Origin of the sequence: Sphingobium sp. LB126 (assembly GCF_002795205.1) — a bacterium.
In the GTDB taxonomy this organism is placed as follows: domain Bacteria; phylum Pseudomonadota; class Alphaproteobacteria; order Sphingomonadales; family Sphingomonadaceae; genus Sphingobium; species Sphingobium chungbukense.
On record NZ_NETV01000001.1, the window covers coordinates 169037 to 282610 of the forward strand.

The following is a 113574-nucleotide window of genomic DNA, read 5'->3' on the forward strand; positions in this document are numbered from 1 at the left end:
CGCATCGAAAAGGCCTGAGCCATGAAGAGCGCCGTCATCGTCTTTCCGGGCAGCAATTGCGACCGCGACCTCGCCGTGGCGTTCGAGGCGGCGACCGGCGCGAAACCTGCCATGATCTGGCATCGCGACACGGAACTGCCCGACGATCTCGACCTGATCGGCGTGCCGGGCGGCTTTTCCTATGGCGACTATCTGCGCTCCGGCGCGATGGCGGCCCGTTCGCCGGTGATGCAGGCGGTTGCGAAGGCTGCCGAACGCGGCGCCTATGTGCTGGGCATCTGCAACGGCTTTCAGGTGTTAACCGAGAGCGGGCTGCTGCCCGGCGCGCTGCTGCGCAATGCGGGCGGGCATTTCGTATGCCGCGACGTAGCGCTGACGGTTGAAAATGCGCAAAGCGCCTTCACCAGCCGCTATGATGCGGGCGAAGCGATCCGCTTTCCGGTGGCGCATCATGACGGCAATTATTTCGCGGATGCCGATACGCTGGACCGGCTGGAGGGCGAAGGCCGGGTGGCGCTACGCTATACGGAGAGCGTCAACGGGTCGGCGCGGAACATTGCAGGCATCCTGAACGAAGCGGGCAATGTGCTGGGCATGATGCCGCATCCGGAACGTGTGATCGAAGCGGCGCATGGTGCGACCGACGGGCGGCGGCTGTTCGAGGGGCTGGTCGAAGGGTTGCTCGCCCGCGCCTGACCCATCGTCCGGGGTGGGTCAAAAGCGGACATGACACAGGATCAGGAAACCGCGGTTCCCTGACCAAGCGAGCGAGGCCGTGCTTGTGCGCGGAAATCTTATTCCCGACCCGCCCGGATCGCGGCCCCCCCGGCAAAGGGCGTGATCGCCACCAGCAGCAGCGATGCCGCTCCCAGGAATTTGAGCGCCGTACCGCTGCCGTCGCCGAGCGTTCCGGCACCGAAGATCAGTAGCGGCACGGCCAGCGGCAGGGCCAGCAAGCCCGACAGGGCGCCGCTGGATCGCAGTCCCGCCGTCAGCGTCGCCACCAGCAGCCCCAATGCCGCGAGCGCGGGCGTCCCGATCAGCAGGCCCGTTTCCAGCAGGCCGATGGTCGCCGCATCGAGCTTGAGCAAGGCGGCCGCAGGCAGGGTGGCGATCATCAGTGCCGGGCCGAACCCCAGCCAATGCGCGATCAGCCGGGCGAGCACCACCATCTCCTCCCCGATGCCGCGCAGCGCGATCTGGTCGAGCACGCCTGAATCCCGGTCCGGCGCGACCAGCCGGTCGACCGGCAACAGGCTGGCGAGCAGGGCTGCAATCCACAGCATCCCACCGCCGGTCCGCCGTAGCAGCGCCGCATCCGGCCCGACCGCGAAGGGATAAAGGCTCGCCACCAGCAGCAGGAAGGCAACGGGCAGCCAAAGACCGGCCGACTGCCAGGCCTGGCGCAAATCCCGCGTAGCGAGCGTCAGCACGATCCTCACGCGGCCTCCTCCGCCGGGAGATAATCCTGCATCGCCATCACCACCGGCGTCACCAGCGGCAGCGGCTGGTGCGATGCCGCAACGACGATCCCGCCCTTGGCCAGATGTCCCGCCACCGCGTCGCCCAGCAGGGACAGCGCCACATCGTCCAGCCCGTTGCCCGGCTCGTCCAGCAGCCAGATCGGTGCGCCCGATGCGATCACCCGTGCCAGCGCCGCCCGCTTGCGCTGTCCGGTGGAGAGCATCCGCACCGGCACCTGCGCCAGGGAAGCAAGCGCCATGGCCACCATCGCTGCATCCACCGCCTGCGGTGCCGCGCCGTCCAGCCGCGCCCAGAAATCCAGCGCGGCGCGAAGGGGCTGTTCCATGTCCAGCGCCAACCGTTCGTCGGTCAGCGCGACCTTGCCGTGCCGTTCCACCGTGCCCACCGACGCGCGCAACAGACCGGCGCAGATCCGGATAAGGCTCGATTTGCCGATGCCGTTCGGTCCCTTGAGCAAGGCACTACCGCCAGCTTCCATCGCCAGATCGACCCCGCGAAACAGCAGCCGCCCGCCACGCACGCACGCGACACCCGACAGGCGCAACCCTGTCCGGCTCATAAGGTGACCATGTCCTCCAGCACGTGCATATCGAGATCGGACAGGCCGAAATGATGGCCGATTTCATGGACGACCACATGGGTGATCAGCATGTCCAGCGGCACCCCGGTTTCCACCCATTCGTCGAGCAGCGGACGGCGGAACAGATGAATGGACGGCGGCAGATCGCCCGTTTGCGCCGCCTCCCCCACGGGCCGCCCGCTATAAAGGCCGGTCAGGCCGAAGGGATCATCGATCTCCATGTCCTTCAGCACCTGGCTGTCGGCGAATTCCTCGACAAACAGCACGACATTGGACAGATGCGCCCGGAAGGGATCAGGCAGGCGCGACAAGGCGTTCAACGCAAGGGCCTGAATATCCTCGCGACTTGGCGCAAAACGGGGGGGTTGACCGGCATCATCCATGGGACAGACATAAAGCATGTTCCGAATCGTCTGGAAACAGCCGAAAATCGGGAAAGTGGGTTAATGACCCGCACGAATGGAGAAGACGACAAGTGATTGCGAGACTGGATGAGGAAGAACGGGCGCTGGCGCTGCGGGACCTACCCGAATGGACCCCGGTTCAGGAGCCCGAGGGCATCCGCCGGCTATTCATCTTCAAGGATTTCGTGGGCGCCTTCGGTTTCATGACCAAGGTGGCGCTGCTGGCGGAAAGGGCGGACCATCATCCTGAATGGTCGAACGTCTACAACCGGGTGGACATCACGCTCACCACCCATGACGCGGGCGGATTGTCGCGCCGCGACATCGACCTCGCGACGCAGATCGACGCGATCTATTCTTGATCGACCGGGATTTTCAGGCCGGCCGTTGCAAGCCGTTTCCCTGAGCTATTGGGAGGCATTGCCCTCGATCTGGTTCTCATAGCCGCTGAGCGCGGTCATGACGGCCGGATCCTGGGCATAGCGTTCCCGCAAGCGCGCCAGCCGCGCATCCGTTCCGGTGCACAATTCCGCGATATTTTCCTGAAGGAAGGCACGCCGTTCCATGTCATAGGCTTCCTCACCCCGGAAATGGTCGCAACTGTCGCGGTCGACCATGTAGCGGGTCACCTCATCCGGAAAAGGCCGGGGATCGGCGGCGCCGACGGAAGGGGGCAGATCAGGAACATAGGCAGGAGGCGGTATGTTCACGACCGAGGGTTTGATCGGAAGGACCAGGGGTTGATCCGCCATCGCGACCGGCGGGGTTTCCTCCATCTTGGCCGGCACTTGCCGCTTGCCGGTCACGGTGGGATCGATATCCGGCAGAATATGCGTGGACTGGGAACCGGGCGCGACTGCGCCGGACGGCCCAACCTCCGAAAAGGCCGCGGCATCGACCTGCTCCTGCGGCCCCGCGCCGGCGTGATCGCCGGAGGCAGGCGAGCAGCCGGCGGCCAGCACCAGCATCATCGTCGGAAACAGCTTCTTCCCCGCGCTCACCCGATCTCCTCCCGCAAACTGGCGATCAGGTCCGCGGCATGGGTCAGCCGCTTCTCTTCCTCGTCGAGGATCGCCAGGAAAGCGGTCCGCCTATAGTGGCCCACCATCTCCTGCGAAAGACGGTTTGCCGCGGGTAATGCCGAAATCACGATATCCAGTAGCCGTTCCACCCCATGGAGCCGCCCCCATAGATAGTCATTCTCCCGATAGGCGCGGCTGAAGAAGGCGCCGAAATTGTTGAATTCTATGCCTTTCAGCGTCGCTTCCGCCCCGCCGGGCCGAATCGCACTGCAATCTTCGGGCGATATGCGGTCGACCTTGACCGGGTCATATTCGTCCATGGCGTGGCCCTGGAGCAACGGCAGGGTGGCGATATCGTAGAAGGGAAAGCCAAGATAGGCGAGCAGCATGGTCCGCCGTGCCGCCTTGGGCAGGGCGGCCATCGCATCGGCCAGCATCATGTCCGCCGCCTCATCCCGCTCCCGCAGTTGCATCCGCGCCGCGATCGCCTCCAACGCGGCGCCGGCATCGTTGGGCACCTCGCGCGCCGCAGCCTTGATGTCCCCATTGTAGAAGTCGATGCCCTGGCACTCGGTATAGTGCGAGAGCGCGGCATAGATCGCGTCGTGCATCTTCTGGATGAGGGCGTCGTCCGTGGTCGCGTCCACCTCCAGCGTTTCGGCCAGGCGCCGTGCCAGAAAGCGCAAGCGGCGTATGCGGAAGGGGAGATCATATCGGCGGAAGAAACCGACCGGAGCGGAAGCGGGGCCGACGTCCTCGGTCAACCGGTCCGCCCCGGTCGCACGCACATGGCTCCACAGCGCCTGACGATAGCTTTCCCGCATCAGCGGGCTTTCCTCGCCGCTCAGGCGGAAAAGCAGATCTGCCAGATCCTCGACGATGCCGGACAGCTTGAGATGCCCATAGGCGGGAAAGGCGAAGCCCGCCGAATTGGCCGCGCGTTGCTGTGCCTTGCTGCGCCAGGCAGACAGGCGAGCGGGCGTGGGACGGTCAAGGAACAGCATGCCGCCGACCGCGCCCTCCACCTCCGCCTCGATGCCGGGACGCAGCGCGTTCAATATGCGCACCATGCGTCGGATGCGCCCGCTGTGGCGATCTATGGCCTCCAGATTGTCGCGGATCGGCTGTTCGCGGGGAATATCGCTGAGGGCACCGAAAATGGTACGGAAGAAACCGGGCAACGGCGCATCCTCCCCCGTCGGCACGGCCTCTCCCTGGCGGTTGAGCTGGATGGAGCGATGGCCCGGCTTGGGATCGATATAGACGAAGCGCCGGTCGACCTCCCTCCGTGAGGGCCGGTTCCTGAGAGCGCCGATCGCCTGGGCGAAGGGGGCGTTGGCCAGCACCGATCCGTCGATCAGCACCGCGTCCTCCGCCCTCCCCTGCGCGGCATGGCGGGGCAAGGCGCGGGCAAGGAAGGCATCGCGCGTCGGCCAGGCGCGGTGGCGGCGTTTGAGCACCCGGTCCAGTTCGCGCACGGTGAAGGGGGGAAAGGCGCCGGGAAAGCTGGCCGTCGCCCGCGCCGCGAAGACCAGTTCGGCAGGATCGGCGAAGCTCCGGGCCTGCCCATTGCTCTTGGGGCCGCGCGCGCGAAAGCCGATGGAGAGGCGATGCTCCGTCTCCACCACCTGGGGCGGGCTGTTGAGGGTCAGGCTTTGCGGATGTCCCTCGAAATCCGTGACGGTGACGAACAGGTCGAGCGGATGGCCGGCGGGCAGAAGTGCGGGACCGCGTCCGGTCGCCTCCATCGCGTCGAAGGCGTCGAGGATCATCGCGGTGAATATCTCTCCGCCGAAGGGTGGCTCGAACCAGCGCGAACGGATGAAATGCGACAGCTTGTGGCGCACCTCCTCCCGCGTGTCGGGGGCGACCGTGCGCTCCACCGTGTCGCCCGGATGCCGCGCCGCCATCCAGACGAGCGGCGTCGCCCAGATCTTGGTGATGCGCCGGGCGGGGCGGGCGTCGGGGTCCAACAGCTTCTCGACATCGGCATTGTCCAGCCACATGTCGGTCAGCGGATCGAGCGATTGTCCCGTCTCGATCGCCTGCGCCAGGAAGATGCCGTTGATCCCGCCCGCGCTCGCCCCCGCGATGATGTCGGGCATGACGCGCAGTCTGACGCCGCCGGTCAATTCCAGTTCCTCCAGCAACCGCCGATAGACCGCCTCGCTGCTGTTCCCCGACGGCTCGCCATCGTGGAAAGCCCGGCTGGCCCGCGCGAGATGCCAGATTTCCTTGGTGATGCCGTGCATGTAGACGGCCAGGCTGATCCCGCCATAGCAGACCAGTGCGAGCCTGAGTTCCCGCTCTTTCATGGGCTTGAGAGTTGCAGAGCAAGATCGACTTGTCGAGAGGAAGTCAGGATAGTTTGAACTCCGCCCAGATCGGCAGATGGTCCGAAGCACGCCGCGCCGCCGCGCTTTCATGCACGCCGCTGTCGACCAGCTTCAACTGCCCGCAATGCATGATCCGGTCGAGCCGGGCCACCGGGCGCCGCGCGTGAAAGGACCGCCCACATGGCGCGAAATGGTAATGCCGGGCGAAATCGGCTAGGCAACCGCGTTCCGCGCTCCATTCGTTGAGGTCGCCCATCAGCACGGTCGGCATGGCATGGCGCAGGCCCGCCGCATGGATGACCGCCGCCGCCTGCTTGCGCCGCCATAGACCCGACAGGTCCAGATGCATGCCGAATATGCGCAGGCTCGCCTTGCCAAGATTCACCTCCGCCATGGTCGCGCCGCGCGGCTCCAGGCACGGAAGGTGCAGCACATCATGCGCGCCGATCTCCGCCTCCTTGCGCACCAGGATCGCATTGCCGTGCCAGCCCATCGAATCGACATGGACGTTGAGCGGAACGGGCTTGTAGGGGCTGATGCTTTCCAGCAGCCAGGGCGGCAGCGCCGCGGACCGTATCCCGAACCGCCGATCCGCTTCCTGCAAGGCGATGATGTCGGCATCCAGTTCGTTCAGCACGTCGATCACCCGTTCGGGTACGCGGCGGCGGTCGGTGCCTATGGCTTTGCGAATATTGTAACTGGCGACGCGAATGGTCTTCATGGCGAAACAATGCGCCACTGCGCGCCCGGTTTCCATGGGAAGATGCAAAGAGGATTTGTGTTCCACATATGTTCTGATATGCGTGCGCCATGGCAAAGGCAAAGCGCAAATTCGTCTGTCAGCAATGCGGCACCGTCTCCGGCCGGTGGCAGGGACAATGCGACGACTGCGGCGAATGGAACAGCATCGTCGAGGAAGCGGCGGAGACGGTCTTTTCCGCCCGCCATGATCTTCACACCGGCGGCCGCGCGCTGACGCTGGTGGGTCTGGACGACAAGGTCGAACTGCCGCCGCGCACCAGCACGGGCATCGCCGAATTCGACCGGGCGCTGGGGGGCGGCATCGTGCCGGGGTCCGCCACGCTGATCGGCGGCGATCCCGGCATCGGCAAGTCGACGCTGCTGTTGCAGGCGGCGGCCCGCATCGCATCGGCCGGGCATAGCGTCGCCTATATCAGCGGCGAGGAGGCGTCCGATCAGGTCCGCCTGCGCGCGCAGCGGCTTGGCCTTGGCAATGCGCCCGTTCAGCTTGCCAGCGCCACCTCCGTCCGCGACATATTGACGACGCTTGGCGAGGGCGCGCCGCCAGCCCTGCTCATCATCGATTCGATCCAGACCATGCACAGCGACCTGATCGAGGGCGCGCCCGGCACGGTGAGCCAGGTGCGCGCGTCCAGCCAGGAACTGATCCGCTTCGCCAAACAGCGCGGCACGGCGCTCATCCTGGTGGGCCATGTCACCAAGGACGGCAGCATCGCGGGGCCGCGCGTGCTGGAGCATATGGTCGACACGGTGCTGAGCTTCGAGGGGGAGCGCAGCCACCAATATCGCATCCTGCGCGCGATCAAGAACCGCTTCGGCGGCACGGACGAGATCGGCGTCTTCTCCATGGTGGCCGAGGGACTGGAGGAGGTGGCCAACCCCTCGGCCCTGTTCCTGACCCATCGCGACGAGACGGTCACGGGCGCGACGGTGTTCCCTGCATTGGAAGGCACCCGCCCCGTGCTGGTCGAAATCCAGGCGCTGGTCGTGCGCCTTTCCAGTGGCGCGACCCCCCGCCGCGCGGTGGTGGGTTGGGACAGCGGGCGGCTGGCCATGGTCCTTGCCGTGCTGGAGGCGCGCTGCGGTCTCAGCTTCTCGACCTGTGAAGTCTATCTGAATGTCGCGGGCGGTTATCGCCTGTCGGACCCGGCGGCCGATCTGGCCGTCGCCGCCGCGCTGATGTCCGCGCTGTCCGAGCGGCCGGTGCCTGCCGATGTCGTCCTGTTCGGGGAAGTCGCCCTGTCCGGTGAGGTTCGTCCGGTGGCGCACGCCCCGCTGCGCCTGCGCGAGGCGGCCAAGCTGGGCTTCAACCGCGCCTTTGTTCCGGCGGCCGTGGCCGATGGGGTGAAGGGCATTTCCGTCAGCGGATACCGCGCGCTCGCGCAACTTGTTGACCAGATGCTCGGCCGCGGATAGCCAACGGCGCCATGAACGCGATCGATATTCTCGTCCTGTTGCTGATCGGTGGCTGCGCCATTTTCGGCCTGTTGCGCGGTTTCGTCCAGGAAACGCTGTCGCTGATCGCCTGGGTGCTGGCGATCTTCGCGATCCGCCTGTTCCATGCCTCGGCGACGGATCTGCTGGATGGCTTCGTGGGCAGCACGAGCGGCGCGGCGGTGCTGGCCTTCGCGCTGGTGTTCGGTGTGACCTTCGGCCTGGGTAAGCTGCTCGCCCACGCCATAGGCCGCCGCACGCGCCAGTCGGTGCTGGGTCCGGTCGATCGCGTGCTCGGTGCCGGTTTCGGCGCGGTCAAGGGGCTGATCGGCGCGACCCTGGTGTTTCTGGCGTTCAGCCTGGTCTACGACACATTCTATGGCAGCGGCGCGCGACGGCCGGACTGGTTGTCCGATGCACGCACCTATCCGCTGCTCAATGCCAGCGGCCAGGCGATCAGTGAATTCGTGGCAGAGCGACGCGCGCGCAAACCGACGGAAGCGGATTAGCGCCGATCGACCTTCAGCCCTCATGGTTGAAAATAAAGGAATAGAATCGTTTACGATCGAAACGGCCTGGCCATTCGAAGCATCGGTTCGGCCCCTCAGCCACCCCTGTGATAGTCATATTCGAAGGCGCGGCCCTGCTGCTTGGTGAGGATCGCCCCGATGATCGCACCGCCGGCGCGGCGCAGGCGATCCGCCGCGACGCGCAGCCCGCCATGATGATTGCGGCCCCATTCGACCACCAGCAACGTCACCTGCGCCTTGGCGGCCAGCAGGGAAGCGTCCGACAGGCCGAGGATCGGCGGCGCGTCGATCAATACCGTGTCATAGCGTTCGCGTACCGCCGCGAGCAGGGAATCCATCGCGGGCGTGATCAGCAGTTCCGCGGGACTGGGTGGGATCGCGCCACAGGGCAGCAGGGACACGCCGGGAACGCCGCTGTCGACAATCACCTCATCCATCTTCGCCTGCCCGGTCATCAGTTCGCTGATGCCGCGGTGGGGTGCGATGCCGAACAGGCTGTGCTGCTTGGGCCGCCGCATGTCAGCATCGATCACCAGCACCCGCTTGTCGAGCTTCGCCAACGCTTTCGCCAGGGCATGCAGTGTCGATGACTTACCCTCCCCTTCCTGTGCACTGGTGACGAGGATCGAGCGCGGCAGGCCCGCCGCCGATCCCAGAAGCAGCGAGGACGCGATGGGCGCGAAAATCTCCGTCGCCGGTTTCTCGCCCGCCGGGACCGCGCCCAGCAGCGGCAGGTTCACCCGTTCGGCCAGCGTATCGGCCGACGTCACGGCATCGTCGAAAATATGCCGTCCCGCCACCGCCAAGAGGCCAAGGACCAGTCCGCCGAGCGACGCCAGCAGCATGGTGACGCCGATATTGGGCGAAGAAGGCCGCGACGGCACCGCCGCCCGATCGAGCGGCTGGATACGGCCCGCCTGGAACCCGGCCTGAGAGGCCATGTCGCGATAACGCTGGAGCAGACTGTCGTGCAGCAGGCGATAGGTATCGACCTGCCGCTCCAATATGCTCATCTGCACACCACGGCCGCGTTCGGCCTGCGCCTGCCGTTCGACCTTGGCGATTTCGGACCGGATCTGTTTCTCGCCATGAACGGCGACATCAAACTGTTCCTTGAGCGAGGCGCGGATGGTATTGGCCATCCCCTCCGCCTGATCGTCCAGCGCCGCCAAACGTGCGCGCGCCTCGCGCATTTCGGGATGGGCATCCTTGCGGAACTGGCGTTCCTGCACGACCTGCGCCCTCGCCTGCGCCCTCTCCGTCATGATCTGCTGCATCGCGCCGTTGTTCAGCACTTCGGGCAGGGTCTCGACGCTGGACAGGCGGGCGCTTTCCCAACGCTTCTGCGCGGCGATCCGATCCGCCGTCGCCTGGGCGCGGAAGGCGTTCAGTTGCGCCAGCCGGGTGGCAGTCGTGCCTTCGGGCGGCGAATCGCCGCCTTCGCCCTCCTGCGTTCCCAGGGGCGCCATGGCTCCGGCATTGGCGGCATAGACGGCCAGATCGCGTTCCGCCCGCTCCAGATCCTTGCGTGCGCCGTCCAGTTCCCCCAGCAGGAAACGGCGGGCCTGAACCCCGGATTCGAAGCCGCGCTTCAGGTCGGCGCGGATCAGGCTGTCGGCGTAGCTGTTGGCGACGCGGGCCGACAATATCGGATCGGCGCTGGTGAAGCTGATACGGATGACGCGGGACTTGCCCGGCAGTTCGACGTGCAGATTGTCGCGCAGCAGGTTCACGACCATTTCGGTTTCAACCTGCCGCTGGCTGAGCGAGCCTGCTCCCCGGTCCGGGCGGCGGACGTCCATGCCGTCGAAGAAGGTGCGGCTGCCGACCAGCGCCAGTTCCCGCGCCACATCCTCCGCCAGAGCGCGGCTGCGCAGCACTTCGAGTTCGGTCTGCATCAACGCTTCATTGTCGGAGGGCGTCGCCTGCCGTTGCGCGGCGGCGGCGCCTGCGGCCCCGGCGGGAATATCCTCCACCTCGACGGACGCGGTCGCCCGGTAATCGGGGGTGGAAAGCAGGATGAAGACCACGCCCGCCAGCACGCACAGCGCCATGGTGACGAACAGGATGATGCGATGCCGCCGCACCGCCACCCATGCCCCGTTCGCGGCAGCGGCGAAGCGCGCGGCGCGGCCTTCCATCGTGGCGGAGGCGCCGTCGGCATCGATCAGCAGGCCCGGCCCCGCCATCAGAGCCCTCCGTCCAGTGCGACGAAACCAGCCCCCACCGCGGGAAGCGCCAGCAGCGCACCGCCCAATATCGCCTTGGCCCGCGACAGGCCGACAATGATGGTGTCGCCCGGCAAGATTTCGGGATCGGGTGCCTCTCCCTTGCGGATCGCGCCGAGGTCGAACATCGCTGCCTTGCGCTGGCCGTCGGACTGCCGGACCACCACGATCTGGCCGAGGCTGGCGAGGCGGGTGGGCCCTTTGGCCAGGGCGACGGCCTGTAGCAGACCAAGGCGGCCGTCGAGCGGAAACAGGCCCGGTTCGCGGACTTCGCCGTCCACGGTGATGCGGCGACCCACCGCCCTTTTGACGAACACCGTCACCTGCGGCGAGACGAGATAGCGATCGCCAAACCGCCCGGCGATGACGTCCGACGCTTCGCCTGCGGAAAGACCGGCGACGGAGACGTCTCCGATCAGCGGCATGCGCACCATGCCAGCCGCCGTCACCTGCGCGTCTTCGAGCGAGAGGCCTGGCTCATGATAGATTTGGATACGAAGGACATCATCGGGGGAAATGCGATAATCGATGCCGACGGCCGGAGCGGGCGGGATCGCGGCGTAGGCGGCCTCCCCCTTGGGTGCGTCCTCCACGGTCGAGCAGGCGCCGAGCAGCGCGCAGGCCAGGGTCGGGGCCAGGATCGGGGCCAGCATATGGCTCTTGCTGTCGGTCGGCCGGTTCATTGCCGTTAAAATCCCCGCGCTATTCAGGCAGCGCGTTCAAAACGCGCCGTTTCGGGCGGGGTTAACGGCGCAACGGGGACATGGCAACCGCAGGCGCGCCTGCGCTGCCGATCAGATGGCGATCCGGGCCTGATCCGGGATGACTCGCCGGGGCTGATCCGGCCAGACGCCGCGCGTGTCGTAGACCGCCTTGTCGGCGCGTTCGTCCACCGGAACCGATTTGAACATGTCATGATCGACAAGAATGACGAAAACGCCGCATTGTTCCAGAGCCGTATCGAGATCGATCAGTTCGGCGCCCGTTCCGGCGAACTCCATCGGCAGATCATGGGCATAAGGTTCGACCAGCTTGATGCGGCGGCCATAGCGCCTGGCAAGGCGAGCCGCGACCTTCACGGCGGGGCTTTCCCGGAAATCGTCGATATTGGGTTTGAAGGCGAGGCCGAGGCAGGCGACGTCCTCACCCGGCAATTCGTCTATCAGGTCGGATGCTTTCGCGACCACATAGTCGGTCTTGCCGTCATTGACCTCCCGCGCGGTGCGGATGAGGCGGCTGTTTTCCGGGTCGCCATGAACGATGAACCAGGGGTCGACGGCGATGCAGTGGCCGCCCACGCCGGGGCCGGGTTGCAATATGTTGACGCGGGGGTGCCGGTTGGCGAGGCGGATGACTTCCCACACGTCAATGTCCATGCGCTCCGCGATCACGGACAGCTCGTTGGCGAAGGCGATATTGACGTCGCGAAAGCTGTTTTCGACCAGCTTCACCATTTCGGCGGCGCGGGCGCTGGTGGTGATGCAGGCGCCGCGCACGAACTGGCGGTAGAAGCCCAGCGCCTTGCGGGCGCAGCGGGGTGTGATGCCACCGATGCAGCGGTCATTGTCGATCAGTTCGACCAATATGCGACCGGGCAGGACGCGTTCGGGGCAATAGGCGATGGCGATGTCGCCCGCCACGCCGGGTTCCGGCATTTTGAGGTCGGGTCGAAGTTGCGCGAAGAGGTCGCGCATGGCTTCCGTGGTGCCGACCGGCGATGTGGATTCGAGAATAACCGTGTCGCCGGATTTCAGGACATGGGCGACGGTGCGGGCGGCTTTCAGGACATGGCTGATGTCGGGCGCGCGGTCTTCGGCTACGGGCGTGGGGACCGCGATGATGAAGACGTCGCTCGGTTCCACCTCCAGGCTGGCGCGGAGATTGCCGCGGGAGACGACCCCCTGGACGAGGCCGTCGAGGTCGACTTCCTCGATATGGACGCGGCCGGAGTTGACCGTCTCCACGACATGGGCGCTGACGTCGACGCCGACGACCTGCGCTCCGCCGCGCGCGATCAGGGCGGCGGTCGGCAGGCCGATATAGCCTAGGCCGACGACGGATACCTTCTGCTGGAGCTTTTCGAGGGGCATGGAGGGGTCCTGGGGATGCCTTTGGGTTCGGTGGGTTTGTGACGGGAAATGCTGAAGATTTCGGTAATGAAAGACGCGCTTGCGCGTACCGGAACTTTACGCTGCCTCGTTCATATCGGCTTGCGCGCTCGCGGCGATGATGTCCGCGATCCGCTCCGATGCCTGCCCATCGCCGAAGGGATTGTGGGCGCGGGACATGGCGGCGTAGGCGGCTTCATCGTCCAGCAGGTCGAAAACGGAGCGGACGATCTTCGCGCGGTCGGTGCCGACCAGTTTCGCGGTGCCCGCCGCCACGCCTTCCGGACGTTCGGTCGTCTCGCGCATGACGAGGACCGGCTTGCCGAGCGAGGGCGCCTCTTCCTGCACGCCGCCGCTGTCGGTGAGGACGAGGTGGCACAGGTCCAGCAGGCGGACGAAATGGGGATAGTCCAGCGGTTCGATCATCGCGACATTGGGAAGGCCGGCGAGCACGGCGTCCATGACCGGGCGCACATGGGGATTGGGATGGACCGGGAAGATCACCGCCATGTCGGGACGCTGGGCGATCTCCGCAATGGAGCGGGCGATCGCTTCCATGCCTCCGCCGAAATTCTCGCGGCGGTGGCTGGTGACGGCGACGATCCGCTTGCCGGCAAAGCGCTGGGCAAGGCCGTCCAAACCTGAAGCGAGACGAGGTTCAGCCAGAACGCGCTCGCGTGTCGCGAGCAGCGCGTCGATCACGGTGTTGCCGGTGACATGGATGGTCGCCGGGTCGCGATTTTCGGCCAGCAGGGCGTTCGCGGCGGCGTCCGTGGGGGCGAAATTCATGTCCGCGATGCAGGCCACGACGCGGCGGTTCACCTCCTCCGGCCAGGGGTGGTGGATGTCGCCGCTGCGCAGGCCGGCTTCGACATGGGCGACCGGAATCTTGCGGTAATAGGCCGCGAGGCTGGCGACCATGGTGGTGAGGGTATCGCCGTGCACGACCACGCGGTCCGGCTTCTCCGCGTCGAACGCCCTCCCCAGTTCCACGATCAGCTTCGCCGTCAGGCCGTCCAGCGTCTGGTTTGGGGTCATCACGTCCAGGTCGATGTCCGGGGCGATCCCGGCAATCTCCAGCACCTGGTCCAGCAGGCCGCGATGCTGCGCGGTCACGATCACCCGGGTTTCCACATCCTTCCGCGCCCGCAGCGCGTGAATCACCGGGAACAGCTTGATCGCTTCGGGGCGCGTCCCGAACACCAGCGCAACCTTCATTTCTTACCCTTTGCAAGCCGTCTTACGGGTAAGTGGCTGACAGAAAATGGTAACCATCCCCTGAACATGGGTACTCCCGACGCGCGCTTTCGCATTGGCAAGGACCTATGCTAGAGGCCAGCCGAACCATTTTCCCAATCGAGGGCTCAGTTATTTTATGAAGATCACGATGATCGGCACGGGCTATGTCGGGCTGGTGTCAGGCGCCTGCTTTGCCGATTTCGGCCATGACGTGGTGTGCGTGGACAAGGATGCGGGCAAGATCGCCGCGATCGAATCCGGACGCATGCCCATCTTTGAACCCGGCCTGGACCATCTGGTGGGCAGCAATGCTTCGGCCGGACGGCTGACCTTCACGACCGATCTGGCGAAAGGCGTGAAGGGCGCGGATGCGATCTTCATCGCCGTGGGCACGCCTTCGCGGCGCGGCGATGGGCATGCGGATCTGAGCTATGTCTATGCGGCGGCGAAGGAAATCGCGGAATCGCTGGATGGGCCGACCGTCATCGTCACCAAGTCCACCGTTCCGGTCGGCACCGGCGACGAGGTCGAGCGGATCGTCCGGGAAGCGCGGCCCGACCTCGACATCCAGGTCGTCTCCAACCCGGAATTCCTGCGCGAAGGCGCGGCGATCGGGGATTTCAAGCGGCCCGACCGCGTCGTCGTCGGCACCACCGGCAGCGAGCGGGCCATCGATGTGATGGCGCAGGTCTACCGCCCGCTCAATCTCAACCAGGCGCCGGTCATGTTCACCGGACGGCGCACGGCGGAGTTGATCAAATATGCCGCCAACGCCTTCCTGGCGACCAAGATCACCTTCATCAACGAGATGGCGGACCTGTGCGAAGCCGTGGGTGCCGAGGTGCAGGACGTATCGCGGGGCATCGGCCTCGACAACCGGATCGGAAGCAAGTTCCTGCATGCCGGCCCGGGCTATGGCGGCTCCTGCTTCCCGAAGGACACGCTGGCGCTGGTCAAGACCGGGCAGGATTATGACACGCCGATCCGCATCGTCGAAACCGTCGTCCAGGTGAACGACCTGCGCAAGCGGGCGATGGGGCGCAAGATCGTGAAAGCCCTGGGCGGCGAGGCGCGGGGCAAGACGGTCGCGTTGCTGGGCCTGACCTTCAAGCCCAATACCGACGACATGCGCGATGCGCCGAGCCTGGCCATCGTGCAGGCGCTGGAGGATGCGGGCGCGAAGATCGTCGCCTATGACCCCGAAGGCATGGACGTGGCCGCGCCGCTGATGCCGGGCGTGAGCATGGTGAAGGACGCCTATGAGGCGGCGACCGGGGCCGATGCGCTGGTGCTGGTGACGGAATGGGACGCATTCAGGGCGCTGGACCTGAAACGGCTGGCCGCTTCGATGAACGGGCCGGTTCTGGTCGACCTGCGCAACATCTATCCGCGCAGGGAAGCCGAGGCAGCGGGCTTCTCGCTCACCCGCGTCGGGGGCAAGGGCGTCAACGTCTGATGCTGCTGAAACCAGAGGGAGGGTGTGATGAACGCTCCCTCCCCCGGCTGCATCATTGGGTGGTGGCGGCGCTTGCGCTGTTCGCGATCATGCTCGTCGTGCCGGTTGTCGCGGGGTTGATCTGACCCCCGACAGGTGCGCGGGGCGAACGGAAGGGAAGTTTTACGCCTTCAATTTCCACCCACGTTTGAGCAATATATAGCATAGCAGGCCCAGCGCGACGTTCAGACCCAGCAGCACCACGCTGCCCACCATCACGTCGCCGTCCGCCGCCGCGACGAAACCGTAGCGGAAGCCGGAAATGGCGTAGAAGAAGGGATTGGCGTGGCTGATCGCGCGGAAGACGGGCGCAAGGCGATCGATGGAATAGAAAGTGCCCGACAGCAGCGTCATCGGCCCGATCACGAAATTGGTTATGGCGGCGGCGTGGTCGAACTTTTCCGCCCAGATCGACGTCAGCACGCCGATGAAGGCCGTCAGCCCCGCCCCCATCAGTCCGAACCACAGGATCGCCCAGGGATGCGCCGGGGTCACATGCACGCCCGGCCACAAGGCCATGGCCGCCCACAATGCAAGACCCACGCAAAAGGCCCGCGTCACCGCCGCGCCGACCAGCGCCAGCAGCAATTCGCTGACCGACAAGGGCGGCATGAGATAATCGATCAACGTTCCCTGCATCTTGCCCGCCAGCAGGGAAAAGCTGCTATTGGCGAAGGCATTGTTCATCATGCCCATGATCATCAGGCCCGGCGCGATGAAATCGGCGAAGGGCACGCCAAGCACTTGCCGATTCGCGCCACCCAGCGCCAGCGTGAAGATCACCAGGAACATCAGCGTCGTGACGGCAGGCGCCCAGATGGTCTGGAGCTGCACCTTCATGAAGCGCCGCACCTCTTTCCTGTAGAGAGCCCGGGTTCCCGCCCAATTGACATTGCGGATGACCAACTCGCCCGGCTCATGGAAAGGCGGCTGAGGCGACAGGGACGCTGCAATTTTGGTCTGGTCGTTCATGGTCGGATCGACTATCGGCTGAGAGGTTGTGCCGCAAGGGCGTTATGCGCGGGAAATTGAACCCGTGCCGGCGCGCCCCATATAGGGCGCGAATTTGAAATTTTGAGGAGTCATTCATTGTCCTGGACCGACGAGCGTATCGACCAGCTCAAGGCAATGTGGGAACGGGGCCTGACCGCCAGCCAGATCGCGGACGAACTGGGCGGGGTCAGCCGTAATGCGGTGATCGGCAAGGCGCATCGCCTGGGCCTGCAATCGCGCCCTTCCCCGGTAAAAGCCAACGAAGCGCCCAAGAAGGCCGCGCCGCCCGTGCGAAAGCCCGCACCCGAAGCCGATGCGCCCAAGCCGGCCGCCCCGGTCCATCATGCCGCGCCCGCGCCGGTGCGCGCGCCTGCTCCGGCGGCGCCCGCGCCCGCCCCGGCCGCATCGACAGCGTCGGATGCGGAACCGCCCAAGCCCCAACCGCGCATCATCTCCGTCGGTCCGGGCGGCTTTCTGCGTCAAGGCCCGGGCGACCAGCAGGCACCGATCCCGCCCGCGCCGCCGCGCCGTCTGGTCCCGGCCAAGCCCAGCCCGGAAATCGCCGGCAAGACCTCCTTGCTCGACCTGACCGAACGCATCTGCAAATGGCCGATGGGCCATCCGGGTGAACCGGATTTCCATTTCTGCGGCGAAGCGGTGAACCCCGGCTTCCCCTATTGCGTCGAGCATTGCGGCCGCGCGTACCAGGCGCAGTTGCCGCGCGGTACGCGGCGTCCGCCGCCGCCGCTTCCCTTCGGCGGACCGCGGGTTCGGTAAGGACCTTCGCTTAAGAGATATACTCGCAGGAAAGGGCCGGTTCCAAAAAAGGACCCGGCCCTTTCCTTTGCGCCTCCCGCTTGCGCAAGCCGCGCACCCGCTTATAGCTATGCCCATGTCCGATCTGTTCGAGAGCCAGCCCACCTCCTCCCCCGGCTATGACGCCTCCGCCATCGAAGTGCTGGAAGGACTGGAACCGGTCCGGCGTCGCCCCGGCATGTATATCGGCGGCACGGACGAGCGGGCGCTCCATCACCTCGCCAGCGAAGTGCTGGACAACAGCATGGACGAGGCGGTCGCGGGCCATGCCACGCGGATCGAGGTGCTGCTGGAGCCGGGCAACAAGCTCACCATCACCGACAATGGCCGCGGCATCCCGGTCGATCCGCACCCGAAATTTCCGGGCAAGTCGGCGCTGGAAGTGATCCTGACCACGCTCCATTCGGGCGGCAAATTCACCGACAAGGCCTATGCGACCTCGGGCGGCCTGCATGGTGTCGGCATCAGCGTGGTGAACGCGCTGTCTGTCATCACCGTGGTCGAGGTGGCGCGCAACAAGGAACTCTTCCGCCAGAGCTTCACTCAGGGGCTGCCGAGCAGCGGACTGGAGAAGGTCGGCGCGGCGCCCAACCGTCGCGGCACATCGGTCAGTTTCATTCCCGATACGGAGATTTTCGGGGAGCAGAAGTTCAAGCCGTCCCGCCTCTACCGGCTGGCGCGGTCGAAGGCTTATCTGTTCGCGGGCGTCGAAATCCGTTGGAAATGCGCGCCGGAACTCATCGGCGACGACACGCCGCCTGAGGCCGTGTTCCAGTTTCCGGGCGGTCTGGCCGATCACCTGAAGGAACAGGTGGGCGACCGCGAATGCGCGACCAGCGCCTTCTTCTCCGGCTCGCAGGATTTTCCCGAAGCGGCAGGCCGGGTCGAATGGGCGGTCGCCTGGCCGCTCTGGTCGGACGGTTCCTATAGCTGGTATTGCAACACCATCCCGACGCCCGATGGCGGCACCCATGAGACCGGCCTGCGCGCCGCGTTGGTGAAGGGCATTCGCGCCTTTGGCGAACTGGTGGGACAGAAGAAGGCGAAGGACATCACCGCCGACGACATCGTGACCTCTTCGGAGATCATGCTTTCGGTCTTCATCCGCGATCCGCAATTCCAGAGCCAGACCAAGGACCGGCTCACCAGCCCGGAAGCCGCGCGGCTGGTCGAGAATGCGGTGCGCGACCATTTCGACCATTATCTGTCCGACCATATGGAGCGGGGCAAGGCGCTGCTCGCCTATGTGCTCGACCGCATGGATGAGCGCCTCAAGCGCAAGCAGGAGAAGGAGGTCAAGCGCAAGACCGCGACCAGCGCGCGCAAGCTGCGGCTGCCCGGCAAGCTGACCGATTGTTCCAATGACGATCCCGAAGGCGCGGAAATCTTCCTGGTCGAAGGTGACTCGGCGGGCGGATCGGCCAAGCAGGCGCGCGACCGCAAGACCCAGGCGATCCTGCCCCTGCGCGGCAAGATATTGAACGTCGCCTCGGCCAACACCGCCAAGATCCTGGCCAATCAGGAGATTGCCGACATGATCCTGGCGCTGGGCTGCGGCACGCGCAAGGACTGCAATCCCGACAATCTGCGTTACGAACGCATCGTCATCATGACCGACGCCGACGTGGACGGCGCGCATATCGCGACGCTGCTGATGACATTCTTCTTCCAGGAGATGCCGGAACTGGTGCGGCGCGGGCACCTCTATCTGGCGCAGCCACCGCTCTATCGCCTGGTCGCCGGAGGCAAGAGCCTTTACGCGAAGGACGACGCGCATCGCGAAGAAATCCTGCGCAAGGAGTTCAAGGGCAAGAAGGTCGAAGTGAGTCGCTTCAAGGGGTTGGGTGAAATGAACCCGGGCCAACTCCGCGAAACGACGATGGACCCCAAGACCCGCAGCCTGATCCGCGTGACCCTGCCCGACGACATTGAGGACCGGCAGCAGGTGCGCGAACTGGTCGAACGGCTGATGGGCACCAATCCGGCGCATCGCTTTGCCTTCATTCAGGAAAATGCCGCGAACGTCGACGAAGAGGCGATCGACGCCTGACCTGCAATTGTCGTGAAAATCGCGACATCAGATTTCGCGATTTACCGGAAAATTGCCGGGCAAAAAATTGCCGGCAATTTTTTGCCTACCGCCGCATTAACCAGCGCGGGGCACCGGATGTTCAATTTTCGACGCGATACGGGCAAGCATGTCAGGCTTCGCCCCATCCCTTCGCTCGCCGGCCCTGTGCCATACCATGCTTCGCGCTGCGCCTGCCCTGTTGCTGGCAGCGGCAAGCAGTCATGCCCTGGCGCAAGCGCCGCTCGCTGACTTTCCTGACTCTCTCGGTCAGGGCGTTGCCGCCTATACGCCCGCCGACCGTGCTACCGCCAATCTCCTGGCGGGCGGCATGAGCCGCCTGGCGGCGATCAGCGCGCAGCAGGGCAGCGGGACCATCCAGGCTCCCTGGATCGCGCAACCTATGGCCCCCGACGCCATCGTCAACGACCGCCGCATCGCCGATTTCAGCGGCAAGCTGCCCGGCTGGCAGTTGCAGGGGGTGCAGCTCTCCGTGGTGAGCTATCGCCAGCCGGAACTGGTGCCGGGCTTCATGCGCGGCTTCCTGCCCGCCCTGACGGCAACCGCCGTGCCGCAGGCCAACGGCTTCGTCATGCCCGCCCGCACGTTTCCCGCGCTCTCGGGTCAGCTCCCGCCGCCGCGCAATGGGCAGCCCGATGTGTTCGGATCGGTCGCCATGCCGATTTCCCGAACCCTGCTTGACGGCAAATGGGCGTCGGTCTCCGCCGCCCTGCCCGGCAAAGGGGTATGGAGCGCCGTCCTCAATGCCGCCCGCGGCTCGTCGGGCCAGCAACAGGTCGAGATGATCAATAGCTGGGTCAACCGACGGCTGCATTTCGTGGATGACCGGCAGGGCGGCGATAATTGGGCGTCAGCCGCGCGGACGCTGCAAAGCGGGGCGGGCGATTGCGAGGATTATGCCATCGCCAAGATGAAGCTGCTGGAAGCGGCGGGTTTCGACCGCCGCGCCATGTTCCTGGTGATCGCCCGCGACCTGGTGCGGCAGGCGGACCACGCCGTGCTGGCGGTGCGGATCGGCGGGGAGTTGATGATCCTCGACAACATGACCGACCGGGTGCTGCCTTCGTCCGGCGTCAGCGACTATCGGCCGATCATGAGCTTCAACGCCTTTGGCCGCTGGACCCATGGCTATCGGGTGACGGCGCCGCAACCCGTGCAGTTCGCGGCGCGCTGACCCTCCGGCTTATCTTTCCCGCAGAGCCTCCGAGCGGGCCTTCATGATGGGTTTCAGCAGATAGGCCAGGACCGACTTGCGGCCGGTCATGATCTCCACATCGCATACCATGCCGGGCGTGATCGGCAACCTGTGCGCGCCCGAGCCAAGCCAGGCGCGGTCCGTCTCCACAACCACCGTGAAATAGGCCTCCCGCGTCGCTTCGTCATAGACGCTGTCGGCCGACACCTGCTGCACCGTGCCGGTCAGCCCGCCATAGATGGAGAAGTCATAGGCCGTCACCTTCACCACGGCGCGATCGCCGGTCTTGATGAAGGCGATGTCGTTGGGCTTCACCCGCGCCTCGACCAGCAGCTTTTCACCCACGGGGACGATCTGCATGATCTTCTGGCCTGGGCTGACATAGCCGCCAATGGTCGTCACCTGCACATCGTTGACCACGCCGTCGACGGGCGAGCGGATCTCCGCCCGCTGCGCCCGTCCTTTTGCGCCCCGAAGAGACTCGCTGTTGACGGCGATCTTGGCCTCGAGTTGACTGCGTTCGTTCAATGCATCCTGACGGAACTGGAAATTCGCTTCGGAAAGCTGCGCCTGCGCCTCGCGGATCGCGGCGGACGCGCGCGAGGCCTGCTGCTGCGCGGCGTTCAGCCGACCCTGTGCATCGACCAGCTCGCGCCGGGCGTCGAGCAATTCGGTCTGCGGAACGATCGACTTGGCGGCGAGCGGTTCCAGCATCGCCACGCGTTGCCGCGCCAGTTGCACGCTACCGCCCAGGCTTTCGATCGTCGCCTGCGCCTCACCCAGTTCGCGGCGGCGCTGGTCGACCTGTGCCGACAGGGCATCCTGCTTGCTGCGCAACGCCGACTGGCGCACGGCGGCAAGCGCCTGTTCCTGCGCGCATTCCGGCCCGCCTGTCGTGCAGTCCGCGCCTGCACCGGTGCCTTCCCGTTCCAGACGACCGGCGCGTGCGGTGAGCGAGCGCGTCTCCGCCTGAAGCTGGCCCAGTTCCGACGCCAGCATCGCGTCGTCCAGACGCACCAGCAATTGGCCCTTGGCGACCTTCTGCCCGGATCGGACGAGGATTTCCTCGATCGTGGTCGGTTCGGCGGACTGGATGACCTGCGCCTTGCTGGACGGGATCACCTTGCCCTGCCCGTGCGTCACCTCATCCACCGGCGCCAGGCTGGCCCACATCAGGAAGACCAGCATGCCGCCGCCGCTGTAGAGGATGACCTGCTTGTTGCCCGGTTGGCCCCGCAGCCAGCGTACCCAGCGCGAAATCATGGTTGCACCTTTTGAGATAAATGGTCGTCGGCCGCCAGCGCCAAAGATTTTGCGGGCTGCTGGGCGGCTGTCTGCTGGCGGGCGAGCATGTCGCTGAGCGCACCGCCGCTTGTCGAGGGATCGGGAATGGAGAGCTTCCACCCCTTGGTCGGGTCCATGCGACCGCCGACATCGTTGGACGCCCGGCGTTCGGGCAGGGCCGCGACGGGCGGATAGTCGATTGCGGGCTCCGCAACCGTGGCGAAGCGCGACGGGTCGAAGGCCGGAATATGCTCGCCCCCGGCATAACGCCCGGTGAAGGCGCCCGGCAGGCCCCAGCCGCCCGGCCAGCGATAGAAGATATGCGCGCCGAGCTGCGCCAGCTTGGCCAGATGCGGCGCCCAGCGCGGGAAGACGTAATCGGCATGATAATGAGTCGCCGTGCCGACCTCTTTCTCGACCCGCCCGGCCAGCGCATCGGCGGCGATCCGCTTCGCCCGGCTCCACAGGTCCGGCAGCGGATGGCGCGCAAGGGATCCGTCGCAGACGAAGCTGAACTGGCAGACCGATGCATCGAAACGCTGATAGACGACGCCGCACACCGTCTTGGCGAAGGCGGGATGGCGAACGCGGTTCAGCACCACCTGCGCGACGGCGCGCTGGCCGCTTTCGGGCTCGCGGGCCGCTTCATAATAGACGGCCTGCGTCAGGCACTGGAGCGCGCGGTCGTGATCCTCGCCTGCCGTGGCCAGGGCGCGGAAGGGCTTGGCCGAAGCGATCGTGCCGCCTGAAAAGCCGAGGCGCGCATTTTCCTCGCGGGCCTTGGCACCATCCATGCCGTCGCCTTCCGCTGCGGCATCGGCCTGTTCCGTCATCTGAACCAGCGCCAGATATTGGCGGGGGATCGCCGGAACGGCTTCCACGATCCTGGCCTGCACGGCGGGACGCGGCGGCTCATGGTGCCAAAGCACGGCCGTCGCGACCGCCAGCGCCACGGGAGCGGCAATGCCGACGCTGCGGAGTAGAACGCTCATTGCCCTGCCCCCCGCTGGAGCTGGCCGATGACCTCGTCGCGCGGTCCGTCCGCCAGCACCACGCCCTGATCGATCACGATCAGCCGGTCCACGATCCGTAGCAGCGCATGGCGGTGGGTCGACACGATCAGCGTCTGATCGGGCTCCAGCGCCTTTTCCAGATGGTCGATGAACAGGTTTTCGGTCTGGTTGTCCATCGCCCCTGTCGGCTCATCGAGGAAGAGCAGCTTGGCCGGTTCCACCAGCGCGCGCGCCATGACCAGGAAGCTGCGCTGCCCACCCGAAAGGCGGCTGCCGCGTTCGCCGATATGCAGGTCGAACCCCGCCGCATCGCGCCCGAAGAAGCGCGCCGCGCCCGAACGCTCCAGCGCCTCCAGCAGCTTTTCGTCGCTGGCTTCGCGCGCTCCCAGAATCAGATTTTCCCGCACCGACCCGCTGAACAGCTCGGCATCCTGCCCGACGAAGCGGAAGGAGGAACGCAGCTCATGCGGATGATATTGGCGGCTGTCGACATCGTCGATGGTCAGCAGGCCGCCGGTGGGCGGATAAAGACCGCAAATCACCCGGCCCAGCGTCGATTTGCCCGACGCGACCCGGCCGATCAGGCCGATGCGTTCGCCCGGTTCGATGCGCAGGTCGATGCCGCGCAGGCTCGGCTGGCTGGCGCCCGGATAGGCGAACTCCAGCCCTTGCGCGACAATGGCGCCCTTGCGGATCTTGGGGATGATGCCGCGCGCGCCATCCAGCCGTTCGTCGGGCTGGTCGATCAGCGTCTGAAGGCTGTCGAGCGTCGTCATCGCCTGCCGCGCCCGCACGATGACGAAGGCGAGTTGCCCGACCGGCGCCAGCGAACGCCCGGCCAGCATGACGATGGCGATGATCGCGCCCATCGAAATGTCGCCCGCTGCGAACATGTAGAAGCCGCCGATGACCAGGGCGATGCTCGTCACCTGCTGGCAGAGGGCCGCCAGGGTCACGCTCTTCGAACTCAGCCGCCGCAGATTTTCCTGCGTCGCCGCGCTCATCCGGGCGTAGCGGCGCCAGCGCTCCAGCATCCGTCCTTCGGCACGGCAGGCCTTCAGCGTCTCGATGCCGCCGATCGCCTCGACCAGCGCCGCGCTTTGCAGGCTGGAATCCGCCTGTGCGTCGCGCGACAGGCGGGCCATCGACCGTTGCAGGAAAAATCCCGCGCTCGCCATGATCCCCATCATGACGACCGGCACGATGGCCAGCCAGCCCCCCAGAAGGGCGATGATGGCAACGAAGAAGAATAGGAAGGCGATGTCCACCACCAGGACGACCGTGGTCGAGGTGAAGAATTCGCGCACGGATTCGAATTCCGACACGCGCCGCGCCAGCGCGCCGGTGCTGCCGGACCGGCTTGCCAGCGGCGTGTTCAGCACCTTTTCGAACAGGCGTTGCGACAGGCGTTCGTCGATCTCCCGCCCGGCCTCGTCCACCAGCCTTGCGCGCGCGATGCGCAGCGCGAAGTCGAGGCTGAAGGCCAGCATCACGCCGACGCCCAGCACCCAGAGGCTGGAGGCTGCCTTGTTCGGGATGATCCGGTCATAGACGTTCATCGTGAACAGCGGCAGCGCGAAGGCGAGCAGGTTGATGATCGCCGCCGCCAGCATCACATAGCCGAAGCCGCCGCGCGCGCGCCAGACTTCGCGCCAGAACCAGTGCTGGCGGGCGCGCTCGTCCCACGGACGTTCCTCGGCCCGTTCGCGGCCATGATCGGCCATGACGACCAGCGCTTCGCCGGTGAAACTGCCCTCCAGATCGCTGAGCGGCGCCCAGACCGCTTCATTCGCGTGTGGAAGCTGGACCAGCACGTCGCCGGCCTTGATGTCCATCAGCAGCAGGAAGCGGCCGCCCCGAAGCGGCAGGATGGCGGGCAGATTGCCCGGCCGCCATTTGTCCAGCCGGCCCCGGACATGATCGCTGAGCAAGCCGATCTGGTCGAGCGCCGATTCCGCCTGATGGAAGGGCAATCGCCCGGATTCATCGACGGCGAGGCCGGCGCGAAGGCTCACGATACCCGGCGAGCGGTCGAAATGCCGCGCCGCATGGGCGATGCATTCAACCAGCTCGTCGCTGGGCGTGCCTTGATGGTCCAGCCATTCGGCCAGACTGAGTGTGCTTCGTTCCAACATTGTTTACCCCGCGCCATCCCGGCTTGCGCCGGGATGACCCCCAATAATGAAACTTAGCCCGGATAACGCCGCCGCTGCAATTCGGCGGGCGGCAGATCGGGGACATCATATTTCTTGCGCGCATAGGGGTTGGCGCCCGAGGGAGCCGCAATCCCCAGCGTGTCCAGCAACTGGTTGGTCGCTGCCAGGATCTGATATTGCGCGAAGATTTCGGAGAAGCGGGCCGTTTCCGTCCGCACCTGCGTGTTGAAACGGGTGTTCTGCGTATCCAGCACATCCAGCAGCGAACGCCGCCCGACATTGAACTGCTCGCGATAGGACACCAGCAGCCCGTCGGACACCGTGCCCTGACGCGCCAGATCGTTGACGCGCTTCTTTTCCGTGTCCCAACGGTTCCAGGCGGTGCGGACGTCCTCTTCCGCCTCGCGCTGGCGCTGGCTCAGGCGGAAACGCGCCTCGCTCGCCCGGCGGGTCATTTCCTGGACCTTGGCCCGGTTGATGCCGCCATTATAGAGCTGCCAGCGCAGGACCACCCGGCCCTGCACGTCGTTGGTGCTGCCCTTGAAGCCGTCCACATCCTCACCGATGCGCCCGCGCCCTTCCAGCCCGACCGTCGGCCCAAGTTCCGACTTCGCTTCATCCACCACCGCGTGAGCGGCCTGGATATCGGCTTCGGCCTCGCGGATCAGCGGATTGTTGGTACGGGCCGAGGCGATCGCTTCGTCCAGCGTCGGCGGCACGGCGCTCGTCACCGCATCGGGCATGGTCACCTGATCGATCGACAGGCCGGTCAGCGTGCGGAAGGAAATGGCCGCATTGGTCATGTCCTGCTCCGCCTCGCTCTTGCGGACGAGGGCGGCCTGGAGCCGTTCCTCCGCCTGCTGCTGGTCGGCGATGCTGATCGATCCCTTGGACACGCCCTCGCCCAGATCGCCCAGCAATTTGCGGTGGAAGGCGATATTGTCCTCCGCCGCCGCGACGACCCGCTGCTGGAGCATATAGTCGAGATATTGGCGGGTGACGTTCAGCGCCACGAATTGCGAACGTTCGCCCACGCGCAGGGCGGCGCCGTCAGTCCGGGCCGCCTGCCGCCGCTTTTCCGCGCTGCGATAGCCCGAATCGAAAACGGTCCATTCGCCCAGCACGCTGGCTTCCAGCGGCCAGAGCGTCTGGTCCTCGATCCCGATGGCGCGGCGCGTGGAATTTTCCAGGCGGCGGACACCCGCCGATCCTTCCACGCTGACGCGCGGCAGGTAAAGGCCCTGCGCCTGTTCGCGTTCGAATTCGATCGCTTCCTTGTTCTGGATAGCCTGGTTGATTTCCGGATGGCTGTCGATCGCCGCGGCGATCGCGCTCTTGAGATCGGTGGTCTGAGCCCAGCCCGTGCTTACCATCGCAGCCGCACAAAGGGCGATCAGGCTGCCACATGTCTTGCGCATGATAGTCATGCCTTCCTCCCCTTAATTCGCGCTGGCGGTGATTTCGACCCGACGGTTCATCGGTTCGCGCACACCATCGGCGGTTTCGATCTTGAGCTGGGTTTCGCCCAGGCCCGTGACGGTCATGGCATCGGTCGCGATGCCGCCCTGGCCCAGCAGGCTGGCGACATTCTGCGCCCGGCGCAGCGACAGGCCGTCATTATATTTGGTGGCGCCCGACGTATCGGTGTAGCCGGTGACGCCGAAACGATGCCAGCCGCACTGGGCAGCCGTCTGCGCCAGGGTGGTGATGGTGTTGACGCCTTCGGGAAGCGGCGTGTCCATGTTCCAGTCGAAGAAGATGGACACCGCCGGTGCCGTGCAGTCCAGCGCGGGTGGGGCTGAAGCTGCCGCCACCGGCGGCGGTGGCGGCGCCGAAAGGCGTGCCACAAAGTCGTCGCACTTGTTGATGCTGTCCGCATCCTTCGTGCCGGATTTCAGAAAACCGATGGCGATGCCGCACTGGTTCTTCGCCTCCACGGCGTAGGTCCAGCGGCTGTCCTGCGCGGCGCGCGTGCCGGCGTCGCCGACAGCCTTGACGGCCGTGTCATAACGGCCGTTCAGCGCATCCTTCAGTTCGGACTTGCCCAGTTGCAGCAAGGGCGAAGCAGGCGCCGCCCAGGCCGTGGTGGTCGTCAGCATGGCAGTCACCAGCCCGACCGCTGCTACCCTCCCCAACGCATTTCGCATATTCACTCTCCCCAAAATTCCCCGCGAGACAAAATCAAGATCAGCCCCAGCTTCAGGCATGCCCGACCGCCATCGCTTCATGCGCCACCATCGCGGCTTCGAAGATGGCGGTGGCCGCCGCCAGATGCCCGCTGTCGACCGCATCCACGGCGACCGGATTGAACAAGGCCGGGACCACCGGATGCTCGCCACCCGGCAGGGCAGCCAACAACGCATCGATATGCGGTGCGTCATGGGTTCCCAGCGCTTCCTTCACAACCTCCGCCGCATTGGCGGTCGAAACCCCCGGCTGCGCGGCCTGCTGCGCCGCAGCCAGAACCGCTGCCGCATTGCCGTCGAAGGACGGGAGGTTGATCGATTGCGCGAGCAGCCCCTGATGATCGCCCAGCGAAGGCTGGTCGGCCTCAGCCGTGTCGACGGACGCCGGAGCATGGGCTGCGCCGCCGTCGGACAGCGTGGCATGATCCGTTGCCGGTTCATCACCGCCATGGCTCGCCTGCTGGGCCGGTTGCTGCGCCTCAGGCGTCGACTGACCGTCAGCGGGAGCGAGCGATGTCGCATTGCTCTCGGTCGCCGTCGGCTCCACGGTCGCAGTGCTGGCCGGCGCGGTTTCGGTCACGACCGGCGCGGTTTCGGTCGCGGCCGGAGCGGGTTGCTGGTCATGCGTCGCCTCGGCGGCGCCGACCGCCGCGACCAGGCTGGCCGCGAGCAGCGCCTGATTGAAGCCGCTGGTGGGGCTTTCCGTGCTCTTGCTCGCATCGCTGCTAGCGCCAGTAAGGAAAGTGACGTCGCCCACCGTACCCTTGGTTCCGTCGGTACGGGTGAAGCTCGCCTCACCCAGCACCGTCACATCGCCATCGGCGGCGGTATAGCCCTTTCCATCGGCCGTCAGGTCGATGGAGGCGATGCCCATGGCCGCAAGCGACTTGAACTCGCCCGCATCGACCACGCCATTGCTGTTCGCATCCTGCCAGACGCCGAATTCATGGAAGGCGGCGTCATTGGCATCGAACTTGCCGTCGCCATTGCTGTCATAGGCAAGGCGCAGGCCTTCCAGATCGCTCTTCGCGCCCGCTGCGTCATCGGAGAAGACGATGTCATAGCCGCTTCCCACGACATGGGCGAGCAAACCGTCATCGGACGAAACCCAGGCGGTGCCGACCACTCCCTGGCCGTAATCGTGGTTGACCCCCGCGGAGAGCGGCACGAATTCCAACCCATCGCCGTCCAGATCGACAGCGATCGGGGCGGCAGGAATGGCAGGCGACAGGCCGTCCTTGACATGGACGCTGAAGCTCTGGGTTGCGGTCGTATCCCCGTCGCCATCGGTCAGTTGCAGGGTGAAGGGGATGGTCTTGTCGACCGAACTGCTGGCAACGCCGACATTGGTCAGGTTCAGCTTCATGTCCCCGCTGGACTGATAGACGTCGATCCAGTCGATCAGCGTGCCGCCCGGAGCGGAAATCTTCTGCTGGTTGTCGGCGTCAGGCCCATTGATCTCGAACGCCTGGGTGGTGCCATTGGTATAATGCGCCACGAAGATGATCTTCTCGCCGCTCGTAAAATTGAAGAACGAGAAGGTGGCATAGGACGCATTGACGATATTGTAGGTGCCGGGCGGGGTATAGCCGCCTGCGCCATCATAATCGGCAAGGGTGCCGAAATCGAACCGCAGGAACTCGCCTGCATCGAAATTATTGTTGGAAAGCCCCCATCCCTGGGTCGAGCCGTTGACGTTGCTCGTCTGGGTCGCGGCAACCGCTCCGCCAGCTTCCCAGATCGCGATTTCCTGCGGGGTGAAGCCACCGGTCGGCGCCCAGCCGGTCACATAGACCAGTTGCTGCGACGTCAACTTGTCCGTCACCACGATTTCGTTGCTGGGGCCGGAACCGAATGAGCTGCCCGAGCCGATCGGCACATCGGTCACGACGGGATCGAGCTTCGTGACCAGATCGAACACATATTGGCCGGAGGTGCCCGCGTCCGGATTGACCGTCAGCGTGAAGACCGTGGTATCGCCCGCATTGAAACCGCCGCTATGGTCGGCATCGACATAGGCGGTAAGGACATTGCCGTTCTGGACCGTACTGACCGCCTGTCCGCCCACGGTGATGGACGACGTATCGGCGGTGATCAGCATCGATCCGGTGCCATCGGCGCCCGCGGCATAATGCAGCGTGCCTACGGCCGGTGTCGTGGCGACATTATTGTCGGTCTGCTGGCTCTGCACGACGCCAAGCGTAGGCATATCGTCGTTGAACGATATGTTGAGCTGGCCGATGGCCGAAGATGTCGGATTGGTGGTCGCGTTATAATCGCTGTCCGTCACAAGGAAGTTGAGGCTGACGGCAGCGTTATTCTCATTGCCGCCGGCGGCGTGCAGGACATTGTCGAGCAATGTTGCCGTATAGGCCCCGGTCGTCGGATTGACGACCACCTGGAACAACGCCGTGCCGCTCCGTGCACCCGCATTGACCGTGGCGGTCAGCGTGTTGGTGCCCGCGTTCCAGCTATAGGCCACGGTCTCGGTTCCGACGGTACCAGTCGTACCGTTCAGGTTCGCGAAGGTGACGCTGCCGCCGCCGTCCGCGCCGAAGGTGAAGGGCAAGGTGCCGCTGAAGCTCGCTTCGCTAGGACCTGCGATGCCATTGTCACCGACATTGGCGTCGACATCGCCGGTCGTGCTCAGCGGATTGCCGCCGGTCAGGCCGTCATCGTCCAGCTTGGCGGCGGTGTTGTCCGCCGTCGGCTTGTTGGCGTCGCCTGCGAAGGTGAACTTCAGCGTCGCGGTGGCCGTGTCATTATCAGCATCGCGCATCACATAGGTGAAGCTGTCGAACGATCCCGAAGGCACCGATGTCTTGGGCGTATAATTGTAGCTGCCGTCGGAGAATATCTGCAACGTGCCGTAGCTGCCGACGATCGTCTGGCTGCCGCCCGCGGTGATCACGCTGCCATTGATCGACACGACGGCGCCCGGCGTGTCCGCGCCGACATGATCGTTGGTCAGGACATTGCCGGTCGAGGCCGCCGCATTTTCCGTGGTGGTGATATTGTCATCGGCCGCAGTCGGGCTGTCATCCTCGATCGTCACGGCAATGCTGGTGGCAACCGTCGTGATGCCGTCGGTGACATTCACGGGGACCGAGAAATTCTTCAGATCCTCGACATTGAGGCCGTTATGGTCGACCGACTGCAACAGGGTGACGGTATAGGCGCCCCCGTTGGTGATCGTGATCGTGATGACCGGCACGCCGCCTGCCGAACCGGTCAGCGCCTGCGTGCCGACCCCGGTCCAGGTGACGGGCAGGCCGTCGGCGGTCAGCACCGCACCCGGATCGCCCAACGTCATGCCGATCGTGTTGCCGTCGGCGTCGCTTGCCGTGATCGTGCCGGTGGCCACGGCCGAGTTGGTCGTATCGCTGGGCGATCCCACCGTGTCGGGATTGGCGCCGAACAGCCCTTCCTCCGAAACGATCGCTATGCCCTTGTCCACCAGCGGGGCATCATTGGTGCCCTGGATGGTGATCGTCAGCACGGCGGTCGTGCTGTCGCCGTCGCCGTCCGTGATCGTGTAGGTGAAGCTGTCGGTCAGCGTCTGGCCTTCGCCCAGATGCTGGACCGCCGCCAGGCCGTTGTTCAGCGTGTAGGTATAGGTGCCCGAAGCGTTCAGGACGAGCGTGCCATATGCGCCGGCGGCATTGCCGCCGATGGTACCGCCAGTAACCGCCGTCACCGCCCCGCCCGCCGCCGGACCGTCGGCGCCCAGCGAGTCCGCGCCCGCCGGATTGCCATCGCTGCCCACGCCCGTCAGCACATTGCCGCTGGCCGTCAGCGTGACGTCTTCCTTGACGAAATCGGTGTCGTTCGCCGCCACTGGCGTGTCATCGTTGACGTTGATGGTCAGCGAGCCGTCGGCATAATCATGATCGGCATCGGTCACGCGGTAGCCGATCGAGAAGCTGACATTATTCTCGTTACCCCCGGCGGGATGCGAGATGGCCGCATTCTGCACCACCGAATAGGTGCCTGCCACCGGGTCGGTCAGCGTTACGGTCAGCACTGTCGTGCCACCCTGCTTCACCAGCAGGACGGTACCGTTGCTTTCATAGGTGAAGCCGGAAGGCGCGCCCGTGTTGAGCAGGGTGATCCCGCCAGGCCCGTCAGCGCGATAGTCATGCGCCAGCGTGCCCGTCACGTTGAGGCTGTCGGCGGTATCGCCGGTCCCGCCCGCATTGCCGCCGGACAGGGCGTCGTCGTCGAGCTGGACCGCCGGATTGGCGCTGACGACCGGCAGGTCGTCGGACACGCTGACCGATACGGAACTGACCGCCGTGTCGCCGTCGGTATCCTGGGCGATGACCTGCACCGATCCCAAGGCCACCAGATCGTCGACATTGATGCCCGGATGGGTGTCATAATTGTCGTTGAGCGTCGCCGTCACCGTCGCGACATTGCCCGCCACCGAAAGGTCGAGCGTCACGACGACGCCGCGCTCATCCGATCCGGTGATCTGGGTGTCGGACACCCGCACCCAGTTCAGGTCGCCGGTCAGGCTGCCGATGCCGCCGAACACGATCGAGGTGATGGCATCCGAACCGGGCGTGAAGGTGATGGTGCCGCTGGTGAAATCCGGATTGCCCTGGCTCGTGCCACCGGCCAGATTCTGGTCGTCGAGCCCCAGGCTGATGGGCGGACCGGCTGTCGGATCGGCGCCGTCCGTGATTGCGACCGTCTGGCTCTTCTGCGCGACATCCCCGTCGGCATCCGTCACCTTGATGTCGAAGCTGATCGACGGGTTGAGATTGTTGTTGAGATTGCCGTTCGCGACGAAGGTCCAGCTATGATCGGCCTTGACCGTCAACGTGCCGAGGCCCGTGTCGATCGCAGCGCCGATGGCATAGCTGTTGCCGCCGAAGAGAACCTGGGTGGTGGCGCCGGGCTGGTCCGCACCGATCACTTCAGACCAGGTGCCGGTCGCCGTTTGGCCTTCGACGACCGTGACCGCGCCGTCCAGCGTCAGCGACGGGACATCGTCGGACACCGACAGATTGACCGTCGCGGTGGCATTGCTGCCGTCGACGTCGCTTGCGACCACGCCGACATGGCCGAGCTGTGCCAGGTCATCGGCCGTCGCGACGGGATGATGCGCATAATTGTCGAGCAGCGTGGCCGTGATGGTCACATTGCCGCTGAGGCCCGCGCCGATCGAGGCGGGCGCCGACAGGGTCAGCGCGACGACCTTGGTGCCGGTGCCGACCGCGCCGTCCCAACCCTCGATCAGCGTGGCGCTGACCCGGTTCCAGGTCAGGCCGCCGTCCAGAGCGGACAGGTCCGTGGCAAAGGCAAAGCCGGTCAGTGCATCCGATCCGGCCGTGAAGCTCACCGCCCCCTGCGCGAAGTCGTCCTTGCCCGGCGTCGTGCCGTCCGCCAGATTCTGGTCGTCCATCTGAAGGCTGAGCGGCTCGCCCGCCGTCGGGCCGGCGCCGTCGGTGATGGCGACCGTCTGGCTGTCCTGCGCCACGTCGCCGTCCGCGTCCGTCACCTGCACGGTGAAGCTGATCGACGGGTTGAGGCTGTTGTCGATATTGTTGTGCGACACGAAGGTCCAGCTATGGTCGGCCTTGACCGTCAGCGTGCCCAGCCCCGTGTCGATCGCCGCGCCGATGGCATAGCTGTTGCCGCCGAAGATCACGACGGTGCTGGCTCCCGGCTGATCCGCGCCGATGACTTCCGACCAGCTGCCGGTCGCCGTCGCGCCTTCGACCACGCTGGTCTGGCCGTCGACGCTGAGCGTCGGGGCGTCGTCCAGCACGGTCACGTCGATGCTGGCGCTGGGCGACACATCGCCGTCGCTGTCCGTCACCCGGACCGCGAAGCTGTCGCCCGCCTTGGGATCGGCGGCGCCGCTGATGCCGTCGCCATCCAGCGGATTATTGTCCGGATGGGTCGGATCGTTGACGGCCAGCGTGTAGCTGTAGCTGTAATGCCCTGACCCGTCGGAGGTGACGGTCAACTGCCCCGCCGCGCCGCTGACGACAACCGGCGTACCGACGGTCGCCGCGGTCACATCGACCCAGGCGCCATTCTTGTCCTGCACCTCGACCTTGGCGAGCGTATCGCCGCCGGTCGCAATGGTCATCGCGCCGCTGGCGGTTTCGCTGTTGCTCGTCGGATCGCTGCCGAGGGGGAGACCGGCCTCCGATACGGTCAGGTCGGACACCTGCACGGTCGGCTTGGAATCCCCGGCCAGGGTGATGGTCACCGTCGCGGTCGAATGATCGCCGTCGCCGTCGGTGATGGTGTAGGTGAAGCTGTCGGTGCCTTCCGCGCCCGCATTGGGAGTGTAGTGGAAAATGCCGTTGCCCTGATAGACGGCGGTGCCCTGGGAGGGGCCGGTCGTCAGCGCCACGCCGGTGGCCAGGTCGACGCCGTCGGCGCCCTTCGTGTCGTTGGCGATGACGTTGATGTCGATCGCCACGTTTTCGCTGGGCTGAAGCACGACGTCATCCACGGCGGTCGGCACATCGTCGACCACGGTGATGTCGAGGCTGGCGGTGGCGTTGGAGCCGTCCGTATCCGTCACGACGACCGCGAAGCTGTCGGTCAGACTGCCGTCATTCGCGCCCGTGTGCAGCAGCGTGTTGTCGTTCAGCACATAGCTGTAGCTGACCGTTCCGCCGATCACATCGCCGTCCGCGCCGACCGTCGGCGTGAAGCCGGTGATGGTCAGCGTGCCATAGGCGTTGGACAGGGTGACGCCGCTGATGAAGCCGCTTGCGCCGAAGATCGGCTGCCCGCCGACCGTGATCGTCGCGACGCCGTCCAGCGCCGACAGGGTGAAGCTGCCCGTCTGGGTCAGTGCCGCCGCATTTTCCGAGCTGCCCCCCGGCAGGTCGTTTTCATAGACTATCTCTTCGGCGCCTTCCCCATCGAGGCCGCCGATCGTCACGCCATCGTCGCTGCCCTGGATAGTGATGGTGATGGTCGCGTTGCGCGCATCGCCGTCGCCGTCGGTCAGCGTGTAGGTGAAGGTCTCGGTCAACGTCTGGTTCTTGTCCAGACCCTGGACCACGCCATTCTCATTGTTCAGCGTATAGGCATAGCTGCCGTCCGACTGGATCAGCAGCGAACCGTAGGCGCCCGCCAGAGCCGTGCCCACCGTGCCCGCCGTCTCGCCGAAGACGATGGCGGTCACATGCGCGCCGTCCGCACCCTGCACGTCGGCATTGCCGTCGGTGCCGTTGGCGTCGCTGCCGCCCGATCCGGTGATGACGTTGCCGTCAGCCACCAGCGGCCCGTCCTCGCGCACGGAGTCCGCATCGTTCACGGCGGTCGGCACGTCGTCGATGATGGTGATGGTCAGCGTGTCGGTCGCGCTGTCGCCATCGACGTCCGTGACCGTGACCGTGAAGTTGTCCTTCACATCATCGCCGGCGGTATTGGTCGTCAGCTGATAGGTATATTCGATCTGGCCGTCATTGAGGCCAGTGATCGTCAATATGCCCTTGTCGGTGGTGATCTGCGTACCCACGCCGATCGGGGTGCCGTTGATCGTGATCGAGGCGGGACCGTCGGGCGCGGAATAGGTGATCGTGCCACCCGTCGCGTCGGCGCCGCTGCCGGCATTGGAACCCATCGGGTTCGTCAGGCCGGATTCGTCGACGATCGTCCCCTCGCCCACCTTCGGGATCGAGATGATCGTGACTTCGCTGTTGGCGATATCGATCCGCAGCGTGGCAGTCGACGTGTCGCCGTCCCCGTCACGCAGCGTATAGGTGAAGCTGTCGCTGACGCCGCCCGGCGTCCCCGCCGCACGCACATAGCTGTAGCTGCCGTCGGCATTGAGCGTCAGCGTGCCGTAGCTGCCCTGGAAACTGCCCGTACTCGACACGACGGCGCCGTCCGCGCCGACGACGTCTGCACCCGCAGTGCCCGAAACCGTACCCGCGCCAGTGATAACGTTGCCGGTTTCCGGACCATAGCTGCCCGCCGCCACGCCATCGACATCATTATGGGCGACCGGCACGTCATCGACGATCTGCACGTCGACCGTCGCATTGGCGGTCGAGCCGTTGCGGTCGGTAGCGACCACGGCGAAGCTCTGGAAAATGCTGTCCGCGCCCGCCGCGTCATGGGCCAGGCTGTTGTCGGTCAGGACGAAGCTGTAGCTGAAGGTGCCGGCGGTCGGCACCCCGCCCTGCGAAGCGGTCGCCGTGAAGCCCGTGATGGTCAGCGTGCCGACGGGCGTCGTCACGACCTGCCCGGCGACGAATGCGCCGTTGGCAAGCACCGTCACACCGCCGATCGTCACGGTCGAAATGCCGTCGGCGCCATTGACGCCGAAGGAACCCACATGGGTCAGCGCCGCCGCATCGGGCGCGCTACCGTCGGCCAGATGGCTTTCCAGCACCACGACCTCGGCGCCTTCCACGCCGGGCGTGCCATTCAGGCCGGTGATGGTGATGCCGTCATCCGCACCGTTGATGGTGATGGTCAGCGTCGCGGTGGAGGTGTCCCCGTCGGCGTCGGTGATCGTGTAGCTGAAGCTGTCGGTCAGCGTCTGCCCGGGCACCAGGAACTGCACGGCTGCATTGTCGTTGGCCAGCGTGTAGCTGTAGGCGCCCGACGCGGTGAGCGTCAGGACGCCATAAGTACCCTGGAAGCTACCCGTGGTCGATACCACTGCGCCGTCCGCGCCCTGAATGTCCGCCACACCGTCGGTGGCGTTCGCGTCGGACCCACCAACGCCGGTCAGGACATTGCCGTCCGCGACCAGCGGGCCGTCCTCGGTCACGCTGTCCACGTCATTGACGGCGGTGGGCGCGTCGTCGGCGATCGAGATGGTCAGTGTCGCGGTCGCATGGTCCCCGTCGCTGTCCGTCACCACCACGGTGAAGATTTCGGACGGCGGCGCGCCCACCACATTGTCGCTCAGCACATAGCTGTAGCCGATCGCATTGTCGGCGACGGAGGTGATCGTCAGCACGCCGAGCGGCGTCGTCACCGTCTGGCCGACGGCGGTGATCGTCACCCCGTTGATGGTGATGCCTGCAAGCCCGTCATTGGCGGCGAACTGGATGGTGCCGCTGGTGCGCTCGCTGTCGGTCGCCGCCGCCGAACCGGCCGGTTCATTGCCGCGTGCGGGAAGCCCCGCCTCGCTGACGCCTGCGGTCGCGTCGATCGCGCCGGCGGGCTGGTTGGGCGTGACGATGACGACTTCCGGCTCGCTGCCGGGCGCGATGGGCAGGATTTCGCGCTGTTCGGGCTGGGTGAATTGCAATTCGGTGGGCGGCAGCAGATCGCCCAGACCATGGGGATCGCCGACATCGCCGTCAGGGCCGATGAAATTGCCGCCGGAGCTGCGCGCCGGACCGGCGGCGGGCTGCGGCTCCTGACCGATCAGCAGCGCGGCAAGGTTGACCGAGGGGATTTCGACATCGCCCACGACGAGCTGCGGCATGACAACCGCGCCATCCACGATCACCATCTCCGTACCGTCGGGCAGATGGACGATCAGGTTGCGGCCTTCGACCTCGATCTGGTTGATGTCGGTGCCAGCGGGAAGGACCACAACGCCCTGGGCGTTGGGCGTGACCGTCTGCACGGGGCCAGCATGATGGTGCATCTTGCCGGGATGGATCGCCTTGCCCTTGGCAGCCAGCGCAGAGGCCTCCGGATGGAGGGCCTGCTGATGGTCGCCAGCGTCTTTGCTATCCCAGTTGCGCTCGAAATCCATGTCCATCCCCAACTCATCGCCATGGGGGCACGGAAGGAGCGCACAGAAAGCCATGCTCCGAATGCACCATTGCATGCGGACCTGAGGCCTTCCCAGACATTGTGGCAATCAGCGGATCAGCCAATGCCCCGTGTCAACGATCTCCCGCCGGCATGACCTTTGCCCAGTCAACGCCGCCCCGGATTATCCATCTGCTTTTATGTTCTACTGACCCGATGACTTACCTTATTCGGCGCCTGCGAAATGAGTCACGCAAATTCCAGTTTTGTTAACCATTTTAAGGCGATAAGCGCCAATTTTATCCTTAATGTATATATCTTAGGATATAGATCTATGATCAAACCTATATCGAGACGGCTATGCCGGGACCGGGCCGTGGTTAACACCAAGGGCCCATATCAGGCGACTCGGACGACTCGATCCCCGATCGCATTGGCGGCCCGATGAGGGGTCTTTCGCCTCGACCACCATCGGAAAAACGCAAAAGGGCGACCGGCTTGTACAGCCGGCCGCCCCATGATTGCGACCCATAGGCTTATCGTTCGGAGCCTTCCGCGGCTTCGTCCAGTCGGCCTGTGACTGGCGATAAGCTATGGAAAATCTGTGCCCCTCCGACGCGAATCAGACTTAGCCATTGCGTCATGTTTAACAATTGAGCCAATGACTTATATCTTAGGTTAATCCCGTGCCCCACCGCGACGGAACGGCGGAAAAGCGGGGCTCAGGGGTTGGACGCCCCTTCCTCATCCTTTGGCGTTACAGACGCTTTTTCCACAGCTTCGGCAGCCATGTCCGCGGATTGCGCGTCAGACGGCTTCTCCATCGCGACCTCCCGCACGACCGGCTTCGGCATGTCGGCAACGATCCGTTCCATCCGCCGGCTGCGCTCGCTGCCCGCGCCGGTCGTCCGGCGGAAGCTGGCCAGGGCATAGTCCGCCAGCGGCACCGCCGCATCATAGCGTTTGCGGGCGATATAAAAGTCGATCAGATTTTCGACCGCCAATTGCGTATTGGGGTCATCTTCCGCCCGCGTGCGCAGATAACTGTCGAACACGCGCCGGAACAGGCCTTCGGCTTCCCGGAAACGGCCGGTCGAATCCAGTTGCAACGCCAGGTCGTTGGCCGAGATGAGCGCGCGCGGATCGTCGACGCCGAACAGTTCGTCCGCCAGGGCCAGTGCCTTGCGGGCGTTGTCGATCCCATCCGCCGCCTTGCCCGCCGAATAGGCCGCCTGCGCCGCGGCGACCAGCTTGCGCCATTCCTTTTCGCGCGCTTCCGTCACGTCCGGGACATAGGGCGCCTGCGCCTGCAACGGCGCCGCCGCACAGAGCAGCAGCGCAACCAGCAATCCCCTTGTCTTCGTGCCGCCGTCCCAGGCCATGCCGCCCCTCCTGCCGGCGGATGATAGGCGCCAGCAGCTTAAGAAAAAGCAACTATCCGGTCAGTGCCTCGACGAGCGCCCTGACCTTCTTCTGCCGCCACTGCGGCAAGGGGGCGATCAGCCAATAGGCAAGCGGCGACGACATTTTATCCCCCAATTGCCGCACCCGGCCCGCCGCCATATCCGCCTCCGCAAGCAGCGTCGGCACGCAGGCATGGCCGAAGCCGTTGGCCGCCGCCTCGATGGCGAGGCCCGCGTCGGCCACGCGGATCGTCGCGGGCGCGTCTCCCTTGGGGCAACCGGGCCATTCGATGCGATGGTCGGGACCACCTTGGGCCGCCTCGATCGTGACGAAGGCCGCTTCGCCCAGCTTGATGCCTTCATTCTCGCCCGGCCCTTCGGCAAGGCGCAGGGCGAGGTCGAGATTGGCTTCCGTGAAATCGAGCGTCTCGTCCGCGGCGACCAGTGCGAATTTGAGGTCGGGCTGGCTCGCCGCATAGCCCGCGAGGCGCGGCTGGAGCCATTTGGCGGTGATGTCGCGCGGCGCGGCGATGGTGAGCGAGGAACTGGACTGGCCCGCCTGCATGGCGCGCACGGCCTCCTCGAACTCCAGGAAGCCGGCGCGCAGGGCAGCAAGGCCCGCTTCGGTTTCCGGGGTCAGTTCCAGCCCCTTGGGCGTGCGGCGGAAGAGAACGACGCCCAGCAAATCTTCCAGCGCGCGAATTTGCTGCCCCACGGCCGCAGGCGTCACCGCCAGTTCGTCCGCCGCGCGGGTAAAGGACAGATGCCGCGCCGCCGCATCCAGCACGCGCAGGCCGTTGAGCGGCAAATGGGTACGCTTCATTCAGCCACCGCCGGCGCGATCAGCGCGAAATGGGGGATAGCGATGTCGAACGTCTCGCCGCTGGCGCCGATCATGTGATAATGGCCCTTCATCGAGCCGTTCGGCGTGTTGAGCGGGCAACCCGACACATAATCATAGCTCTTGCCCGGCTGCACCACTGGCTGTTCCCCCACGACCCCATCTCCATCGACCCGATGCTGCGTCCCCCGTCCATCGGTTATGATCCAGTGACGGGTCAGCAGTTGCACCGGCTGGTCCCCGTCATTCTCTATGCGGATATGATAGGCCCAGAACCAGCGGCCCCGGTCCGGCTCCGACTGTTCGGGCAGGAAGGTGACGGCCACATGCACGTTGATGTCGCGCGTGGTCGCATGAAAGGGGAAAAGTGCGTTCACAGCTTAAGAAATGCGCCTTTCACCCCTGTTCCGTCAACGGCCTATCGACTTCAGAGCGCGATCGAGATCCTCGATCACGTCCTCCGGGTCTTCCAGACCGACATTGAGGCGCAGCATATCCTCGGTGATGCCGACCTCCAGCCGCGCTTCCTCCGCCATGCCATAATGGGTGGTGGAGGCCGGATGCGTCATCAGCGAGCGCGAATCCCCGATATTGTTGCTGATGTCGACCAGTTCCAGGCCGTTGAGCAGGCCATGCGCCTCTGCCCGGCCGCCGCCGACATAGAGCGAGAAGATCGGACCTGCCATCGCCATCTGCTTCATCGCAAGGGCATGCTGCGGATGGCTTTCGAGACCCGGATAAAGAACCTTCGCGACGCGACCTTCGAGGAATTTGGCGACCTTGAGCGCATTCTCGCTCTGGCGGCGGATGCGCAGGTCCAGCGTCTCCAACCCCTTCAGCACAACCCAGGCGTTGAAGGCGCTGAGCGTCGGCCCGGTATTGCGATGGAAGGGCAGCAGCGTATTGAGGATGAAATCCTCGGTGCCGCAGATCGCGCCGGCAAGCACCCGGCCCTGCCCGTCCATCATCTTGGTCGCGCTATAGGCCACCACGTCGGCGCCGAATTCCATCGGCCGCTGGAGCGCAGGGGTCGCGAAGGCATTGTCGACGACGCTGGTGATGCCATGCGCCCTGGCGATGCCGCAGATCGCGGCGAGATCGGCCACGTCCATGGTCGGATTGGCCGGGGTCTCGAAGAAGAAGACCTTGGTGTTGGGCCGCACCGCCGCTTCCCAGGCCGCATTGTCGGTCGCGTCGACGGTGGTCGTCTCGATCCCGAATTTCGGCAGCAGCGTGTCGGTCAGCCAGCGGCAGGAGCCGAACAGAGCCTTGCCCGCAACCACATGGTCGCCCGCCGACAACTGGCACAGCAGGGCCGCCGTCATCGCCGCCATGCCTGTCGCGGTCGCGCGGCAGGCTTCGGCGCCCTCCAGCAGGGCGATGCGCTTTTCCAGCATCTCAACGGTCGGATTCTGAAGGCGGCTGTAGGTCATGCCCTGCTGCTCGCCAGCGAAGCGCATGGCGGCATCTTCCGCGCGGTCATAGCTGTAACCGCTGGTCAGGAAGAGGGCTTCCGACGTCTCACCCCATTCGCTGCGCACGCTGCCGCCACGCACTGCGAGCGTCGCCGGGCGCCAATTCTTGGTGATCTCGGGATTCTGCCCGCTCTTGCGCTTCATCGCCTTATCCTCAGACCCAATATTCAGACCAGCGCCGCCAGCACGGCGTCGCCCATTTCGACGGTGCTCATCGTGCCGCCCAGATCGAAACTGCGCGCCCCGTCGGCAAGAGCCCTGGCGACGGCGGCCTCGATGCGGTCGGCCTGGTCGGCCAGGTTCAGCGAATAGCGCAGCATCATGCCCGCCGACAGAACCGTTGCCAGCGGATTGGCCTTGCCCTGCCCGGCAATGTCGGGCGCGGAGCCGTGGATCGGCTCGTACAGGCCCTGGTTGCTGTCGTTGAGCGTGGCCGAAGCCAGCATCCCGATCGAACCGACGCACATGCTCGCCTGGTCGGAAAGAATGTCGCCGAACATATTGCCGGTGACGATAACGTCGAACTGGCCGGGATTGCGCACGAGTTGCATCGCGGCATTGTCGACATACATGTGGCTGAGCGCGACGTCGGGATAATCGGCCGAAACCTCGATCACCACGTCGCGCCAGAGCTGGCTCGTTTCCAGCACATTGGCCTTGTCCACCGAGCAGAGCTTGCCACGGCGGGCGCGCGCCGCCTGGAAGCCCTGATGCGCGATCTTGCGCACCTCCTCCTCATTATAGGACATGATGTCATAGCCTTCGCGCAGACCCTCGGGCGTCTTGCGCATCCCCTTCTCGCCGAAATAGACGTCGCCATTGGTCTCGCGCACGATCAGCAGGTCGATGGCGCTCGCCACCTCCTGCTTGAGCGCGGAGGCGTCGGCCAGCTCCGGGAAGACCTTGGCCGGACGCAGGTTGGAGAAGAGGCCCAGTTCCTTGCGCAGGCCAAGGATCGCCTGTTCGGGGCGCAGATGGCGCTCCAGCGAGTCGCAATCCGGATCGCCCACCGCACCGAAGAGAATCGCATCGGCGCGCCTGGCAAGGTCCAGCGTTTCCGGCGGCAGCGGATGGCCCACCGCCTTGTAGGCCGCGCCGCCGACCAGCCCTTCTTCATAGGTGATGCCGGGGATCGCCAGCGCATCCAGCACGCGCTTCGCCTGAGCGACGATCTCGGGGCCGATACCATCTCCGGGGAACAGGGCGATCAACATAGGGCAACTCCTTCAACCTCGTGCCGCCCCTTATGAAGCCCCACCCTCCAGCGCAAGTATTTAGGCAATCGCTCTTTTGAGGCGATCGACCAGCCGCTCACGCGACGGAAGGATTTGCGCGCGCCAGTCGGTCAACACCGAACGCTCGATGAAGAAGCCCGTCAGCCGCAAACCGTCGAGGATCGCCGGCCAATCCCCCGCCCCGCCCGCCAGCAGGAAGGCCGGCAGCGGCAGCAGTCGATTCTCGTAGCCCAATGCCCCTTCCCGGCTGACCGCCGCCGCGCTGCGCGGACTGACAAAGGCCAGATCGTCCTTCCCGCCCGTCGCGGCGCAACGCGTCAGGTCCAGACCGAAACCCAGTTCGGCAAGGAGCAGCAATTCGTAGCGGATCAACGCCGCCGCCCATCCTCGCGCCGCCGGTGCCGCCTCGACCGCGCCCAGCACGCCGTCCAACGCCTGGTAGAGCGCGGGATAGGGCGTCCCCTCGGGCAGCGCCGCCGCCGTGAGCGCGCAAGCCCAGTCGATCGCTGCCGCAGGCAAGGCTTCTGCCAGCAGGGGCGCGCGGCTATGCGCCAATTCGACGGTCAGCCCGGCCAGCTGCTCCTCGGTCCGCGCTCGGAATTCGGCCCTGACCGCATTGCCGGGCAACAGCACCGGGCGTAGCTGGCGCGAACGCCCGCCCCGCACATACCCCGCCAGCAAGCCATGATCGGGCGTCAACAACCGCGCGATCGCGCCATGTTCGCCATGGCCGCGCAAGGCACAGACAAGGGCGGGAGTGATAAGCGACGCCATCCCGCCCGTTTACAGACTGCCGGTCAGGAACGCCATCCGGAGCCTTTTCATTCCGACCTGTCCCGAAATCGCGCATAATTTGCCGGGCGCGCCGATAGCCGCATCGATATCGGTTGCTTTTCCTTCAGTCACATGCGCACACTCCTCTTGTGGAGTATGTCGGGGGACAAATTTCACCATGCATCGCATAGACGGGGCGTCTTCCATGATGGATCGCCTGGTGCTTTGGTTGGGCCGTTCACCGACGCTGGGTTTTGCCATATCCCGCGTCGCCTTTTCCGTTGCCGCGATCTGGCAGATCGACGTCATGCTGGGCGGCGATTCCTATTTCACCCATACCGCGCAACTGGTGAAGATCGGCGTCTGGATATGGACCATCCTCAGCATGGGGCAGCATTTCCTGACACCGCCCGTCGGGCTGCTGCTGCGTCCCCTTTTCCTGATATTCGACCTGATCGTCTTCCTGACGGTCATCGTCCTGTGCGCCCCCCTGCAGATCGCGGCGCTGGGGTGCCTGTTCTTCGTCGCATGGTCGGCATCCGACCGCTTCGGACGCGGGGCGATCATCGTCCTGGGGCTATGTCTGATCTTCGCCTTCATGGCCCGCGGATATTATGACGCATGGATTTCGGTCCGGCATGTGATGGCCGTGGACCGCGCCATCGACAGCCTGACCATCGTCATCGGCTGCATGATCGCCGCATCGATGCTGAGCATGTCCATCCTGGAACAGCGGCTGGTCAACTGGACCGAGCGGTTGCAGGGCGTGGGCCTGTCCTTTCAGAAATCGCTCGCGCAATTTCTGGTGGAGCAGGTCGCGCAACTGATGAACTCCCGCTATTGCGCCTTCGTCTGGGAAACGATGGACGATACGGCGGTTCATTGCGAGTTCGGCGATGCGGACGGCGTGCGGCGCATGGTCCTGCCGCAGAAGCAGATTGACGGCCTGACCAACGTCACGCCAAGGGATGCGCCCTTTCTCTATTCCACCCAGTCACCCCGGCTCCTTCTGCGCAGCCGCCTCGGCATATTGCGGAATGAACGGGCGGCGGACCTGACCGACACCATATCGGACGTTTTCGGACCGGGCCAGGGGGCGAGCTTCTATGTGCAGGCCGGCGAACTGCGCGGGCGGCTGTTCATCGGCACCCGCCATGGCTGGTCCCCGGCCCTGCTGCTGCGGTGCCTGCGCATACAGGAGGGGATCGACCTGTTCCTGGAACGCCATTTCTTCTTCCTTGCCTGGCGTCAGCGCACCTTTGCCGAAGCACGACAGGCGCTCAGCCGCGACCTGCATGACAGCGTCCTGCAAACGCTGGCAGCGCTGCGCGTCAGGCTGGTGACAGCCATCCACGGACTGCCGGGCGGCGCTACCCCGGAACAGGTGGCGGAACTGAAATCCATGGAGGAACTGGTGACGGCCGAGCAAGCGCATCTGCGCCGCCTGCTCAGCCAGCAACTTCCCGTTTCATCGGAAACCGACGTCGACCTGGCCCGCGAGGTCGAACGCTGCTGCCGCTTCATCGCGTTGCAATGGGCGATCGATTGCCGCCTGAACCTGGTCGAGCGGGCCATGACCGTATCGGCGGAAACGGCGGCGGAAGTCGAATATCTGATCCGGGAGGTCGCCGCCAACGCGGTCAAGCATGCCAATGCCCGCCATATCACCGTATCGATCGCACAGGTCGACGACGAGATACTGATTGCGCTAAAGGATAATCCGGGGCCTCAGGCCCCCGCACGAGACAGCTATACCGGCGATTTCGAACTGCAATCGCAATCCATCATGAAGCGATTGAGCAAGATCGGCGGTACGGCCTATTTTCATAATTTAAGCATGAATTCATTAATCTCGATCAGACTACCCTCCTCTTTACCAAGGTCCCAGATATGATGGCCCAGATTGCGATAGTCGACGATCATCCGATCTTCCTGGATGGCATGGCACAGTTCCTGAGTTCCCATGGCCACGACATATTGTTCTGCGCCCGCTCCGTGGAAGAGGCGCTGGAACGCATGCAAACCGGCGAGCCAGACCTGCTGATCCTGGACGTCAGCATGAAGAGCGGCGGCGGGCTGGCCATCCTGTCGGCCATCCGCAACAGCGGCAGCACGGTGCCGGTGATCTTCATGACGGTGCACATCCGTCCGGAACAGACGCTGGAGGCGATCAAGCTGGGCGTCGATGGCGTGGTGTTGAAGGACAGTGATCCCAACGAGTTGCTGGGCTGCATCCAGCAGGTCATGAACGGCAACAAGAGCATCGCCCCCTTCGTCATGGAACAGGCGCTGGTGCACAGCATCTCCGCCCCCGCGAACGAGGCCAATGTCCTGAGCGTATTGACCGAACGGGAACTGGAAATCGCCGGACTGATCCGCGCCGGATTGCGCAACCGGGAAATCGCCAGCCGTTGCGGCCTGACCGAAGGAACCGTCAAGGTTCATCTGCACAGCATCTTCCAGAAGCTCAACATCAAGTCGCGTTCGGAACTGATCATCATGATGATGTCGATGGACAGCGACATACCCGCCGTCAGCATGGAGCATTAGAACGATTTCCAGTCAGATGGCATCATCTTACGGTTAAGAAATCGGGGTAAAACAAAGAAATAGAGCGTCCAATCTGATTCAATCAGATCGGGCGCTCTAAGGCATCGCACAAAAACACCGGAGAGCGCGTCCTGCGTCCGATTTAGAGCGCGCTGCGTTGAATCATGCGCAAGCCGCGCGCTAAGCTTTTGTTGCCGCATCCTTTTAAGCGCAAAACCGGTTCCCACTTTTGCGCACGATGCTCCAGCGCAGCGCGCTCCGACCGATTTCCTGGTGATCGCTGGTCAAAATCGAGCGCGCGAAGCCTTATAGCGGGCGCACGAAATCAGGCATATGAGCCATGGCGCTGGGGTTCGGCCCCGCCATGTAGAGCGCCATGATCGTGCCCAGCGCAATGGCGACGCCATAGGGAATGGGGCCCTTGGCAGAGAAGATCGCGAGAGAGGAGTTACCGCGCACGCCCTGCGGCACCAGGCGGCGGCCCACGATGATCAACAGCGCCAGTACGCCACCGCCCACCGTCATATAGACGATCCACGGAACGGCGCCCGACCAGTCAAACCAAAGCGCGCAGGCCGCCATCAGCTTGATGTCCCCTCCCCCCATCAAACGCATGGCGAACATGCCGCATCCGAGCGCGAACATGCCCAGAAAGAGGGTCGCGTTATGCCAGATGTCGTTTTCCCATCCCGTGACCGCGACCCAGCCGCCATAGAGGGCGACCACGAGCAGCGGAAAGACGTTCGATATGCGCAACCGCGCCATGTCTTCGACCGCCGCGGCGATCAGAACCAGCGAGACGGCCGGCAAAATCAGGTCCTTGATCATCGCTTCCCATTTTCCATTGACGCAAGCGCGGCGGCGGCTTCCGGCACGAAATTATCGGCTTCGGTGACGGCACGGCTCAGATAGGCCTGCGCCTTCGCCCGGTCGCCCGCCTGGAGCGCGACCTGCCCCGCATGGCTGAGCCGCCGCGCCCAGGTATCCGCACTGTCACCCGCCGAGCGCCGGATGTCCCGCCCCGACAAGACATAAGCGGCATCGCGATTGGCCGTGACGCCGGCGTCGTCGGGCACCAATTCATGCGCCTTGTCGAAAATGGCGGAGGCCTTGTCCGCCTGCCGCTGCTTGAGCAGCGACAGACCATAATTATTGAGTATCTTCTCGGGCTTGTTGGTAAGCTGGAAGGCACGCTCATAAGCGGCCGAACTCAGTGCCCAGGATTCCGCATGATCATAGGCGACAGCCAACGCATTCCAGGCTCGCCAGCGGTCCGCGCAAGCGGCAACGGCCCGACGCAGCGGCTCGAGCGCCTGCTGCGGCTGGCCAAGCCGCACCATGGCAATGCCTAGCCCTTCATCAACCCGGCAATCGGCCATTCCAGAATTGATCAATGCCGTGAACTGAGCGGCAGCTTCCCCATCTCGGCGCTTTTCCAGTGCAAGGCGCGCGGTAGCAATGTCGATCCGCGGCCGGTCGGTGGCCCCTGCCTCCGCACGCCATTGGGCAAGCATCGCTTCAGCCTGAATGATCCGTCCACCGTCGATCGCCTCATCCATCAGGAAGGGATAATCCAATGGAGCGGCCGCGGAGGAGGCTCCTCCAACGGGATGGGCGACTGCGGCCGCGAGCAGCAGAAGCAAAATCATCCCCTGCCGGCTTTCCGGTTGCCCGGTTGCAGCCACGCTTTCCACAGGCGTTTGAACACCCCATCCTGCACATCATCGCCAGCCCATGATGCGCATCGACCGGCCGCATCCCCGTCCTTCCGGGCGTTCGGCAGATCGATGGCATAACCGGTAGCCGGCAGACGGAAACCTGCCTGCGCTACCTCGCTACAGGCGGCCGCGACGCCCGGGCCGGCGGATGACGCCCTGACCAGTGACACAGGCTGCTTGGCCACGATGGCCGAGGGTCGATTTCCATTCAGAGGCTTCGGCTCGTTCAACGGCTCGGCGGCGACCGTCACGATCGGTGTGCTCAAGGATCGCGCCGGCGTCGGTGCCGCAACCTCCGCGACAGTGATGATCCTTGTCGTGAACTGGGGCGCCGCGCCAAAACCGTCGGCGGACGCCCCAGTCCGCAACCGCACTTCGCCAAGCGAAAGCCGTTCCAGTTCCAGATGGGCCTGGCGCTGCACGTTCGCAGGCGCCGTCCGCAGGCCGTTCGCCGCCAATTGCGCCAGCGTCGGACGGGCCGCCATTTTCGGCGCCCCTGCCGATCCGGGCACGAGCGATCGCACAGCCGCCATCAAGGCATCAGCCTCGCCGCGAAGCCCCTGCGCTTCCAGGCTGCGCGCGAAATTACGATAGATGCGCGCATCCTGCGGCGCGCGGGCCAGGGCAAGTTCGAAAAATTCGCGCGCCAGATCATGCCTGCCCATCGCCGCATAGCTGATCGCGACACCGTTCAACGCATGCACATCGTCGGGATCGTAACGCACGGCCTTGCGGAACGCGTCCAGAGCCAGCGCATGATCGCCCTGCGCGAACAGCAGATCGCCCCGTGCCAACGCATCCTTCGTCGAACCGGTTGGCTCCTCATTGACGGGCCTGACCGAAAGAACGCCGGTTTTCGTCGGGCTGCATGCCGTCGTCGCCACGATGAGCGCGATGGCCAATGTCCGTTTTTTCACGCCCCCCATCCCCTTTGCTATCTGGTCATATATGGCAATATGTCGCGGATCACCCGCACGATCGCCGGCAGCATCAACACGCCGATCATGACCGGCAACATGCAGGCCACGAGCGGGATCGACAGCAGCACCGGCAAGCGGTGCGCCTTCTCCTCCGCGCGCATCCGGCGCTTTTCGCGCATTTCCGCGGCATAGACGCGCAGCGTCTGTCCCACGCTGGAGCCCAGTTGATCGGACTGGATCAGCAGCGTGGCAAAGGACCGGATTTCGTCCACGTCCACGTCATCGGCCATGCGCCGCAGCGCATCGGCCCTGCTTCGCCCGGCCCGCAATTCCAACACGACCTTGCCCAGAACGGACGACACCAGCGGGTGGGATATGGCCAGTTCGCGCCCCACGCGATCCATCGCCGCCTCCAGCCCCAACCCCGCCTCGACGCAGACCAGCATCAGGTCCAGCGCATCGGGAAAGCCGTGGATAATGGCTTCCTGACGCCGCCCCGCCTTGGCCGATATCCACAGATTGGGAATATAAAGCCCGACGATCGCGAAGAACACGGCGATCAGATAGAGCTTCACCGGGCTCGGCGGTTCCGGTTTGCCGAGCGCGCTGATGACGAACACCGCCGGCAGGGCGAAGGTCATGACAAGGCGAATGAGGGTGAAGATGCGCGGCGCTTCGGGCGAGGCATAGCCCGCCGCGATCATCCGCCGGCGCAGGCTGTCATTGTTGCTGTCGACCAGGGAGATGCCCAGCCGTTCGATCCGGTCGACCAGCTTTTTCCATTCGCTGTTGTTGCGCTCGCCACGCAGACTGTGCACGCCCGCCTGCGTCGCGCTGCCGGCATCGCTTACCATGTCCAGACGGCTGCGTACCTTGGCGTTGCGCGTGACGAGTTCCGCCACACCGAATACCAGCGCCACGATCACGACGAACAGCAGCACCAGGAAAACCGGTCGCAATTGGGAAAGAAGTGCCAGGTCAAACATCAGATCAAACCTTCAAATCCACCATGCGGCGGATCGTGATGAAACCGATCATGTAAAGGATGATCAGGCCCGAAAAGCCGAAGATGAACATCCTGTCCTGCGCCACGTCCATGTAGAAGGCCGGATTGACCATGAACAAACCGACAAAGGCCAGGATCGGCAGGGCGGTCAACATGATGGCGGTCATCCGCCCTTCGGAACTCAGTGCCCGGACCTTCATGAAAAGGCTCGCCCGCTCGCGGATGACGAGCGACAGGTTTTCCAGGATTTCGGCCAGATTGCCGCCCGTCTCGCTCTGTACCGACAGGGAGATCACGAACATGTGCATTTCGTTCATGTCCCACCGCTCGGCCATGCGCTGCAAGGCGTCGCGCAAATCCGCGCCATAGGTGACCTCGTCCACGACGATGCCGAATTCGCTGCCGATCGGATCCCGCATCTCCTTGGTCAGCAGTTCCAGCGCGGCGGCGATCGGATGGCCCGCCCGCAGGCCACGCACGAACGTGTCCAGTGCGACCGGAAACTGTTCCTCCATCTTCTTGCGTCGGCGCTGGCTGAGCCGGGTCAACACCATCATGGGCAGGAATATGCCCAGCGCCACCGCAAAGGCGACCGCCATGACGATCATCCCCGCCGTCAGCCCATAGCCCGACGCCACACCACCGACGATCACCAGCAGAAACAGCAGGCCAGCGGCTATGCCCATCAGCATCAGCACGGTTCGCGCCGGAATGGTCAGCCCCGCGCCATGCAACGTCCGCAACACCCCCAATCCGGCGCGCCCCCACAGGGTCGCATGATTGAAGTTCATTTCCTCGCTGTTGCGGCGCAGCTTGGAAAGCACGGTGCTCCGCTCATACCCTGCCGCGATCATCTTCAGCCGGCGGTTGACGACCCGCTCCGTACTGGCACGCGCACGGAGCCAGCTCGAAATGCCCTCGATCAGCAGGATGACTGCCGCGAACAGCAGGATGAGGATGAAGACACGGATATAAAGCGGGTTCATCACTGCACCACCGCATCGGGGCGGAACAGGTCGGCAGGCAGGTTGATGCCCCGGTCGGTCAGTTCGCTCATGAATTTGGGGCGGATGCCCGTCGCCTCGAAATGGCCGCGGACCATGCCGTCCTCATCCCGACCCGTCAGCTTGAAGCGGAAGATCTCCTGCATGGTGATCACCTCGCCTTCCATGCCCGTGATCTCGGAAATGCTCAGCAGACGGCGGCGGCCGTCCGCCAGACGCCCGACCTGCACGATGACATTGAGCGCGGACGCGATCTGCGCCCGCGCGGACCGGGGCGAAATATCGATGCCGCTCATGCCGATCATCTGCTCGACGCGCGACAGCGCATCGCGCGGCGTGTTCGCGTGGACCGTGGTCATCGATCCATCATGGCCGGTGTTCATCGCCTGCAACATGTCGAAGGCCTCACCGGCGCGGACCTCGCCCACGATGATGCGGTCGGGCCGCATGCGCAGCGCATTCTTCACCAGATCGCGCTGGGACACCTCGCCTCGCCCCTCGATATTGGCGGGCCGGGTTTCCAGCCGGGCTACGTGGCGCTGCTGAAGCTGCAATTCGGCGGAGTCCTCGATCGTCACGATACGCTCATGCTCATCGATACTGGCCGACATGGCATTGAGCAGCGTGGTCTTGCCCGATCCCGTGCCGCCGGAAATAAGGACGTTGCGCCGCGCCGCCACCACGGCCGCCAGTACCTGGGCCATGGGCCCGGGCACGCTGCCCAACTCGGTCAGGCGCGCCATGCTGATCGGCACCTTGGCGAACTTGCGGATCGACAGCAGCGATCCGTCGACCGCCAGCGGCGGCACGATCGCATTGACGCGCGATCCGTCGGCCAAGCGCGCATCGACAAAAGGCGATGATTCATCGACCCGTCGTCCGACCGCCGCCACGATCTTCTGGATGATACGCAACAGGTGCTTCTCATCCTTGAAACGCGTCGCCGTTTCCACCAGCCGACCGCCGCGCTCGACGAAGACCAGCTTGTGTCCGTTGACCAGAATATCGGTGATGCTGTGGTCCTTGAGCAGCGGCTCCAACGGTCCCAGCCCCAGCAGTTCGTCCAATATGTCCGAGACCAGCCGCTTGCGCTCCTCCAGGTTCAGCGCATGCTTCTGAAGCGCGAGCTGTTCATGGACGATTTCGCCCACTTCGGCCTCGACCTGTGCCCGCGACATATTGTCCAGAGCGGATAGGTTGATGATGTCGATCAGCTTCTGGTGCAGCGCGACCTTGAGTTCGGTGTGCCGGTCATCCTCCCAGGATGCGACCGGCGCGACCAGGGCGTCCGCGGCTTCCTCCCGCGGTTCACTGCCTTTTTCTTTACGGATCTGCCACATCAGCCCTTCTCCGCCCGGCGTTCGGCTTCGGCCGCCTGAACGCAGCAATCGACGATATCCTGCAAATCCTTGCACACGCGGCTGCGCGCTTTCAGCTCCTGGATCAGCACGCCCTGGTCGAGTGCCGAACTGACCAGCGGGAAATCATTGGCGATGCTGAGGCTGACCGGATGGTCGAGTGCAGCCGCCGCATCCTCCAGCCCGATGGCGCGGAAGAATTTCTTCTCCACGCGATTGGCGATCACATGGATGCGGGAAGGATCGATGTCCTGGCTGCGCAGCAGAGCGATCTGGCGCCGCGCCTGACGCAGGCTGGCAATGGTCAGCTCGACCACCAGGAAAATCACCTGGGAACGAGCCACCAACGACATCGACCAGTTCGTCCAGTTGCCGGGCAGGTCGAGATAGACGGTGTCGAAGCTGCGCTGCGCCAGTTCGACCACGCGGAACACCTGATCGGCATTCACCGCCTCGATCGGCATGATCTCGGGCGGGGCGGTGACGACGCGCAGCCCCGTGGCCGTCTCGACGGTGACGGTGCGCAGCAGTTCCTGGTCGACGCGATTGCCGCCCGTCAACAGGTCGGCCAGCGTCAGCGGCGAAGATATGCCCATGAAGGTGCCGGCATTGCCGAACTGGATGTCGAAGTCGAACAGGCAGACTTCGCTCCCCTCCTGCCTGGCCGAGCGCGCATGGAGGCTGGCGGCCTGGGTCGCGACCGTCGTCGCGCCGACACCCCCGACGCTCTTGATGATCGAGACCAGTTGCCCCGTCTTGACCTCGCTGCCCGTGTCGGCGGCAATGGCGGCCCTCAATTCGTCCAGGATCGACGTCAGTTCGCTCGCCTGCAACGGCAGGGCGACGACATCGTTGATCCCGCTGCGCAGCAAGGCACGCACGACCGGAATCTGCGCATCGCGAATGGCCGCGACCAGCCTCAGCTTGGGATTGGCCGCACGCAGGGCGATCAGCCGCTTCATCGACGCATCGCTGTCGGGTTCCACCTCCAGGATGATCGCCCTGGCCTCTGCCACCATCTGGGACGGCAGGGCAGCGGCAGACGGCAGCATGCTGAGCGTCAGCGATTGTCCGCTCAGCCCATCACCCAATATATCGGACGCCTGCACCTCCTGCTCGGACAGGATGAGGTGGATGCCCTCGTCGCCGATGTTGAGAGTCCAGCTCTCCGCGGGTTCCGCTGCGTTGGTCACGATGCCCAAATTCTTGTTCCTCAATTTGCAACCGTGCCCTGGCCATCTTCCATCGTCAGAGCGGATGTGAAGGCAGGCAGGTTGATAGAGCCTTTGAAAGCAGCCAAGGTAATCGGCCGAAAGGCCAGCGCATTCGGCAGGATACTCACTTTCACCAGCGGCGCGACATCTGAACCGTTGGGATCGCCGGCATAGCCAAGCCCTGAATAGTCATAGTCCACCTTCACGGCGCTGGAGGTTATTTCCGGCATGAACAGACGCATGCGGGCGACCACATTGTTGAAGGCGGTCAGCGCAGTCGCACTGTTACTGACAAGGGGACTGGGACAGGTCGCGCCCGTATTGCAGGTGCAGGACACCGCGCCGCCGCTGATCTTGCAGGACGCGCCGCCAAACGAACTTTGCGGGATCGGATCGCCCTGCGTCAGCCCGCCGCTGACGACGAAACTGTAATTGGCAAGGCCATTGGGAATCATGTCAGTGGCAACGGCAAAGCGCACGCCCATCTGCGTTGCTTTTTCCGCCCGGTTGCAGGTCCACATGAACCGTCCGACATCGATGATGCCGAACAGAAAGATGATGAGCAACGGCAGGACCAGCGCGAATTCCGCCGCCGACCCAGCACGGTCGTCGCGGACAAGGCGAGCGAATATGCGCATCATATGCCCTGCACCACTGCTTCGGATTCGGACACCAGATTCAAGGTCGAACTGGTAAAACCGAGATCGTTGAACAGGGAGGCATAGGGCACGGTCGCCGATACCTTGACCTTCGGCACGCTGGACATGCCCTTGTAGATGCCGGAATAATTGCCGCCGCTGATCGCCGTGCAACTGAGCGTAACCGAAACCGTGGTGGGCGCCGTCCAGTTGATCAGCCTTGCCGTACCGCCGGTTGCCACCTGTCCCGTGCGGGTGATGTTACGGGTTTTGTCGACCACGTCGCTGGCGACAGTGCCGGGGCAGGTAAAATCCGTCAGCGATCGCCGTGATGCATAGCGCGCGCCATCGCGCACGGCCTTGGCCACGACATGCTCGCTCAGGAAATAATTACCCGCTTCGAAAGACGCGAACATCAGGATAATGAGAAACGGCGTTACGAGCGCCATTTCCGCAGCGGCGGCGGCGCGGCGGCAAGCAAACAGGCGGAAAAGGAAAGAATGTTGCATCCGCTTCACTCGATCAGATAGGGAACAGAGCGCTCAATGACTTGAGGATTGCTCGCGCCGTTCGCCCCGCTGCCCGTATCGCCGATAACCTCGACATACACCTCTTTCTTGTCGGTATATGTATTGTTGCCCTTCCCTCGGGCGAAAGCCGGTTCGACCAGAAAAACATCCAGCCATTTGACCGGATCAATCCCTGTCGTTTTCCCGTGCAGATTCAATGCATTGCAGTTGAGAACGGCAACCGAGATGCGACGCCTGTCCACGCCAGCCGAACTAGGCGTGATACCGGCAATATTATTTGCCGGTATACCGAACCCTGTCTCTTTCCCGTTCGTGACATGAGGGACACCGATCCCATGCGATTTATTGTCGCCACCGATCACGCTCGGATGCGCCACTTCCCAATTATAGACCTCGTAACGAGTAGCTGTAGGACCCAGGGCGTTGTTTGTTCCGGCTATCCAGGCCGCCTGACTGGTCCATCCATAATTGACCCGGAAATAGGCGTCCCTGTCCCAGGTGGCATTACCCACTATGCCACAGGTCTGCGATCCTTGGGGCACAGCATGACATAGGTCGCGCGGATAACCCATGATATCCGGATAGGACGAGGTCAACGCCGCAACCGTCGTTGGCCGATACGGGTTGCTCGAAACGCCAAAATTATTATTGCAGGTGAGGCCATCGTTCGAGTTGCAAACCAGGTCCTTACGCGTATTGCTCGACGGAGAACAAGTTCCGCCATATTGCGATGGACAGGTCGAATTGCCGTTAGCATAGACATCGAAGCGGGTATTGAGCGCATCCAGCACGGAGGTACTCATGCCAGTCTTGGTGGAAACGCCATCCACAGTTTGGCAATCCGCCTGGATCGTATCGTAACCAAGCGCTGCGGCCAGCCCATTGGCACCATTTTGGAAGACCGAATCGAGCCAACCGAAGTTGCCCGGTGCATCCGCATTTCCAGTAATGAGCTTCAACCCATCACCGCGAACGGCGTTGAAGGCATAACTTTCGTTGGTATTTCCCGTCGGTTCATCCGGATTGCACATCATGACCGGCGGCACCTTGCAAATCGCCGATCCTACCCCAGCATAAGCCTTGGCCGACAAAGGGCCCGAAGACAGGGCCGACACGATCGGAGTCAAAGCAAAGTAAGCGGTCCTCGAATTGACCGTCACTTCGACAAAATTAGCGTCGGCATCGGTCAGCGTACCTGTGTCGCTGCGATCCTTGTTCTTGTAGAATTTGATGAATCCGGTGCGGTCGCACGCCGTTTCATTGGCGATGGTCACGGCAAAACCGCCATGATCATTGGCGAAACGTGTGTTGTTCGTGATCAATGCACTGGCAGCGCTGGCCGCCCGGCTACAGGCGTTGCTCTTCCCGTCAAGCTGCGTTGCAGCCGCCAAGGCCGCCTGATCCGCGGCCGTCTGCAATTCGGAATCAAGGCTCGCCATGCGCGCATAATCGAAAGCGATCCCCCCGACCGCGACCAGCCCGAACAGCGACAGTGCGACCGTCGGCGCCACCGCGCCGCTGGTCGACCGCAACAGGCTTTTCCGACGGGCAGACATGGAAAATCGCTCCCTTCCCCGATCAGTTGGCGCTCATGCCGGACCCGCCGCCGCCGCCATTGCCGCTCACGGCTTGCGTGGTCCGGATCGACTTGGGTTCCTTCACCTTGCCGGTGCGATAGCGTTCGACGGCCGCAGCGCTGCGGGTTCCTTCACCGCCCTCGACCATGGCGCCCTCATATTTCGGCTCCGGATTGATGACCTGCATGGCGTAATTGTGGCGCGCAGCCCCGCCGAAGGTCGGATCATTGGTGGTGCAGCCGGCCAGTGCCGGCAGCAGCAGCATCGCAGCAAGGGACGATTTTCCCATGGTCAGTCTCCCGCTCATAGCTCATATCCACTCGAAGTGGCGCCCGCCGGGGCCGGCGCATCCTTCGCGGGCGCGACCGGCTTTGGAGCCGCCTTCTTTTCCGGCGGCATGGCGTCGGGATCGAGCGGGTTGATACCCACCGCCTTGTCCGTGCGGCCCATCAGGAACAGGTCCAGTTCATGCGGATTGCCCACGCGATCGGTCGGCAACTCCACGTCGGCGGCCCGCATCGGCTTCACCAGACGGGGCGTGACGATCATGACCAGTTCGGTCTGCTGCTTCTGGAAACCCGTCGAGCGGAAAAGCGTACCGATGATCGGCAAGGAGCCCAATATCGGCAGTTGCCGCACCGTATCCTGGAAGTCGTTCCGCAACAGGCCGGCAATGGCGAAGGACTGCCCGTCCCGCAACTCCACGACCGTCTTCGCCCGCCGGGTCAGCAGGCCGGGAATGACCAGGCCGTTGACCGTCACGGAAGCCGAAGGATCGATCGAACTCACTTCAGGCTCCACCGACAGGCTGATGATGCCGTCGCTCAGCACGGTAGGTGTGAAACCCAGGCTCACGCCAAAGGGCTTGAACTCGATCGTGATACCGTTGCCGCCACCGCCCGAACCGGTGCCGGAGCCTCCATTGCCCTGAAGGACCGGGATCGGGAATTCACCGCCCGCCAGGAAGGATGCCGTTTCACCCGACAGCGCCACCAGCGTCGGTTCGGCCAGCGTCTTCACCAGCCCCTTGCGCTCCAGCGCATCCAGCGCGGAGAAGAGATTGAGGCTGCCAAGCTTGTAGGACCAGGTGCCGACGCCGAAGGCGTCCGACAGTCCATCCAGCAATATGGTGGGCGTATGATTGTTGTTCGTGGGAATGATCGAGTCCCCGGCCAAATTGCCGATCGTTCCCGCCGTCCGGTTGCCCGTGAAGCTGTGGTTCAACCCGATCTGCTTCGCAGCCTGCCGGTTCACTTCGGAAAAGCGCACCTCCAGCATGACCTGCTGGGACGCGCCGACCGACAGCATATTGACGATCTTGTCCTCTCCACCGGCATAGGTCTTCGCGACCTGCACCGCCCGGTCGACGGCTGCGGCATTCGACACCGTGCCGGTCAGCACGACCGCGTCGTTGGAAATGCGCGCGCCGATCTCTTCCCCTGGGATCAGTTCCGACAATTGCCGCTTCAGCGTCACCACATCCGGCCCGACCGCGACATCGACGACCGCGATCAGCATGTTGCGGCTGTCATAAAGCGTCAGGCTGGTGGTGCCGACCTTCTTGCCCAATACATAGAGCGACCGATTGGTCATGGGCAGGACGTCGGCAATTTCCTGATTGCCGACGAGAGCTTTGGAAAAGGCCCGGTCGACCGTCAATACCTGGCTCTTGTTGAGCGGAACGTCGAGTTGCCCTGCATGGGCGGCATTGTTGGTGCCGATCGACGCGATCTGCGCGGTGGCGGGCATGGCGACACCTGCGGCCAGCGCTACGGCGAGCGCCAGCCTCGTCACGGACTTAGCGGGAACCATAGCGCTTCACCTCATAGCTGGTGCCGGTCGTGCCGCGCACGACTTCGACCGTCGCGGTCGCGGACAGAGCGGAAACATTTTTCGGAACCGTGCGGCGGGGCGCACGCATCGCGGGTGCCGGACGCGGCGGAAGATAGGCCACGTTGGCGACGCGGGCACGCGGCCCGGCATAACCGCCCACATAGGCGCCATCACGCAAATCCTCCGTGCCGACCGTCTGGACGGCGGGATTGCGCTCATCCGTCACATTGCGCAGCACCAGGGTCAACTGACCGACCTGCTGCGCCAGCACCAGTTTCTGGGCATCGACCTGATTGACCTCCAACGTCGCGGTCTTGCCGACGGCCGGGTCTTTGGTCGTGTCATTGGCGTTCTGGTCGATGGCGATGACGCGCGTCTCCTGAAGCAGCACATCGGTGATCTGCTGGCTCTGGCCGGTGCCCGGATCCTGCATCGTGCGCGTCACGAAGACGTCGACAGTGTCGCCCGGCAGCACGAAACCGCCCGCGGCAGCCACATCGCTGACCCGGACGGCAACGGCGCGCATATCGGGCCGCAGCACACCGGACATGGTGGCTCGCCCGCCTTCGGCCGACAATTTGGATGTGAGAATGGGTTCACCCGGCTCGATCTGGCGCAGAACGACGCGCTGCTTGCCAAGCGAGGTGAGCTGGATGGGATCGCGGAACGAACCTGGCGGCACCGAAGCTGCGGGCCAATCGACGACCTTGATCTTTTCCGGCGTTACCGAAGCTCCGAACGGAAGCGGCATGGAAGCGACGACGACCTTGACCATTCCGCCGGGAACGGCCGCCTGCTGCTGCTCGGCGCGGCTCAGATAGGCATTGGCGATGTAGACCGCCGCAAGCCCCAATAGGATCGCTAAGCCAAGGATGATTAGAGATCTGCGCTGCCCCACGACAACTCCCCCCCGGGATTGTATAATTCGATAGGAGCCGGCCATTAAAGACCGGCCCCTCGATTACTCGATCTTAACAGGTACCAGACTGAGCATTCTTGACACAGTTGGCAGCGGTGTTGATCGAATTCTTGATCTCTCCACCTAAGGCGTAAGCAGCAACGGCGATACCCGTGCCGACAATGGCCAGGATCAGAGCATATTCGGCCGCAGCAGCACCGCTCTGATCAGTCCATAAAGACTTGAAGAAAGCCATAACATTCACCCCTATTTCGCAGGAAACTATTCGCGATCGCTTAACAAGTGCCCGATTGGGCATTCTTAACGCAGTTGGCGGCAGTGTTGATCGAGTTCTTCACCGCATTACCCAGCGAGAAAGCAGCAACGGCGATACCCGTGCCGACAATGGCCAGGATCAGAGCATATTCGGCCGCAGCGGCGCCGCTCTGGTCATTCCAAAGAGTCTTGAAAAAAGTCATGTCTTTTACCCCTATTTCGCCGGAAACCATCTTTCCGACCGCTCTTGCAAAGGGTCGCGTCCGTCAATGTGGTGTAGAATTGGGTGTGGCCAGCGGGCTGCATTTTCAGGCGGCCTTGGGTGTAATCTGTAGCGGCTGTGCCTCCTCGATCATTGGTGTAGCAAGGGCGGCCATGCCCTCGATCTGCATGTAGCGGTGCTGGAGCTGGTATTCGTCATTCTGCTCCAGCAGGACGGCGCCGACGAGGCGGATGATGCTATCCTCGTTCGGGAAGATGCCGACGACATCGGCGCGGCGCTTCACTTCCTTGTTCAGGCGTTCCAGTGGATTGGTGGAATGTAATTTGACGCGGTGCTGCTCGGGGAAGGTCATGTAGGCCAGCACGTCGTGCTCGGCATCGTCCATGCAGGCGCCGAGCTTTGGCCAGCGGGTACGCAACTGGTCGGCGACCTGGCGCCAGACCTGTGTCGCGGCGGCATGGTCGGGCTGGAGGAAGACCTGGCGGATGGCAGCGGCGACGACGGTGTTCTGGCCCTTGGGCACGTAGGCCAGGGCATTGCGCATGAAGTGGACGCGGCACCGCTGCCAGGTGGCGCTGAGCACGCGAGTGATCGCTGCCTTGAGGCCCTCGTGGGCATCGGAGATGACCAGCTTCACGCCGGTCAGTCCGCGGCGTGCGAGGTCCTTGAGGAAGCTCGACCAGAATGGCTCGGCTTCGGAGGGTCCAATGTGAAGGCCAACGATTTCGCGCTTGCCCTCGGTGTTGACGGCAACGGCTATTATCGCGGCGACACTGACGATCCGCCCGCCCTCGCGCACCTTGAGGTAGGTAGCATCGAGCCAGAGGTAGGGCCAGTCGCCGGTGAGCGGCCGCTTAAGGAAGGCATGGACACGTTCGTCGATATCCTTGCACAGCTTGGACACCGAGGATTTGGAGATGCCGGTCATGCCCATGGCCTGCACCAGCTCGTCGACACGCCGGGTGCTGACGCCGGCGATCCACGCCTCCTGGATCACCGCGACCAGCGCCTTCTCGACGGTCTTCCTGGGTTCCAGGAAGCCAGGGAAGTAGGCGCCGGTCCGTAGCTTGGGAATCCTCAGGTTGAGCGTGCCGAGCCGGGTATCGAGGCTGCGGTCGCGGTAGCCGTTCCGCCAGGTCGTCCGGTCGCCGGAGCGCTCGTGTCGGCTAGCGCCGACCAGGCCATCGACGTCGGCCTCCATGATGATCTGTAATACGCTCTCGGCGATCGTGCGCAGGAAATCTCCATCTCCAGTCTTCGCCATCAGCTCGGCAAGCGGTAGTCTGTCGTCGGTCATCGGGATCAACTCCTCGGTGGGCGTGTGAAGTGTGGTAACTCCACCTTACCGATGAGCCCGGTGGCCACCGAGATCGAAATCGCATGGGGTGGGGCATGCCCCACCCCATGCGATCATCTCAATCTACACCAGAAATTACACCACGAGCGCGGACGCTAACCTTGCAAAGCTCTGCGGTTGGGGCCTGACCACCTCGCGACCCCGGCGGCGATTATCACCCACTCGCCAGGTAGTTGGCAGTTCCCGTAGAACTTGAGATCAAATTGACCCAAAGCTACCGCAAGTCAACAAGGTAAAAAAAACATCAATTTTTCAATGTCTTATGGCAATTTTTTGTTAACCATTTTTTTTCATGACATTCGTTTCCACAAGTAAACGACATAACTTTAAGAATATATCTTTAGTTATATACCCCAGTATCAACCATCATCTTTTTTTAGTTTACTTGAATAAATCATCGCATCAATAAAATATAACGTCATTAATTTAATTTTTACTATATTTTTTTCGTTGCATATACTTTCATATGAAGAAGGTAATATGTCGAAACTCGAGCATATATATCGAAGGAATATTCCACCCCCTCGCCCTCATTTTCCTGCGGCGATGGTCTGCCTGGAGCAGACTGTTCAAGAAGCCATCCATTTTGGACTTGCTTGCAATATCTCTCGGCCTGCCTCGGCTCGCCGCGAATCAGGCGCGACTCGGCGCGCAGAAAATCAAGGAATGGAAATGGTTAAAGGCATGATGCTCATGCAAGGGATCGGGACGTCAGCAGGAACTGGTCTTGCCGACACATCGGATTGGGACATGAGAATGGGTAATGTGCCGGCTTGCGATCTCAGGCCGGCCGGAAAATCGCCCCTGCCCCGAACAGCGGCACACCCCCTGGGACGGGGGCATCCATTGTTCAGGCGCTGACCCGATGCCGGAAGGTGACGTTCACCCGCTCCGACAACAACAGATAGGGCATCCACAGCGCCGCACTGATCAGCACCTTTTTCACATTGCCGCTGAGCAAGTCCAGCAGCGCCATATCAACGGCACGCGGCACTTCGTCGATCGATGAAACCATATGGGCAATGCCAAGCTGCGCGAGCAGATCGATACCCCACACCATCACCAGAAACCGGGGGAACAGCGGCACCAGCCGCAGCGCCATGGCAAAGGCGAACATATAAAGGCTCGACAGGATGACGACATCCGCCAGCAATATGCTGTACAGGCTTACGAACCAGGACGGCGCAAAACTGCCCAGCGCGGGGACCGAACTCAGAAATTCCAGTGTCCGCACCGGCACGTTCAATATGATGCCCAGCAACAACGACGCCATGACGCCGTACAGCCCGAACTGCGACATCTCCCGCGCCCGCAGGCAATCGACCTTTTGCCAACGACCGACCTTGGCCAGCCGGAACGTCGGCTGCGCATGCACCTGCCCCATCGGAAACAGCTTCAGTCCCAGCATCAGCGTGGCGACCGGCAAGGCTACGACCAGCAGATAGGGCAGCAGGCCAGCGCCGCTCACCCACGGCGTCTCGGCATAGGGCGTCGCCGGAAAGGCCAGCCTGAGCCCGCAGGCAAAGGCTGCCACCAGGACCCATATCATCAGGATGCGTTGCAGATTGACCTGCATGGAAAGGACCAGGGCCACGCTTTTCCGGTAGAGATGATCCTTCACCATTCGCACCATGGACCGGAACCTCCTTCGGACGTGGGCCTGTTCGTTAGCCGCGACTATCTGACATTCTGGTAAACGCCGGGTAAACAGCCGGTTCCCTCAGACATTGTCGGTTCGTCCCGAATATGGGTATCCATGGCGCCAAGGGAAGCACCAGGCTCCGCTATTTGCGCGGAATGGTAATCCGGATGGTCGTGCGCCCACCGATATTGCGCAGGAACACCTCACCGCCCAGCGTCTGTATCCGGCGCATCAGCGATCGGGAAGGCACGGCGCCGCTCGACCCCAGCCGCGCCATATTGGGCACGCCATCATCGCTGACCTGCAAGGCGATGCGATTGCCGTCCGGCTCCAGCGCGAATTCGATGGCGCTGGCCTGGGCATGGCGCACCGCATTGGCGACGATCTCCCGCACGGCGAAGCTCAATTCCCGCCCAATCATCGCACTGGTGGCGCAATTGCCGTCCTCGACCTTCAACTCGCAGCTTATGCTCCATTGCTCGCCCAGAGAGCGTACCACCATCGCCAGCGTTTCGGGCAGATAGGCGAAATCTTCCTCATCGACTTCCGGATTGATGATCCAGCGAATGGTCGCGATCTGGTCCTTGGCGATCCGGTCGACATTCTCGATCACCCGGTGCGGGGCTATGGCCTGCCCGCCCAGCAGCGGCGCGACCTGGAAACGGATGCTCGCCAGCGCCTGAAGCACGCTGTCATGCAGTTCGCGCTGCAATCGCTCCCGTTCCCGCGCGCCGGCGATGACATGGGCCAGGTCCAGGCTGTTGCGCACCATCAATTCTTCGCAGGCGGCTTCGAACACATGCTGCGCTATCGCGGCGCAATCTTCATGGCGGGGGTCGAACAGACGGACCGCTCCCACCGCTTCGAAGGTTCCGGTCGCGACCCGCACGGTGAGCACCGTGTCGGCCTCCAATAACGAGGTCCAGGCATGTCCGCCATCCGACAAGGGCGTGAGCCGCGAAGTTCCGGCCTCTGACAGCGAGATCGACGCATCCCGCCGCGCGTCGTGCCACCCCGTGGTGACGGCCAGCAACGGGCCAAGACCGGCCGACGGCATCGCCTGCCCCATGCTGCTGGCAAAGCGCAAAGGCTCATGGCTGGCCGTCCGGAACAGAACGGCGCAGCTCTCGCCGCCGGTCGCCACCTTCAAGGCATGCAATAGAAAGCTGCCATGGTCGCTTTTGGCGGGAGGCGGATTCCCCTCCAGCAGCCTTTCGCTCCGCTCGCTTTCAAGCAGCGTTTCCCGTCGGGGTCCCAGCAGCACAGCCGTTATCGCAATCGCGACCAGCAGATAGCAGACCCGAAGGACCACCCGCTCCAGCTCAGGTTCCGGAGGCAGGGCCGCGATTTCGTCGATCCATGTCATGCCGAACGCCGCCGCACCGATGGCCAGTGCGATCAGCATGTAAAAACGACGGCGCACGATGAGCGCCACTTCGATCGCGATGAAGAAGCTGCCCGAAAAATAGGGACTGTCCGACGCGCCCGTCACCACCAGCAGCGGCAGGAACAACAGGGTGTCCAGCAGGACGGCCGGCGTGCGTATGCGCATGTCGACAACCCAGGACCGGGACGACAGGAATACGACGCCGAGGGCGAGCAACAGCATGAGAAGGGCGATGATATTTTCGGCCGTCTCCGCCCAGGACCGTTCGTTGGAAAAGGCGAAGCTGACGAGGCAATAGAGGCCAGCCAACAGGAGCCGGGTGAAATTCAGCGTCTGCCAGGGGCGAAGCGACGACAGGGGCAGCGCATCTCGCCAGCCGATCCTGCTCGCCAGTTCGATCCGACCATGCATCGCGTGATCATCCTCTTGCAGCGGCGGGAAGCCCTGTCTTCGATGCGCATCCTTATGGAAAGGAAATGATCGCCGCGTCAAACGACGATCCGCCTGGCGTGACGATAAGCGGATGACTGCGGCCCGGCGGCCACGATCGGGATCATCGCATCCGCCATGCAGGAGCGCCCTCCCTTCTCACCCGTGAAAATAGTCGTAGATTTGCTGGGCAACGGCCTTGGAGACGCCAGGCGCCTTCAGCAGATCCTCCAGCGCCGCGCTTTTCACGGCCTTCGCCGTGCCAAAATGCATCAACAGCGCCTTCTTGCGGGAAGGGCCGATGCCGGGCACCTCGTCCAGCGAACTGACCGTGATCGCCTTGCTGCGCTTCTGCCGATGCGCGCCGATGGCATAGCGATGCGCCTCATCGCGCAGACGTTGCAGGTAGAACAGCACCGGATGGTTGAGCGGAAAAGTGATTTCGCGGCCGTCCGGCATATGAAACACTTCCCTGCCCTCTCGTCCATGATGCGGCCCCTTGGCGATGCCGATCATGCAGACATCCTCGATGCCCATATCCTCCAGAATCGCGCGGGCGGCCGATAATTGTCCCTTGCCGCCGTCGATCAGCACCAGGTCGGGCCATTCGCCGCTGTCGCGATCCGGGTCCTCCCGTGCAGCCCGGCCGAAGCGCCGCTCGAACATCTCGCGCATCATCGCAAAATCGTCGTTCGAGGTTTCGGGATTCTTCATATTGAACTTGCGATAGGCGTTCTTGCGGAAGCCTTCCGGTCCCGCGACCACCATCGCTCCCAGGGCATGAGCGCCCTGGATATGGCTGTTGTCGTATATCTCGATCCGTTCCGGCACGCCGTCCAGGCCGAACGTCTCGACCATTTCTTCGAGGATTTTCGCCTGCGTCGTCGTCTCGGCCAGCCGCCGGTCGAGTGCCTCCACGGCATTGCGCTGTGCCTGCCGGATGAGACGCGTGCGATCGCCGCGTTGCGGCACCTCGATCCTGACCTTGGAACCGATCCGTTCGGTCAGCGCCTGGGCCATCAACTCGCACTCGGCGGGTGCGCGATCGGACAGGACCAGCTTGGGCGGCGGCACCTCCTCATAGAATTGCGCCATGAAGCTCGCCAGCACCTCATCTTCCGCCACATCAGCCGTGTGCACAGGGAAGAAGCTGCGATGCCCCCAATTCTGGCCGCCGCGGATGAAGAAGGCCTGGATGCACATCGCCCCGCCCTTGGTCGCCAGCGCGAAGATGTCGGCATCGCCCAACCCCTCGGCGTTGATCGCCTGGCTCCCCTGGATGAAGGTCAGCGCCTTCAGCCGGTCGCGCAGCACCGCCGCCTGCTCGAAATCGAGCGCCTCGGACGCCGCCTGCATCGCTTCGCCCAATTTCTTCTGCACGGCGGTCGACTTGCCGCCCAGGAAATCCTGCGCGTCCCTGACCAGTTCGGCATAGCTGTCCTGATCGATCCGGTCGACGCACGGCGCGGAGCAGCGGCGGATCTGGTAAAGCAGGCAAGGCCGCGAGCGATTGGCGAAAAAACTGTCCGTGCAGCTTCTGAGCAGAAACAGCTTCTGCAAGGCATTGATGGTGCGCGTCACCGATCCGGCACTGGCAAAAGGGCCGTAATAGCGCCCCTTATATTTGCGCGCGCCGCGATGCTTCTGGACGCGGGGGAAGTCATGATCCTCGCGCAGAAGGATGAAGGGAAAGCTCTTATCGTCGCGCAGCAGGACGTTGTAGGGAGGACGGAAGCGCTTGATGAGTTGCGCCTCCAGCAGCAACGCCTCGGCTTCGCTGTTGGTGGTGACGATGGTCATGGAGCGCGTCTGCGCCACCATCCGCTGGAGCCGCTTGGGCAGGCGGTCGACCTGGGTATAGTTGGTCACGCGGTTGCGGAGCGCCCGCGCCTTGCCGACATAGAGAACATCGCCCCGCGCATCCTGCATGCGATAGACGCCAGGCCGGGTGGGCAGCGTCCTGAGCGTCGTGCGGATCGCCTCCACCCCCGCTTCGATATCGGGCTGGCTGCCCGTGACTGTGAAGGTCGCCTTGTCTTCGTGGAAACGATCGGGAGATTGGGGGCCGGACATGCCGCAGAGATAGCGGCGCCCGCGCCTTTAGCAAAGGGAGCAAGCCGATTCTTGCGCCGACCAGAATGCAGGCGGGATGCGCCCTTCATTCAAAAGGCTGCATATCGTCCTTAAGATAGGCACGGTCCTTGATGTTCGAGAGCGGGCTCTCCCAAATCCACCCGCTGCCGGCAAGCAAAGCCACAAAGGCCAGCCCCACCTGGAGAGCCGCCGCCTCGTCATGGGAAAGCGTCAGCAGGGAAGGGAAAAGGATGACCAGCGATGCCAAGGCGAAGATCGCGGTCCAGCCAACAGCCAGAACGATGAGCAAGCGCTCGTTCACCTTGCTGACCGACGGCTGAAGGGCGGCTTTCATCAAGACGATCTTGTGCAGCCTCCCCTCCACTTCGTCTTCGAGGAAATCGACATGGGCCTCCCAATTTTCCTGCCAGAATTTCGACCCCCTTGCGGTGCGGATGGCCGCCAGGGACGTAAGCACGCCCAGCACCGCAACCGGCAGGGCGAGGGGCGGAAAGATCGCCCCGTGATCGGCGGTCAGCGCCAGGGCGGTGAACGCCACCAACTGAAACCCCCAGAAATAGGTCGCGCGCCTCCAGTAATTCTCGATTTCGAAACGTCGCAGATCATGGGCCCGTTCCAGCGCGGCCCGATGCGCCTCGCTGACGCCGGGGGCGGGAAACCGCATCTTCTCGAAATATATTCGCCGCAGCTCTTCCTCTTGCACGCTTCGCCCCTCTCACCGAACTTAGAAATTCTTGCCGTTGATGGGGAAAGCTGTCGATAGGCAGGCGAAACAAAAAAGCCGGACTTTCGCCCGGCCCTTTTGTTCAGCAATATCGGAACGGTCAGACGCTGGGGCCAAGCCCCTTGATCGCGTCGTCGACCAGAGCCTTATCCGCCTTCGCATCATGCCCTTGGGCTATCAGCGCCGCGGCGGCACCCGTGGCGGCATTCACCGCCTTGGCCCGGATATCCGCAATGGCGGTCCGCTCGGCAGCACCGATCTTGTCCTCGGCCATCTTCTGGCGGCGGGCGACCAGCGCCACGGCATTGGCCTTGGCATCTTCGAGCAGTGTCTCCGCTTCGTGTTCCGCCGATTTGCGCATGGCTTCCGCCTCGCCAGCGGCGGCAGCCAGCTTCGCTTCATATTCCGCCTTGAGCGCATCGGCTTCGGCCCGCAACTTGGAGGCTTCCTCAAGCTGCGTCTTGATCTGCGCGATCCGGCCGTCGAGCGCACCACCGATCAGGCCGGGCACTTTCTTGAACAGCAGGATCAGGATGAAGACACCCATCGCCAGGCTGACCCAGGCGGTGGCATCCATGCCGACCGCCTTCGGATCGGTGTGCGGCGCGACGCCCTCATGGGCAACGGTGCCGACCGGCTCCATGCCTTCGCTGTGGATCGCCTGGTCGATATGCGGAGCCTGCGCCCCACCCTGCTCTACAGCTTGATGCTGTGCTGCTGCCTCAGCCATGGGCCAGTGCCGCCTTTACTGCGTTGCGGGCCGCTTCGTCCGACGCATCCACGCCGGAAATGCGAGCCACCATGTCGCGCGCTGCATCAGCGGCAACGGTTTCAATATCTGCCATCGCTGCATCGGATGCAGCCTTGATGCGGGCCTCGGCAGCGCCGATCTGGCTCGCTATGTCCGCATCGGCGGCGGCCAGCTTGACTTCGGCCGCCTTCGCGGCTTCGGCCTTCGCCTTGGCCAGCAACGCCTGAGCGGCGGCGCGGCTTTCGGCATCGCGGGCACGATAGTCCGCCTCGGCTTCGTCGGCGCGAGCGAATGCCGCCTTCGCCGCATCCAGATCACCGCTGATCTTCGCGTCGCGCGCATCGGCTGTCGCCTGGACCTTGGGCACCATGCCCAGGCCAATGACGAAGAAAACGAAACCGAAGGTCAACAGCAGCCAGAAGATCTGCGATGAATAGGTTTCGGCAATTTGCGCGATTTGAGGCATTTTATGGGATCCGTCCGATCAGGGCGCGGTCAATCAGGAGGTGGGCAGGAGCATCATCGGACGCCCTCGCCCACCCCAAGCGGTTATCAGGCCACGAACACCAGGATCATGGCGATAACGAACGCCAGCAGACCCAGAAGTTCCGCCGCGGCGAAACCGATGAACAGACGGCCCTGCTGACCGTCGGCAGCGCCGGGGTTGCGCAGCGCGCCTTCGAGGAACGAGCTGAAGACGTTGCCCACACCGAGAGCGGCGATGCCCGCACCGATTGCGGCCAGGCCAGCACCGAGCAGCTTTGCGGCTTCTGCGTCCATGTTCTAAACTCCTTTTCTAAACTCTATTCGAACGTTGAGGTAATAACGAAGATCAGTGCAGGTTCTCGGCATCGTTGATGTAGACCGAGGTCAACAGCGCGAACACATAGGCCTGGATCACGGCCACCAGCACTTCCAGGGCACTGATGCCGATCATCAGGATGAAGCTGGCCGTGCCGACGGTCAGACCCAGCGCGGGGCTGGCGTTGGCGCTGTTGATGACGAACCCGGCGAGCACCTTCAGCAGCACGTGGCCAGCGGTCATCGCGACGAACAGTCGCAGGCCAAGGCTGAACGGACGCACCATGAAGGAGACGAGTTCGATGAAGAAGAGCGGCACCACCATCAGCGCGGGAGTGCCATGCGGCACGAACAGCGAGAAGAAGTGCAGGCCATGCTTGTAGAAGCCCACCGCCAGCACGATCGAGAAGCTCATGATCGCGAGTACGCCGGTCGCGGTGAAATGGCTGGTGAAGGTGAAGGGGTGCAGGCCAATGAGGCCCAGCGGCAGCAGGCCCAGCAGGTTGGCCAGCAGGATGAACATGAACAGCGAGAAGACGTAAGGGATGTACTTCTTGCCGCCCTCGCCCACATTGGCGATCAGCAGGCTCTTGATGAAGCCGGTCATATATTCGACCGCCATCTGCCAGCGCCCGGGAACCAGTTCCCGCTTCATGCCGCCAACGACGAAGATCCACAGCACCACAGCGGCGGCCACCATATAGAGCGCGCTGTTAGTGAAGGCGATGTTGAAACCGCCGAGCGACAGATGGTCCGTACCGAACAGCGGTTCGATCGCAAACTGGTGCATCGGATCGATTTTGCCGGATTCTGCCACGCTGGACCCCTGTAACGTCTTTGCCTTCACGACTATGATAAAAGCGTCCCTATTGGTCGGGACGCTTCGTCGTCGTCAATCTGATGATGTTCCTGAACGCCGCCACGATCCCAAGACCGAGGAATGCCAACAGGAGCCATGGGGATGTCCGCAGAAAGTAGTCCAGAGTCCCACCAACCACGGCACCGCCAGCAAGACCACCGATCAGTTCCGCGAGAACCCTGTTGCCGAGGCGCGACCCATCGTCCGCCTGCTGCACCTGTGTCCCCTGTCTGACCTTTTCGGCATGTTCGGCCCGTGCGATCCGTTCCTCCAACGAAACGATCCGCGCGTCCTCCCCCGCCGGGTCCTGCCCCGGTGCATCCGCCGCCATTCCGCCATCCTTTCCGTCAAGGCTCGAAAACCCAACGTCAGGCGGCATGGCGCTTGCGGCTGCACCCGTCAAGGCGCGGCCCGTTTAGAAAGGGCTTTCGGGAGTGTCAACCGTCGTTGGACAGGAGAATTTCCCGTCCGAACGAAGCTGGGTCGAAAGTCCGCCAGGTCTGGGGAAAATCAGCCCGCCGTCGCGCAGTAGGACGGCAGGGCGATCGGCCCGGCTCCCTTGGTCTGCCACGGACCGGCGCCGATGCGGTAGGCCTGCCCCTGCTTCACGCGGCTGCTGAGCGTCTGACAGCCGGTCGCGGCGGCGACATCCTGCACCGTCACGCCCCGCTTGCCCGCCAGGTCCGTATAGACCGCCCGACGCTTGATATTGATCGATTCGACCTCCGAACGCACCGCATCGCTCACCGACCCGGCAATGCCGAGATAGCCGTCGGCCTGCTCGCCGACATCGCCCGAAGCCATGGCGGCGGCAACGGCGCCCGACTGCGCGCGCGCGGGGGAAGTCATGACCATTCCGGTCGCCAGCGCGACCGCGGCCGATGCGGCGATCATCAAAAACTTGCGTGTCATTGCGGGAACAACTCCGGGTTATTCTGGATCAGATCCTGCGCATCGCGTTGCAGGCGGACAACAACTTCCTGCTGTACCTTGACGTTGAGGTTGATTTCGATCGGCTTGTCCGGGGCCTTCACCTGGATGCAGCCCCCCAGGGCCAAACCGGCGAAACCCGCCGTCATGATCGTTCGCTTCTTCATTTCTGCTCCCCGTTTCGCACAGTTTCGCTTTCGGCAGGCTGAACTGCAACCCCCTGCTGGCCGATATTGGCCCGCATCTTCTCCTGCATCTGGTCGCCAATGCTGTTTTGTATGAGCGTTGACGGATCGATGAAGGACTGCGCCGTGCCCAGCAGCCCGCGGAAGGGCGCGGCGATCCGCACGTTGAAGATGAAGGGCAGGCCCGTGAAATTGCGCGCCAGTCCGGCGGGCGCACCGCCGATCTGTCCGCGATTGACGCCGTTGAAGACGACATTCGTCACCATTTCGCCGTCCAGCGCGCCGTCCATCAATATGGTGAGGCATTTATATTGCAGATTCTTGAGCGCATCGAAGGCCAGCCGCCCCATCGCGCCCAGTTGTTCGTTCGACACCGGCCCGACATAAGACAGCGAGCCCGATTGTCGCGTGGGATCGCAGGGAATCGTCGGCAGAACCCCTTCGGGCATCATCAGGGGCGGCATGCCCTGCTGCCGGGCGGTCAGCACACCACCCGCCACGCGCCCGCCCTGTGCGTTGAAGATCAGAGGCATGATGCCGTCGAACGTGCCGGTGGCGGAGACATTCTTGAGGTCCATCGCCTGGATGAAGGCGCCCGCGTCCAGCCCGATGACGCGGAACGTCAGATATCGGTCGACATCCGCGCTGAAATCCATGGTCGTCGGCAACAGGACCAACTGCCCCCCGGAAAAGGGCCAGCCGCCCCCTTCGATCCGCACCTTCTGCCCGGCCTCCAGCCGATAGCGCACCACGCCCTCGCGAACCTCCACGCCCGGATTGACGGACCTGATTCGCACCTCCTGCCCCGGCGCGCTGACCAGGCCGAGTAGGTCGGTGAAGCGCAATTCTCCGGACAGTCCCTCGACCGGACCGAAGGCTGCCGCCAGATTCGCATTCTCGGTGCGGAACAGGCCATCGCTCGTCACGCGGGTGCCGTCCCAGCGAATATGCCCTTCGCCGCTGACGGTCGCATGCACATTGGCGACGACACCCAACGCCAGCCGCGTCACCTCCTCAGGCTGAAGCGCCGGACCAAAGACCAATGCCGGAACCGTCAGATCGGCCTTCCCCCGGCCATTGCCCAGATCATGAGCAATCACCGCCCGCGCCACCAGCGCATCGTTGCGCGGCGCGCGAAGCGAACCCGTGGCCGCGATCCGGCCGTCCTTGAGCGTCAGCGCGAAATCGGGAACCTTCAGCGGCTGGAACCGCCCCGGCGCCTGGGCGTCGCGTACCGTCAGCGCCGCCGCCAGCTTCAGCGCGCCGCCCGCGAAACTCCAGTCGCCCGCACCGTCCTCGACAATCAGCGGCACCGCGCCGATTCGTCCCCCCGCGCCGGTCAGCCGGCCGCCCAGGCCCTTGCCCAACGCCTTTCCATCCAGCGTTGCGGCGGTCAGGCGAACAGGCGCATCCTGCGGCCCGATCGCCCAATCGACATGGGAAAGGGCAAACCCCTCTTTCCCGAACGCCACGCGCGCCGTGTCGGCGGTCAGGCGCATCGGGCTGTCGCCGCTCTTGCCGACCAGCGCCAGCTTGCGGATTTCCGCGCCGCCATGCACGCCGCCGGGACCGCTTGCGAACAACGCTCCGCCGACCGGACACAAGTTTTGCTGCGTCCGCCCGATCGAGAAATTGCCATAACGCGCCTCGATCAGCGACACCGGGACGCAACGCGGGTTGACGGCAATGGTCCCATCCGCGCCCAATTGTCCTTCAACCGGCGCGACCAGTCCACGCAATCGCCCGCCTGGCAAAGGCCCGTCGAGCCGCACCCGGGTAGAGAAATGGGTATCCCCCTTCGGCCCCGCGACAAAGCGTACCGGCTCCAGCGACAGCTTCGCCTCGCCCGCCGCATAAGGTTCCAGGAAAAGCTGACCGCCAAAGCCGCCGCCGGGGCGCCGCGCCAACCGCAATGCCGCCTTGGGCAGTCCACCGCCATCCGTCGTCACCGCGCCGTCCAGCGCCCAGTCGAACGCCGCCTGCCGCTTGCCGGGCCACGCGATGGTCAGGCGGCCATCGCCGGGGATTGCCATGTTCGCCCCGCTGCGCGCGGAAAATCGGGTGCCGTTCAGCACCAAGCTGCCGCCCTCGCCCCGCTGGGCAAAGGCAAGATTGGTCTGCAACTGATTATCCTCGCCCGCGCGGCGCACGGCATCGGCCAATCGGTCGGCGAGCGGCCCCACCGGCGTCCCGGCGGCCGACCCGCGCAGGCCCGCCAGCGGATCGCGCCCGGCCAGACGCAATTGCTGGGCCGAAAGCCGTCCCTGCATCCGCGATTCGCCCTTGCCGATGTGCCAGGCCCCTTGAATCTCCGTTGCTCCAGCCAGCCCTCCCGCGCCGGACAGGGCAGCCGCACGGACCCGCGCCCGCCCTGCGGTGGCGGCGGGCGTCCCGTCGAAATCGATCCGCCCCGTCGGCTGGGCCAACACCATGCCGTTGGATTTGAGTGCCTCCCCCGTCAGATCGACATGACCGTTCCAGCGATCCAGCGCCTTCCCCAGCCAGATGTCCACATTCGCCGCAGGCTTCGCCATGGCCGTGGCGGCATTGCGACAGGCGAAGGCCTCCCCCCGTACCGGACCGGACAGATGGGGGCGCCCATCCCGCATCGCTACATCCAGCATCGCCGACAGACGGGCGAGCCCGCAACCACCCATGCCGGCATTGGGCACCGCCGCCGCCAACCTGCCGCGAAAGCCCGAATGCAGATTGCCCGTCCCGTTGATCTCCATGCCGATGGTCCCGGCATCGGTGTCCAGGCGCAACCGCGCATCACGCAAGGCCAGGAGGATGTCAGGCAGGCTGAACGGCGCGGTCGATGTCGGGTCGCGGAACTTGTCGATCTCGCCCAGGCTCAACCTGCCGCCGTGCAGCGCCCCGCGCATGCGCACGCCGCCCGCCCGCACCGCCGCGACCTGGGGCGACAGGCCGGTAAAGGCTATGTCGACCTCCACCCAGCGCGCCGTCAGGTCCGGATTGGCCGGATCGCCCAGCACGATATTCTCGATCCGCTGCGTGCGCAGGCCGATGTCCTTGAGATCATAGCTGCCCTGCACCCCGCGCCGGTTGAGTTCGCGCCCGATGAAATTTTCCGCGATGGGCGCACGCTGCGTCCACAGCGCGGCAAGGATCAGCGCAAGCGATCCCGTGCCCACTCCAAGCCAGCGGAGCCAGCCCCGGCGAATCTCCTTTTCGCCGTCTTCATCTTCCATGCCTATTGCCAACCCCGGCTTTCAACGCGCTGTTAGTCCGTAACGCCTGCATAACGTCCGACCGCTCTTAAATATCCTTGCCCGGCAAATCCGCAACTTATAGCGTCTCGATCCGCAGAGGGAGACGGGTAAGACATTGCCGGAAAAGGATTTGAAGACCGCGCATGACGGCGTTGGACATCGCGCGCGGCTTCGCCAGAGGCTGGCGGACGGCGGCGGAGAGGCGCTGCACGACCATGAACTGGTCGAATATCTGCTGGCACTCGCCATACCCCGTCGCGACACCAAGCCGCTCGCCAAGGCGCTGCTGCGCGAATTCGGCGGCATCGGCGGCCTGTTGACGGCGGACTGGCAAGCCATCGGCCGCATACCCGGCATGGGCGACACGAGCATTGCCGCGATCAAGATCGTCCAGGCGGCAATGTTGCGGACGCTGCGGAATGAAGTGGCCGAAAAGCCGGTGCTGGCAAGCTGGCAGGCGCTGCTCGATTATCTGCGCGCGGACATGGCGTTTTTGTCGGTGGAGCGGGTTCGGGTGCTGCACCTCAACGGCCGCAACATGCTGATTCGCGACGAACATATGGGCGACGGCTCGATCGATCAGGCAGCGATCTACACCCGCGAAGTGATCCGCCGGGCGATCGATCTGGGTTCGGCCGCGCTGATCCTGGTCCACAATCACCCCACTCATTCATTTAGATCCCGCAGGATCACGCTCAAACACATTGAAACACTAGAAAATCCCTCAATTTTTAGCATTGCGTAGTGGGGACGGTTTTGGCAAATTGGGGGTGGTTGAAGGGATAGAAAACGGCTTTCCGCTCCCAGTAAACGATCCCCGTTTCTCCTCGACCGATCCCAGTTTCAGGCAAGGAGGAACGCATGCCAGCCCTGACCGACACCGCGATCCGACACGCGCTGAAGCGCGTTGAGATCAGCCGCAAGCAAGAGAACCTCGCCGATGGCGACGGGCGAGGCACCGGCCGACTCGTCCTCGTTCTCAAGCCCATGCCGAAGCGCGTCACGGCCGACTGGATGGCGCAACAATGGCGTGACGGCAAACGTACCAAGAAGAAGATCGGCGCTTACCCCTCGATGTCGCTCGCCCAGGCCCGCGAGGTTTTCAAGCGCGACTATGCCGACGTGATCCAGAAAGGTCGCAGCATCAAGATCGCAAGCGACACCCGCCCCGGCACTGTAGCGGACCTCTTCGAGGGGTACGTCGCTTCACTAAAGGCCGCCAGCAAGCCCTCCTGGAAGGAGACGGAGAAGGGCCTTAACAAGATCGCCGACACTCTTGGGCGGAACCGCCTAGCCCGCGAGATCGAGGCCGAGGAAATCGTCGAACTGATCCGCCCGATCTATGAGCGCGGCGCCAAGTCGATGGCAGACCATGTGCGTTCCTACACGCACGCGGCTTTCGGCTGGGGCATGAAGTCCGACAACGACTATCGGCAACAATCGGCTCGCCGCTTTCGCATCCCCTTCAATCCAGCGACAGGTATTCCGACCGAACCGAAGGTCAAAGGCACCCGCTGGCTCGACGAGGACGAATTCGTACAGCTTTATCGTTGGCTGGAATGTCCCGACACGCCGGTTCATCCGCCCTATACCCGTGCCGTCAGGATCATCATGCTGACCGGCCAGCGCGTCCAGGAGATCGCCAGCCTTCACATCGACCAGTGGGACGCCAAGGAAAAGATCATCGACTGGTCGAAGACCAAGAACGACCAGCCCCATGCTGTTCCGGTGCCGGAACTGGCCGCAGAGCTACTCGCGTCCATCAACGTCAACGAATACGGCTGGTTCTTCCCGTCTGCCACGGACCCGTCCAAGCCTGTCAGCCACGGCACGCTTTACTCGTTCATGTGGCGCCAGAGGGACCGCGGCGTGATCCCCTATGTGACGAACCGCGACCTGCGCCGGACCTTCAAGACGCTTACCGGCAAGGCGGGGATCTCGAAGGAGATCCGCGACCGCCTCCAGAACCATGCGTTGCAGGACGTCAGTTCCAAGCACTACGACCGCTGGCACTACATGGTGGAAAAGCGTGCCGGCATGGCGAAATGGGACAAGTTCGTCCGCGCCATGCTCGCAAAAAAGCGACTGAAAGCGGCAGCATGAGCCTCGGGTGCCCCATAAGGCGGAAGTGAGAACAAAACGATGCGTATCGTAATCAGCTTGGCGGACGCTCCATCGGAGATATTCTAAGAACAGCCGGAAATGTCGGGGCGACGGATACGATCAAACAAGTAGCATTATACGGCTTTTACCCGTTTTACGGTTTCAACGACAACGCCCTCGCCCGTTCGCTCACGATGAAGCACCGCTGGAGCTGACTGCTGGGTGTGGCGGCACTCAGGAAATTGATTGCAGCCGAAAAAGCTGGTGTCGTTCCGCCCTTTGCGCTCAACCAGCTCCCCCACCAAGCAACTGGGGCATTGATCGAGTTCCCTCCCATCGATGGTTTCAAACCGGACTTCGTTGCCGGCGATCTCGCAAAGCTCGCGAATGTAGCGTGAAGGCTTGCGTCTATTACAGAGGATAAACGTCCCTCTGCTGGCGCGGGTCATTGCGACATAGAAAAGTCGGCGCTCCTCCGCATAGGCAAACCTCTCCGGACGCGGGATAACGAGATTTAGCAGCTCGTCATCTTCGATCCGGCTGGGGACGCCATAGTCGCCCTCGCTGACATCGAGCAGGATCGTGTAGTCGGCCTCCAGGCCCTTCGACCGATGAAACGACATGCCGGCGACCTCGATCGCCGAAAATTCGGGGTGGCGACCGTGAAATGGATCTAACAAGTTGTAACGCCACAAGACCAGTACCTTCAGCTTTTGCCCCGCCTCACGGCGCCACTGTCCTGAAATTCCTTCAAGAAAGGTGTTCAGGCGATCGAGTAGTTGGAAGCAGGCTTTCGGGAAGCTTGGCTTGCGCCACTCCACGCTGACCGGAATGATCCGGATTGATCGCGGTATGGCGGCGCGCGTCGATCGCACCGTCTTCGTGATCTGCTCGGGATTGCGCTGGACAAAGCGTGCCGCGGTGTCAGCGAGAAGCTGGTTACAGCGGTACGTCTGTTCCAGCCGACCTTGCCAGCAGGCACCAAAGTTCGCTTCGAACTGGGTGAAGATCGTAATGTCCGACCCGGCAAAGCGGTAGATCGACTGCCAATCGTCTCCGACAGCAAAGACTTTTGTGAAAGCCTTCTGGTGTTTTAGCGCCTTGATCAGATTGGCCCTCGGGTCCGAAATATCCTGAAATTCATCCACCAAGATCAGCGAATAAGGGCTCTGATAGCGCCCCGTCTCAACGAGGCGCACTGCGTCGCCGATCATTGAATCGAAGTCGATACGCTTTGCCTCGTCGAGCTTGCGCGAATAGGCTTCGGTGATCAGCCAGACAGCACGCGCGAAATACTGCGCGCGCGGTTTGTCATGCAGGGACTTTGCACGTTCCAGCAGCATCTCCAGCGTAAGCTGGCTCGCTCGAATGTGTTTGATGCACACGCCGATCAGCTTCTGGTAATGCGTGATCACCACTGGTTCGACCGCTTTGAGGATCTCGTCGACACTTTTCTCAGTCAGGGGAATTTTGCGTTTGATCAGCTCAGCCTCGAGATGTGGCAACAACGTTCCCTCGTGCGCCTGTGCGGAGGTTGTCTCGAAGAAATCCAACTCTTTGCGCTTGTACCCAGCGCGTTTACCCTTGGTATGCTCAGCATAGTTCGCAAAGGGCGAGGAGCCATCCGCGTTGATCGCGAAATGCTCGTGGAACGTGTCGGTGAGAGGGTAATGAAAGTCCGGCTGGACAAAACGTTCGCTCCCGTCCTCCTCTTCGAATGAGATCTGCTTTTCATATTCGAACTCGACAGAGTGGACCCACAACCAGTTCGCGATCCGCTGCTCCTGAAGGGATTTCACATACACGTTTGCAAGCGTACCGATGGTGCTGCCGCCCTTATCGTTGCGATCGGCGATGTAGCGATTGTAGTCTGCCTCCGAGTCAAAGACCTCTGCGGGGATGTCGGCCTTCGGCAAAATCGAGAGGAGGTCGATCCACAGACGGCGAAACTCTTCATTTACCTCCATCAACTCGCGTATGATCTTGTCGATCACACGGGCTTCGCCGGCGGGATGCTCGACCCAGTTTGCGAGTTGAGGTGGGCGACCTTCCGTCTCTTCGATGATCCCCCGACCGAGTGCATGAAACGTCGTCACCCGGCTCTCCAGAGCATCTTCATCGACGTTCAGCTGCCTGGCGATCCGTTCCTTTAATTCGTCGGCTGCACTCTTGTTAAATGCCAGGACGAGGATCTCGCTCGGATGGTAAAGTCCCTTCTCGAGGACATAGGCAACTTTCCCGACCATGGTCGCGGACTTGCCCGATCCAGCGGATGCGACGAGCAGGTTGTTGTCTTCGAGGCGGATGCAAGCCTCGCGCTGCTCCTGGGAAAGCGAAAATCCCCCAAGGTCGGCGAAGAATTCCTCGAACTTCTGCATCTCGTGAAAAACGAAATTTTCATTGTAGCGACTGCGGACGCCGGGGTCAGTGAGCATCGCAAAAGAGGTTGGCAGATAGCCTCTTAGGGTGTCGGGGATCAGAGAGGCATCAAACAACGGGTGCGCCAATGCCAGTGACGCATTTCCCGGGACACTCGCGATCGCCCGGCCGACGTCGGCATGAGCAAGATATTGCCTGTTGCTGTCGGTCATCGCGCGAATCTTGCTATCGACCTCGCGCAAGCGTTCCTTGTCGGAATCGATGAGATTCGCGAGATGCTGGTTCACGAAAGCCAGCAAATCGTCGCGTAAAGTCTGAGACGCCTTGGCGGTCAGGCCGGAAAGAGCATCGATACGGCCCTTCGACCGGATCTCGACCGTGTGCCAAAGCAGGGCCTTGGTTGACGAAACCGACGAGATATCAAGGCACTGAATTTCATCCTCGCCTGTCGATGTCAGGCTAACTCGGTCCTGCGAAGATGGGCTGAGAGCCAGTTTCCACTTCTCCGACAAGAAAATGCGCGCCCAAAGGCTGGGCCGGTATATGCGGGATCGTCCAAGCATTGGCAGTTTCATCGAGCCGCCCGGTCTGCGCCTGCGACGTTCTTGTTCATGATCTCGCAAATCGTCTGGTGGGCGCTCTCGATCTCCTTGTTCCAGTCGGGTTCCGATGAATCGGCATCGTCACTCCCTACAAACCGAGATTTTCGCACCTCTTCGACGTCGCGCATATTCCCCCGCCCCCGTTTCTTATTTGGCTGCGCCGTTCGCGCGCGCGACTATATCGGCGCACTGCGCCATAAGCGCCTCGAACGGCTCAGCGTCATCGAAGAGCAGCCCATCCTCAACCATGCGGGCATAGTCGTCCTCCAACGCCTTCGCGCCATCGCCGACCGGCACGAGTTGCAAGCCGCCGCTGACAGCCGCTGCATAGTCGATCGGCGTGCGGTCGGCGGCCTTCTCTGCGAAGAACATCGACTTGTGCCGAGCGACAGCGTTGGCCAGGTCGCGATCGGCAAAAGCGGCTTCCGCGAAGCCGGCTTCGTCCAGTCGGACAACATCGTGCCAATGTCGCGCGAAGCGGTCGCCGCGCAGCCGCTCCTGGAGGCAGAAGACGTGGATGGCGGTCGCCTTCTCCCAGAACGTCCGCTCCGCGTGCATGACGCGCGGCCGCGCCGTCGGGAAGAGCAGCCCCTCGATCAGGCCGGCCGCGTCGCAGACGACGTCGCGCAAGCTCGCGGGTTCGCCCGTCGAGCGCGCGCCGAACTCCAGCATGACGCTTGGAGCCACATAGCCGGACCCGGCTGCGGTCGCCTCATAGTCGATGAAGAGCTTCTCATCCTCGACGCGGACGGCCGCCGCCAGACCTTCGACGGCCAGTGCGGTCTCGATCACAGGCTGCACGGTTTCCGCGACCCATGCCGGTAACCGCCGACGGACCTCGCTGGACCAGCGCTTTTCCTCGCTTCGTGTCTTCGGCAGACCCTCGCCATTGTCCCCGACCAGATCGGGCGCAATCGCCCGAATGTCGTAGGTCAGATCCACGTCCTCCGAAAACCGGCGAATGACCTGATAGGCTTTCGACAGCGACGTGCCGCCCTTGAACACCAGATGCTCGCCGAGCGGTGCCGCGTAGAGGGTCGCCAGCGCCCACACCACCCACACATCCTTTTCGAGAAGATGGGTGGGGCGACCCGAACGGTCGGCAGCGACGCCCAGTGCATCACGCCGATCCTCGGCCGAAAGCTGGAGGAAAACGTCAGCCATAGGCCGCCTTTCCGACGCTCTGTGCGAGCCATGTCGGAAACTGCGGCGCGGCGGCGACCAGTTCGCCGAACACGCCGGGCGGCATCTTCCGTTTCAATGTCGTGAGCGCGGCCTCCGCCCTTTCGGGGCCGAGCCAAGCCAGCGCCCGCACGGCCTCCCCTGCGGGGCGGTTGGCCAGGGCCAGTTGCCAGCGCGGCGCGTGCCGCAATTCGACGACCTGCTTGCCGAGGTGCATCTTTCGGCTGCGTCCGGAGGTCAGATAGACCGAGCGGACGGGCACCTGCGTCGTCAAGCCAAGCGCGTTCGCCGCGGCGGCTCCGTTCGAGACGATGATCTCCCCTTTTTGGGTCGCGAGGGCCTCGACAGCCTGCTCGACCGAAGGTGCGCGCGTGCCAAACCGACTGGCGATGGGACGCAGATAGACGCCACGACCGGCGCGGATGAGCTGCCCGCGCTCGGACAGACGCGACAATGCCTGATCCACGGCCGCCCGGTTTCCGAGGTGGAGCAAGCCCTTGGCGGACACGGGCATCCCTTCGGGAAGTCCCGTCGCATGTGCCAGAATCTGTTCGGTCAGCCGTGTCATCGTCTTTCTCCTGTTGGAAATATACGCGAGTTTCTGACAGTTTTCAAGGAAGTCCGGATAGGGGAACGCCTTCCCCTGCGGCCGAGCCTTGGTCTCTGCCTACCCCTTCTGCGGGGAGATCCCCGCAACGCCCCCTTCAGAGTGAGAGTACGGACGGATTTTCCGTGACGGGTTGAGGGCTGGAGGAGAGGCTTCCGGCGCCCGTCGCGGAGATCATCCCGATGGCCAGACAGGGTCGTAACCTCGCGGAAGGTGGCGCGCGCAGCAACCTTTACGACGACATCACCAACAAGATCATCGCCGAGCTGGAGCAAGGGCGGTTGCCATGGGTCCAGCCCTGGGGTGCGTCGCCTGATACCGCCCCGCTGGGCCTGCCGAGAAATGCTTCAACCGGCCGATCCTATTCCGGCATCAATATTCTCATCCTCTGGGGCGCTGTCATCCAGCATGGTTTCCCCGCTCAGGCGTGGTTGACGTTCCGCCAGGCGCTTTCGCTTGGCGGCAATGTCAGGAAGGGCGAGCGTGGCACAACTGTCGTTTATGCCGACCGTTTCACCCCCGAGGACGAGAAGCGCCGTGCCCGCGAAACGGGTGAGGATGCGCATGCCATTCCGTTCCTGAAGCGGTTCACGGTCTTTAACGCCGCGCAATGCGATGGCCTACCCGATGAGATCACGGCAGTCGCGCCGCCACCGCCGCCGGGCCTTATCGAACCTCAGGTCGAGGCGTTGATCCGGGCCACCGGCATCGACTTCCGTATTGGCGGCAATCGCGCCTTCTATATGCCGTCGCTCGACTATGTGCAGGTGCCGCCTCCGCAAGCCTATTTCGAGCCGATCAACTGGCACAGGACGGCCCTGCATGAACTGGGGCACGCCAGCGGCCATCACAGCCGCCTCAACCGCGATCTGACCGGCTCGTTCGGTTCGAAGAAATACGCCTTCGAGGAAATGATTGCCGAACAGACCGCAGCTTTCAGTTGCGCCGCGCTCGGGATCGTGCCGACCGTCCGCCATGCCGATTACATCGGATCGTGGCTGGAGGTCATGCGCGAGGATTCCCGCGCCATTGTCCGCGCGGCCTCGCAGGCCAGCAAGGCGGCGGACTGGCTGCTGTCGCATCTGCTTGCCGAAGACACCGGGGAGTCGGATGCGAGCGAAACCGACCGGAGGGCGGCGGCATGATCCTCCTGACAGGCGCACAGCACGACCGCCTGCTGGCCAATGGTCGCCAGCGCGATCAAGATCACATCCCCGGTCGTGAAGTTCTTCAATCCCATCGGTGAAGGCGTCTGGCTCGCTACCGAGCTGGATGAGGATGGCGACATCATGTTCGGCCTGGCGGATCTCGGCCATCCCGAACTGGGTTCGTGGAGCCTTGGCGAGATGCAGTCAGTCCGGCTGCCATTCGGCATGGGCATCGAGTGCGATCTGCTGTTCACCGGCGATTTCCCGATCTCGGTCTGGGCCGAGGCCGCCCGTGAGACCGGCAGCATCCGCGCCGCCGAGCGTTTGCTCTACGGCGTCGGCGCGAGCTTTTCCCGCACATCCGCCGATACAGAAAACCGGAGTGCCTGATTTCCGGGTTTCAGGTTCTGCGGCTGGCGTCGCTCTCTTCAGAGGAAGAGGGCGGCGCTTCGCTTCGTGACGGGCTGATAGCCGGAGAGAGAGGCTCACCGGCGTCCGTCATGGAGTAACTGACATGGCCACTGCCGTTCAGAAGATCACCCTGTCGTCCTCGCGCGACATTCCCTTCAACAAGCTGGTGCTCAGCCAGTCCAACGTCCGGCGCGTCAAGGCCGGCATCTCGGTCGAGGAACTGGCCGAGTCCATCGCCCGCCGCGGCCTGATCCAGTCCCTGCATGTCCGTCCGGTGGTGGATGCCGGGGGCAAGGAAACCGGCATGTTCGAGGTGCCCGCCGGCGGTCGCCGGTTCCGGGCGCTGGAACTGCTGGTCAAGCAGAAGCGCCTCGCCAAAAGTGCGCCGGTCCCGTGCGTGGTGTCGGAGGCCAGCGCCGATGTGCTGATCGACGAGGTATCGCTCGCCGAGAATATCGAGCGCGCTCCGCTGCATCCGCTCGATCAGTTCCGCGCTTTCCAGGCCATGCGCGAAAAGGGCATGACCGAGGAAGCCATCGCCGCCGCCTTCTTTGTGGATGCCAAGGTGGTGAAGCAGCGCCTGCGTCTGGTTTCCGTCTCACCGGCATTGCTCGACGTCTATGCCGAGGACGGCATGACGCTGGAACAACTCATGGCCTTCAGCGTCAGTTCTGACCATGCCCGTCAGGAGCAGGTCTGGGAAGCGATCAGGGATGGCTGGCAGAAGGAACCCTACCACATCCGACGCCTGCTGACCGAAACCACAGTCCGCGCCGCCGACAAACGGGCGGTGTTCGTTGGTATCGATGCCTATGAAGAGGCTGGCGGCTGCGTGCTGCGTGATCTCTTTCAGCAGGACGATGGTGGCTGGCTGCAAGATCCGGTGCTGCTCGACCGGTTGGTGGGCGAAAAACTGAAGGCCGAGGGCGAAGCCATCGCCGCCGAGGGCTGGAAATGGATCGAGGTCGCCATCACCTTCCCCTATGGTCACGACCATGGCCTACGCCAGATTGTCGGCACCACGGTCGATCTGAGCGAAGAGGAACGCGCCACCCGCGAAGCATTGCGCGACGAGTATGACCGGCTTGAAGTCGAATATGGCGAGGCGGACGAGCTGCCTGACGAGATCGACGCCCGCTTGGGTGAGATCGAACTGGCTCTGGAAACCTTCGAGCGCCGTCCGATGACCTTCGAGCCGGACCAGATCAGCATGGCGGGTGTCTTCATCAGCATCGACGCCGATGGCGCATTGCTGATCGAGCGCGGCTATGTTCGCGCCGAAGATGAAACGCCTGCGGAACCGGAAGCTGAAATCGTTGACCCGGAAACCGGCGAGGTGATCCAGCGGTCAGAACCGGAGGTAAGCCGCATGGGTGCAGTTATCACGCTGGGCGGCCAGGCGGTCGAAACTGAGGAGGAAGACGAGGCCGACATCATCAAGCCGCTGCCCGATCGCCTGGTCAGCGAGCTGACCGCGCATCGCACGCTGGCGCTGCGGGATGCGGTGGCAGTAAACCCGCATGTCGCTATGACGGCACTGCTGCACAGGCTGGCCATGGATTGCTTCATGCCGCATTCCAGCAAGGGATGCCTCGAAGCCCAGGTCCGGGAGGTTCATCTGCCCGCACAGGCCGAGGATCTGCGCGACAGCGCGTCGGCCAAGGCTATCGCTGACCGCCACGAACGCTGGTGCGATCATGTCCCGGCAGACGATGCCGCCCTCTGGGATTGGCTGACCGATCTGGACGATGGGTCGCGCATGGAGTTACTCGCCCATTGCGTCAGCTTCGGTGTCAATGCGCTCTATGAGAAGCCGAACCCTTACAGCGGCACGGGCGTCAGCCAGCACGGGCTGGACATCCGCCTGTCGCAGGCTGACCGGCTGGCCCGTTCGACCGGCCTCGACATGGTGGCCGTGGGCTGGCGGCCGACGGTCGGCAATTATCTCGGCCGCGTGACCAAGCCGCGTATCCTTGAAGCTGTACGTGAAGGGGCCGGAGACCGGGCCGCCGAGTTGATCGGACATCTCAAGAAGGGCGACATGGCCAAGGAAGCCGAACGCCTGCTGGCGGAAACCGGCTGGCTGCCTGAGCCGCTGCGCATGGCGGACGAGGGTATCGAAGTCGACCCGGCATCGGGCATTGCGGCGGAAGCCGACAATCTGCCCGATTTCCTCTCCGGCGATGGCGAGGACGACCCCGCTGACGATGAGGAAGAACAGCATATGGTCGCTGCTGAATAGCACTCATGCGGGGCGGCTTCGGTCGCCCCGTTCTAACCGCTCCGTTTCCGTAACTCGCCCGATCCTCGTGATCGGGCTTTTTCTTTGGAGAGCCGCCATGGCTGCCAGCATCGACGTTGATGAAATATTTGCTCAGGATCGGGAAAACCGTCCGCTGGAGCGTACACTGCCCTGGGAGGAAAGCCGCGACGGCATGACCGTTGTTGTGGAGCCAAAGCCCCATTGGGCCGAAGATATGCGCGTTTTCCGGCTCGATGCCCGTGAATACTGCCGCTATGCCGAATGGACTGCCCATGGCGGCCGTGCGCGCTTCTATGGTCACATCGATACATCGGGCGACGATCTGATGATGAAAGCCCGCGCGATGGTTGCCCGCGAAATTGCCGATGGGCTTTGGAGCTGAAGACCCGATCGCAGGGTCTCTGGCCGTGAGGATGGGATGTCTGCACCGGACGGGCCCAATCCGGCTTCACCATGCAATCCGCCATCCCGATCAGGACAAGCGGCAGCCATCTCTGGCCTGAAGGAACACGATCCTGATGCCAGCATGGTGGCAAGGCTGACGCGGCAGAGCATCTGCGACGGGTATCCGGCATCCTGTCAGATGCGAAAAACCACCCCCGCTTCCATTCGCAAACCTTGGTCCGATCCGTCTCTTTGACATTCAACCCCAAAGGGGTCGGCTTACGCGCGCGTGCCGCCCTCGGGGATTCGGGAAAAGTCCGAACGCCCTCGGGTGATTGCAGATCCGGTCAGACACTTCGGGCGCCTGTCGCGCGGGGGATGGTCCCCCGCCTCCCAAAGACAGGAGCCGGAACCCATGTCCTATGCAGATGCCACCGCCTTCGCCGCCAGCCTTGCCGCCACGCTGATGGTTTCGATCGTTGTGTTCCAGGCCGGAGACGGCACCCACGCCGCGTGCCCTGCCGCCGAGTTCGACGGCGACGACGACATGGTGAAGCTGGAGCTGGACCCGTGGGAATAAGGCGCGAAAGCGCCTCATCCCCGACGGCCCGAGCGCGGAGACCCGCGCTTCGGGCCTTCATTGCCTCAAGATGGCCCCCCATCGTCGGCAGCGGAACCGGGAACAAGCCCGGTCAGAGAGGAAGAGTGCGGGCCGTTCGGCCGTGACGGGTTGATGGCTGGAGAGAGAGGCTTTTCGGCGCCCGTCATGGAGTGATGCCGATGACCTTTGCCCGTTCCGAAACCTTCCGTTCCATCGGTCAGATTCTGGCTGCCGATGTTCTGCCCGCGCTTTATCGGTCGCAAAAGCTGCCGTTGCGCATCTCATGCCTCGGCGCGGCCAGCTATGACGCCAGTGACGCGGCGAACAGCTTTGACCGCGTGATCCCGCTTGGGGAATGCCCATCACTGGACGAGGCCATACAGACCGCAGCCTTGCGCGTGGCGCGCGGTAATATTTGCACGGGGCCGGACAGCTTCCCGTATTTTCAGCCGCGCATCATGCTCATTCAGGACCGAGATCAGCGCCTGGTCCTCGCCGGCGAAATCCGCGCCGGCATTATCCTCTGGCAACAGCCAGTCGCGTCCGATGCCGAGGCACGCAGGATCGTGACCGAGGCCAGCCGCCTGCGCGGTATGGCGTTCCGGGCTTCGGACCCCGGCGATGCGAGACGGCTGCGTTACCGCGCCGCTGCGCTGGAGGCCCGATTGGTCGATCCCTTCTGGCGCGAAACCTCGGCCGATCTGCTCCGCCTGCCGCAGGCCGCCTGAGCTTCACCCATTCCATCCCATTCGGCTCGGCCATACGCCGGGCCATGTCATGTCCGGAGACCGTCATGGCCGATTATTACACGCACTTTTCCTGCCTGCTTGACGTGGGCACCCCCGAAAACGCCGCCCGCGCGCTTGATCTCTACAACGCTCTGGCGGATGACAATGCCGTTGAGGATCCGCCTTCAGATGGCTTCCTGCTTTCCATCCAGCCAGAACATGGCAGCACGCAACTCTGGATGCGCGATGATGTCACCGGCGATCCCGAGCATGTCGTTCAGTTTGTCAAACGCTGCGCTGCCGAATTTGGCCTCAGCGGATTATGGGGTTTCCAGTACGCAAACAGCTGCTCGAAACCGCGTATCGACGGATTTGGTGGCGGGGCGCATGTCCTCGATCTTGCCACCGGCGAAACGGTGGACTGGATCTATACCGACGGCTGGCTTTCCACCGTGCTGGAGGGAGGCGATCCCTATGCCTGAGATCATCGAAACCACCGTCTATCGTCTCGATGAGCTGTCCGATGCAGCGAAGGACAAGGCCCGCGCCTGGTATCGCGAAGGCGGCTTCGATTATGACTGGTACGATGCCGTCTACGAGGATTTCCAGCGCATCACGGAAATCCTCGGATTGAAGCTCAAGACCCGTGCCGTCCGGTTGATGGGCGGCGGCACACGGCAGGAACCCTGCATCTGGTTCCGCGGCTTCTGTTCACAAGGTGACGGTGCCTGCTTTGAATCCTGGTACTCCTACCAGAAACATGGGCCGCGCCGGATCAGAGAATACGCCCCGCAGGACACCGAACTGCACCGCATCGCCGATGCCCTTCAGGCGATCCAGCGCCGCAATTTCTATCAGCTTCGCGCCGATGCCAGCCATCGCGGCCATTATTATCACGAATACTGCATGTCGATCACGGTCGAGCGCGACAGCCCGACCTGGCAGGACATGACCGCTGATGCCGAGGAGGCGGTCATCGAGGCGCTGCGCGATCTGGCCCGCTGGCTCTACCGCCAGCTTGAGCGCGAGTATGATTATCTGTCCTCGGACGAGGCTGTCGATGAAACCATTGCCGCCAATGAATACACCTTCACCGCAGCTGGTCGCCGCTTCGGATGATCCCGAGAAGACACTGACAAGCGCCCCACCGTCCGGTCGGGGCGCTTTTTTTTAGCTGCGCTTTGAGAGTCAGAGGCGGGCCGGAAGGGGTTAAGTCCGGGCGGTCGAGAGAGAGCGCTGTTCGGACCTGTCCTTTTCGCTCTCCTGAGGTTCCAGACATGAACATGGTGTTCCCCGTGACCGATCCGGTCACGCCAATGGCGGCTGCGCCCGCCATTCTGGCTGCGGCCAATCATCTGCTCCCCCATCTCGAACGCGGTCAGCGCGTCGATGCTGCCATCCTGCGCGGTGTGATGGAAACGGCCTTCGGCGCATCTGACGCTACCGGCGTCTGGGACTGGAAGCTTGCCTATGAGGCCTGCGAGGTCGCCACGGTCCTCTTCCTGCGCAAATACGGAAAGGCGCTTTTCCGTAAAGCCGCGTCTCCGGCTGCACGGATTTCCGTGCTGGCAAAGGTCGCGGGGCTGCTGCCCACGCAGACCCGACGTTCCGAGGAAAGCCAGAACTTCCAGCAATTTTCGACGCCGATCCCGCTCGGCCTTACCGCTCTGACGGCTGCCGCGATTACGCCCGATGACAGGGTGCTGGAACCATCGGCGGGCACCGGCCTTCTGGCGATCTTGGCGCAGACCATCGGCGGCTCGCTGATCCTCAACGAACTGGCCGAGACCCGGGCCGATCTGCTTGCCCAGATCTTTCCGGCTTTTGCCGTCACCCGCTTCGACGCCGCCCAGATCGATGATCATCTGGCTCCGGATGCTGTCCCCTCCGTGGTGCTGATGAACCCGCCATTCTCGGTCATGGCCAATGTCAGCGGGCGTGTCGCGGATGCGGCCTATCGCCATGTTGCCGCGGCACTGGCCCGTCTTGCTCCCGGCGGTCGGTTGGTGACGATCACCGGCGCTGGCTTTGGCCCCGAAGCTCCGGCATGGCGGGACGCCTTCATCCGCTTGCAGGCCCGTGGCCGCGTGGTGTTCAGCGCTGCCGTCGATGGTGCGGTCTATGCAAAGCACGGCACCACGATCGACACGCGGCTGACCGTTATCGACAAACTGCCCGCCGACGATCCCGCCAGTTTGCCGGCTTCGCCGGGGATCGCGCCTGATGTTGCCACGCTGATCGGATGGATCGAGGAACAGGTTCCGCCGCGCCTGCCAGTGTCATTGCCGAAGATCGTGGTTTCCGCTTCGGCCACCGCGCCGAAGACCGTGCGGGGCTATCTCGCTCGCTCGGCGGCTACGCGATCTGTCGCTGCTTCGGCCAATGATCCTGATGGCGTCGAACTCGCCTATGAGACCGTGGACTGGACGCCACCGGAAGGCGCTCGCCTGTCCGACGCGATCTATGAGGAATATGCGCTGCAATCGCTGCGTATCGCTGGTGCAAAGCCGCATCCGACCAAGCTGGTGCAATCCGCCGCCATGGCCTCGGTCGCACCGCCCAAGCCTTCCTACCGGCCCATGCTGCCGCCCGACATCTGCGCGCGTCTGTCGGACGCCCAGCTTGAAACGGTGATCTATGCCGGTGAAGCCCACGCCGATCATCTCGCCGGCGCCTGGACCGTGGACGAGCATTTCGACAATGTGAGCGCCGCGCCCGAGGATGCTGCCGGATCGATCCGCTTTCGCCGGGGCTTCATGCTCGGTGATGGAACCGGCGCTGGCAAGGGTCGCCAGTCCGCCGCCATCATTCTCGACAACTGGCTGCGAGGGCGCCGCAAGGCGATCTGGATCTCCAAATCCGACAAGCTGATCGAGGACGCGCAACGCGACTGGTCGGCGCTCGGCATGGAGCGGCTGCTTGTCACACCTCTGTCACGCTTCCCGCAGGGCAAGCCGATCACGCTATCGGAAGGCATCCTGTTTACCACCTATGCCACGCTGCGCTCCGATGACCGGGGCGAAAAGGTTTCCCGCGTCAAGCAGATCGTCGAATGGTTGGGGTCCGATTTCGATGGAGCCATTATCTTCGACGAGAGCCATTCCATGCAGAATGCCGGTGGCGGAAAAGGTGAACGCGGTGATGTCGCCGCCTCGCAGCAGGGACGTGCGGGCCTGCGGCTTCAGCACGCGCTGCCCGACGCCCGCGTCGTCTATGTCTCGGCGACTGGCGCCACCACCGTCCACAATCTCGCCTATGCTCAGCGCCTCGGCCTCTGGGGCGGTGAGGACTTTCCGTTCCAGACCCGCGCCGAGTTCGTCGAGGCGATCGAATCCGGTGGCGTTGCGGCCATGGAGGTCCTGGCCCGCGACCTGCGATCTCTCGGCCTCTATACCGCCCGCTCACTCTCCTATGATGGCGTCGAATATGAACTGATCGAGCATCAGCTCACGGACGAACAGCGGCACATCTACGACTCATATGCTGCCGCCTTCGCGATCTTATGCGCAGCTGCGCATAAGACCGCTTATCGCGAGGTCGCGATAATGCGCAGGAGCGCGGCGCGGCCCCGCAAAGCGGCGGCACACTTCGCCACGTCCTTCGCATTATTTCACAGGGTGTCGAGCCATTCCATCAGGCTGGCATCGCGTTTCCACGATGGTGGGACGTTGCTCGCCGCCGGCGCGCCTACCTGTTCAAGCGCCTTTCGTTTGGTCTCCAGATTGGCCTGTGCGTAGTGGTTGGTCGTATCGAGGCTGACGTGTCCAAGCCAACTGCGGATGACGGTGATGTCGACCCCGGCAGCGACAAGGTGAACGGCGGTGGCATGCCGGAAGCTGTGCGGCGTCACATGTTTGGACCGAAGCGTCGGCATGGATTTGGCGGCTTCCTCAACATAGGCGGCCAACTTGAACCGCACCCCGGAGGCGCCCAGGGGCTCACCGTATCGATTCACGAAGATTCGCTCTTCTGCCCCACGTGGTTGGCGTTCCAACAACTTCCGGAGCAACGTCACTGTTTCTGGCCAGAGCGGACAGATGCGTTCCTTGCGCCCCTTGCCGTAAAGACGCACGAAGTTCGGTGCGTCGAACCGGATCGCGTCGGTACAGAGGTCGAGAGCTTCCTGGATGCGCGCGCCGCTGTTGTAGAGGAACGAGAGCAACACATGGTCGCGCATCCCCTCGATTGTCGATCGGTCGGGCTGAGCAAGGATCGCCTCGACCTCCCCCGTCTCGAGATAGCAGGGTGCAGCGGTGGGCTCCCGCTTCAGCGGGACGGTCAGGACCTCGGCGCATTGCGCAATGTATTCGGGATCCTTGTCCGCCACGTAGCTGAAGAAGCTGCGGATCGCTGCGAGCCGGCAGTTTCGCGTGCCGATTGTGCTTTTGCGCCCATGCTCGGTATGATGGAGGAACGCGCGCACCTCGCCGGCCGAGACATCGGCCAGCGTGATCCGCGCAACCCCGCCGCCTTTTCGCTCCGCGATAAACCGAAGCAACAATCGCCAGGTGTCGCGGTAAGACCGGATCGTATGAACCGAAGCACTGCGTTGCTCGGCCAACCATTCCTGGAAGAACGCCCGCAACAACGCGGGGAACGGATTGCTCTTCGTCATGGCCGCGCCTCCATTGTGAGGCATCGGACGCCAACGGTACGGAACCGCTCGCTTGCCTCATGCAGCAGGTCCTGCGTGACAGTGATGTAGACCAGCGTGGAGTTGATGTCCCGGTGCCCCATATAGGTGGAGAGAAAGCGCAGTTTGTCCTGCGGATTGACGCCGGATCGATACCATTGAAGGATTCGGTTCACGACCATCGAGTGGCGCAGGTCATGAACGCGTGGTCCCGCCCGCCCCGTCGGGGGCTTGAACCCGGCGCGGCGCATGACGTTGGTAATCATCGTTGAGACCGTCACGGGGGTATAGCGATCATTGAAGTGCTCGTGCCAGAAGAGCCCGGACCGCGGATCCTGCGGGGCGCCGGCGCGCCGCCTTGCATCGATATAGGCCCGTAATTCGGCCATGACGCTGCCGGTTAGCGGCAAGATCCTGGTCTTGTAGAACTTCGTTTCCCGGATCGTGATCGTGTCCGATTGAAGGTCCACGTCACCCAGATCAAGCCCGGCGAGTTCACTACGGCGCAGTCCGGCACAATAGGCCAGAACCACCATCGTGTAGAGGACCATAGGCCGCAGCGGAGCATCCGGCGACGGATACGAGCGGGCAACATCGAGCAACCGCCGGACGTCGGCCGGACTGAAGATATGCGGCCGTCGATGCTCGCGCGCCACTTCCCGCTCTGGCCGGGCGTTGAAGCGTTTTGGCGGGATTCTGGGATCAAGGCGATACCGCGCCTTGGTCAGGATGCGCCCCAGCTTCTGACATTCAGCCGCGTGATTGCGGGTCGGCTTGGCAGTTGCCCAGCGCGCCAGCATTGTCTCAAGCGATGCCCCGGCAAGTTCGGGGTTCGCCTGGAGGAACCGATCGAACCGCAATAGCCAGTGAGCCTGGGTCTCATACTGATAGCCCCGGCTGCGCATCAACGCGACATGCTCGCGCATGAAGTCCCCCAGCACGCTGCCGTAGGGCGCGGGCCGTCGCAATGCGGCCAGGGCTTCGTCGGGATTGGGGGAAGCGAGAGCCCGCCAGATCGGCTTGTTTTGTTTGGCGTTGTACTGACGACGAAGCACAGCAACGGGATTCTCGGCGATCAGCCCGATTTCGACGAGGTGTTCGAGGAAGCGATCGACAATGCAGACCTGGTTGAGCAGCGTCGGCATTCGCCAACGTTTTTCCATTTCCTTCAGCCAGACGTCGAGCATCTGCCGGTCAACCGCGGGATGACGTCGGGCTACATCCTCGAAGCTGCGAAGGAACCAGCGATAAGTCGGTCTGCTTCCCGGCCGGAACTGCGATTTTTCCAGGAAGGCGTCAACAACGGTGCAATCGGGATCGTGCCAGGCGCTCATGACAGCATCTCCGAGCCGGGTACCTCGAGCGCCACGGCTCGGAGATCATCTGTCGCCAGCTTGAGATAGGCATTGGTGGATTCGATTGATCGATGCCCGAGCACGTCGCCGATGATCTTTTGCGGGACCGACGCCCGCAGTAGTTCGACCGCTCGCGCGTGGCGGAAGACATGCGCTCCTCGCTTTCCCGGCGGCTCGACGCCTGCGGCTGCTAACCGCCCGCGGATCATGCCGTACAGGTTTGTCATTGCGATGTAGGGCGCGCAGGATCGGATGAAGATTTCCCGCCCCTCGACCTGGGGGCGCCCATGACGCAGATAGTCGAGCAGCGCCTCACCAACCGGCGCCAATAGCGGCATGTAGGAGTACGCATTGGTCTTGGTGTGACGGATACGCAGGGATTCTCCGCGCCAGTTCACGTCTTCAAGCCGAAGGCGGCATATCTCACCTTCGCGCAACCCATATGTGGCAAGCAGTTGAAGTACCGCAAAATCGCGCATTCCTCGCGGCGATCCGTCCTTCTTCGTCGTCGCCAACACCGCGGCGATTTGGCTCTTGTCCAACGTCGAGGGCACATCTTCATAGGCGTAAAGCATGGGGCCGATGATGTGCGGCGTGAGATCAGTCGGGATGCGTCCCGTCCGATGCAGATAGCGCACCACCGACCGGAGCCGCTCAGCGACATCGGCCAATGATTTGCGCCTTAATCCAGGCGCGCGCATGTCCATGTAGAGATCGACTTCCACGATGCTCAACGTGTCGAGGCTGGCAGCACCGCTCCGTTCGAACTGCCATCGCAGGAAGTTCCGTGCCTCCCACATAAGCGCCGCGATGGTAGCGCTTGCCAGACCGCGCTCGTCGCGCAGCCATGCCTCGTATTCGCAGCAGATCGCCTGCCGGTACACAGTTTCCGGTTCGATTATCTCCGGCTCGGGCGGCCATTTGCCTTGAGCAAGCCGGAGGAGCTTGTTGATTGACGTGCGGGGCAACATGTGCCACCGCGGACAGGGAACTCGGCCATACTGGGCCTGAAAATCCTGGATTGCATAGCAAAAATACTGGTCGACCTGCTGAGGCGTCACAGTCTCGACCTGCATGTCGCACTCGGCCAGATAATCGAGAAATGCGCGCGCGTAGAGTCGATGGTTCGCCACAACCACCGGGTTATAATTCTGCGCCGTGAGCAAATTCGAGAGTTCGGCGATCAATTCGTCGTGCGTCTGCAACATGATTGTTTCCTCAGCTGGTCCAGAGACCACCGAGGTTCGCAATCAAAATAATGTGCAGCAAGATCGCACGACAGTGCAGGAATTCAGCGACTATGCCGCGCTCCTGCGCATTATCGCTACCTCGCGATAAGCTGTCATTCATGGGAACCTGGACGCGGCGATGGAAGCCGCCAACATCACCGGCAGCGAGGGGACGCTGAACCGGCAGGCCAAATCCGCCGCCCGTTCGGCCTTTGAAAGCACCAAGCAGCGCTTCTTTGGCCATCTGCTGACCTCCATGAAAACCCCGACCCTGATCCGGTCCATTGATGCCGATCTTGAAGCGGGCCATGCGGCCGTCATCCAGATCGTCTCGACCGGCGAAGCGCTGATGGAACGGCGGCTATCCGAGATCCCCACCGAGGAATGGAATGATATTTCCGTCGATGTCACTCCGAGGGAATATGTCGGCTCGTATTTGCAGCATTCCTTTCCGGTGCAGCTCTATGAACCTTTCAGCGATGGCGAGGGCAACCTGTCGTCACGCCCCGTCTTCCGCGATGGTCAGCCGGTGGAATGCCGCGAAGCGGTGGCGCGGCGCGACGAGATGCTGGAGCAGCTGGGTTCGCTTCCGCCTGTCCCCGGTGCGCTCGACCAGATCGTGCAGCGCTTCGGCACGGATATTGTGGCGGAGGTCACGGGCCGCTCACGCCGGATCGTGCGCAAGGGTATTGGAGCAGCGGCCCACCTAGCCGTCGAGAACCGTGCGCCTTCTGCCAATCTTGCCGAGACTTCGGCCTTCATGGATGATCAGAAGCGCATTCTGGTCTTCTCGGATGCCGGTGGCACGGGGCGCAGCTATCACGCCGAACTCTCGGCGCGAAACCAGCGGCTGCGCGTGCATTACCTGCTGGAGCCAGGCTGGAAGGCAGATGCCGCCATTCAGGGGCTGGGCCGCACCAACCGCACCAATCAGGCGCAGCCGCCGCTCTTCCGGCCCATCGCCACGGATGTCAAAGCCGAGAAGCGCTTCCTTTCGACCATCGCCCGCCGCCTCGACACGCTGGGCGCGATTACACGCGGCCAGCGCCAGACAGGCGGTCAGGGGCTGTTCCGTCCCGAGGACAATCTGGAATCCGCCTATGCCCGCGATGCGCTGCGCCAGCTCTATCTGCTGATCGTGCGCGGGAAGGTCGAGGGATGCTCGCTCGAACGGTTTGAATCCGCCACCGGCCTGAAGCTGATGGACAGCACCGGTGTGAAGGACGAACTGCCGCCGATCACCACCTTCCTCAACCGCCTGCTGGCGCTGACCATCGAATTGCAGGGCATCCTGTTCTCGGCCTTCGAGCAGCTTCTGCAGGCACGGATCGACGGAGCAATCGCATCCGGCACCTATGATATGGGGCTGGAGACGCTGAAGGCCGAAAGCTTCATCGTCACAGACCGGCAGGTCATCCACACCCATCCGGGCACCGGCGCGGAAACCCGGCTCCTGACGCTCACCGAGCGCAAACGCAATCAGCCGGTTACGCTCAATGCCGCCCTGGCGGAACTGGATGATCCCCGCGCAAGATTGCTCATCAACGAGCGATCCGGTCGCGCTGCCGTTCAGGTCCCGACCACCAGCGTCATGCTGGATGATGGTGAGATCGAAAGGCGCGTGCGGCTGATCCGGCCGATGGAAGCGATGAACATTCCGGTGCGGGCGATGGGCGAGACCCATTGGATCGAGGCTGACCGTGCCGCCTTCACCACAGCCTGGAAGGCGGAACTGGCCCAGGTGCCGGAGTTCACCGACAGCATCCTGCATATGGTGACAGGGCTGCTTCTGCCGATCTGGAAACGCCTGCCGCAGGACTCCGCCCGCGTCTATCGGCTGCAGACCGACGAGGGCGAACGCATCATCGGTCGCCGGGTATCGCCGGCCTGGGCCGCCAATGCTTCGACCAGTGGCGTCACCAACAGCCTGACACCGGACGCCGCCTATGCAGCGCTGATCGAAGGTCGCACGATCCTTGATCTCGCCGAAGGGCTGCAACTGCGCCGCGTCCGCGTCATGGGCGCCAACCGGATCGAACTGACCGGCTTTACCGATGCGATGCGTGACCGGCTGCGAGCCTATGGCCTCTTCAGTGAGATCATCTCGTGGAAACTGCGCTTCTTCGTGCCCGTCGATGTAACGGGACCGGAGATCATCGGCAAACTGCTTGACCGCTTTTCGGCCCTGCGCATCGGTGAGCGGGAGGCCGCATAATGGCGCGTCTCAATGCTTCGGAACTCGCGCAGCGTCTCAGCCGACAGGCCGAGGCGGTGTGCCGCCACTATCTGTCGAATGGTCGCAAACAGGGCAATTACTGGCAGGTTGGCGATGTCCGAAACACGGCTGGCCGCTCCATGTTCGTCCGGCTGCACGACAGCGTGAAAGGCATTGCCGGTAAATGGCAGGACTCGGCCACGGGGGAATATGGCGATCTGCTGGACGTGATCCGGAACTCGCTCGGCCTGATCGATTTCACAGACGTTGCCGAAGAAGCCCGGCGCTTCCTCAGCCTGCGGCATCCTGAACCGCAGCCGCCATCCCGTCAGTCTCGCCCGCCAGCACCATCGGGATCATCGGAGGCCGCACGCCGACTCTGGCGCATGACACAGCCGCTGATCGGCAGTACCGCAGAAGCGTATTTACGCGGACGCGGGATGACGGATTTACGCCAAACCGCAAATCTGCGTTTCCATCCCAACTGCTACTGGCGGCCCGAGGACGATGGCCCGACGCAAACCTGGCCCGCCATGATCGCCGCCGTCACCGACTTCGCTGGCAGGATCACCGGCGCGCACCGCACCTGGCTGGCCTCTGACGGTTCCGGCAAGGCACCTGTCGATCCGCCAAGGAAGGCAATGGGCGACCTGCTCGGACATGCGGTTCGTTTCGGTGATGCGCAGGATGTCATGGCAGCAGGGGAAGGTATCGAAACCATCCTGTCACTGCGTCAGGCTCTGCCCACCATGCCGATGGTTTCCGCACTCTCGGCCGGACATCTCGCCGCTATTCTGTTCCCGCCGCAACTGCGCAGGCTCTATATCGTCCGTGATAACGATCCGGCAGGGAACAGCGCCCGCGATAGCCTGGTGGACCGGGCGCACGAGGTCGGAATCGAGACCATCACGCTCTCGCCCATGATGGGGGACTTCAACGAAGATCTCGTAACTCATGGGCTGGATGCCGTTCGAGCAGAGATCCGGGTGCAAATCGCCCCCGAGGACGTCAGCCGCTTCATGGCTTCAATAGCATAGCCGGTATGGGGCCGTGATCGGGGGCGTTCCGATCCGGTCATGCGCGCAGGCTGCCTGTCATCAGAAGAGGACCGCGCCTTGGCCTTCCGAGAGGGCGATCGGCCCACAAACGCTCCGGTCAGGCAATGGCGGCGCCCGACTGATTTCCGTCGGCGGGCAAGCCCGCCTTTACAGCGCGAAACAAATCAGTCGGGCTTTGCCATCAAGGCCCTCGCCAGAGGCTCGTGCTGCCAGACCGGAGTGCCCGTGGGCGTGTCTCGCCATGAAGGCCGCGACGGTCGCGGTCCAACTGACGGAAGCATCCCATGTACGCACACGACGATTTCGAACCCGATCACAGCACGTCCCCGACCGGCCATGCCATCGAAGAACTCGAACTCTACGGCTACCGCCCCTCCGAAGACGAGGCCGATCCCCGGATCACACCCGAAGATCACGTCATCCAGGGGGCAGTCTCCGACATCTTCGACGCCCTGATTTCCACCATGGCCGACACCAGCCTCGATTTCGACCTCGACGAAATCCTCTGGTCCACCGTCAACACCTTCCACCGCGCTGTCGAACGGATCGAGCGCAAGCTTGACGATAACGAGCAGACGCAGAAACGCCTTCAACGCGAACAGGACGGCAGCGAGGTTAAATCCGTCCAGTTGGAAACCCTGATCGGCGCGGGACAAAGCCTGATCGAGCGCCGTGACAGCATGGAAATCTTCCGCGAGACTGCCGCGGACATCTATCTGCGCACCACCGGAACGCCCTGGTCGCAACGCTCCGGTTCACGGGTCAACCATCGCCAGATGACCTCGGCCATGATCGACAGCCGCGACTTCATCGCCGCCAAACGCCGGGCCGACAACGAGGTGCTGTTGCCCGCCGGGCCAAAGATCGCCTTCTCGGGCGGAGACACGACTGATCACCGGACGATCTGGGCCAAGCTCGATCAGGTCCATGCCAAGCACCCGGACATGGTTCTGATGCACGGTGGATCGCCCAAGGGCGCGGAATGCATCGCGGCCACCTGGGCCAGCAATCGCAAAGTCGCGCAGGTCGCCTTCAAACCTGACTGGGCTAAACATGCCAAGGCGGCGCCGTTCAAGCGCAACGACCAGATGCTCGGCATCATGCCGATCGGGGTCATCATCTTCCCCGGCACGGGCATTCAGGACAATCTGGCCGACAAGGCTCGCAAGATGGGTATCCCGGTTTATCGCTTCGGGACCGGCAGCGCGTGAGCGCTGCCTGTTCAGCATAAGCACTACTGCAATAGCGCCAGGTCGTCCCAACGAATTCGGACATAACGGCCTGAGCGCTTTGGCAATTGCTTGCGGCTGACCATTCGCCCGGAGACCTGGAATTCCGCATTAATTTTGACCACGAGCAGCTTGCTGAAATGCCTTGATGTATCCACCATCACCACGTCTTTGCTCTTGAAAGGAGTGATGGTTTTGATCTCGACATGATCATTTTCGAGCTTGCCGTCCGAACCTTGCGCGTAGGTCTTGTTCAACTTGATGCCGTAGGTGATGGCACCGAACAGCTCACCGATGTCGCCATACACCGATAAATGCAGGCCCGTCTCCAGATGGTAGCTCTCAGCGAGTGAGATCAGGTCCTCAAAATACGGGATCATTGATCGGATGGCGTTTGGATACTTCGCTCCCCATTCCTTGTGACGAAGCTGTTCGTCAATGTCTGACCATGTCACCCATTCGCCGTCATCATAAAATGCCCGATCTGACCAATCGACTTCTGCCATAGCTTTAACCCGCATCCTTCCGCCCAACGATATGGTCATCGTAGAGGTGCAGCAGATACTGGTCCACCAGACGCATAAGCTTTCTCATTCAAACTGCGAGTTTTCGGACAGGCCTGGCCTCGAAAGCCATCGCTTCTCGCGCGGTGAGAGGAATGCTGCTATGCTGTGATTGCGCCATGGTGGTGGTGGAAGGCGCAACCGTCCAACCTTTTGCACGGAGACACCACCATGATCGTTCTCGGAATCCTCGTTTCCATCGCAGCCATCGGCACCATGTGCTGGCTGCTGTTCAATCTCGCCGTATTCGCTTTGCCGTTCTTTATTGGCCTGAATGCAGGCGCCTTGGCCTATGATACTGGGGCTGGCTGGCTCGGCGGCATCGTCGTTGGTCTTCTCGCCGCCGGTCTGACGCTGGCTGTTGGTCAGGGCCTGCTCATGCTGATCCGCCCGATGTGGGCGCGTCTGCTGATTGCTCTGGCCTTCGTCGCTCCGGCGGGAATGGCCGGATTTTACGCCACGCTCGGTATTGTCAAGCACATGATGCCCTCGGAGATATGGCAACTCATCTTCTCGGTGATCGGAGCGGTTGCGGTGGGCGTGACGGCGTTCCTGCGCGTTGCGGGCATGGCGGCAACCGACCACGCGGACGGCGGCTTTGCACGAACCTGAACCGCAATGATCCGTTGATGGCGACCAGAAGCGGATGCTGATCGTCTTCCGTCTTCGTCAGGAAAATGGTGACAGACAGCGGCCAATCACCGGATCAACCTGGGGCACAGACGCGGCCCATAGGAGCGCAGGACGGTCGGCACCAGCGCGTGCAGACTGACGGGAACCCGCGGGTGGTGGCATGCCGGTGGAACAGGCCGGAAGCAGAGATGCGCATGATCTGAGACGCAGGGTGACAGGAAAGGCCGGTGTTGCCGGTCAGGTCATCCTGATGGAGCCTCAAGGTTGCCACATCTCCGTTCAGCCCCCGTGTCTCGACCACTCCAAACGGCCTCTTCAATGGCCTGATCTGGCCGAAGAGCAGCGCGACGCGCTTCGACCGCTTTAGCGCAACAGCGTCGTCACAACTTTCTTCCCCTGACGGCAGAGCCGCCATTCCGCGCGGAACAAGAAAGTTCCTCCTGTGCTGTCCAGCCCCCGAGGGGGTGCGCCAGCGTTCGTCTCCGGCCGGTCGATCGCCATAGAGGCCGCAATGGTGCGGGCTCGGAAACGGAAAACGGAGACTTAAAATGGCAACCATCGGCACCTTCAAGAAGACCGGCTCGAACGAATTCACCGGCGACATCGTCACCCTCAGCGTCCAGGCCAAGGGCGTGCGCATCATCCCCGACCTGCGCGCTACCGGCGAAAACGCCCCCAGCCACCGGGTTCTGGTCGGCCGCGCCGAGATCGGCGCCGCCTGGTCCAAGCGCTCCAACGAGGGCCGCGACTATCTCGGCCTCAAGCTGGACGATCCGAGCTTCAACGCTCCGATCTACGCCAACCTCTTCGATGACGAAGAAGGCGAAACCTTCTCCCTCATCTGGTCCCGCCCCAACGGTCGCCGCGGCGACTAAGGCGCGGCACAAAGGCCCCGACCGCAAGGTCGGGGCCTTTCTCATGTCCGCGGGAAAGTCGTCACGCCACCGCGCCCTGTCGTGTCTGGCACGGATCAGGCGCTTAGGATCGGGATGATGGTTTTGACATGGGCGTCGATGCGCTCCAGCACGGGCGGCGGGACCACTTCGCGCTCCGGCAGTGTCCACCATTTCGTATCAATGCGTTTCACCGTCTCGACAACGGCCTTGAGCACGGCTGGCTCGGGAAGCCTTGCCCGATTGGCAAACGTCTTCCAGCGGGCCGGGGCCAAGCCCTTGAAGGCCCGCTCGCCGCCCAGAGACAGCGCCAGCCCATCTGCCGGAATATAGGGCACGGTCGAAAGCATGTCGTAGATCGGTGCTAGAGCGGGCGTGTCGCCGTCGCCCGGATAGATCAGCGACCAGTTCTTGAGGTGCATGTCGCCATTGCCCATGACCACCGAGAAGGTCAGCCGCCGGACAAACTCCAGCGCGGCGAACGGCGAGATCACAACATTCAGCACAGAGGCGATGTCGTGGGAGGCGGCGCCATCATATTTGCGCGCCGGGTACAGGCCGAAAACCTGCGCGAAATCCTCGATATGGATGCGCTGCCCGTCTGCCCCGCGATCAAAACGCCGCACGAGCAGGACAAGCCCCTCGGCAAGTGTTTCAAACTCTTCGGGAATGCCCTCGAACTGGTCTCGGCTGACCAGTTCCCGCTCGGGCACATTCATGCCGATGGCTTCGGCAAGCGCGAGGTTCGCGAACTCGTTCTCCGACACGCCCGGAAAGGCGGTCGAGGGGAATTTCGCAATATATTGGCCCTCGTCATCCCCGAGCGGCAAGGTCAGCCCGCCGCCCTTGCCGGTGTTCTTCATCACCGAGAGCTTCATCTGCACGCCTGCCAGCGAGAAGCGGGCCTTGGGCCGTCCTTGGGTTGGCGCCGCCCCGATGCCGGGTTGACCGTCACTGGGCAGCACCCGAACGGCCCCCGGCAAATCCGCACCAAGGGTGGCCAGGAGATCGAAATCATTCCCCGACCGCACATTACCCGCATGGTGCTTTTCCATCGCCTCGCGCAGCCGGTCTTCGGGCAGCAGGTTGGCAAAGAAGGGCGGCAGGCTGCCTGCGACGGGTCGCGGATCCTTGCGCAAGCCCCCTGATGCCGCGCGAAGGGATAGGCTCAGAACCGGATGGCCTCCAGTCGCGCGATAGGCCGGATCAAGGCTGAAGGCGTTGAAATCACCCGGCGTCCTGACGATCGTGCCAACCTTCGCACTGTTCAGGAACACGTCCAGCGCGGTGATGGTCTCAGCGGTACGGACGGCTGTCATCGTCGCTCTCCGGTTGCGGGCTGAAGGCCGGATGATCATCCTCGGCCTCGGGGCGCAAAAGCGCCTCGATGGCGGGCACCATTGCCTGCGGGACCAGCATCATTTCCAGCCCAAGCGCCCTGGCAATGTTGATCAATGTCGTGGTGCGCGCAGCCGCCGCCCCCGTCTCGATGTCGCGGTAGCGCGGGCGCGAAATGCCCGCAAGATCGGCCACCTGCTCCTGCGTCAACCCCGCTGCAAGACGCGCGCGGCGAAAATGGTCGCCGATCAGCCTCAGTGTTTCTTCTTCCGCCTTCATGTGATGCCTTTACGGATCATTTTTGCTGCACTGATCTGGATGGGTACCATATCCAGCGCAAAACGCAAAGAAAATGATCTCCAAACATATCACTATCATTTCCCATGGAGCGTTTAGGGATCATTCTGCGCTGGTCGGCGTTACGGCCAGCACAAGTGCTGCAATTGCGGCATACAGGCGAATCAGTCGGGCTGCATGCTCAGCCGTGCAGATAACGCCCTGACCAGATTCGACGATTTCGTATGGCGTATCGGGCGAAGACGACTAAAATAGCCGTAGTTCTGGAATGCGCGCCGGTCGCGATGGGAGGTGATCATGCATGATCACCGCTCGACAGTCGCGGGCCGCACGCGCGTTGCTGGGTTGGACGCAGGAGACGCTCGCTGACAAGGCCCGAATATCGCTGACTGCCCTGAAACGCCTTGAGTCCGAGAACCGGCTCGAGGTGTATGAGACAACGCGGGATCAGGTGCGCCGGGCGCTTGAAGCAGCAGGGATTGTTCTCCTGTCCACGGATCGCGGGCAAGGAGTGTTGCTGGTACATGGCCAAGACGAGAAGAGACACCGACAGATCCATGACGCCTGACGGGCGCGGGCGGAATCATCGATCCGCTGCGGCGGCCTGTGCTCTGTGGCGACCCGCGACATGACATCTCCGCTTCCCCCCTTCGACGATATTGCACCTGTTAGCGACGAGCTGACCGAATATGACCGCGCGCATATCAAGCTCTATATGCGGCTGCTCGATGCCGCCGATGATGGGGCGGAATGGGCCGAAGCCGTCAATGTGCTGTTCGGAATTGATCCTGTTCGGGAACCTGAACGCGCCCGGCAGGTCCATGACAGCCATCTGGGACGGGCGCGCTGGATGACACAGAGCGGCTATCGTCAGCTGCTGCGTCATCCGACAGATCGGACCTGACCTCGCCGCCGTCGCACCAGTGATGCCTTCAGAGCATCACCCCATGTCTTTGTTCTGGCTTCCATCTCGGTAGAGGCACCGCAATTCTTTCACGCTCCACCTGTGCAGTTTCAACCAGGAGCGGAGCAATGAAGCCGGATACATCCCGCTGGCGAGACCAGGACCAGTATGAATTCTACGATGCGCTGCCCGTTGAGGGCGTCGCCTGGGAATGCCTGCGCCGTAACGCGTCCTATCAGGCCTGTTTCGATGACCTTGTAGCGCAAGGCGCCGGGCATCTTCCCTTTGCGGATGATGTCCAACATCGCTGGGGGTTGCGATTTCCCGGCAGACCCCGGCTTTTCCGCGCTCGACCAACCGGTCATCTGGTCGCCTGTTGCCAATCCGGACATGCTGATGCTCGGGGCAGCGCCCGATTTTCTTCCGCCTTCTCCGTCCGCCTTATCGGTCGATCTTGCTGATGCCATCTGCGGACCAGAGGGGACATATGGTGTCTGTGATGCCAGAGACGGCGTTCAATATCTGACCCTCACCGGCACCGATGCCAATTCGCAGCCGGCGATCATCCTGCCACTTGACGAAAATCTGCCGGATCGGCTCGAAGCCATTCTCAGGCTCTGGCACATGCTGGCCGGGAAACCCGCGCGCCGCGACCCCAGGATGACGCCGTATCAGCGCCGGCGGTTTCGCCTGATGATGCAAGCTGCCGACGGAAACGCCAACCACGCGACCTATCGTGAGATTGCCATCGCCATCTACGGAGAGGCGCGCGTTCGCGCTGAGCCGTGGAAGACATCGGCTTTGCGCGCCTCTGTCATCGCCCTTGTCCGATCTGCCGCCGCGCTGATCGACGGCGGTTATCAGGACCTTTTGCGCCATCGTCGCAAACCCTGACACTGACGTCTGATCGAGGGTGAGGATTCTACCCCTTCGATCTTCCTCATCCCCCATGCCGCCGCGCCTTCGCCACCGTGCGCATGTCATGCCGTTGATCGTCAGCGGCATCCTGCACAACCACGGAGGCCACCCCATGCGACCTGATCTCGCCGCCTTGCCGCCACGCTACCTGCGCACCAAGGAAGCCGCCGATTTCCTCAGTCTGTCCGCGCGCACGCTGGAAAAGCACAGAACCTACGGAACGGGACCTGCCTATCACAAGCTCGGCGGCCGCGTTGTCTATTCGGTCGAGGATCTCGCAGCCTGGGTTGCGCGCGGATCGGTTACCTCCACGTCGGACCCACGCGGACAGGTTCTCCCGGCGAAACCTCTACCGCCGACCGCATTCACCTCGCCCAAGCGCATTACGCGCTGAACACGGCGGTCAGCCCTCTATGGCAGCGCAGCACCCATCCGCCTCGGAACGCGGGCAACTCGATCTGTTTCGGGCGCTTCCCGGTGAACTCGCGCCACGAGACGCGCAGGATCTCATGGCCTATCCTTTCTTTTCCCTTTCCAAATCGCACCGTATCCGCCCGATTGACTTTGCCTTGGGCAACGTCTCGATCCGTGTCGAAGCTGTTCCCGATCACGGTATGGCGACGATCTGGGACGCCGATATACTGATCTGGGCGGCCAGCCAGATCGTGGAAGCGCGGGACGCCGGTCTGCGCACGTCGCGCCTGATGGCGGCAACGCCTTATGAAATCCTGACATTCACAGGGCGCGGAACCTCCCTGAGGGACTATCAGCGTCTGAAGGCGGCGCTGGACCGGCTGCAATCGACCACGGTTGCAACCTCGATCCGCCAGCGCGCGAATGGACGGCGACATCGTTTTTCGTGGATCAACGAATGGCACGAGCTGACCGATGCCAATGGCCGCCCGGACGGCATCGAGATGATCGTGCCTGACTGGTTCTACAGTGCGGTTCTGGATGACGCCCTGATCCTCACCATCGACCGGGCCTATTTCAATCTGACCGGCGGGTTGGATCGCTGGCTCTATCGCCTGGTGCGCAAGCATGGTGGGCGGCAGAAAAACGGTTGGCGGTTCGACTTCCGTCACCTGCACCAGAAATCGGGCAGTCTGTCGCCGTTCAAGCGCTTCGCCTTCGAGCTGCGCGACATTATCCGCCGCCAGCCACTGCCCGGCTACACCCTGTTCGCCGAGGTCGAAACCGGCGGCCGGATGCTGCTCGCTTTCGAGCCTGTCCCGGCCTGTGGAAAACCTGTGGATAGTCTCGTGCTATCGGGAACCCGGACTATCGTGCCATCAGGAACCGGAGGCTCGTGCTATCGGGAACCCAAACACCTCCTATCCTTCGGTAACAAAAGCGAAAATCGCGCCCTTAACTTAGAGTCTAACACAGAATCTAACTTTGAAGAGCGGCGGCGCGATGTGGAAAAGCTCATCGCGAAGGCTGGTGCGGCCCTCAGATCGGGTGCCCATAAAGGCAAGCTGACACCCCCAAAGCAAGGATCGCCCGCGTCAACAAGCACGCCTGAACTTCCTCTCGGCAAACCGGGAGGACGGCGATGATTGTCGCGCTCCTCAATCAGAAAGGCGGCGTGGGCAAGACGACGCTGGCGCTGCATCTCGCCGGAGCTTGGGCCGCGGAAGGCAAGCGCGTCATCCTGATCGATGCCGACCCGCAAGGCTCCGCACTCGACTGGTCGGAGCGGCGCAGCCATGAAGGGCTGCCAAGGCTGTTCACCGTCATCGGACTTGCCCGCGATACCCTGCACAGGGAGGCGCCGGAACTGGCGCGTGACGCGGATCATGTCGTCATTGATGGTCCGCCCCGTGTCGCTGGTCTGATGCGCTCTGCGCTGCTTGCAGCTGATCTGGTGCTGATCCCGGTGCAGCCATCCCCCTTTGACGGCTGGGCATCAGCCGAAATGCTGGCGCTTCTGAGCGAAGCACGCATCTATCGTCCCGAGCTTGCCGCCCGCTTTCTGCTGAACCGATGTGGGGCGCGCACAGTCATCGCCCGCGAAACGGCCCAAACACTGGCGGACCAAGATCCGCCGTTGCTGGCCACAACGGTCGGCCAGCGTGTCGCCTTTGCAGACGCCGCACAGACCGGACGGCTGGTCTCCGAAACCGATGGCGGCGAACGGGCCGCACAGGAGGTCACAGCGCTGGTGGCCGAGATCGATGGCCTCGGTATCAGGAAGATCGTGCCATGACACGTCTGCCCGTCAAATCCGGCTTCGCATCGCGTCCGGGCAATCCCGATAGCTGGGTCAGAGCCGCCGATGCGCCGGCAACACACAAGACGGCGGCGGAGGCGTTCACCGCCCGTCTGACCATCGACATCACGCCCGAACTGCGCGGGCGCATCAAGGTTACCGCTTTCCGGCGCGGCGTCACCGTCGCCGTGATGCTGCGCGAGCTGCTGGCTCGCGAGTTTCCACCCACCGAAGGAGATCAGCCATGACCGGCAAAACCGCGCGCGCTGCGCATGAACACCCGCTGGCGAACGGGCCTGCCCCGTTCACCACAATGGTCGAACTGACCTTCCAGAAGAAGAAGGTCGAGCGCTGGATACGCTTCGGCCGCAAGAGCTTTGAGCAGATCATCGACCGCCGCCGCAGTCTGATCGGTTTTGCGCCCGAAAGCATCTTCGCCTTCGTCCGCTGGGCCTCCAACGATTACGGCACCATCGTTTCGCGGCTCGACATCCTGCGCGCCGCCGGGCGTGGCGAACCGTACCAGACCGTGCCCTTCGTTCGTCCCGGCGGCGAGATTTTGCTGCGTATCGATGGCTGGCGACAAGTCCAGCGGGTGCTGGCCCTGATTGATGCCGTGGACGCGCTTGGCGTCGATCCGGCGGATGTTGCGCCGGACCATTGGCGGCACGTCCACAACCATTTGAGTGCCGGTCAGGAACCCAATCCCTACACCCCGGAGCGCCATGCCGCATGGGTCAGCCGCGAGAGAATCGCGCCATGAGCCGCCGTCATATACTCGCCGTGTCCATGCTGGCCGTCGGTACGCTTGTCGCCACGGCGGTTGCCGATCAGCCAACCCGGCTGATCTGGAATGCAACCGCCAGCGCGCCCATCGGCTTCTACATAGTTGCTCCCGCCGATGCGCTCGAAGTTCCCGAACTCGTCGTCATCGCGCCGCCCGAACCGCTGCAGCGGTTCATGGTCGAGCGCGGCTATATCGGGCGGGGCGTGCCGCTGCTGAAGCGCGTCCTCGGCTTGCCGGGACAGCGCGTCTGCCGCAGCGGTGCGACGATCACCGTCGATAACGTCGAGATGGGCGATGCGCTGGAGCACGACCGCATGGGCCGCGATCTGCCGGTCTGGCAGGGCTGCCGCATCATCCGCGACGGCGAACTCTTCCTCATGAATTGGGACATCCGGGACAGCCTCGACGGCCGTTACTTCGGACCTGTTCCCGCCAGTTCCGTCATCGGCCGGGCGCTCCCGCTCTGGACCGATGAGGAAGGCGATGGCCGCTACGAATGGCGGGCGGCCACGCATTGAACCCACGCCAAATCCACCAACACAGGAGACACACCATGCCACAGATCGGTCAATTCGCGCGTGACGCATCCGGCTTCGCCGGTCAGCTCGTCACGCTCACCATGAAGCGCGATCTCGTCATCGTGCCCGCTGAACATTCCGATGCGGAGAATGCGCCGGACTATCGCGTCCATTACATTGAACATGACGGGCCGGAGGTCGGCGCTGCATGGAAACGCACCGGCGAAAAGGCTGGCGAATATCTCTCGGTGCTGCTCGACGATCCCGCCTTGCCGCAGCCGATCCGCGCCAATCTGTTCCGCGATGACGACACCGGCTCGTCATGGTCACTGCACTGGAGCCGCCCGCGGCCCCGCGAAGATCGGGACTGAGATCATGCGATCCCGCGCCCTTCTTCTCTTCACGGCCCTTCTGTCGGCTGGCAGCGGCTCGATGCCGGCCATGGCGCAGGTCACGCCGCAACCCGCGCCTGTTACCGCGCATCCCCATGCTGCTTTCATTGCAGAGGCGTCACAGCGTTTCAGCATTCCAGAGCAGTGGATTCGGGCCGTGCTGCGTGTGGAAAGCGCGGGCGATGTGCGCGCCATTTCATCGGCAGGCGCGATGGGACTGATGCAGGTCATGCCCGATACCTGGGCGGGCCTGCGCAGCCGCCATGGCCTCGGGCGCGATCCTTACGATCCGCGTGACAACATCCTCGCAGGTACGGCGTATCTGCGGGAGATGTGGGACCGCTATGGCAATGTCGCGGCCATGCTTGCCGCCTACAATGCCGGTCCCGGTCGCTATGACGAGCATCTGGCGACAGGTCGCACTTTGCCCGCAGAAACACGCGCCTATGTCGCCACGCTCGCACCTGTTCTCGGCAGTGCGACTGCGCCTGATGTGCCGACGATCGTGCCGCCGCCGCCACCGGATTGGCGCGAAGCCCCGCTCTTCGTTGCGCAATCCGGCGGCATTTCAGCGGCGGTTAATCAGCCATCGAGCGACATCCACGCAACCGCTTCTCTGCGCGATCCCGCCGTTCAGGAGCCGCAGGACAGCGGCATATTCGTGGCCCTTGCGAGCGATGGCGACAAGCCATGAGCATGGCGTTTACGCGCTCGTTCGGTCCATTTCCGGTGTGCAGTCAGGCTTGGGTGCGCCTGGCAGCATTCCCGGCAGGAAGGGCAAAAAGGGAAGGAAAGGCGGAGGGCAAGATAAAGGAAACCGGCACCCTGTCGGGGCGGTTTCTGGACAAGCCCTTGTCTGCACACTGTTTTGGGACGCGGCGCACGGCACCATGCTTTTGGGCCTCGCGTGCCGCGATATGGCGCAAAGCCTTGGCGTTGCTGGGTTTTGACCGGCACTCTAACCGAATATCGGCCGATTTTCCGCCGTCACGGCTTCGGATACGACGATGAGTGGCGACGACGAGAACCGCTTTCGCCCGAATCCTGGCCGCATCAGGTCGGACGTGCCGAAGGCGGGCAAGGCGAAAAGCTTTCTGACGCAGGCAAAGAAGCTGGCGCGTCAGCATAGCAACCGCCCCGGCAGATCATCATCATTCGCATCACGGACCTACTCGTCGCCTTCATCTGGTTCGGCCGGAAAGAGTGGGAAGGCATCGTGGGCCGGCAAAGGTCCGGGCGTCAAGCGTGGTCGTGGTGCGGCCTTTGTCCGCGTCCGAACCCTGTCGAGCGGCTGGCGTCACAGTACGGCTGGCGCGCGTCGCGTCGTCGTCAAAACCCGATACGTTCAGAGCGCGGGGAGGAATGGCAAAGGGGCTGCCCATCTGCGCTACATCCAGCGCGACGGAACATCGCGTGATGGCCAACGTGGCCAGCTCTATTCGGCGACCGAGGACCGCGCTGATGGAGATGCCTTCCTTGATCGCGGCAAGGATGATCGCCACCAGTTCCGCTTCATCGTCTCGCCCGAGGATGCCGCCGATCTTTCCGATCTCACCGACCACACCCGCGATCTGATGAGCCGCATCGAGGCCGACCTTGGCACGAAACTCGATTGGGTGGCTGTCAATCACCACAATACCGGCCATCCCCATGTCCATGTCATTGTTCGGGGGAAGGACGATCTGGGCGAGAACCTGGTTATCAATGGTGACTATCTCGCCAATGGTATTCGTGAGCGGGCGAGCGAACTGACCACGCTGGAACTCGGCCCCGTGACCGAGATCGAGCAGAGCCGCAAGCTGTCTGCCGAAATCGATCAGGACCGCTTCACGCGCATCGACCGCGCCATGACCGAGGAAGCCGACGAAAGGTTCCTCGATCTGCGCCACGAACCGGCAGATGCACGCCGCCAGTTCAACCGCACACTTCGCCTGCGCCGTCTCGCCAAGCTGGAAAAGATGGGGCTGGCTAGGGAACATGCACCCGGCGTCTGGGAGCTTGGCGCGAAGATGGAACCGGCGCTGCGTGAACTCGGTGAGCGCGGTGACATCATCCGCAACATGCACAAGGCGCTGAAGGCCGATGGGCAGGAACGTGATCCGATGACCTTCCAGCTTCACGATGCCGCACCCGCGGCGCCCATCACCGGCCGCGTCGTGGACAAATATCTCACCGACGAGATGGGCGAGAACCTGACGCTCGTGGTGGACGGCATCGACGGGCGAACACACCATCTTCCCGGCATTGATCCGGCCCGCGTTGAAGATGCCTGGATCGGCAGCATCGTGGAAGTCGGTCCCGCCGATACAGCGCAACGTCCCTCTGATCGCACCATCGCTGCGATCTCGGAAAATGGTATCTACCGACCGAGCCGCCACCTCGAACAGGCGAAGTTCGAGGGACGTGTACCGGGCGGTGATTACGAGGGCTATTTGGATGCCCATGTCCGGCGACTGGAGGCGCTGCGCCGCGCCGGCATCGCTGAACGGATTGACGCCGACCAGTGGCGCATCCCCGAAGACTTCGAGAGCCGCGCCACCGCCTATGATGCCGGTCGCAACCGGCAAGCCAGCATCCGTGTCGTCTCGACCTTTGATCTGGAAAAGCAGATCGGCGCCGATGGCGCGACCTGGTTGGACCGGCGATTGGTCACACCGGACGCATCGGATCTCGCTCCGGCCGGTTTCGGGCAACAGGTGCGCGATGCCATGGACCAGCGGCGTGAACACCATATCGCACAGGGCGATGCCACGCGGCAGCAGAATGGACGCATCCTCTATCGGCGCAACCTGCTCGCCAATCTGCGAGAAAGGGAAGTGGCCCGCGTCGGTGCGGAAATGGCCAGCAGCAAAGGCTTGCCGTTCCGGGCGGCTGCCGATGGCGAAAATATCAGCGGCAAGTTCACCGGGACCGCACATCTATCGAGCGGCAAGTTCGCCATTGTCGAAAAGAGCCACGAGTTCACTCTTGTCCCATGGCGGCCAGTGATCGACCGCCAGCTCGGCCGCGAGGTTGCGGGCATCGTGCAGGGTGGATCGGTATCGTGGCAAATGGGGCGAACACGAGGGCTCGGGATTTGAGCCTTTGCCGATCTGGCACCTCGCAAATTGTTCTGTCGACATCGGCATCTGAAAGGGCCTGTCCGATGTGCCGCCGATAGTATCCGGCAACACGGCACCCCTGCTTTTCCTGTTGCCGCTTTCGAAAACGTCTATTCTTTGATCGGCTCCGACTCTCTTGCCGATTGGAGCCTATATGCGTGGTGGCCGAATACTCTGGGGCCAGATCATTGTCGTATTCACCATTGTCCTGGTGATGGTCTGGACTTCGACACAATGGGTGGCCTTCCGCCTTGGCTTTCAGCCCCAGCTCGGCAATCCATGGTTCGATGTTGCGGGATGGCCGGTCTATTATCCTCCGGCCTTCTTCTGGTGGTGGTTTTCCTATGACGCCTATGCGCCCGGTATTTTCACCGAGGGCGCGTTCATCGCCACGTCCGGGGCGTTGTTCGCTATCGCCGCCGCTTTTTTCATGTCGATCATCCGGGCGCGCGAGGCGCGCAACGTCGCCACCTACGGATCGGCCAGATGGGCCGAGGACAAGGAAATCCATGCTGCCGGGCTGCTCGGTCCCGATGGCGTGGTCCTTGGCAGGCACAGCAAGGACTATCTCCGGCACGACGGCCCCGAGCATGTCCTTTGTTTCGCGCCCACCCGATCAGGCAAAGGCGTCGGTCTCGTTGTGCCGACGCTGCTGACCTGGCCGGGAAGTTGCATCGTCCATGACATCAAGGGGGAGAACTGGAATCTGACGGCCGGCTTCCGGTCCCATTACGGCCGCGTCCTGCTGTTCGATCCGACCAATGTTCATTCCGCAGCATACAATCCGCTGCTGGAAGTCCGTCAGGGGGAGTGGGAAGTCCGCGATGTCCAGAACATCGCGGATATTCTGGTCGATCCCGAGGGCAGTCTCGACAAGCGCAACCATTGGGAAAAGACAAGCCATTCGCTGCTGGTCGGCGCGATCCTGCATGTCCTTTACGCCGAGAAGGAAAAGACGCTCGCCGGCGTCGCGAGTTTTCTGTCCGATCCCCGCCGTCCGGTCGAGGCAACCTTGCGCGCCATGATGGACACGCCGCATCTGGGCGAAGCCGGTGTGCATCCCGTCATCGCTTCGTCGGCACGCGAGCTGTTGAACAAATCCGAGAACGAACGCTCCGGTGTGCTGTCCACGGCGATGTCTTTTCTCGGCCTCTACCGAGATCCGGTCGTGGCCCGCGTGACGGCCCGCTGCGACTGGCGCATTGCTGATCTGGTCGGAGCAAAAGAACCGGTCAGCCTCTACCTCGTCGTACCGCCCTCGGACATCAACCGGACCAAGCCGCTGATCCGTCTGATCCTCAATCAGGTCGGGCGGCGGCTGACCGAGGAGCTGGAAACCACCGGAAAACGCCATCGTCTCCTGTTGATGCTGGACGAGTTCCCCGCGCTCGGGCGGCTTGATTTCTTTGAATCGGCGCTTGCCTTCATGGCCGGCTACGGCCTCAAAGCGTTCCTGATCGCGCAGTCGCTCAACCAGATCGAGCGCGCCTATGGGCAGAACAACGCCATTCTCGACAACTGCCATGTGCGTGTCGCCTTTGCTGCCAACGATGAACGCACCGCCAAACGGATCAGTGACGCGCTCGGCACGGCCACGGAAATGCGCGATTCCACCAACTATGCGGGCCATCGCCTCGCGCCATGGCTCGGGCATCTCATGGTTTCACGGCAGGAAACGGCGCGGGCACTCCTGACGCCCGGCGAAATCATGCAGCTTCCGCCAACCGACGAGATCGTCATGGTGGCGGGCGTGCCGCCGATCCGCGCGGCTAAGGCGCGCTATTACGCCGATACGCGGTTTCAGGAACGGGTGTTGCCGCCGCCCGATCTGCGCAAGCCGTCGGTGAAGATGGTAACATCGGCGCCAGACGACTGGACGAGCCGTGTTGTTGCGGCAGCGGCCGGCCACGGACCCGCGTCGAACAGGTCCGACGAAGATCCTGCCAATGCCGGTATCCGTCTTGAGCCGGAGCTTCCCGAGCATGAGGAAATCATCCCGGCACCACCGCCGCCATCGCAGGAGCTCGACTTTCTCGATGATGAGCCCGACGTCGATGCCGCCAAGGCCCGCGCCATGCGTCAGCGGATGCGCATGGTCGCGCGGCAGGCATCTCTCGACCCCAATGACGGCATCGACCTTTGAGAAGGAAGACAGGCATGACGAGCCGCACCCGCATGAACGTCTACTTCTCCCCGGATCTGCTGAAGCAGGTCGAAGGCCTGGCGCTGCGCCGCAATGTTTCCAAATCCGCAGTGATCGAGGCGGCGGTCGCATCCTTCCTGTCCGGTGACACGACCGAACGGCTGGAAGCCGCAATGTCGCGACGCCTGGACAAGCTTGGCCGCCAGTTCGACATGCTGGACGAAGATGTCGCCATCCTCGGCGAGACGCTTTCGCTGTTCGTACAATTCTGGCTCACCATGACGCCGCCGCTGTCAGATAGCGCGAAACAGTCGGCACGCATCAAGGGCAACGAGCGCTTCGAAGGCTTCATGCAGACGCTGGGCAAGCGCTTGGCTTCCGGCGATAGATTCCTGAAAGAGTTGTCGCGGGATATCGATTCGCTTCACGATTTTTCGTCACAAGGCCAGTCCGAAGCGGATGGAAACCAGCTCTGAACTTTCGATCCATCCTATTTACCGTCCTGCGCCGCCGATGCCCGCACACGCGTAAACATCTGTTGAAACGGCCCTAAATCAGGTTCTTTTAATCGACCCCAATCCGGGGTCCGTCTTTTGCGCGTCCCGCCATGAACGGGGCCGCCATGACCGCATCACATCAGAAACCCGAGACGATTGCGCGTGGTGCGCGGATGCTGCGCACCGCGCTCGGTACATCGATTGCCCGGTTTCTGGAAGATCCAGCTGTGGTCGAGGTGATGCTGAATCCCGATGGCCGCATCTGGGTGGATCGGCTCTCCGAAGGGCTGGCCGATACGGGGGAGAGGCTGTCGGCTGCCGATGGCGAGCGGATCGTCAGGCTGGTCGCCCATCATGTCGGCGCCGAGGTTCATGCCCGCAATCCGCGTGTGTCGGCTGAACTGCCCGAGACCGGAGAGCGCTTCGAAGGGTTGCTGCCGCCTGTCGTCACGGCGCCGACCTTTGCCATCCGCAAGCCTGCCGTCGCGGTGTTCACGCTCGACGACTATGTAAACGCCGGGATCATGACCAGTGCTCAGGCCGAGGTGCTGCGCCTGAACGTCGCCACGCGCGCCAATATCCTTGTCGCGGGCGGCACCTCGACCGGAAAAACCACGCTGACCAACGCGCTGCTGGCAGAAGTCGCCAAGACTTCGGACCGCGTCGTGATCATTGAAGACACGCGCGAACTGCAATGCGCCGCGCCCAATCTGGTCGCGATGCGCACCAAAGATGGCGTGGCGACGCTCTCCGATCTGGTGCGTTCGTCGCTACGCCTGCGCCCGGATCGCATCCCGGTCGGCGAGGTGCGCGGGTCCGAAGCTCTCGACCTCCTTAAAGCCTGGGGCACCGGCCATCCGGGCGGGATCGGCACCATCCATGCCGGTTCCGGCATTGGCGCGCTGCGACGCCTCGAACAGCTCATCCAGGAAGCCGTCATCACCGTCCCGCGCGCCCTGATTGCCGAGACAATCGACCTCGTCGCCGTTCTTGCCGGACGCGGCTCTTCCCGCCGGCTGGTCGAACTCGCCCGCGTCGATGGGCTGGGGCCGGACGGCGATTACGCCATCACGCATCCCATCACTTTGGCAACCACCCCGAAAGGAAACCCTTCATGATCCGCACGATTTCACGCGGCTGCCGCATCATGGCAACCGCCGCTGCCACTGTTTCCATCAGTCTGATGCTGGCGCCTGCCGCACACGCCTCCGGCTCCTCCATGCCCTGGGAGGCCCCGCTTCAGTCGATCCTCCAGTCGATCGAGGGTCCTGTCGCCAAGATCATCGCCGTCATCGTCATCATCGCCACCGGCCTGGCGCTGGCCTTCGGTGA

At 63.4% G+C, this 113574-nt stretch carries 104 protein-coding genes and 2 pseudogenes (2 of these 106 only partly in view); 44 read left to right on the forward strand and 62 right to left on the reverse strand.

Annotated elements, in window-relative coordinates; all coding sequences use genetic code 11:
* A protein-coding gene (gene purS / locus CAF53_RS00835) for a phosphoribosylformylglycinamidine synthase subunit PurS (protein ID WP_100236998.1) crosses the window boundary here: on the forward strand, positions 1 to 18 show its end. The gene continues 213 nt to the left of window position 1, outside the view; only the last 18 of its 231 coding nucleotides appear in the window; its start codon lies off the left edge, out of view; it ends in the stop codon at positions 16 to 18.
* Positions 19 to 21: 3 nt separating this feature from the next.
* Positions 22 to 696 (forward strand): phosphoribosylformylglycinamidine synthase subunit PurQ, encoded by a 675-nt coding sequence (purQ, locus tag CAF53_RS00840; protein ID WP_100236999.1) that lies wholly within the window; start codon positions 22 to 24, stop codon positions 694 to 696.
* Positions 697 to 794: 98 nt separating this feature from the next.
* Here purQ and CAF53_RS00845 read toward each other — a convergent pair whose 3' ends face one another.
* Genes CAF53_RS00845 through CAF53_RS00855 form a run of 3 tightly spaced genes read right to left on the reverse strand, consistent with a single transcriptional unit; the run spans position 795 to position 2466 of the window.
* Entirely contained in the window at positions 795 to 1442 is a 648-nt protein-coding gene (locus CAF53_RS00845; RefSeq protein ID WP_100237000.1) for a heme exporter protein CcmB, read from the reverse strand.
* Positions 1439 to 2044, reverse strand: a complete 606-nt coding sequence (gene ccmA, locus CAF53_RS00850) for a heme ABC exporter ATP-binding protein CcmA (RefSeq protein WP_100237001.1) — start codon at positions 2042 to 2044, stop codon at positions 1439 to 1441. Before ccmA ends, CAF53_RS00845 begins: the two co-directional genes overlap by 4 nt.
* Complete coding sequence (locus CAF53_RS00855) at positions 2041 to 2466, reverse strand: metallopeptidase family protein (protein WP_046763091.1); 426 nt, start codon at positions 2464 to 2466, stop codon at positions 2041 to 2043. The genes ccmA and CAF53_RS00855 overlap by 4 nt, the downstream gene beginning before the upstream one ends.
* Positions 2467 to 2540: 74 nt before the next feature.
* Between CAF53_RS00855 and CAF53_RS00860 the strand changes: the two genes are divergently transcribed.
* The gene (locus tag CAF53_RS00860) at positions 2541 to 2831 is read left to right on the forward strand and encodes a 4a-hydroxytetrahydrobiopterin dehydratase (RefSeq protein WP_046763092.1); all 291 of its coding nucleotides are present in this window, start codon (positions 2541 to 2543) and stop codon (positions 2829 to 2831) included.
* A gap of 45 nt (positions 2832 to 2876) precedes the next feature.
* Here CAF53_RS00860 and CAF53_RS00865 read toward each other — a convergent pair whose 3' ends face one another.
* Genes CAF53_RS00865 through CAF53_RS00875 form a run of 3 tightly spaced genes read right to left on the reverse strand, consistent with a single transcriptional unit; the run spans position 2877 to position 6548 of the window.
* Positions 2877 to 3470: a hypothetical protein gene (locus CAF53_RS00865; protein WP_046763093.1), complete on the reverse strand. Its 594-nt coding sequence runs from the start codon at positions 3468 to 3470 to the stop codon at positions 2877 to 2879.
* Entirely contained in the window at positions 3467 to 5806 is a 2340-nt protein-coding gene (locus CAF53_RS00870; protein WP_100237002.1) for a patatin-like protein, read from the reverse strand. The genes CAF53_RS00865 and CAF53_RS00870 overlap by 4 nt, the downstream gene beginning before the upstream one ends.
* Positions 5807 to 5849: 43 nt before the next feature.
* Positions 5850 to 6548 carry an endonuclease/exonuclease/phosphatase family protein gene (locus CAF53_RS00875; RefSeq protein WP_197707324.1) on the reverse strand — a complete coding sequence of 233 codons (699 nt, stop codon included), beginning with the start codon at positions 6546 to 6548 and terminating at the stop codon, positions 5850 to 5852.
* An 89-nt stretch (positions 6549 to 6637) separates the two neighbouring features.
* Here CAF53_RS00875 and radA point away from each other — a divergent pair, with 89 nt between their 5' ends.
* A complete protein-coding gene (radA, locus tag CAF53_RS00880; protein WP_046763096.1) occupies positions 6638 to 8005 on the forward strand; it encodes a DNA repair protein RadA in 1368 nt (455 codons plus the stop codon).
* Positions 8006 to 8016: 11 nt separating this feature from the next.
* Positions 8017 to 8532, forward strand: a complete 516-nt coding sequence (locus CAF53_RS00885; protein ID WP_046763097.1) for a CvpA family protein — start codon at positions 8017 to 8019, stop codon at positions 8530 to 8532.
* 95 nt (positions 8533 to 8627) lie between these two features.
* Here the strand turns inward: CAF53_RS00885 and CAF53_RS00890 are convergent, their stop codons facing one another.
* From CAF53_RS00890 to wecB, 4 genes are all read right to left on the reverse strand, one after another.
* Complete coding sequence (locus tag CAF53_RS00890; protein ID WP_046763098.1) at positions 8628 to 10742, reverse strand: polysaccharide biosynthesis tyrosine autokinase; 2115 nt, start codon at positions 10740 to 10742, stop codon at positions 8628 to 8630.
* Positions 10742 to 11434 carry a polysaccharide biosynthesis/export family protein gene (locus CAF53_RS00895; RefSeq protein ID WP_242443464.1) on the reverse strand — a complete coding sequence of 231 codons (693 nt, stop codon included), beginning with the start codon at positions 11432 to 11434 and terminating at the stop codon, positions 10742 to 10744. Before CAF53_RS00895 ends, CAF53_RS00890 begins: the two co-directional genes overlap by 1 nt.
* Positions 11435 to 11575: 141 nt before the next feature.
* The gene (gene wecC, locus CAF53_RS00900) at positions 11576 to 12871 is read right to left on the reverse strand and encodes a UDP-N-acetyl-D-mannosamine dehydrogenase (RefSeq protein WP_046763099.1); all 1296 of its coding nucleotides are present in this window, start codon (positions 12869 to 12871) and stop codon (positions 11576 to 11578) included.
* Positions 12872 to 12967: 96 nt separating this feature from the next.
* Positions 12968 to 14107: a UDP-N-acetylglucosamine 2-epimerase (non-hydrolyzing) gene (wecB, locus tag CAF53_RS00905; RefSeq protein ID WP_100237004.1), complete on the reverse strand. Its 1140-nt coding sequence runs from the start codon at positions 14105 to 14107 to the stop codon at positions 12968 to 12970.
* Between the two features lie 157 nt (positions 14108 to 14264).
* Here wecB and CAF53_RS00910 point away from each other — a divergent pair, with 157 nt between their 5' ends.
* Both CAF53_RS00910 and CAF53_RS29000 read left to right on the forward strand, forming a co-directional pair.
* Positions 14265 to 15584: a UDP-glucose/GDP-mannose dehydrogenase family protein gene (locus tag CAF53_RS00910; RefSeq protein ID WP_100237005.1), complete on the forward strand. Its 1320-nt coding sequence runs from the start codon at positions 14265 to 14267 to the stop codon at positions 15582 to 15584.
* Positions 15584 to 15709: a hypothetical protein gene (locus CAF53_RS29000; protein WP_269748632.1), complete on the forward strand. Its 126-nt coding sequence runs from the start codon at positions 15584 to 15586 to the stop codon at positions 15707 to 15709. The genes CAF53_RS00910 and CAF53_RS29000 overlap by 1 nt, the downstream gene beginning before the upstream one ends.
* Before the next feature lie 37 nt (positions 15710 to 15746).
* Here CAF53_RS29000 and CAF53_RS00915 read toward each other — a convergent pair whose 3' ends face one another.
* Positions 15747 to 16595, reverse strand: a complete 849-nt coding sequence (locus CAF53_RS00915; protein WP_100237006.1) for an ABC transporter permease — start codon at positions 16593 to 16595, stop codon at positions 15747 to 15749.
* A 117-nt stretch (positions 16596 to 16712) separates the two neighbouring features.
* On the opposite strand from CAF53_RS00915, the gene CAF53_RS00920 reads away from it, so the two are divergent.
* From CAF53_RS00920 to CAF53_RS00930, 3 genes are all read left to right on the forward strand, one after another.
* Positions 16713 to 17393, forward strand: a complete 681-nt coding sequence (locus tag CAF53_RS00920) for a GcrA family cell cycle regulator (RefSeq protein WP_100237007.1) — start codon at positions 16713 to 16715, stop codon at positions 17391 to 17393.
* A gap of 115 nt (positions 17394 to 17508) precedes the next feature.
* On the forward strand, positions 17509 to 19482 hold the full coding sequence (gene parE / locus CAF53_RS00925; RefSeq protein ID WP_046763299.1) for a DNA topoisomerase IV subunit B: 1974 nt from the start codon (positions 17509 to 17511) through the stop codon (positions 19480 to 19482).
* Between the two features lie 196 nt (positions 19483 to 19678).
* Entirely contained in the window at positions 19679 to 20695 is a 1017-nt protein-coding gene (locus CAF53_RS00930) for a transglutaminase-like cysteine peptidase (RefSeq protein ID WP_242443343.1), read from the forward strand.
* A 9-nt stretch (positions 20696 to 20704) separates the two neighbouring features.
* Here the strand turns inward: CAF53_RS00930 and CAF53_RS00935 are convergent, their stop codons facing one another.
* From CAF53_RS00935 to recO, 12 genes are all read right to left on the reverse strand, one after another.
* Positions 20705 to 21979: an HlyD family type I secretion periplasmic adaptor subunit gene (locus CAF53_RS00935; protein ID WP_046763105.1), complete on the reverse strand. Its 1275-nt coding sequence runs from the start codon at positions 21977 to 21979 to the stop codon at positions 20705 to 20707.
* A complete protein-coding gene (locus CAF53_RS00940) occupies positions 21976 to 22992 on the reverse strand; it encodes a cell wall hydrolase (protein WP_100237009.1) in 1017 nt (338 codons plus the stop codon). Before CAF53_RS00940 ends, CAF53_RS00935 begins: the two co-directional genes overlap by 4 nt.
* Positions 22989 to 25148 (reverse strand): type I secretion system permease/ATPase, encoded by a 2160-nt coding sequence (locus tag CAF53_RS00945; protein ID WP_100237010.1) that lies wholly within the window; start codon positions 25146 to 25148, stop codon positions 22989 to 22991. The genes CAF53_RS00940 and CAF53_RS00945 overlap by 4 nt, the downstream gene beginning before the upstream one ends.
* A 53-nt stretch (positions 25149 to 25201) precedes the next feature.
* A complete protein-coding gene (locus CAF53_RS00950; RefSeq protein ID WP_046763108.1) occupies positions 25202 to 26596 on the reverse strand; it encodes a TolC family protein in 1395 nt (464 codons plus the stop codon).
* Between the two features lie 12 nt (positions 26597 to 26608).
* Positions 26609 to 27316: an OmpA family protein gene (locus CAF53_RS00955; RefSeq protein WP_197707325.1), complete on the reverse strand. Its 708-nt coding sequence runs from the start codon at positions 27314 to 27316 to the stop codon at positions 26609 to 26611.
* Positions 27317 to 27368: 52 nt separating this feature from the next.
* Positions 27369 to 37061: a VCBS domain-containing protein gene (locus tag CAF53_RS00960; protein WP_197707326.1), complete on the reverse strand. Its 9693-nt coding sequence runs from the start codon at positions 37059 to 37061 to the stop codon at positions 27369 to 27371.
* Positions 37062 to 37776: 715 nt separating this feature from the next.
* Entirely contained in the window at positions 37777 to 38436 is a 660-nt protein-coding gene (locus CAF53_RS00965; protein WP_157035711.1) for a tetratricopeptide repeat protein, read from the reverse strand.
* Between the two features lie 52 nt (positions 38437 to 38488).
* Positions 38489 to 39280 (reverse strand): LysR family transcriptional regulator, encoded by a 792-nt coding sequence (locus CAF53_RS00970; RefSeq protein ID WP_046763109.1) that lies wholly within the window; start codon positions 39278 to 39280, stop codon positions 38489 to 38491.
* The gene (apaG, locus tag CAF53_RS00975) at positions 39277 to 39675 is read right to left on the reverse strand and encodes a Co2+/Mg2+ efflux protein ApaG (RefSeq protein WP_046763110.1); all 399 of its coding nucleotides are present in this window, start codon (positions 39673 to 39675) and stop codon (positions 39277 to 39279) included. Before apaG ends, CAF53_RS00970 begins: the two co-directional genes overlap by 4 nt.
* A 33-nt stretch (positions 39676 to 39708) precedes the next feature.
* Positions 39709 to 40917: an O-succinylhomoserine sulfhydrylase gene (gene metZ, locus CAF53_RS00980; protein ID WP_046763111.1), complete on the reverse strand. Its 1209-nt coding sequence runs from the start codon at positions 40915 to 40917 to the stop codon at positions 39709 to 39711.
* 23 nt (positions 40918 to 40940) lie between these two features.
* A complete protein-coding gene (gene leuB, locus CAF53_RS00985; RefSeq protein ID WP_100237011.1) occupies positions 40941 to 41987 on the reverse strand; it encodes a 3-isopropylmalate dehydrogenase in 1047 nt (348 codons plus the stop codon).
* Positions 41988 to 42047: 60 nt separating this feature from the next.
* A complete protein-coding gene (gene recO / locus CAF53_RS00990; protein ID WP_100237012.1) occupies positions 42048 to 42782 on the reverse strand; it encodes a DNA repair protein RecO in 735 nt (244 codons plus the stop codon).
* Positions 42783 to 42987: 205 nt separating this feature from the next.
* Here recO and CAF53_RS00995 point away from each other — a divergent pair, with 205 nt between their 5' ends.
* Together CAF53_RS00995 and CAF53_RS01000 are read left to right on the forward strand one after the other, a co-directional pair.
* Positions 42988 to 44676 (forward strand): histidine kinase, encoded by a 1689-nt coding sequence (locus CAF53_RS00995; RefSeq protein ID WP_242443344.1) that lies wholly within the window; start codon positions 42988 to 42990, stop codon positions 44674 to 44676.
* Positions 44673 to 45332 carry a response regulator transcription factor gene (locus CAF53_RS01000; RefSeq protein WP_046763114.1) on the forward strand — a complete coding sequence of 220 codons (660 nt, stop codon included), beginning with the start codon at positions 44673 to 44675 and terminating at the stop codon, positions 45330 to 45332. Before CAF53_RS00995 ends, CAF53_RS01000 begins: the two co-directional genes overlap by 4 nt.
* Positions 45333 to 45638: 306 nt before the next feature.
* On the opposite strand, the gene CAF53_RS01005 is transcribed toward CAF53_RS01000, so the two are convergent.
* The 28 genes from CAF53_RS01005 to CAF53_RS01140 form a co-directional block, all read right to left on the reverse strand.
* Positions 45639 to 46160, reverse strand: coding sequence for a prepilin peptidase (locus tag CAF53_RS01005; RefSeq protein ID WP_046763117.1), 522 nt, complete (start codon positions 46158 to 46160; stop codon positions 45639 to 45641).
* On the reverse strand, positions 46157 to 46981 hold the full coding sequence (locus CAF53_RS01010; RefSeq protein WP_100237014.1) for a tetratricopeptide repeat protein: 825 nt from the start codon (positions 46979 to 46981) through the stop codon (positions 46157 to 46159). Before CAF53_RS01010 ends, CAF53_RS01005 begins: the two co-directional genes overlap by 4 nt.
* On the reverse strand, positions 46978 to 47967 hold the full coding sequence (locus tag CAF53_RS01015) for a tetratricopeptide repeat protein (protein WP_100238641.1): 990 nt from the start codon (positions 47965 to 47967) through the stop codon (positions 46978 to 46980). Before CAF53_RS01015 ends, CAF53_RS01010 begins: the two co-directional genes overlap by 4 nt.
* A 17-nt stretch (positions 47968 to 47984) precedes the next feature.
* Complete coding sequence (locus CAF53_RS01020) at positions 47985 to 48956, reverse strand: type II secretion system F family protein (protein ID WP_046763119.1); 972 nt, start codon at positions 48954 to 48956, stop codon at positions 47985 to 47987.
* Between the two features lie 4 nt (positions 48957 to 48960).
* Positions 48961 to 49962, reverse strand: coding sequence for a type II secretion system F family protein (locus tag CAF53_RS01025; RefSeq protein WP_046763120.1), 1002 nt, complete (start codon positions 49960 to 49962; stop codon positions 48961 to 48963).
* Entirely contained in the window at positions 49962 to 51320 is a 1359-nt protein-coding gene (locus CAF53_RS01030) for a CpaF family protein (RefSeq protein WP_046763121.1), read from the reverse strand. The genes CAF53_RS01025 and CAF53_RS01030 overlap by 1 nt, the downstream gene beginning before the upstream one ends.
* Positions 51320 to 52531: a pilus assembly protein CpaE gene (locus CAF53_RS01035; RefSeq protein WP_242443465.1), complete on the reverse strand. Its 1212-nt coding sequence runs from the start codon at positions 52529 to 52531 to the stop codon at positions 51320 to 51322. Before CAF53_RS01035 ends, CAF53_RS01030 begins: the two co-directional genes overlap by 1 nt.
* Positions 52532 to 52551: 20 nt before the next feature.
* Positions 52552 to 53193, reverse strand: a complete 642-nt coding sequence (locus tag CAF53_RS01040) for a TadE family protein (RefSeq protein WP_046763123.1) — start codon at positions 53191 to 53193, stop codon at positions 52552 to 52554.
* The gene (locus CAF53_RS01045; protein ID WP_046763124.1) at positions 53190 to 53699 is read right to left on the reverse strand and encodes a TadE/TadG family type IV pilus assembly protein; all 510 of its coding nucleotides are present in this window, start codon (positions 53697 to 53699) and stop codon (positions 53190 to 53192) included. The genes CAF53_RS01040 and CAF53_RS01045 overlap by 4 nt, the downstream gene beginning before the upstream one ends.
* 5 nt (positions 53700 to 53704) lie before the next feature.
* Complete coding sequence (locus CAF53_RS01050; RefSeq protein ID WP_046763125.1) at positions 53705 to 55276, reverse strand: pilus assembly protein TadG-related protein; 1572 nt, start codon at positions 55274 to 55276, stop codon at positions 53705 to 53707.
* Positions 55277 to 55298: 22 nt separating this feature from the next.
* Positions 55299 to 55586, reverse strand: a complete 288-nt coding sequence (locus CAF53_RS01055) for a hypothetical protein (RefSeq protein ID WP_046763126.1) — start codon at positions 55584 to 55586, stop codon at positions 55299 to 55301.
* Between the two features lie 14 nt (positions 55587 to 55600).
* Positions 55601 to 57109 (reverse strand): type II and III secretion system protein family protein, encoded by a 1509-nt coding sequence (locus CAF53_RS01060; protein ID WP_100237015.1) that lies wholly within the window; start codon positions 57107 to 57109, stop codon positions 55601 to 55603.
* Positions 57096 to 58073 (reverse strand): Flp pilus assembly protein CpaB, encoded by a 978-nt coding sequence (gene cpaB / locus CAF53_RS01065; protein ID WP_100237016.1) that lies wholly within the window; start codon positions 58071 to 58073, stop codon positions 57096 to 57098. Before cpaB ends, CAF53_RS01060 begins: the two co-directional genes overlap by 14 nt.
* Before the next feature lie 28 nt (positions 58074 to 58101).
* Positions 58102 to 58284, reverse strand: a complete 183-nt coding sequence (locus CAF53_RS01070) for a Flp family type IVb pilin (RefSeq protein WP_100237017.1) — start codon at positions 58282 to 58284, stop codon at positions 58102 to 58104.
* A 40-nt stretch (positions 58285 to 58324) separates the two neighbouring features.
* Positions 58325 to 58507 (reverse strand): Flp family type IVb pilin, encoded by a 183-nt coding sequence (locus tag CAF53_RS01075; protein WP_100237018.1) that lies wholly within the window; start codon positions 58505 to 58507, stop codon positions 58325 to 58327.
* 105 nt (positions 58508 to 58612) lie between these two features.
* On the reverse strand, positions 58613 to 59824 hold the full coding sequence (locus CAF53_RS01080; protein ID WP_011950834.1) for an IS256 family transposase: 1212 nt from the start codon (positions 59822 to 59824) through the stop codon (positions 58613 to 58615).
* A gap of 910 nt (positions 59825 to 60734) precedes the next feature.
* The gene (locus CAF53_RS01085; RefSeq protein WP_046763131.1) at positions 60735 to 61517 is read right to left on the reverse strand and encodes a hypothetical protein; all 783 of its coding nucleotides are present in this window, start codon (positions 61515 to 61517) and stop codon (positions 60735 to 60737) included.
* Between the two features lie 151 nt (positions 61518 to 61668).
* Entirely contained in the window at positions 61669 to 63324 is a 1656-nt protein-coding gene (locus CAF53_RS01090; protein ID WP_197707327.1) for a histidine kinase, read from the reverse strand.
* Positions 63325 to 63501: 177 nt separating this feature from the next.
* Entirely contained in the window at positions 63502 to 65415 is a 1914-nt protein-coding gene (gene uvrC / locus CAF53_RS01095) for an excinuclease ABC subunit UvrC (RefSeq protein WP_046763132.1), read from the reverse strand.
* 85 nt (positions 65416 to 65500) lie between these two features.
* Positions 65501 to 66139 carry a hypothetical protein gene (locus tag CAF53_RS01100; RefSeq protein WP_100237019.1) on the reverse strand — a complete coding sequence of 213 codons (639 nt, stop codon included), beginning with the start codon at positions 66137 to 66139 and terminating at the stop codon, positions 65501 to 65503.
* A 121-nt stretch (positions 66140 to 66260) separates the two neighbouring features.
* Positions 66261 to 66890 (reverse strand): ATP synthase subunit B, encoded by a 630-nt coding sequence (locus CAF53_RS01105; RefSeq protein ID WP_046763133.1) that lies wholly within the window; start codon positions 66888 to 66890, stop codon positions 66261 to 66263.
* The gene (locus CAF53_RS01110; RefSeq protein WP_100237020.1) at positions 66883 to 67377 is read right to left on the reverse strand and encodes an ATPase; all 495 of its coding nucleotides are present in this window, start codon (positions 67375 to 67377) and stop codon (positions 66883 to 66885) included. The genes CAF53_RS01105 and CAF53_RS01110 overlap by 8 nt, the downstream gene beginning before the upstream one ends.
* A gap of 86 nt (positions 67378 to 67463) precedes the next feature.
* Positions 67464 to 67691, reverse strand: a complete 228-nt coding sequence (locus CAF53_RS01115) for a F0F1 ATP synthase subunit C (RefSeq protein ID WP_004207392.1) — start codon at positions 67689 to 67691, stop codon at positions 67464 to 67466.
* A 52-nt stretch (positions 67692 to 67743) separates the two neighbouring features.
* A complete protein-coding gene (locus CAF53_RS01120) occupies positions 67744 to 68529 on the reverse strand; it encodes a F0F1 ATP synthase subunit A (protein ID WP_046763135.1) in 786 nt (261 codons plus the stop codon).
* Positions 68530 to 68578: 49 nt separating this feature from the next.
* The gene (locus CAF53_RS01125; protein WP_046763136.1) at positions 68579 to 68902 is read right to left on the reverse strand and encodes an AtpZ/AtpI family protein; all 324 of its coding nucleotides are present in this window, start codon (positions 68900 to 68902) and stop codon (positions 68579 to 68581) included.
* A gap of 179 nt (positions 68903 to 69081) precedes the next feature.
* The gene (locus tag CAF53_RS01130; protein ID WP_046763137.1) at positions 69082 to 69483 is read right to left on the reverse strand and encodes a YdbL family protein; all 402 of its coding nucleotides are present in this window, start codon (positions 69481 to 69483) and stop codon (positions 69082 to 69084) included.
* Entirely contained in the window at positions 69480 to 69668 is a 189-nt protein-coding gene (locus tag CAF53_RS01135; protein WP_046763138.1) for a YnbE family lipoprotein, read from the reverse strand. The genes CAF53_RS01130 and CAF53_RS01135 overlap by 4 nt, the downstream gene beginning before the upstream one ends.
* The gene (locus CAF53_RS01140; protein WP_100237021.1) at positions 69665 to 72898 is read right to left on the reverse strand and encodes a YdbH domain-containing protein; all 3234 of its coding nucleotides are present in this window, start codon (positions 72896 to 72898) and stop codon (positions 69665 to 69667) included. Before CAF53_RS01140 ends, CAF53_RS01135 begins: the two co-directional genes overlap by 4 nt.
* A 136-nt stretch (positions 72899 to 73034) precedes the next feature.
* On the opposite strand from CAF53_RS01140, the gene CAF53_RS01145 reads away from it, so the two are divergent.
* Positions 73035 to 73664, forward strand: a complete 630-nt coding sequence (locus tag CAF53_RS01145; RefSeq protein ID WP_242443347.1) for a JAB domain-containing protein — start codon at positions 73035 to 73037, stop codon at positions 73662 to 73664.
* Between the two features lie 116 nt (positions 73665 to 73780).
* The gene (locus CAF53_RS01150; RefSeq protein WP_100237022.1) at positions 73781 to 75022 is read left to right on the forward strand and encodes a site-specific integrase; all 1242 of its coding nucleotides are present in this window, start codon (positions 73781 to 73783) and stop codon (positions 75020 to 75022) included.
* A 134-nt stretch (positions 75023 to 75156) separates the two neighbouring features.
* Here the strand turns inward: CAF53_RS01150 and CAF53_RS01155 are convergent, their stop codons facing one another.
* The 4 genes from CAF53_RS01155 to CAF53_RS01165 are packed head-to-tail and all read right to left on the reverse strand — an operon-like array spanning position 75157 to position 79753.
* On the reverse strand, positions 75157 to 77976 hold the full coding sequence (locus CAF53_RS01155; RefSeq protein WP_235842196.1) for a UvrD-helicase domain-containing protein: 2820 nt from the start codon (positions 77974 to 77976) through the stop codon (positions 75157 to 75159).
* A complete protein-coding gene (locus tag CAF53_RS26940) occupies positions 77973 to 78131 on the reverse strand; it encodes a hypothetical protein (RefSeq protein WP_156102950.1) in 159 nt (52 codons plus the stop codon). The genes CAF53_RS01155 and CAF53_RS26940 overlap by 4 nt, the downstream gene beginning before the upstream one ends.
* Positions 78132 to 78150: 19 nt before the next feature.
* Complete coding sequence (locus CAF53_RS01160; protein WP_100237023.1) at positions 78151 to 79167, reverse strand: nucleotidyl transferase AbiEii/AbiGii toxin family protein; 1017 nt, start codon at positions 79165 to 79167, stop codon at positions 78151 to 78153.
* Entirely contained in the window at positions 79160 to 79753 is a 594-nt protein-coding gene (locus tag CAF53_RS01165; RefSeq protein ID WP_024898646.1) for a DUF6088 family protein, read from the reverse strand. Before CAF53_RS01165 ends, CAF53_RS01160 begins: the two co-directional genes overlap by 8 nt.
* A gap of 221 nt (positions 79754 to 79974) precedes the next feature.
* Here CAF53_RS01165 and CAF53_RS01170 point away from each other — a divergent pair, with 221 nt between their 5' ends.
* From CAF53_RS01170 to CAF53_RS01205, 9 genes and pseudogenes are all read left to right on the forward strand, one after another.
* Positions 79975 to 80937 (forward strand): zincin-like metallopeptidase domain-containing protein, encoded by a 963-nt coding sequence (locus CAF53_RS01170; protein ID WP_100237024.1) that lies wholly within the window; start codon positions 79975 to 79977, stop codon positions 80935 to 80937.
* Positions 80934 to 81330, forward strand: a pseudogene (locus CAF53_RS01175) (DUF2958 domain-containing protein). The gene CAF53_RS01170 and the pseudogene CAF53_RS01175 overlap by 4 nt, the downstream one beginning before the upstream one ends.
* 124 nt (positions 81331 to 81454) lie before the next feature.
* Positions 81455 to 83593 carry a ParB/RepB/Spo0J family partition protein gene (locus CAF53_RS01180; RefSeq protein ID WP_066704144.1) on the forward strand — a complete coding sequence of 713 codons (2139 nt, stop codon included), beginning with the start codon at positions 81455 to 81457 and terminating at the stop codon, positions 83591 to 83593.
* A gap of 97 nt (positions 83594 to 83690) precedes the next feature.
* Positions 83691 to 83996 (forward strand): hypothetical protein, encoded by a 306-nt coding sequence (locus tag CAF53_RS01185; protein ID WP_009450568.1) that lies wholly within the window; start codon positions 83691 to 83693, stop codon positions 83994 to 83996.
* Between the two features lie 417 nt (positions 83997 to 84413).
* The gene (locus tag CAF53_RS27460; protein ID WP_009450567.1) at positions 84414 to 84578 is read left to right on the forward strand and encodes a hypothetical protein; all 165 of its coding nucleotides are present in this window, start codon (positions 84414 to 84416) and stop codon (positions 84576 to 84578) included.
* A 200-nt stretch (positions 84579 to 84778) separates the two neighbouring features.
* Complete coding sequence (locus tag CAF53_RS01190; protein WP_197707328.1) at positions 84779 to 85327, forward strand: hypothetical protein; 549 nt, start codon at positions 84779 to 84781, stop codon at positions 85325 to 85327.
* Positions 85328 to 85392: 65 nt separating this feature from the next.
* Positions 85393 to 85809 carry a hypothetical protein gene (locus CAF53_RS01195; RefSeq protein ID WP_038146402.1) on the forward strand — a complete coding sequence of 139 codons (417 nt, stop codon included), beginning with the start codon at positions 85393 to 85395 and terminating at the stop codon, positions 85807 to 85809.
* The gene (locus tag CAF53_RS01200; protein WP_100237026.1) at positions 85802 to 86446 is read left to right on the forward strand and encodes an antitoxin of toxin-antitoxin stability system; all 645 of its coding nucleotides are present in this window, start codon (positions 85802 to 85804) and stop codon (positions 86444 to 86446) included. The genes CAF53_RS01195 and CAF53_RS01200 overlap by 8 nt, the downstream gene beginning before the upstream one ends.
* A gap of 158 nt (positions 86447 to 86604) precedes the next feature.
* Positions 86605 to 88830, forward strand: a pseudogene (locus tag CAF53_RS01205) (strawberry notch-like NTP hydrolase domain-containing protein); the annotation flags it as partial.
* Positions 88831 to 88937: 107 nt separating this feature from the next.
* Here CAF53_RS01205 and CAF53_RS27945 read toward each other — a convergent pair.
* Genes CAF53_RS27945 through CAF53_RS01220 form a run of 3 tightly spaced genes read right to left on the reverse strand, consistent with a single transcriptional unit; the run spans position 88938 to position 92523 of the window.
* The gene (locus tag CAF53_RS27945) at positions 88938 to 89942 is read right to left on the reverse strand and encodes a tyrosine-type recombinase/integrase (RefSeq protein ID WP_066704306.1); all 1005 of its coding nucleotides are present in this window, start codon (positions 89940 to 89942) and stop codon (positions 88938 to 88940) included.
* Positions 89939 to 91294 carry a tyrosine-type recombinase/integrase gene (locus CAF53_RS01215; protein WP_066704304.1) on the reverse strand — a complete coding sequence of 452 codons (1356 nt, stop codon included), beginning with the start codon at positions 91292 to 91294 and terminating at the stop codon, positions 89939 to 89941. The genes CAF53_RS27945 and CAF53_RS01215 overlap by 4 nt, the downstream gene beginning before the upstream one ends.
* On the reverse strand, positions 91291 to 92523 hold the full coding sequence (locus tag CAF53_RS01220; protein ID WP_066704301.1) for a site-specific integrase: 1233 nt from the start codon (positions 92521 to 92523) through the stop codon (positions 91291 to 91293). The genes CAF53_RS01215 and CAF53_RS01220 overlap by 4 nt, the downstream gene beginning before the upstream one ends.
* A 370-nt stretch (positions 92524 to 92893) precedes the next feature.
* Here CAF53_RS01220 and CAF53_RS01225 point away from each other — a divergent pair, with 370 nt between their 5' ends.
* From CAF53_RS01225 to CAF53_RS01235, 3 genes are all read left to right on the forward strand, one after another.
* Positions 92894 to 94759, forward strand: a complete 1866-nt coding sequence (locus tag CAF53_RS01225) for a strawberry notch C-terminal domain-containing protein (protein WP_197707432.1) — start codon at positions 92894 to 92896, stop codon at positions 94757 to 94759.
* Positions 94759 to 95796 carry a toprim domain-containing protein gene (locus CAF53_RS01230; protein ID WP_100237029.1) on the forward strand — a complete coding sequence of 346 codons (1038 nt, stop codon included), beginning with the start codon at positions 94759 to 94761 and terminating at the stop codon, positions 95794 to 95796. The genes CAF53_RS01225 and CAF53_RS01230 overlap by 1 nt, the downstream gene beginning before the upstream one ends.
* A 305-nt stretch (positions 95797 to 96101) precedes the next feature.
* Complete coding sequence (locus tag CAF53_RS01235) at positions 96102 to 97028, forward strand: DUF2493 domain-containing protein (protein ID WP_038146396.1); 927 nt, start codon at positions 96102 to 96104, stop codon at positions 97026 to 97028.
* 23 nt (positions 97029 to 97051) lie between these two features.
* Here the strand turns inward: CAF53_RS01235 and CAF53_RS01240 are convergent, their stop codons facing one another.
* Positions 97052 to 97552 carry a hypothetical protein gene (locus tag CAF53_RS01240; RefSeq protein WP_038146393.1) on the reverse strand — a complete coding sequence of 167 codons (501 nt, stop codon included), beginning with the start codon at positions 97550 to 97552 and terminating at the stop codon, positions 97052 to 97054.
* Between the two features lie 228 nt (positions 97553 to 97780).
* Here CAF53_RS01240 and CAF53_RS01245 point away from each other — a divergent pair, with 228 nt between their 5' ends.
* Positions 97781 to 98221, forward strand: coding sequence for a hypothetical protein (locus CAF53_RS01245; protein WP_038146389.1), 441 nt, complete (start codon positions 97781 to 97783; stop codon positions 98219 to 98221).
* 569 nt (positions 98222 to 98790) lie between these two features.
* Positions 98791 to 99117 carry a DUF736 domain-containing protein gene (locus tag CAF53_RS01260; protein WP_038146388.1) on the forward strand — a complete coding sequence of 109 codons (327 nt, stop codon included), beginning with the start codon at positions 98791 to 98793 and terminating at the stop codon, positions 99115 to 99117.
* Between the two features lie 95 nt (positions 99118 to 99212).
* Here the strand turns inward: CAF53_RS01260 and CAF53_RS01265 are convergent, their stop codons facing one another.
* Both CAF53_RS01265 and CAF53_RS01270 read right to left on the reverse strand, forming a co-directional pair.
* Entirely contained in the window at positions 99213 to 100454 is a 1242-nt protein-coding gene (locus tag CAF53_RS01265; RefSeq protein ID WP_100237030.1) for a HipA domain-containing protein, read from the reverse strand.
* Positions 100432 to 100752 (reverse strand): helix-turn-helix domain-containing protein, encoded by a 321-nt coding sequence (locus tag CAF53_RS01270; protein WP_009450556.1) that lies wholly within the window; start codon positions 100750 to 100752, stop codon positions 100432 to 100434. Before CAF53_RS01270 ends, CAF53_RS01265 begins: the two co-directional genes overlap by 23 nt.
* 319 nt (positions 100753 to 101071) lie before the next feature.
* Between CAF53_RS01270 and CAF53_RS01275 the strand changes: the two genes are divergently transcribed.
* The 11 genes from CAF53_RS01275 (at position 101072) to CAF53_RS01330 (ending at position 107195) form a co-directional block, all read left to right on the forward strand.
* Positions 101072 to 101338 (forward strand): helix-turn-helix transcriptional regulator, encoded by a 267-nt coding sequence (locus CAF53_RS01275; RefSeq protein ID WP_020818551.1) that lies wholly within the window; start codon positions 101072 to 101074, stop codon positions 101336 to 101338.
* Positions 101339 to 101398: 60 nt separating this feature from the next.
* Complete coding sequence (locus CAF53_RS01280) at positions 101399 to 101674, forward strand: DUF2285 domain-containing protein (protein WP_020818552.1); 276 nt, start codon at positions 101399 to 101401, stop codon at positions 101672 to 101674.
* Between the two features lie 294 nt (positions 101675 to 101968).
* Positions 101969 to 102568, forward strand: coding sequence for a DUF2285 domain-containing protein (locus CAF53_RS01290; RefSeq protein ID WP_242443348.1), 600 nt, complete (start codon positions 101969 to 101971; stop codon positions 102566 to 102568).
* A gap of 136 nt (positions 102569 to 102704) precedes the next feature.
* Positions 102705 to 102986, forward strand: a complete 282-nt coding sequence (locus CAF53_RS01295) for a helix-turn-helix domain-containing protein (protein ID WP_010336149.1) — start codon at positions 102705 to 102707, stop codon at positions 102984 to 102986.
* Positions 102987 to 103005: 19 nt separating this feature from the next.
* Positions 103006 to 104151 (forward strand): replication initiator protein A, encoded by a 1146-nt coding sequence (locus CAF53_RS01300; RefSeq protein WP_081874955.1) that lies wholly within the window; start codon positions 103006 to 103008, stop codon positions 104149 to 104151.
* The gene (parA, locus tag CAF53_RS01305) at positions 104148 to 104801 is read left to right on the forward strand and encodes a ParA family partition ATPase (protein ID WP_100237033.1); all 654 of its coding nucleotides are present in this window, start codon (positions 104148 to 104150) and stop codon (positions 104799 to 104801) included. Before CAF53_RS01300 ends, parA begins: the two co-directional genes overlap by 4 nt.
* Positions 104798 to 105052, forward strand: a complete 255-nt coding sequence (locus tag CAF53_RS01310; protein WP_038146356.1) for a hypothetical protein — start codon at positions 104798 to 104800, stop codon at positions 105050 to 105052. The genes parA and CAF53_RS01310 overlap by 4 nt, the downstream gene beginning before the upstream one ends.
* Positions 105049 to 105567 (forward strand): DUF2840 domain-containing protein, encoded by a 519-nt coding sequence (locus CAF53_RS01315; protein WP_100237034.1) that lies wholly within the window; start codon positions 105049 to 105051, stop codon positions 105565 to 105567. Before CAF53_RS01310 ends, CAF53_RS01315 begins: the two co-directional genes overlap by 4 nt.
* Positions 105564 to 106109, forward strand: a complete 546-nt coding sequence (locus CAF53_RS01320; protein ID WP_038146346.1) for a S26 family signal peptidase — start codon at positions 105564 to 105566, stop codon at positions 106107 to 106109. Before CAF53_RS01315 ends, CAF53_RS01320 begins: the two co-directional genes overlap by 4 nt.
* Before the next feature lie 35 nt (positions 106110 to 106144).
* On the forward strand, positions 106145 to 106480 hold the full coding sequence (locus CAF53_RS01325; RefSeq protein WP_038146343.1) for a DUF736 domain-containing protein: 336 nt from the start codon (positions 106145 to 106147) through the stop codon (positions 106478 to 106480).
* A 4-nt stretch (positions 106481 to 106484) separates the two neighbouring features.
* A complete protein-coding gene (locus CAF53_RS01330) occupies positions 106485 to 107195 on the forward strand; it encodes a lytic transglycosylase domain-containing protein (RefSeq protein ID WP_100237036.1) in 711 nt (236 codons plus the stop codon).
* 487 nt (positions 107196 to 107682) lie between these two features.
* On the opposite strand, the gene CAF53_RS27950 is transcribed toward CAF53_RS01330, so the two are convergent.
* A complete protein-coding gene (locus CAF53_RS27950) occupies positions 107683 to 108147 on the reverse strand; it encodes a hypothetical protein (RefSeq protein WP_242443349.1) in 465 nt (154 codons plus the stop codon).
* Between the two features lie 312 nt (positions 108148 to 108459).
* On the opposite strand from CAF53_RS27950, the gene CAF53_RS27955 reads away from it, so the two are divergent.
* The 5 genes from CAF53_RS27955 to CAF53_RS01355 form a co-directional block, all read left to right on the forward strand.
* Positions 108460 to 109581 (forward strand): DUF3363 domain-containing protein, encoded by a 1122-nt coding sequence (locus tag CAF53_RS27955; protein ID WP_242443466.1) that lies wholly within the window; start codon positions 108460 to 108462, stop codon positions 109579 to 109581.
* A 175-nt stretch (positions 109582 to 109756) separates the two neighbouring features.
* Entirely contained in the window at positions 109757 to 111745 is a 1989-nt protein-coding gene (locus CAF53_RS01340; protein ID WP_100238643.1) for a conjugal transfer protein TraG, read from the forward strand.
* A 14-nt stretch (positions 111746 to 111759) separates the two neighbouring features.
* Positions 111760 to 112221, forward strand: a complete 462-nt coding sequence (locus CAF53_RS01345; RefSeq protein WP_100237038.1) for a CopG family transcriptional regulator — start codon at positions 111760 to 111762, stop codon at positions 112219 to 112221.
* A 146-nt stretch (positions 112222 to 112367) separates the two neighbouring features.
* Positions 112368 to 113360, forward strand: a complete 993-nt coding sequence (gene trbB, locus CAF53_RS01350; protein ID WP_035746328.1) for a P-type conjugative transfer ATPase TrbB — start codon at positions 112368 to 112370, stop codon at positions 113358 to 113360.
* Positions 113357 to 113574, forward strand: partial view of a TrbC/VirB2 family protein gene (locus CAF53_RS01355; RefSeq protein WP_009450539.1) — the 5' portion only. The gene runs 115 nt beyond the window's last position; the window shows 218 of its 333 coding nt (coding positions 1-218); the start codon lies at positions 113357 to 113359; the stop codon falls past the right edge of the window. Before trbB ends, CAF53_RS01355 begins: the two co-directional genes overlap by 4 nt.

Excerpts from the sequence above, each read along its gene's own strand:
- purQ (WP_100236999.1), top strand. The coding sequence starts at position 22 with ATGAAGAGCGCCGTCATCGTCTTTCCGGGCAGCAATTGCGACCGCGAC.
- ccmA (WP_100237001.1), bottom strand. The coding sequence starts at position 2,044 with ATGAGCCGGACAGGGTTGCGCCTGTCGGGTGTCGCGTGCGTGCGTGGC.
- CAF53_RS00855 (WP_046763091.1), bottom strand. The coding sequence starts at position 2,466 with ATGCTTTATGTCTGTCCCATGGATGATGCCGGTCAACCCCCCCGTTTT.
- CAF53_RS00870 (WP_100237002.1), bottom strand. The coding sequence starts at position 5,806 with ATGAAAGAGCGGGAACTCAGGCTCGCACTGGTCTGCTATGGCGGGATC.
- CAF53_RS00875 (WP_197707324.1), bottom strand. The coding sequence starts at position 6,548 with ATGAAGACCATTCGCGTCGCCAGTTACAATATTCGCAAAGCCATAGGC.
- radA (WP_046763096.1), top strand. The coding sequence starts at position 6,638 with ATGGCAAAGGCAAAGCGCAAATTCGTCTGTCAGCAATGCGGCACCGTC.
- CAF53_RS00885 (WP_046763097.1), top strand. The coding sequence starts at position 8,017 with ATGAACGCGATCGATATTCTCGTCCTGTTGCTGATCGGTGGCTGCGCC.
- CAF53_RS00890 (WP_046763098.1), bottom strand. The coding sequence starts at position 10,742 with ATGGCGGGGCCGGGCCTGCTGATCGATGCCGACGGCGCCTCCGCCACG.
- CAF53_RS00895 (WP_242443464.1), bottom strand. The coding sequence starts at position 11,434 with ATGCTGGCCCCGATCCTGGCCCCGACCCTGGCCTGCGCGCTGCTCGGC.
- wecC (WP_046763099.1), bottom strand. The coding sequence starts at position 12,871 with ATGCCCCTCGAAAAGCTCCAGCAGAAGGTATCCGTCGTCGGCCTAGGC.
- wecB (WP_100237004.1), bottom strand. The coding sequence starts at position 14,107 with ATGAAGGTTGCGCTGGTGTTCGGGACGCGCCCCGAAGCGATCAAGCTG.
- CAF53_RS00910 (WP_100237005.1), top strand. The coding sequence starts at position 14,265 with ATGAAGATCACGATGATCGGCACGGGCTATGTCGGGCTGGTGTCAGGC.
- CAF53_RS29000 (WP_269748632.1), top strand. The coding sequence starts at position 15,584 with ATGCTGCTGAAACCAGAGGGAGGGTGTGATGAACGCTCCCTCCCCCGG.
- CAF53_RS00915 (WP_100237006.1), bottom strand. The coding sequence starts at position 16,595 with ATGAACGACCAGACCAAAATTGCAGCGTCCCTGTCGCCTCAGCCGCCT.
- parE (WP_046763299.1), top strand. The coding sequence starts at position 17,509 with ATGTCCGATCTGTTCGAGAGCCAGCCCACCTCCTCCCCCGGCTATGAC.
- CAF53_RS00930 (WP_242443343.1), top strand. The coding sequence starts at position 19,679 with ATGCTTCGCGCTGCGCCTGCCCTGTTGCTGGCAGCGGCAAGCAGTCAT.
- CAF53_RS00935 (WP_046763105.1), bottom strand. The coding sequence starts at position 21,979 with ATGATTTCGCGCTGGGTACGCTGGCTGCGGGGCCAACCGGGCAACAAG.
- CAF53_RS00940 (WP_100237009.1), bottom strand. The coding sequence starts at position 22,992 with ATGAGCGTTCTACTCCGCAGCGTCGGCATTGCCGCTCCCGTGGCGCTG.
- CAF53_RS00945 (WP_100237010.1), bottom strand. The coding sequence starts at position 25,148 with ATGTTGGAACGAAGCACACTCAGTCTGGCCGAATGGCTGGACCATCAA.
- CAF53_RS00950 (WP_046763108.1), bottom strand. The coding sequence starts at position 26,596 with ATGACTATCATGCGCAAGACATGTGGCAGCCTGATCGCCCTTTGTGCG.
- CAF53_RS00955 (WP_197707325.1), bottom strand. The coding sequence starts at position 27,316 with ATGCGAAATGCGTTGGGGAGGGTAGCAGCGGTCGGGCTGGTGACTGCC.
- CAF53_RS00960 (WP_197707326.1), bottom strand. The coding sequence starts at position 37,061 with ATGGACATGGATTTCGAGCGCAACTGGGATAGCAAAGACGCTGGCGAC.
- CAF53_RS00965 (WP_157035711.1), bottom strand. The coding sequence starts at position 38,436 with ATGGCCTGGGACGGCGGCACGAAGACAAGGGGATTGCTGGTTGCGCTG.
- CAF53_RS00970 (WP_046763109.1), bottom strand. The coding sequence starts at position 39,280 with ATGAAGCGTACCCATTTGCCGCTCAACGGCCTGCGCGTGCTGGATGCG.
- metZ (WP_046763111.1), bottom strand. The coding sequence starts at position 40,917 with ATGAAGCGCAAGAGCGGGCAGAATCCCGAGATCACCAAGAATTGGCGC.
- leuB (WP_100237011.1), bottom strand. The coding sequence starts at position 41,987 with ATGTTGATCGCCCTGTTCCCCGGAGATGGTATCGGCCCCGAGATCGTC.
- recO (WP_100237012.1), bottom strand. The coding sequence starts at position 42,782 with ATGGCGTCGCTTATCACTCCCGCCCTTGTCTGTGCCTTGCGCGGCCAT.
- CAF53_RS00995 (WP_242443344.1), top strand. The coding sequence starts at position 42,988 with ATGATGGATCGCCTGGTGCTTTGGTTGGGCCGTTCACCGACGCTGGGT.
- CAF53_RS01000 (WP_046763114.1), top strand. The coding sequence starts at position 44,673 with ATGATGGCCCAGATTGCGATAGTCGACGATCATCCGATCTTCCTGGAT.
- CAF53_RS01005 (WP_046763117.1), bottom strand. The coding sequence starts at position 46,160 with ATGATCAAGGACCTGATTTTGCCGGCCGTCTCGCTGGTTCTGATCGCC.
- CAF53_RS01010 (WP_100237014.1), bottom strand. The coding sequence starts at position 46,981 with ATGATTTTGCTTCTGCTGCTCGCGGCCGCAGTCGCCCATCCCGTTGGA.
- CAF53_RS01020 (WP_046763119.1), bottom strand. The coding sequence starts at position 48,956 with ATGTTTGACCTGGCACTTCTTTCCCAATTGCGACCGGTTTTCCTGGTG.
- CAF53_RS01025 (WP_046763120.1), bottom strand. The coding sequence starts at position 49,962 with ATGAACCCGCTTTATATCCGTGTCTTCATCCTCATCCTGCTGTTCGCG.
- CAF53_RS01030 (WP_046763121.1), bottom strand. The coding sequence starts at position 51,320 with ATGTGGCAGATCCGTAAAGAAAAAGGCAGTGAACCGCGGGAGGAAGCC.
- CAF53_RS01040 (WP_046763123.1), bottom strand. The coding sequence starts at position 53,193 with ATGATGCGCATATTCGCTCGCCTTGTCCGCGACGACCGTGCTGGGTCG.
- CAF53_RS01045 (WP_046763124.1), bottom strand. The coding sequence starts at position 53,699 with ATGCAACATTCTTTCCTTTTCCGCCTGTTTGCTTGCCGCCGCGCCGCC.
- CAF53_RS01050 (WP_046763125.1), bottom strand. The coding sequence starts at position 55,276 with ATGTCTGCCCGTCGGAAAAGCCTGTTGCGGTCGACCAGCGGCGCGGTG.
- CAF53_RS01055 (WP_046763126.1), bottom strand. The coding sequence starts at position 55,586 with ATGGGAAAATCGTCCCTTGCTGCGATGCTGCTGCTGCCGGCACTGGCC.
- CAF53_RS01060 (WP_100237015.1), bottom strand. The coding sequence starts at position 57,109 with ATGGTTCCCGCTAAGTCCGTGACGAGGCTGGCGCTCGCCGTAGCGCTG.
- cpaB (WP_100237016.1), bottom strand. The coding sequence starts at position 58,073 with ATGGCCGGCTCCTATCGAATTATACAATCCCGGGGGGGAGTTGTCGTG.
- CAF53_RS01070 (WP_100237017.1), bottom strand. The coding sequence starts at position 58,284 with ATGGCTTTCTTCAAGTCTTTATGGACTGATCAGAGCGGTGCTGCTGCG.
- CAF53_RS01075 (WP_100237018.1), bottom strand. The coding sequence starts at position 58,507 with ATGACTTTTTTCAAGACTCTTTGGAATGACCAGAGCGGCGCCGCTGCG.
- CAF53_RS01080 (WP_011950834.1), bottom strand. The coding sequence starts at position 59,824 with ATGACCGACGACAGACTACCGCTTGCCGAGCTGATGGCGAAGACTGGA.
- CAF53_RS01085 (WP_046763131.1), bottom strand. The coding sequence starts at position 61,517 with ATGGTGCGAATGGTGAAGGATCATCTCTACCGGAAAAGCGTGGCCCTG.
- CAF53_RS01090 (WP_197707327.1), bottom strand. The coding sequence starts at position 63,324 with ATGCATGGTCGGATCGAACTGGCGAGCAGGATCGGCTGGCGAGATGCG.
- uvrC (WP_046763132.1), bottom strand. The coding sequence starts at position 65,415 with ATGTCCGGCCCCCAATCTCCCGATCGTTTCCACGAAGACAAGGCGACC.
- CAF53_RS01105 (WP_046763133.1), bottom strand. The coding sequence starts at position 66,890 with ATGGCTGAGGCAGCAGCACAGCATCAAGCTGTAGAGCAGGGTGGGGCG.
- CAF53_RS01110 (WP_100237020.1), bottom strand. The coding sequence starts at position 67,377 with ATGCCTCAAATCGCGCAAATTGCCGAAACCTATTCATCGCAGATCTTC.
- CAF53_RS01115 (WP_004207392.1), bottom strand. The coding sequence starts at position 67,691 with ATGGACGCAGAAGCCGCAAAGCTGCTCGGTGCTGGCCTGGCCGCAATC.
- CAF53_RS01125 (WP_046763136.1), bottom strand. The coding sequence starts at position 68,902 with ATGGCGGCGGATGCACCGGGGCAGGACCCGGCGGGGGAGGACGCGCGG.
- CAF53_RS01130 (WP_046763137.1), bottom strand. The coding sequence starts at position 69,483 with ATGACACGCAAGTTTTTGATGATCGCCGCATCGGCCGCGGTCGCGCTG.
- CAF53_RS01135 (WP_046763138.1), bottom strand. The coding sequence starts at position 69,668 with ATGAAGAAGCGAACGATCATGACGGCGGGTTTCGCCGGTTTGGCCCTG.
- CAF53_RS01140 (WP_100237021.1), bottom strand. The coding sequence starts at position 72,898 with ATGGAAGATGAAGACGGCGAAAAGGAGATTCGCCGGGGCTGGCTCCGC.
- CAF53_RS01150 (WP_100237022.1), top strand. The coding sequence starts at position 73,781 with ATGCCAGCCCTGACCGACACCGCGATCCGACACGCGCTGAAGCGCGTT.
- CAF53_RS01155 (WP_235842196.1), bottom strand. The coding sequence starts at position 77,976 with ATGAAACTGCCAATGCTTGGACGATCCCGCATATACCGGCCCAGCCTT.
- CAF53_RS26940 (WP_156102950.1), bottom strand. The coding sequence starts at position 78,131 with ATGCGCGACGTCGAAGAGGTGCGAAAATCTCGGTTTGTAGGGAGTGAC.
- CAF53_RS01160 (WP_100237023.1), bottom strand. The coding sequence starts at position 79,167 with ATGGCTGACGTTTTCCTCCAGCTTTCGGCCGAGGATCGGCGTGATGCA.
- CAF53_RS01165 (WP_024898646.1), bottom strand. The coding sequence starts at position 79,753 with ATGACACGGCTGACCGAACAGATTCTGGCACATGCGACGGGACTTCCC.
- CAF53_RS01170 (WP_100237024.1), top strand. The coding sequence starts at position 79,975 with ATGGCCAGACAGGGTCGTAACCTCGCGGAAGGTGGCGCGCGCAGCAAC.
- CAF53_RS01180 (WP_066704144.1), top strand. The coding sequence starts at position 81,455 with ATGGCCACTGCCGTTCAGAAGATCACCCTGTCGTCCTCGCGCGACATT.
- CAF53_RS01185 (WP_009450568.1), top strand. The coding sequence starts at position 83,691 with ATGGCTGCCAGCATCGACGTTGATGAAATATTTGCTCAGGATCGGGAA.
- CAF53_RS27460 (WP_009450567.1), top strand. The coding sequence starts at position 84,414 with ATGTCCTATGCAGATGCCACCGCCTTCGCCGCCAGCCTTGCCGCCACG.
- CAF53_RS01190 (WP_197707328.1), top strand. The coding sequence starts at position 84,779 with ATGACCTTTGCCCGTTCCGAAACCTTCCGTTCCATCGGTCAGATTCTG.
- CAF53_RS01195 (WP_038146402.1), top strand. The coding sequence starts at position 85,393 with ATGGCCGATTATTACACGCACTTTTCCTGCCTGCTTGACGTGGGCACC.
- CAF53_RS01200 (WP_100237026.1), top strand. The coding sequence starts at position 85,802 with ATGCCTGAGATCATCGAAACCACCGTCTATCGTCTCGATGAGCTGTCC.
- CAF53_RS27945 (WP_066704306.1), bottom strand. The coding sequence starts at position 89,942 with ATGACGAAGAGCAATCCGTTCCCCGCGTTGTTGCGGGCGTTCTTCCAG.
- CAF53_RS01215 (WP_066704304.1), bottom strand. The coding sequence starts at position 91,294 with ATGAGCGCCTGGCACGATCCCGATTGCACCGTTGTTGACGCCTTCCTG.
- CAF53_RS01220 (WP_066704301.1), bottom strand. The coding sequence starts at position 92,523 with ATGTTGCAGACGCACGACGAATTGATCGCCGAACTCTCGAATTTGCTC.
- CAF53_RS01225 (WP_197707432.1), top strand. The coding sequence starts at position 92,894 with ATGGAACGGCGGCTATCCGAGATCCCCACCGAGGAATGGAATGATATT.
- CAF53_RS01230 (WP_100237029.1), top strand. The coding sequence starts at position 94,759 with ATGGCGCGTCTCAATGCTTCGGAACTCGCGCAGCGTCTCAGCCGACAG.
- CAF53_RS01235 (WP_038146396.1), top strand. The coding sequence starts at position 96,102 with ATGTACGCACACGACGATTTCGAACCCGATCACAGCACGTCCCCGACC.
- CAF53_RS01240 (WP_038146393.1), bottom strand. The coding sequence starts at position 97,552 with ATGGCAGAAGTCGATTGGTCAGATCGGGCATTTTATGATGACGGCGAA.
- CAF53_RS01245 (WP_038146389.1), top strand. The coding sequence starts at position 97,781 with ATGATCGTTCTCGGAATCCTCGTTTCCATCGCAGCCATCGGCACCATG.
- CAF53_RS01260 (WP_038146388.1), top strand. The coding sequence starts at position 98,791 with ATGGCAACCATCGGCACCTTCAAGAAGACCGGCTCGAACGAATTCACC.
- CAF53_RS01265 (WP_100237030.1), bottom strand. The coding sequence starts at position 100,454 with ATGACAGCCGTCCGTACCGCTGAGACCATCACCGCGCTGGACGTGTTC.
- CAF53_RS01270 (WP_009450556.1), bottom strand. The coding sequence starts at position 100,752 with ATGAAGGCGGAAGAAGAAACACTGAGGCTGATCGGCGACCATTTTCGC.
- CAF53_RS01275 (WP_020818551.1), top strand. The coding sequence starts at position 101,072 with ATGATCACCGCTCGACAGTCGCGGGCCGCACGCGCGTTGCTGGGTTGG.
- CAF53_RS01280 (WP_020818552.1), top strand. The coding sequence starts at position 101,399 with ATGACATCTCCGCTTCCCCCCTTCGACGATATTGCACCTGTTAGCGAC.
- CAF53_RS01290 (WP_242443348.1), top strand. The coding sequence starts at position 101,969 with ATGTCCAACATCGCTGGGGGTTGCGATTTCCCGGCAGACCCCGGCTTT.
- CAF53_RS01295 (WP_010336149.1), top strand. The coding sequence starts at position 102,705 with ATGCGACCTGATCTCGCCGCCTTGCCGCCACGCTACCTGCGCACCAAG.
- CAF53_RS01300 (WP_081874955.1), top strand. The coding sequence starts at position 103,006 with ATGGCAGCGCAGCACCCATCCGCCTCGGAACGCGGGCAACTCGATCTG.
- parA (WP_100237033.1), top strand. The coding sequence starts at position 104,148 with ATGATTGTCGCGCTCCTCAATCAGAAAGGCGGCGTGGGCAAGACGACG.
- CAF53_RS01310 (WP_038146356.1), top strand. The coding sequence starts at position 104,798 with ATGACACGTCTGCCCGTCAAATCCGGCTTCGCATCGCGTCCGGGCAAT.
- CAF53_RS01315 (WP_100237034.1), top strand. The coding sequence starts at position 105,049 with ATGACCGGCAAAACCGCGCGCGCTGCGCATGAACACCCGCTGGCGAAC.
- CAF53_RS01320 (WP_038146346.1), top strand. The coding sequence starts at position 105,564 with ATGAGCCGCCGTCATATACTCGCCGTGTCCATGCTGGCCGTCGGTACG.
- CAF53_RS01325 (WP_038146343.1), top strand. The coding sequence starts at position 106,145 with ATGCCACAGATCGGTCAATTCGCGCGTGACGCATCCGGCTTCGCCGGT.
- CAF53_RS01330 (WP_100237036.1), top strand. The coding sequence starts at position 106,485 with ATGCGATCCCGCGCCCTTCTTCTCTTCACGGCCCTTCTGTCGGCTGGC.
- CAF53_RS27950 (WP_242443349.1), bottom strand. The coding sequence starts at position 108,147 with ATGGCCGGTATTGTGGTGATTGACAGCCACCCAATCGAGTTTCGTGCC.
- CAF53_RS27955 (WP_242443466.1), top strand. The coding sequence starts at position 108,460 with ATGGGGCTGGCTAGGGAACATGCACCCGGCGTCTGGGAGCTTGGCGCG.
- CAF53_RS01340 (WP_100238643.1), top strand. The coding sequence starts at position 109,757 with ATGCGTGGTGGCCGAATACTCTGGGGCCAGATCATTGTCGTATTCACC.
- CAF53_RS01345 (WP_100237038.1), top strand. The coding sequence starts at position 111,760 with ATGACGAGCCGCACCCGCATGAACGTCTACTTCTCCCCGGATCTGCTG.
- trbB (WP_035746328.1), top strand. The coding sequence starts at position 112,368 with ATGACCGCATCACATCAGAAACCCGAGACGATTGCGCGTGGTGCGCGG.